Source organism: Pseudomonas sp. JDS28PS106 (assembly GCF_036706555.1).
Taxonomy (GTDB): domain Bacteria; phylum Pseudomonadota; class Gammaproteobacteria; order Pseudomonadales; family Pseudomonadaceae; genus Aquipseudomonas.
In genome coordinates, this window is the sequence record NZ_JBAJGT010000006.1 from 1 (window position 1) to 113,769 (window position 113,769).

Here is a 113,769-nt window from a genome sequence, read left to right on the forward strand (position 1 = left end):
GGATTACATCCACTACTACAACCATGAACGTATCAGCCTCAAGCTCAACGGCCTGAGTCCGGTACAATTTCGAACACAGGCGATGAATTTTTAACGTTTCTCGTCCAACTTTTGGGGGTCAGTCCAGACTGGGAATCTTATGATCGTAGGTTTTAGCGTTAACGGCTTCAAATCACTAGCCAACTTTAGTCTTGACGAAAAGACGGGACTGGGTAACTTTACTTGCCTCGTAGGATTAAACGGGGCTGGCAAAAGCAGCGTACTTCAACTTTTAGACTTCGCCTCCCATCTAATGCGCGGCGACGTTACCAATTGGCTATCAAAACGCGGCTGGAGCGTTTCGGACTTGCATTCAAAACTGTCCAATAGTTCCAACATTATCATCGGAATAACGGTAAGGGTCAAAAGCGGAAAGCTTTTTTCGTGGATCGGAAGTTTCAACAGGAGCAGCCTCTCCTGCACACTAGAGAGAATATTTGAAGCCGAAGGCGAATATATATTTAATCTTACGAGAGGCCGATACTCCATACTTAATACACAACCATCTAAGATCGAGTTTAATTATTTCGGCTCCATCCTTTCTGCGCTAAAGGATGACGTATTAAATCCGGAAATAATTGAAGTAAGAAATGCAATATCAAACATTAGATCGTTAGAACTCCTATCCCCTCACCTAATGAGAAACTCGTCGCGAGAAGCCGCGACAGACATCGGCACCGGTGGAGAAAAGCTTTCTCCTTATCTCTACAATATAAAAGGCAAAGAACGAGAAAGACTCACAGAGCTATTGCGAGAGTTCTACCCTGCCGTAGTAGACTTTAAAGTTAAGCAGGAAAGAGCCGGCTGGAAAAAACTATCAATCATTGAAGAATTCAATGGGGAGATTGTTGAAACTGAAGCCAAGCACGTTAACGATGGGCTGCTCAGGATATTGGCGATTCTTGCTCAAGCGGGATCGGGCAATGCAACACTTCTGTTTGATGAAGTTGAAAATGGAGTTAACCCTGAAATCGTAGAGCGCCTTGTTCATTTACTACAGAATACAGGTCAGCAAGTTATCGTCACCACACACAGCCCAATGATCTTAAATTACTTATCCGATGAAGTAGCTGAGAAATCTGTACATTTTGTGTATCGTACATTTGATGGTGGCACCAGGAGTCGGCCGCTGTTCAGCATTCCGAGAATGCAAAAAAAACTAGCAATAATGGGCCCTGGCGAGGCATTTGTAGATACAAGCCTAACTAATCTCACTAGTGAGTGTGCAAAGCTCGATGCGGATGAAAGTTCTAATTTGGAAAAGGGTGCTAAGTGATCGTAGTGTGTAGTGGTGAAGGGGTAAGCGATCTCGGGGCATGCATTAATCACGCAGGGTTCTGCCAGGATGAGATGTATAAACTAGGCCCCTTGACATATGTCATTGACTGCATTATCGAAGAGGTGATGCAGTATAGCCCATTACAGACGCATCTCGGTACCTACAGGTATTACAGTGAAGCATACTTAACACAGCGCCTTGCAGCAAAGAAAAATGAGCGGCGCGGCTTCGTCTTTGCAGGGCGTAAACACGGAGTGGAGACTGGGCTCTTCTTTTTCAACGCCTTAATGCTTGGCGAGATATCGAAAGAGTTAGAAGCGGCAGAAGGCGACGTCGCAGTAGCAATACTATTCAGAGATTCCGATGGTACTAACAGCGATCCGAGCGATATCTGGGAGCAAAAAAAAACCTCAATTGAAGAGGGCTTTAGGCGTGCCGAATTCACAAGAGGAGTTCCGATGGTACCGAGGCCAAAATCTGAATCATGGTTCATATGCGCCGCGAAGGAGAATCCATATCAGCATTGCGCTGACTTAGAGGAGCTTTCCGGTAATGATAAATCCCCAAATTCTGCCAAGAAGATGCTTAGCACCATACTTGAAGGGGAAGCTACTAACGAGCGTCTGTTAACTTGGTTAGAAGCCAATGGAATGGACTGCAGAAAACTTGCAGAGGAAATGCCAAGTTTTGCGAAATTTTATGAACGACTAATCAGCGTTTTACACGCAATATAACAAGGATTGGCGGATGCTTGTTTATTTGGCCGACGGTCTTCCCGATCGTCCAATGTCATCCGCGGCCGCTCTTACCGCCTCCTAACTGACCTTGCTTTTCAACCTGAAACGTCAGCTCTATAGCTGCAGTCTCCAACTCACCCTGATGTTGGTAGATTCTCTCCAGCGCTTCCGATCATACCGCTCTGATATCACGTCGCCTCCGCTCCATGTATGACAAGAACAGCGCTGCACTGAGCAAGCGAATGGCACGTCAAGGTTTCATCGAAATGGTGGTAAGACTAATTCTGAGGAAGCAAAGGATTTCGCGGCTATGGCCTTCCTGACCTATTTGGCACCTACAGCAGGTGTCACAGGCTCGGCGCCTCTCCCAGGCCAGAAACGTCTCCAATCCCATGTCAGTCCCATACGGTCATTTCTTGGATGCTAAAAACCACAAACCACCGATTTTATCTAGGAAAATCAGGGGGTTGTGTTTTATGAATGTGGCGGTGAAGGAGAGATTCGAACCCTTATTACTTAAGACACCCACCGCATCCCATTCAGTATCCACGCAATGACTGCTTTTGGCCGAGAGCTGCCGGTCTGTCATTGTTGGGCGTAGGATATCCCCAGTGCCCTTAGGGTCGAGATTGGAGCTTGCGCAGAATGAACGATTCATTGCATACAACCGTGATATGCCAGGACCCAGGCGACGGTAGCGGGGACCTCGTTATCGAACTCACTTCGGATGTCCTAGCAGCACTGGGCGTCCGTCTGGGTGATTCGCTGAGCATCGTTCTGGCCGACGAATCCATTGTTCTGAAACCGGTCCATAACGTAGACACGCAAACCTGAAACAGCTTCAACCATAGCAGACCTACCGGTTGCTCGAGGTTGCAGGCACTCTTGACAACCTGACTTCGAACAGCGTCGTATACAAGCGTCATTGGCGCATGGGACTTGGGCGATAAGGGCGATCGCGTCCGCGCAAAATATGCGGACACCATCGGCCTCAGTGCTGGAGTTCGGAAAGCGAGTTCGGTGGACGCTTACCTAGACGTCGTGGTCCACTCATTCACATTGTAGAGGTGACGGCGGCAACGTCTTGCCTAGCGCTCCATCTCTTCCCAACCGTGACGCTTATCACCAAACCACCCGCAGCCGCACGCCCTTATTAATCACTGTCTGAATACCTCAACGTTTATCGGAAGCGAGCAAAATCCCTCGTCTCCTAGCTTGAAAAAGCTCTATGACCAGACTTGACTCGGTTTACTGACTCATCAAGCAGGGCCGCCACGGGGAAGGCAGCTCAGCGTCAAAACAGGGAAGCGGAGATGAACACGCTGATCGAAGGTATCTACAGCAACAGTCTAGTGGCAGTTTTCGAAGCGGCCTTCAGGCTTGGTTACGACCCATACGCGCTTGCGGCCCAGGCGAAAATAGACGTTGCGAAGCTCCTCAAATTGTCACCACTCATATCGAGTGACGGCCCGAGACGAGTCATCGACGAGTCGCTCCTGGTTGCGAGAATTGTCAATGAGCGGTGGCAGCTTCATGACTCTGATCTCCCAAGTCATCAGGATGACGAACCGAAATGTCGCCCGTGACCAACAGGTATATGCCGTCTGACATCGGATCCGGCGAAGACCTATCAGATCCCGGCTGATGTCTCGACAGACCGGAGGTGCAATTCATGGCAGATAAGGAGCGCCGGTTTTCAATCCACGATCTTTTGGTCGCGTTGCTTCGTGATCAAAACATCCACGAAGGTCATTGGGGCCTCACAGTTCAATTTGAAGCCAAAGGAGCAGTGGTTCCCGTACTTGGCAGGCCTGGAGAAAATCTGCCAGGCCTAGCCGTTGCAGTATCCGGAGTGACGCTCATACCTGCTCCTGAGAACGAGAGCAGTGCCGTGGATGCTTCCGTGGTAAACCCGCTGAGACCAGCTCAGATTAGAACACGCGCAAAAGCAAAGACAATTCAATAACCTGTTCGAAACTGCAGCCCCCAGGTGCGGGAAAAATTTGGCTACTTGTGCACCGGCCACAGCTTTTTGCCACGGGCAGTGATTACCAACACCCCTTCACCGCTTCTTCGGCTTTTTGGGTTCTCCAGAATTGTCTATGTAATCGAAGAACGCTTTGGCCTGCTCGACATCGCTGAGCTTTTCGGTAACAGCTCGAGGCGGACGTTTTTTTGATTCCACTGTACCAGGAACCTCGGTCTGTTTTTGCGCGAGGCGCTCTTTCTCATTCAATGCAGAATCAAATACCTTCGATATTACTCGCTTATCACGCTCAGTCGTGACAAATTTGACAACATTGCTCAGATGAGCGGCTGGAAGCTTGAATGGGCAGTACAAGTCCAGCCGCTCCTTTTGGCGCTGACCATTTAACGAATGCCTATGCAGCTCCTCAACCTCGCTGGCATTACTGGTATAAGCAGCAGAGCAGTAAGCCCGTGTCAGATCCGAAAATTCAATCCAATGTCGGCCGATTTTCCGGGCTTCAATGTAGGCCTGCTTCAACAAATGTATCACAAATCTCTTGATACCAAACGTGCAACGGTATACTTCGCCAGCAAAGTCGACAGTCCCCGGCCGAATAGCCCCTTTACTTACTCTAACACATTCTTGAATATAGTCGTGCCAGTCTTTGCTGTGAGGGTCATCAGGTAACATTATGCGCGGATCAGAAAGCAGACGCTGTTTATCCTCACTGTTGCGTCGCAGCAGCTTATGCAACAAGCTATAGTTACCAACAAAGACGGCAGGGGGGCCAATGGAGGACAGATTCAAGATTATTTCGGTAATCTTAGCTGATCCCAGGCCGGTGTTGATGTGTTGAGTTTCATCGAGCATCACCAGCGAGACCGCAAGCGCGTACGCGCGCCTTCGAGCCTCCAGCAAAAACTTCGATAAGTCACCTACTGGGCGATCCGCATCCGCAAACATAAACTCAGCGAGGAGACTTTTTCCGCTCACTTTTCCCCTGCCGCTTGCATACCAGTGCGAGGTCAAGGTCACCTCACCCACATGATGAGACGTATGGAACGCAACCGGCGGTGGCATAACTTTCCGCAAGGCTGCCAATGTTCGGCTTTTACCGATTCCGGCCAACCCCGTCAGACAGACCGGTGAAACTTCGATCTCCGGTGGAGTATAGATTCTAGAGATGTAGTCAAGCTCACTACTAAAGATATGGCAATGGTGCAAGTAGGCCCGATGAACCATTTCATTAATGAAATTTAGAGTAAACTGATTGGGGATAAATATTTCTTTTAATGTGGATGAAAATACTTCTGCCGCTATGAGTGGATGCAGGTTTTCCAGCGAAGGCACAGGCTCGGGTCTGACAGTGATAATTCGGCATACGTTTTCCAAATTCAGGCACGTATCGAAACGATGGCTAATAATGTCCATTACTTAGCCTTCCCAAGAAATCGCCAGTAATCAGCCATGTCACGTTGTGACCCACCGGCCTTGGGGACAGCGCCAGATTTTCTTTCGCCGGCATCCCATTCCTGTCCCGTCTCTCTTTTATACTTATCCCTGAAATACTGTTGTCCGGCCAGGCGCTCTTCACGAAATGAGGCTGAGCTCTCGCGTCTGATCCGATCGATGTCCTGCAAATCCCTTAGCGAGATGTCAACTTCATCGTCTAGGGTACGCTGGGAGCGAACCATGTCGAGCGTATATAACACTCCTGCAACCTCTATCCAAATGTGACGGACACACATAGTTAGCGAGTAAACGCAGGTTTGAATCACTCCTGCTTTAGCCACCCGATCAAAAATCCCAGTCTCGACCAACTCTGGAGACCTGTACTTTCTTCCATAAAAATATACGGCGTCCTGACGAATCACAGCGGGGTGCGGGGGAACCAGGAATTTCTTAACGGCCTCCTCAAAATGCATACCTATAGACGAGTTGCGACCACGGCTATTCCAATAGTTCCACACTCCTAGTGGAGAAGGTTTTACCCCTGCCAGATACATAGTTTCCTCCATCCGCCCGCTAGCATCAGACGTCCAGTTGTTGTCTAAAACTTGGAAAATCTCACGCTTAGCCATTTCGACAAAATTAAGCCGGCTGTGGAAATAGGTAGGCTGGTCCAGAGTTTTTTTATCCCTCGGATGAGAAGACTCAACCGAGGCCTTGGATTGCCCTGAGTAAACCGGGGTATGCTCAAATGTTCCTAACCAGTTTATCTGCTCTTCAACTTCCAAGGCTGATCCCGGCCCACGATCAAATATTATGCTAGCTGATAGCCCCTCGCATGGCCATTGGTCCGGGGTTATTGTACAACCAAAAAATTCGCAGAACTTCACCTTGTTGACGGCCATCGAAAACAGACACATTAGGTAGGCTTGCAGATTCTCTTTTCCTTCTGCGAAACCAATACCCACTATCATCCCGGAAAGAGCACATACGGCGCGAACCACACAAAAACTATCTACAACGCTGCCCTCCGTCAGGCCTGATAGCTTCTCCGAAATATAATAACCATCGAACTCTATCGTTTGATTCACATTTGTTAGACGCTCAGCAAAGCTCCCCGAATCGCCGGACTGAGCGCGAGTCTTATGTGTGCCTCTTACCGCGATGGAACGAGTCTTGGAATCGAACTGCTGTTTAATCCAATACTTAATCTGATGACCTGAGGGAAATGGCAAACCATCTGGATGTCGAAACGTGAAATTTCCATCTATCTCAGTAGCTACACATCCAAACTCTTTGGTCAAGATCTCGCGGTAGATAGTAGTCCACGTTTTATAGGGCGATTTATACCTTACGAATCCAGCGCCAATCTTTTCCTTCATCCGCTCATCGCAGCGATATCCCGCATGCTTTCCTCTGGGAGAAGGCCTGCCAAGCTTTCTCAGCCGGTTCGGCCCCTCGCGACTCCATGCGCCAATGCGATGGAGTGGGGGCATCAATGCCCATTTGTTATGCCCGAAAGTCACGTATGTATAAAACCAGAGGCGTAAACGTGCTGCGTTTTGTTGAGGGGTCTGTGATTTCGCATGAGCATTAATGACGGCATCAGGGTTTTCGCTAGTCAGCACTTCGCGAACACGTTGGACCAGATCAGCAATTGCGACGAAGCGGCGGTTGACCTTCTGGTCGTAAGATTCCTTGGCCGATACACGGCACTGTTCAAGGTGTGATACAGCAATGCCTTGGATAGGAGCTAGCCAAGGTGGCAATTTAGGTGCCGATGGTTGTTCCTGGATAAGCCCTAATTCTAGGCCCTCTTCGAAATCAATGGTCGTAAGAGTCATCAGAAACGTCTTTATCTCTTTTCCATCATCCCTGAATTCGAGCAGCCGAACTCGATTATGCAGAGGGTCATTCATAAGGAAGTAATAAGTAATTCCAGCCGAGAGAGCGCCGTAACCCTCGGGCACGACTAGCTGCGCGCCCACGATCACAGGCTGTGCTCCTCAAAAAACGAGCTGAAAACGTCAAGCAAGTCGCCATCTTCTGTGTCTAGGGGATGGTCAATGAGAATTGGCTTGTGGAAGTTAACTACTAGTCGTCTTTCCCAAATATCCTGATAAATACGGGCGATGAACTGGTCCGGAGCCCCCCAGCATCTTCCGTACCGTAAAGCCACGTAAGCCACAGGGTCACCACACCGAACAGCATGTGCCACATCGGCACTAAAATCCATAAGCAATCGGTCGGAGTGGGTGAGCGGCAAACCATGCATCCCGAAGACCAGGTCAAGGTTCGCGTGCACCGTACTGGAAACCTGATCCAGTGACAGTTGCTGCGTCCGAATCCCGGCGCTGGCGTAATAGGCTCTTTCCAGCTCAGCACGCTGCTCTGCATGGTCCCGATCCTTCCTTTGCTGAGATGGCGTTTTTGCACTGGATAGCCGGCGCTCCGCGAATGCAGCACTGCGGTCTTTGATGCTCCAGTTCACTGCGAAAGGTTTGCCATCGCAGTTCTGCAGATAGAGTAAGAGGTCACCTTGATAGGGAAACGGCATCCTTCGCCGTACTCCGTCAGCCATGCTTACCGTTATCTCGTGATGCTTGAATCCGATTTCTTTGGCAATTTCGGTGGTGCCACGAACCGGCGGGGGAAAAGTGCCATACGTCAGTGGGTGCCCCCTAAGCGGATGACTCGCCGAGTAAGGCCACAGCATTTTTTGCTCATGCAGATCAAAGAGCAGGGGGCAGTGAAGGGCAAGCTGGGTAAACACTCGCTCGGGCGTGGAAAGTGCATGAAGGGCGCGGCCCAACTTTCGGCTGTTAAGCCGTGTGATACGAGATCCCTTAGGCGCTTCCCGAGGGACCGCTAAGGTAGAGGGGATATATACGTCCCCCCATTGGAACCGTCCCTGACGATTCATGATCAGGTCAAATCTTTGTTGCAGATTCATCCAAGTATTCCAGTTGTCTAGGAAACGTGCTGTCGCGCTGCTGGGGATAAACAGCACAACGTTCCGCAAAATCCCTTGCCTGACGGGCAGGCGTCTCCAGCCGGCGCTGTGGATAACGCTCGGCTTCTTGTGGATGAGCGAAACCGTGCAGGACTTGACGTCCTACATCCAAGAGATAGACAATGGAATGGTCAGCCGCTTAATCTGACTTATCCACAGGGGCCCAAGGTCGCACTTGGGCTTTTGTCTATCCGGTCTCAATGGCTCTATGCTTACTAGGCTGCCGTCACGGGTGTCTCCTCAGGCTGTGGGACCAATTCTTTCAGCTGCTCTGACCAAAACGGCTCGCTGCCGTCCAGAGCAAGTCGTTCATGTTACAGCCGTTAGTTGTGCACTGACAACGAAAAAAGTTTGCCGTGCGGTCCTGGCAAGCGAAACGTACGAGCGTTAACGAAGCAGGCCCTCCACAACTTTCTAAATAATATGCTTCTAGAAGCATATTTAAGTTACCAATTCATATTTAGCGTTCTATACAGTTTATCGTATATAGCCTGTAAATAATTGCCGGCCACCTTAATCTGTTATAATTTAGCAAAATAAATTCGCGTTTTATTATTCCCTTTAGTACCTACATTTTGCTTTTTAAACGCTCTATGATTTAAAAATCCTTAGAGGGGGTTTACGGATGATAGCCGGCTCTCAGTCCACCCAAAAACCAGGGTGTCCCGTCCTGCGCTGGCTGAGGGATGAGACCTTTTACAGCGTTTGTAGCCGTCAGCATTGCTACCTTGGCAGTTTTGATACGGGCTCTACTTCCGCTTGGCTATTTGAATCGTCTAATGCGAATACCACTCATGATTTTCCTTTCAACCTCAATGCCTTGAACAGTCGCGCCGCTACTGCATGGGGTAGCCCTCTGACGATAATCCTTGAGCACACGATTCTTCCGTTCTTCTTCCCTTTTCAGTCGTCAGCAAGAATTCGAGATTCATTGGACGTTCTCGGAGGATCCAAGCTCGGCTCTCTGAAATATCGGCTTGGCTTGCTAACCAGCCGTTTTGGTGCCGACCATCCCTTGAAGGCTTGTACCGCATGCATGGCTTCCGACCGCATCACTTACGGGACCGCATATTGGCACCTGTCTCACCAATACCCTGGGGTTCTGCTTTGCCCGGTCCACCACATCCCTTTAAGAGAAAGCAAAAAAAACCGGCAATGGTCTGGCCGCTTCCAGTGGTCTCTGCCAGCTGAAGCGGTCCTGGCACGAGCCCCTTGCACCAATCTGCCCGCTGGTGTGCAAGATGAACTCGAACGCTTGGCTCAAGCAGTGTTAGAGCTTGCAGCCATCGGTGTCACAAACAATTTCAAGCCGAACCTAGTCCGGGAGGTTTACCGGGAGGCTTTAAGCAGATGTGGGCTGCCCCGTTCAGGACCCGTTAGCGCTGCTGCATCCCTCTCTCACCATACGTCGCAGATGCAGCCCTATCCTCCGCTAACCGCGCTGCCGGTTTCCACATCAGGTGCAGCCACATGGTTAGATCAAATCAGCCGCATGCCTACTGGACACATACACCCCCTGAAGCACTTAGTAATCATCACTTGGCTTTTCGGGGGGCTGGGACCATTCATCAAGGCCTACGGTCAGTTAGAGGAGGCGCGTCAAGAGAACTCTGAAGACACCATGTCAACCATAGTTGAAAAGCCTCGTAGCGCGGATCAGACCTCGACAGCTATCCCTTTTCCCAGCGCAAAGCTTCGACCTAAAGTCCTAAAAGGGGACACGCGATCATTGATTTTGGCCAGGCTCGCGACGGGTGAAAGCAAGAGTTCCATATGTGCTGATTTCAGAATTACTATTTCGACGGTTAATAAGCTGCTTCGGTCTGAACCCATTACCCAGGAATCATGGATGACTCACCACGAAGTTTCCCTCCGGGCTCAGAGAAGGTTTCTTTGGGCGGCGGCTGTTAAAGCTAATCCTAATGCAGGAATTAGTAGTATCCGGTCAACCATACCCAACGTGTATGCTTGGCTCTACCGTAATGACAGGGATTGGTTGAAAGGGCAATCCAGAGTACTACCTGTTCAAAGACAGGGAAACAATGCTGGTGTTGACTGGCAAGCACGAGATACTAATCTGGTTGAAGCCATAACCTTGGCAATAAACTCTCAACTTGGAATCGGAATGAACAGGGAGTTCAGCAGAGAGAGTTTGAATCTGCTTGTTCCATATTTGTCAAAAGCTCTCCAAAACGCCGAACGTTACCCGCGTACTAGAAAACTCCTCCGACAGCTAAAGGACAAACCGTCCTCACCCAGCTACCAGCATGGCGATAACTGAGCGTGATTCATCGACGCCCATGTCTGCCGCATTAAAGCATGGTCCTTTTGACCCCGTCCGGCGTAGCCCTTTACGTATCACCGAGGTATCTCAGGTGATCAATGCGTTTGAAGGTCTCGTAAAGAGAAAGCATGTCCCCCTGGGACATCACCTCCAAGGGCGAACGACCATCGAAAAACGTATTGTCATTCTTAAGGCTCGGGAAGCCGGTGACATTGGCCGGATTGGTGAACGCTGTCCGGAGCGACGCATGTATGCCCAGTACCATTGCAATGCGTTGCTGCTGATCGAGATCAAGTCTCCCTGCTACGCCGTTTCTCGAGGCACGGCGAAAGGTCGACTGGGAGATCCTGAGGATCTTGCAGGCCTGAGCAGGTGAGGCATCCCAAGCATCAATGATCCGAAGCGCTACTCGCAGCCCTACTGATACCTGCTCCTTAGCCAGACGCTGGTCAATCATTGTGCTCTCCTACGTTGACACTGCGTCGAGTCTACACCTGGTTTCGCTGACGCTCGAACCGTTATCGTTGTAAGCGTCTGCTGAACACACCGTCAGAATCCCCGGATTAAGGGCGATGGTGTCCACCCAAAGATAAGTGGACACCATCGTCCTTTATCCGTGCCACGCCCGGAGATGCCATCCGGCTGATTGCAGTGCATGACCTGGAACCGCTGCATACATGGAGTCGGGCCAATGTGCTGCTCGTCGGGGACGCCGCGCACGCGCCGTTGCCGACGTCGGGGCAAGGAGCCTGTCAGGCGCTGGAAGACGCGTGGCACCTGGCCCAGTGCCTGGACAGTGCAAGTGGAGGTCTGGAAGAGATCTTTCAGGCATTTGCGAGGATTCGTGCTCCTAAAACCGCCAGGCTGGCAGAACAAGGTCGGGTTTTTGCACGCGGGTTGTTCGCTACAGACCCTGAAACCTGTCGCCTCCGCAACGATAGGGCCAAGGCGTCCGACTCTATGCATGACGTGCGGGCCCTGGCAGCCGGATGGGGACAGGATTTACCGATGCCTGGTAACACTGGCAGCACGTCGGTGCCGGAGGGCGGCTCCGGCAGCCTATACCGCATTGAGTGATACGGCCTGGATGCCGCACCGATAGAATTAATGTTCTCAGCGACGAGAGCCAAGCGGCTAGCTGAGCTAAACAGGCGTTGGACGCGGTTGTCTGTTTTTTAGCAAACGCCGCTTACACGTCCGGTCGGCTTGCCGTTGAGGTTCCGTCCCGATTCCGGCTAAAGGAACCTCCTGCCTCGTCGAAATGGATAAAGCAGGATTTGACCTGTCTGTACCGCCGCCTTCCCGTCTAGATACCCGACTTCCATGCGCCCCTTAGGGGCGGCCTATATTATGACTGTCGGGGAATTTCGGGCAAAGCGTTGAAATTGGGATGCGACTGCTTCTTTTCCTTTCCCTTGATAAGAGAAAAATTGCAACATGAGTAGATATTGACGCGGAATCTGTGAAAATCATCATGCCTTTTCTCCATTGATGAGAGTGGACTAGGAAGCGGAGAGGACCATTTTCCTGTTCCGAGAGCATAATCTTCTTCTACAAAATGAGCAGACTCCACTCCCCCTGCCTGATAAGTATTCCAAAGCGCATTGGTCGGACGACCTTCCCCAACCAGCGATTTCAGATCCTGCGCGAAGTCATCATAACTCTCATATAATGTTGTAATGGCATCGATAATTACCGTGGCAGCTGTTCTTACGATCCTCGCCTGGCGGATCAGTCGTTCACTCTCAAGGATCTGAGCTAAAGTGCTCAACGACTCAGCCTGGGACTCGATCAGTGACTTTGCATCCCCTTCGTAGAGAAGAGCGGCGGATGAGGCCTTACGCCGCAACACACTGACAGCCTGTTCATCAGGGATGTGATGCGGTGATGTGCAGAGCCTTTGATAAACTTTAGCTCGTCTGAGCGCCAGCAGATCTTCGTTAGGGACGGAACACGCCTCGGCAAGATGCCGTCCACGGCACTTGCGCCACATCACCTCAGGTCCATGACCTAGGACGGTAAAAGGCCGGTCGCAAAATGGGCATCGACTTAAGAGCTCGACGTTGTGTTTGTAGCATACCGTCACGTGTGGGCTCGTGAATCGGCTCCAATAAGCAAACCCTAGCCTCTGGAAATTCTCCCTGATGCAATCAGGACAATAGGAAACGGCTCGCGAACTAAAACTTTCATTGAGAGACACGTACTGCTTCCCGGAGTACGAAATGTCCCAGTCGCTTTTTATGACGTAGGTTGCGGCCATCAGGGTGTGGCTATGAATAAGCCTGTTGAAGCCATAGCAGCCTGCCCAGCCAAGCGCTTTCGCAAGACGCCTTACGTTTTCAGTCCTTATGGCGTAGTAGGTCGCTAGGTCCTCAAGAATTTCAGCTTGGTTCATTGACCAATTGACAAAAAAGCTTCTCCGGACATAGGAGGTGAGCGACTCATCAGGCTGAATTTTCAAGAGCATCACAACCGCCAATGCAGGGCTTTCAGATCGAATCTGAAAAGGGGGTAAGGCTGATAGAGGGCTGCGGATAGCCCCCCTTAACCAGCGACAGTTTTTATTCTTTAGCGACAGTTTTTATTCTCTAAGATCAAGCTCCAAGCCGCCTGTGGATAATTACTCCACCGTCACCGACTTCGCCAAGTTCCGCGGCTGGTCCACGTCAGTACCCTTGAGCACGGCCACGTAGTACGACAGCAGTTGCAGCGGGATGGTGTACAGAATCGGCGCCAGCGCATCGATGATGTGCGGCATCGCGATAACGTGGGTGCCTTCGCCGTTCTTCATTTGCGCCTGTTCATCCGCGAATACAACCAGTTCGCCGCCGCGCGCGCGCACTTCCTGCAGATTGGATTTGAGCTTTTCCAGCAGTTCATTGTTCGGCGCTACGGTGACGACCGGCATGTCGGCATCGACCAGCGCCAGCGGGCCGTGCTTCAGTTCGCCGGCGGGATAGGCTTCGGCGTGGATGTAGGAAATCTCCTTGAGCTTGAGGGCTCCTTCCATCGCTACCGGGAATTGTGCGCCACGGCCCAGAAACAGGGTGTGGTGTTTCTCGGCGAACAGCTCGGCCACCTTTTCAACGGTGCCATCCATTGCCAAGGCTTCTCCCAGACGAGTCGGAAGACGGCGCAGTTCCTCGACCAGTTCCGCTTCGACACCTTCGTCGAGCGAGCCTTTGACCTGGCCCAGCGACAGCGTTAGCAGCAGCAGGGCAACAAGTTGGGTGGTGAATGCCTTGGTCGACGCAACGCCGATCTCTGGGCCAGCCTGGGTCAGCAGGGTCAGGTCGGATTCGCGTACCAGTGAGCTGATGCCGACGTTGCAGATGGCCAGGCTGCCAAGGAAACCGAGTTCCTTGGCATTGCGCAGGGCCGCGAGGGTGTCGGCCGTCTCGCCGGATTGCGAGATGGAGACGAACAGGGTGTCAGGCTGGACCACCACTTTGCGGTAGCGGAACTCGCTGGCAACTTCGACCTGGCAAGGAATGCCGGCCAGACCTTCGAGCCAGTAACGGGCGACCATGCCGGCGTGGTAGCTGGTACCGCATGCGACGATCTGCACGTTGCGCACCTTGGCGAACAGCTCTTCCGCTTGCGGGCCGAACGCGTGTACCAGCACCTGCTGTTGTCCCAGACGACCTTCCAGTGTGCGCTGCACGACTTTGGGCTGTTCGTGGATTTCCTTGAGCATGAAGTGGCGGTATGCGCCTTTGTCGGCCGCTTCAGCGCCTTCATGGTATTGCACGGTCTCGCGCTCGACCGGCGAGCCGTCGGCGGACCAGATCTTCACGCTGTCACGGCGGATTTCGGCGATATCGCCCTCTTCCAGATACATGAAGCGGTCGGTGACCTGACGCAGCGCAAGCTGATCGGAGGCCAGAAAATTCTCACCCAGACCCAGGCCAATTACCAGCGGACTGCCGCTGCGAGCCGCTACCAGACGATCTGGCTGGCTGGCGCTGATGACCGCCAGGCCATACGCGCCATGGAGCTCCTTGACCGTCGCTTTGAGCGCCTCGGCCAGATCCGGATCGGTCTTGAGCTTATGGTGCAGCAGGTGGACGATCACCTCGGTATCGGTTTCGGATACGAAGACGTAACCCAGTGATTTGAGTTGCTCGCGCAGCGCTTCGTGGTTTTCGATGATGCCGTTGTGGACAACTGCCAGTTCATTCGCGGAAAAATGCGGATGCGCGTTCCGCTCGCAGGGCGCGCCATGCGTGGCCCAACGTGTGTGAGCAATCCCCAGACGACCGACCAGAGGCTCGGCTGCGAGCGCCTGTTCCAGTTCACTGACCTTGCCCGAGCGGCGACGGCGTTCCAGTACCCCGTCATTGCTGAAAACGGCTACACCCGCGCTGTCATAGCCGCGATATTCGAGACGCTTGAGGCCTTCAAGCAAGATGGCTGTGATATTACGTTCTGCAACGGCACCGACGATTCCACACATGATGTTCTCCTAGCTGACAGCGGCACAAATCAGATTGATACCGCGGGCTTGTATCTGGTCGCGTGCTTCGAGTGGCAGGCGCTCATCTGTAATAAGGGTATGGATGCCGCTCCAGGGCAGCTCCAGATTGGGGATTTTGCGGCCGACTTTGTCGGCTTCGACCATGACGATCACTTCACGGGCCACTTCAGCCATCACCCGGCTGAGTCCGAGCAATTCGTTGAACGTCGTGGTGCCGCGCTCCAGATCGATGCCGTCCGCACCAATGAACAGCTGATCGAAGTCGTAGGAACGCAGCACCTGCTCGGCAACCTGCCCTTGAAAGGACTCGGAATGCGGATCCCAGGTGCCGCCTGTCATCAACAGCACCGGTTCATGCTCCAGGTCCGTCAGGGCCCTAGCGACATGCATCGAATTGGTCATGACCACCAGCCCGGGTCGTGAGCCCAGTTGGGGTATCAATGCCGCCGTGGTGCTGCCGCTGTCGACAATGATGCGGGCATGTTCGCGAATACGTTCGGCGGCCGCTTGGGCAATCGCTTTCTTATAGCGCGAGATCGGCTGCACGGTTTCGTGGATAAGCTCTTGCGGAAGCGTCACGGCTCCACCGTATCGCCGCAGCAGAAGCCCGTTGGTTTCCAGGGCAGCCAGATCCTTGCGGATCGTGACTTCCGACGTTTCAAAACGCTTGGCCAGATCATCCACGCTCACCTCGCCGCACTCATTCAGGAGAGCGAGGATGTTGTGGCGACGTTGTGGCGTATTACGTTTCGACATTGGCAACCTAAGTTTCGATACGAAAGATAACGAAGCCAATCAAAACCTATTCTCCTGAATCCGTCAACAGCGTTCTTACAGATTCAGTTCCAAGCGGTCCTGTGCATAAGCAAAATGAGGTGGATAAAAAAATCCCGTGTGCCTGTGGATAGCGCTCACGGGATCTTTTGCAGCTGTAGGTAACTTATGGCTTTTTGATCTTGACCGGGCGCTTCCAGCCTTCGATGTTGCGCTGGCGCGCTCTGGCTACGCCCAACTGCTCGGCAGGAACGTTCTGAGTGATGGTCGATCCAGCGGCGGTGGTCGCGCCGGACGAGATATCCACAGGCGCAACCAGCGAGTTGTTTGAGCCAATGAAGACGTCTTCACCCAATACTGTCTGGTGTTTGTTTGCGCCGTCATAGTTGCAGGTGATGGTGCCAGCGCCAATGTTGGTACGAGCGCCGATTCGGGCGTCGCCCAGGTAGGTCAGGTGACCCGCTTTGGCGCCTTCGCCCAGATGAGCATTCTTGAGCTCGACGAAGTTACCCACATGCGCCTTCGGTCCCAGCTCGCTGCCAGGGCGCAGACGGGCAAAAGGACCTGCGTCACTGCCCTCGCCCATCACGGCGCCTTCGAGATGACTGTTGGCTTTCACAACAGCGCCCTTGCGCAGGACGCTGTCCTTAATCACGCAGTTGGCGCCGATAATCACGTCATCTTCGATGATCACTTTGCCTTCCAGCACTACGTTGATGTCGATCATCACGTCGCGACCGACAGTCACCTCGCCTCGTACGTCGAAACGCGCCGGATCACGCAAGGTCACGCCTTGGGTCATCAAGCGTCGAGCTTCCCTGAACTGGTAGTGGCGCTCAAGCTCTGCAAGCTGACGCCGGTCGTTGGCGCCCTGAACCTCCATCGGATCCTGTGGCTGAACGGTCGCGACCACGAGGCCATCGGCCACCGCCATTGCGATGACATCGGTCAGGTAATACTCGCCCTGGGCGTTGTCATTGGACAGACGACCCATCCAGTCGGCGAGGTGCTTGCCTGGAACGGCAAGAATCCCGGTATTGCCCTCGGTAATCGCTCTCTGGGCGTCGGTCGCATCCTTGTGCTCGACAATCGCTTGCACGCGGTTCTGCTCGTCCCGAACGATACGGCCATAGCCGGTCGGGTCCGCCAGCTCTACCGTCAGCAGACCGATCTGCTCGGCAGAAACCAGTTCGAGCAGACGCTTCAAGGTGTCGACCTCGATCAGCGGAACATCTCCGTAAAGGATCAGCACCGTGTCGGCTTTCAGATCAGGAAGTGTCTGAGCGACTGCGTGGCCCGTGCCGAGTTGCTGGGCCTGCATGACGAAATTCAGGTCAGGCGCGTCGAGGCGATCACGCACCGCTTCCGCACCGTGACCAATGACGACGTGAATTCCATTTGGGGATAACTGACGCGCGCTGTGGATAACATGACCGAGCATGGAATTGCCGGCGACCGGGTGCAGCACTTTCGGTAGCGCCGAGCGCATCCGGGTACCTTGGCCAGCGGCGAGAATGACGATATCGAGGGACATGACTGGACTACCAACTGAGCGGCCGGGAAAGCCGTGGGCGGGGTAAGACTGAAAAAAGAAAAAGGGTAGCCGAGGCTACCCTTTTTCTCAATCGCATCCGAAGTGACGGGATTAACCGCCAAACTTCTTGCGAATCTGCTGGACGGTGCGCAGCTGAGCTGCAGCCTCGGCCAGACGAGCAGTTGCGGAGCCGTAGTCGAAATCCGCGCCTTTCTCGTTCAGGGCCTTCTCCGCAGCCAGTACGGCTGCCTGAGCAGAGGCTTCGTCCAGGTCGGCAGCGCGTTGCACAGTATCGGCAAGCACCTTGACCATGTTCGGCTGAACCTCAAGGAAACCACCGGAGATGTAGAACACCTCGGTGTCTCCGCCCTGCTTGGTCAAACGGATCGGGCCCGGCTTCAGATCAGTGATCAGCGGCGCGTGGCCTGGGGCGATACCAATATCACCCAGGTTGCCGTGCGCAATCACCATCTCGACCAGACCGGAGAAGATTTCCCCTTCCGCGCTGACGATGTCGCAATGGACTGTCATAGCCATTTGCTTGCCTCAACCTGATTAGCGCCCGTTGCCGGGCGCCAGGATTACAGTTTCTTGGCTTTCTCGATCGCTTCTTCGATGCCGCCAACCATGTAGAACGCCTGCTCTGGCAGGTGGTCGTAGTCACCGTTGAGGATGCCTTTGAAGCCAGCAATGGTGTCTTTCAGGGAAACGTATTTACCCGAAGCACCGGTGAAGACTTCAGCCACGAAGAATGGCTGGGACAGGAAGCGCTGGATCTTACGAGCACGGTTAACCAGCTGCTTGTCGGTTTCCGACAGCTCGTCCATACCCAGGATCGCGATGATGTCCTTCAGCTCTTTGTAGCGCTGCAGAACATACTGAACGCCACGAGCGGTGTCGTAGTGTTCCTGGCCGATAATGTTCGGGTCCAGCTGGCGCGAAGTCGAGTCCAGTGGGTCGACCGCAGGGTAGATACCCAGCGAGGCGATGTCACGGGACAGAACGACGGTGGCGTCCAGGTGAGCGAACGTGGTCGCTGGCGACGGGTCGGTCAGGTCGTCCGCAGGTACGTATACGGCCTGGATCGAGGTAATCGAACCGTTCTTGGTCGAAGTGATACGCTCCTGCAGGGCGCCCATCTCTTCGGCCAGGGTAGGCTGGTAACCTACTGCGGAAGGCATACGGCCCAGCAGTGCGGATACTTCGGTACCGGCCAGGGTGTAACGATAGATGTTGTCGACGAACAGCAGAACGTCGTTACCTTCGTCACGGAACTTCTCGGCCATGGTCAGGCCGGTCAGCGCTACGCGCAGACGGTTTCCTGGTGGCTCGTTCATCTGGCCGTAGACCAGAGCAACCTTGTCCAGAACGTTGGAATCCTTCATCTCGTGGTAGAAGTCGTTACCCTCACGAGTACGCTCACCCACACCGGCGAACACGGAATAACCGCTGTGCTCGATGGCGATGTTACGGATCAGTTCCATCATGTTTACGGTCTTGCCGACACCGGCGCCACCGAACAGACCAACTTTACCACCCTTGGCGAACGGGCAGACCAGGTCGATAACCTTGATGCCGGTTTCCAGCAGGTCGTTGCCGCCTGCCTGCTCAGCGAAGGACGGTGCTGGACGGTGAATACCCCAGCGCTCTTCTTCACCGATCGGGCCCGCTTCGTCGATCGGGTTGCCCAGTACGTCCATGATCCGGCCCAGAGTCGCTTTACCAACCGGCACGGAAATGGATTTACCGCTGTCGTTGACGTTCAGACCGCGCTTCAAGCCTTCGGTCGAACCCATCGCAATGGTACGAACCACGCCGTCGCCCAGCTGCTGCTGAACTTCCAGGGTGGTTTCTGCGCCTTGTACACTCAGCGCGTTGAAGATGCTCGGTACGCTATCGCGTGGAAATTCCACGTCGATCACGGCGCCGATGATTTGAACGATACGTCCGCTACTCATTAGCTGGTTCCTCTGAATATTTGAACCGTTAAACCGCGGCAGCGCCGCCGACGATTTCCGAGATCTCTTGGGTGATCGCTGCCTGACGCGCCTTGTTGTAGATCAGCTGCAAATCGCTGATCAGATCACCGGCGTTGTCGGTGGCGTTTTTCATTGCGATCATCCGCGCTGCTTGTTCAGCTGCGTTGTTCTCGACCACCGCCTGGTAGACCTGCGATTCCACGTAGCGAACCATCAGGCCGTCTAGCAGCTCTTTGGCGTCGGGTTCGTAGAGGTAGTCCCAGTGGTGCTTGAGTTCCTGATCCGGGGTTGCCACCAGCGGAATCAGTTGCTCCACCGTTGGCTGCTGGGTCATGGTGTTGATGAACTTGTTGGACACCACGGACAGGCGGTCAATCCGGCCATCCAGGTAGGCATCCAGCATCACCTTGACGCTGCCGATCAGGTCATTGATCGACGGCTCTTCGCCCAGGTGGCTGATCGCAGCGACGACGTTACCGCCGAAGTTGCGGAAAAAGGCCGCACCTTTGCTGCCGACCACGCACAGATCGATCTCTACGCCGTTTTCACGGTTTACGGCCATGTCCTTGACCAACGCCTTGAACAGGTTGGTGTTCAGACCACCGCACAAACCACGGTCACTGCTCACTACGACATAACCGACGCGCTTTACTTCGCGATCGATCATGAACGGGTGACGGTATTCCGGGTTGGCGTTGGCGAGATGACCAATCACCTGGCGGATGCGCTCCGCGTAAGGACGGCTAGCAGCCATGCGGGACTGAGCCTTGCGCATTTTGCTGACCGCCACTTTTTCCATGGCGCTGGTGATCTTTTGCGTGCTTTTGATGCTCGCAATCTTGCTGCGAATCTCTTTTGCGCCTGCCATGTAACACCTATCAGGTTAGCAAGCGGGAACCTCGCGGTTCCCGCTGCGGCTTACCAGGTTTGGGTGGCCTTGAACTTCTCGATACCAGCCTTCAGGCCAGAGTCGATTTCGTCATTGAAGTCACCCTTCACGTTGATCTTCGCCATCAGGTCGGCGTGATCGCGGTTGAAGTAAGCAATCAGAGCCTGCTCGAAGCTGCCGATTTTCGGAATCTCGACGTCAGCCAGGAAGCCACGTTCAGCGGCGTACAGGGACAGCGACATATCCGCGATAGACATCGGCGCGTATTGCTTCTGCTTCATCAGCTCGGTAACGCGCTGACCATGCTCAAGCTGCTTGCGGGTAGCCTCGTCCAGGTCAGATGCGAACTGGGCGAATGCCGCCAGTTCACGGTACTGAGCCAGTGCGGTACGGATACCACCGGACAGCTTCTTGATGATCTTGGTCTGAGCGGCGCCACCTACACGGGATACCGAAACACCGGCGTTCACTGCCGGACGGATGCCGGAGTTGAACATGGCCGATTCCAGGAAGATCTGACCGTCGGTGATGGAAATCACGTTGGTCGGAACGAACGCGGAAACGTCGCCAGCCTGGGTTTCGATGATCGGCAGTGCAGTCAGGGAACCGGTCTTGCCAGTCACTGCGCCATTGGTGAACTTCTCTACGTACTCCTCGGAAACACGCGATGCGCGCTCCAGCAGACGGGAGTGGAGGTAGAAAACGTCACCTGGGTAAGCTTCACGGCCTGGTGGACGGCGCAGCAGCAGGGAGATCTGGCGATAAGCCACAGCCTGCTTGGACAGATCGTCATAAACGATCAGCGCGTCTTCACCGCGGTCGCGGAAGTATTCGCCCATGGTGCAGCCCGAGTACGGCGCGAGGAATTGCAGCGCGGCGGATTCGGAAGCACTTGCGGCAACGATGATGGTGTTGGCCAGTGCACCGTTTTCTTCGAGCTTGCGCACGACGTTGGCGATGGTCGACTGTTTCTGACCAACAGCCACGTAGACGCAGAAGATACCGCTGTCTTTCTGGTTGATGATCGCGTCGATGGCCATCGCGGTTTTACCGATCTGGCGGTCACCGATGATCAGCTCACGCTGGCCACGGCCGACTGGGATCATGGCGTCGACCGCCTTGTAGCCGGTCTGCACAGGCTGGTCGACCGACTTACGCCAGATCACGCCCGGTGCGACTTTCTCGACAGCGTCGGTGATGACGTTGTTCAGAGGGCCTTTGCCGTCAACTGGGTTACCCAGGGCATCGACTACGCGACCCAGCAGTTCCGGACCGACCGGAACTTCGAGGATGCGACCGGTGCACTTGGCACTCATGCCTTCAGCCAGAGTGGTGTAGGAGCCCAGTACAACGGCACCGACGGAGTCTTGCTCAAGGTTCAGCGCCATACCATAGACGCCGTCCGGGAACTCGATCATTTCGCCGTACATGACGTCGGCGAGACCGTGAATCCGCACGATACCGTCAGACACGCTGACGACAGTGCCTTCGTTACGGGCTTGAGAGGTTACATCGAGCTTCTCGATGCGACCCTTGATGATTTCACTTATTTCGGAAGGATTGAGTTGCTGCATTGCTCTGCTGCCCCTTCAAACTCAAGATTTCAATGCTTCGGCTAGTTGCGAGATCTTCCCGCGAACTGAGCCATCGATAACCAGGTCGCCGGCGCGGATCACGACACCACCGATCAGGGTGGGGTCCTCCGCAGCGTGCAGGCGCACTTCCCGGCCGAGCCGTGCACTGAGAACCTTGGCGAGTTTGTCTTGCTGTTCTTGGTTCAATGCGAAAGCACTGGTGACATCCACGTCGACCGATTTTTCCTGCTCGGCCTTGTACAGGTCGAACAGTTCGGCGATCTCCGGCAAGAGCGGGAGACGATCGTTTTCAGCAACGACCTGGATGAAATTCTGTGCCTTGGCATCGAACTTGTCGCCACACACTTCAATGAAAGCGGTGGCCTTTTGTGCGCTCGTCAGTCGCGGGGCCTTGAGCATGCGCTGCATGGTGTCGTCTTGCGACACCGCAGCAGCCAGGCCGAGCATGGCTGACCAATTGGCCAGTTGCTGGTGGGCCTGCGCGTGCTCGAAGGCCGCCTTAGCGTAAGGTCGGGCCAACGTGGTCAGTTCTGCCATGATCGCCCTCGCTTAAATTTCAGCTGCCAGTTTATTAACCAGCTCCGCGTGCGCGTTTTGATCGATTGTGGCACCCAGGATCTTCTCGGCACCGTTGACCGCCAGGCTGCCCAGCTGGGCGCGCAGCGCGTCTTTGACGCCGTTCAGTTCCTGCTCGATCTCGGCCTGAGCCTGAGCTTTCACACGGTCAGCTTCGACGCGAGCCTGTTCACGGGCTTCGTCGACGATCTGCGCACCGCGCTTCTTCGCCTGCTCAATGATTTCGGCTGCCTGAGCTTTAGCTTCGCGCAGTTGCTGACCCACTTTGTCTTGGGCCAGCTCCAGGTCGCGAGCTGCTCGGCTGGCAGCGTCCAGTCCATCCGCGATCTTCTTCTGACGTTCGTGCAAAGCCGCGATGACCGGAGGCCACACGAACTTCATGCAGAACAGCACAAAAATGAAGAACGCAACGGACTGGCCAATCAGGGTTGCATTAATGTTCACGCCAACACCTCGCTCGTTCGTTGTCCATCACACCAATCAACTCGAATACTCGAGAGATTAGCCAGCGAGTTGACCAACGAAGGGGTTCGCAAAGGTGAAGAACAGAGCGATACCAACACCGATCATGGTTACGGCGTCGAGCAGGCCCGCAACGATGAACATCTTGACTTGCAGCATTGGAACCATCTCTGGCTGGCGAGCAGCGCCTTCCAGGAACTTGCCGCCCAACAGGCCGAAACCGATTGCGGTACCCAGTGCGCCCAGGCCGATCAACAGTGCAACAGCGATAGCGGTTAGACCAACTACAGTTTCCATCTTTCCTCCCGACTTTTACGTCGTATTGGTTAGGTTTTTTAATTGAAACGGTGAAACAGAATCGTTTGTAGCTAAGCCCTTGCGGTCTCCCGCTTGCGGCTCCCTCTCACCGGAGCGAGAGGGTCATCAGATAAGCCCGCGGGCTGATCTCAATGGTTATCTTCGTGAGCCATCGACAGGTAGACGATGGTCAGCATCATGAAGATGAACGCTTGCAGGGTGATGATCAGGATGTGGAATACCGCCCACGCCCACTGAAGAACCACACCCAGGCCGCTCAGCCAGAGCAGACCGCTGCCGAACATCACGGCAATCAGGATGAATACGAGTTCGCCGGCGTACATGTTGCCGAACAGTCGCAGCGCCAGGGAGATAGGCTTGGCGACCAGGGTCACGAACTCGAGCAGGAAGTTCACAGGGATCAGCAGCACCTGAACCAGCATGTTCTTGCTGCTGAAAGGATGCAGGGTCAGTTCGCCGATGAAGCCGCCGATGCCCTTGACCTTGATGCTGTAGAAAATGATCAGCGCGAATACCGAAAGCGCCATGCCCAGCGTGGCGTTAGGGTCGGTGGTCGACACTGCGCGGAACGGAATGTGCTCGTCGCCCGAGAACAGGATGGCCAGCTGCGGAATCCAGTCGACCGGTACCAGGTCGATGGCGTTCATCAGGAATACCCAGACGAAGATGGTCAGTGCCAGCGGCGCGATCACGGCGCTGCGGCCATGGAAGCTGTCCTTGACGCTGCCGTCGACGAACTCGACCAGAACCTCGACGAAGTTCTGCAGTGCTCCCGGCTGGCCGGAAGTGGCTTTTTTCGCCGCCATGCGGAAAAGCAGGACGAAGATCAGGCCCAGGGCCACGGACCAGCCGAGCGTATCGACGTGGAAAGCCCAGAAGCCCATTTCCTTCGCTTCCGCCGCGGTGTGGGCGAAGCCCCAATCACCGTTCGGCATCTGACCGAATGTGAGGTTCTGCAAGTGGTGCTGGATATAGCCCGAAGCTGTCTGCTCTGCCATGGTTGCCTCAAACGCCCTAAGGTCTCGAAAGTCTTGTTCTCGTAAGCAGGGGGGCGAACCAGTTGACCACCTGGATCAACATGAACACACCGAAAACCGCCAGTGGTGCCAGCGGCTTGACGCCTGCAAACGTCAGTGCGAACAGCACTGCCGTAAAAATAAGTTTGCCTGCCTCGCCGGCATAAAAAGACCGGACGATGGCTTGTGCCGCCCTGGCCCCGGAATACCGGAATGCCTTATGAGCGAAATACAGATTGGGCAGCCACGCTATCAGGCCTCCGCAGAGCCCCGAATACCCCTCAACGCCGCCCCGCCACTGCCATAGCGCCAGAGAAGCCAGTACCAGAACGATCAATTGAGCCAGCAGTACCGGAAAGACCGCGAGTCGATGGAACGGCAAGCGGTCTGGCATGCGTGATTCCATTACGACTGCTCCTTTCCTGTCGGTCGCCATAATCTTTAACTTGGCATAATTTGTGCCGACAAAATGCGCGCAGAGTATAGGGGCGGTTAACTCCCTATTCAACTGTAAGGAAGTGTTTTCCGACTACACGCTACGCGCCAATTGTTTCAGCGGATGTGGGCAAGCACTCCCTGCAACTCGTCCAGCGAGTTGTAACGAATGACTAACTGGCCTTTCCCTTTCTGACCATGCCTGATCTGGACCGCTGAGCCCAGACGCTCCGCCAGCCGCTGTTCGAGGCGGCTGATGTCGGGATCAGCCTTGACGGGCTCGGCAGCCGCGGGCTTGCCGCTCAACCACTGCCTGACCAGTGCCTCGGTCTGGCGCACGGTCAGTCCGCGTGCGACAACATGACGCGCCCCTTCGACCTGCTGATCTTCGGCAAGACCGAGCAGGGCACGGGCATGACCCATTTCCAGATCGCCGTGGGACAGCATCGTCTTGATGACTTCCGGCAAGGCGATCAGGCGCAACAGGTTCGCCACGCTGACCCGGGACTTGCCGACGGCATCGGCCACTTGCTGCTGAGTCAGCTGGAACTCATGCTGCAGGCGCTGCAGTGCCAGTGCTTCCTCGATCGGATTGAGGTCTTCGCGCTGGATGTTTTCGATCAGCGCCATGGCGATGGCCGCTTCGTCCGGAACATCCCGGACCATCGCCGGAATGGTTTCGACGCCCGCCTGCTGACTCGCGCGCCAGCGCCGCTCGCCGGCGATGATTTCAAAGCGGTTGTCGCCGATCGGACGGATCACGATCGGCTGCATGACGCCCTGGGTCTTGATCGACTGCGCCAGCTCTTCCAGCGCCTGAGGATCCATGTCCCGGCGCGGCTGATACTTGCCTCGCTGAATCACGTCCAGCGGCACGTGCTGCAATTCGCGCTTGTCGGCCTTGACGGCCTGCTCTTCCAGCGAACTGACGGTTGGACTGCTCAGAAGCGCGTCCAACCCACGTCCGAGACCTCGTTTCTTGACGGCCATGGGATTTCCTTAGGTGGGCTGAGCGGCTTTGGAGCTGCGACGTTGACGGCGGACCAGTTCACTGGCCAGGGCCAGGTAAGCCTGTGCGCCTCGGGAAGACTTGTCATACGCGAGCACCGGCATGCCAAAGCTAGGCGCTTCCGCCAGACGGATGTTGCGTGGAATCACGGTGTCGTACAGCTGGTCGCCGAAATGTTCCTTGAGCTGCGCGGATACATCGTTGATCAGGCTCAGACGCGGATCGTACATCGTGCGCAGCAGCCCTTCGATCTTCAGCTGTGGATTGAGCAGCTCACCGATACGCTTGATGTTATCCACAAGGTCGCTGAGTCCTTCGAGCGCGAAGTACTCGCACTGCATGGGGATGATGACCCCATCGGACGCAACCAGGGCATTGAGCGTCAGCATCGACAGCGACGGCGGGCAGTCGATGAGAATGAAATCGTAGTTTTCCCGGATCGGCGCCAGCGCGTTGCGCAGACGGCTCTCCTTCATCTGCATTTCCAGCAGCACCACTTCGCCCGCCGTCAGATCACGGTTGGCCGGCAGCAGTTGATAACCGCCGTGTTCGGAAAACTGCATCGCCTGAGCCAGGTCGCACTCGCCGATCAGCAGGTCGTAGACGGAGTTTTCCAGGTTGTGTTTATCCACACCACTGCCCATCGTCGCATTCCCCTGAGGGTCGAGATCGATCAGCAGTACACGTCGCTTGGTCGCCACGAGGGACGCTGCGAGGTTGATGCATGTGGTGGTCTTGCCTACACCACCTTTCTGGTTCGCTATCGCGAATACCTTAGCCATTCTTGCTTGTGTTCCCAATCATGCCGTGCGGCGCAGTATCAGCAGATGACGTTGGCCTTGGCAACCTGGAACGGCCAAGGCTTGTGCGCTATCGAGACGAAAATCCGCCGGCAATGCTACCAGTTCATCGGCAGGATGCAGCCCCTTCATTGCAAGCCAGCGCGTTTCAGTGTTGCCCATGTGCCGGGTCCAGTTGCTGAAATCTTCCAGACTGCTGAAAGCACGCGAAATGATTCCGGTGAACGGCTGAGCAGGCTGGTACGCCTCTGCACGACTGTGGATAACTTCCAGGTTATCCAGCTTCAGCTCCAGTTTGACCTGTGTCTGGAAGCGGGTTTTCTTGCCATTGCTGTCCAGCAGGGAGATTTTCATCTCTGGAAACATGATAGCCAGAGGAATACCGGGCATTCCGCCTCCGCTGCCTACATCCAGCCAGCGCTCGCCATCGATGAATGGCACTACGCTCAGACTGTCGAGCAGATGGCGGGAAACCATTTCATCAGGGTTTCGCACCGCGGTCAGGTTGTACGCCTTGTTCCACTTTATCAACAAGGCCAGATAATCGAGCAGCTGCGCGTGCTGCCGCTCGCTCAAATCCACGCCCAGCGCCTGGGCACCAGTGGATAACTCGGCTGCATGTTGCGGGGTGACCATAGAACTCAAGCGCTTTGCTCCAACTGACGGCCCGCGCCGCGTTTTTTCAGGTGAATCATCAACAGGGAAATGGCTGCTGGCGTCACGCCAGGAATACGAGATGCCTGACCGAGCGTCTCCGGCCGAGTTATCCCCAGCTTGCCTTGAATTTCCTTGGACAGCCCGGAAATGGCGGCGTAGTCGATATCCGTCGGCAGACGAGTGTCTTCGCTTGCGCGCAAGCGGGCGATTTCGTCCTGTTGCCGCTCGATGTACCCGGCGTACTTGGCCTTGATCTCCACCTGTTCGGCGACCTGAGGGTCATCGCAGCCCTGACCGGTGATCGACACCAGATTCGCATAGTCGATTTCCGGCCGGGTCAACAGATTCAGCAGGTTGTACTCGTGAGTCAGCGGCGTGCCGAAATGCTCTGCAATCGCGTCGCCTTGTTGAGTGCCTGGACGTATCCAGGTGCTTTTCATGCGTTGCTCTTCACGCTCGATGTTTTCCCGCTTGGCGCAGAAGGCAGCCCAGCGAACATCATCAACCAGGCCCAGTTCGCGACCTTTTTCGGTCAGGCGCAGATCGGCATTGTCTTCGCGCAGGATCAGGCGGTACTCAGCGCGTGACGTGAACATACGGTACGGCTCTTGAGTACCCAGGGTAATCAGATCGTCCACCAGCACCCCGATGTAGGCCTCATCACGACGCGGGCACCAGCTTTCCTTGCCCTGCGCGCGCAGTGCCGCATTGGTCCCTGCGAGGAGCCCCTGGGCACCGGCCTCTTCGTAGCCGGTCGTTCCATTGATCTGCCCGGCGAAAAACAGGCCGCCGATGACTTTGGTCTCCAGGCTGTACTTGAGATCGCGCGGGTCGAAGTAATCGTATTCGATGGCATAGCCGGGACGAACGATATGTGCGTTTTCCATGCCGCGAATCGAGCGAACGATCTGCAACTGCACATCGAACGGCAAGGACGTCGAGATTCCGTTGGGATACAGCTCGTGCGTGGTCAGGCCTTCGGGTTCGATGAACACTTGGTGGCTGGCCTTGTCCGCGAAGCGGTGAATCTTGTCCTCGATGGAAGGACAGTAACGCGGCCCGATGCCCTCGATCACGCCGGAATACATGGGTGAGCGATCAAGATTGGACGCGATGATCTCGTGGGTGCGTTCGTTGGTGTGGGTAATCCAGCAACTCACCTGCTTGGGATGCTGTTCTTTCGAGCCCAGGAACGACATGACCGGAATCGGGGTGTCGCCTGGCTGCTCGGTCATTACCGAGAAATCCACGGAACGGCCATCGATGCGCGGCGGCGTACCGGTTTTCAGGCGCCCTACCCGAAGCGGCAGTTCACGCAGGCGATGAGCCAGCGAAACCGAAGGCGGGTCACCTGCGCGACCACCCGAATAATTCTGCATGCCAATGTGGATAAGACCGCCCAGGAAGGTACCGGTGGTCAGAACCACGGAGTCGGCCATGAAACGCAGGCCCATCTGAGTGACCACACCGCGGACCTGATCCTGCTCGACAATCACGTCATCGCAGGATTGCTGGAATATCCACAGGTTCGGCTGGTTTTCCAGGGCCTCTCTGATTGCTGCCTTGTAGAGACTACGGTCAGCCTGTGCCCGGGTCGCTCGTACCGCCGGACCTTTGCGGCTGTTCAATACGCGGAATTGAATTCCGCCCTTATCGGTGGCCATCGCCATCGCTCCACCGAGCGCGTCGATTTCCTTTACCAGATGGCTCTTACCGATACCGCCAATGGCGGGGTTGCAACTCATGTGGCCGAGGGTGTCCACGTTATGCGTCAGCAGCAGGGTTTTCACACCCATGCGCGCGGACGCCAGTGCAGCCTCGGTACCGGCATGACCGCCACCGATGACGATCACTTCAAAACGGGAAGGGAAATCCACCACGCACCTCGTGCCTGTTGTCGATGGGAAATTGGGATAGCTGACAAGTATAGGGACTTCCCCTACCTGAATGAAACCCGTTGCACAAAATTTAACCAGCTGTGGAAAAGCGGTCGGACAAAGAAAATAAAAAAGAAAGAAATTTTATAAAACCTTGTTTTTATGTTTATTCTTACAGGACAGCCTATCTGTGGATAGATCTCTGAAAGCCTTTGTTTTCAATATGTACAGAGATTTTGAACCCTGTGGTCATGTGGCACGGAGCGCTCTGGATAACGGATTTTAGCCTGTGGATTAAGTGACGACTTATTCACAGGGCGGTTTGTATTCAGGTTTCAAGGTGGGTTATCAACCGAGCAGATTCGAGGTTATGCACAGGGCACAGGCGCGGAGAAGAAAGGAAGGCTTTGGGCTTTTCACGAAATCGAAATGACGAGAAATGGCGATCGGAGAAGCCGCTTATGAACAGCGCTTCGGGAAGTGGTACGTATGGAGGTGTGGATAACAGCTGGGGCGGGAAGAGCGGGCGGTTAGCTTCAACCGCCCGTCGGGAGGGGTGTCAGTTACTTGCCAATACAGAAGCTCGAGAAGATGCGACCCAGCAGGTCGTCCGAACTGAATGCGCCGGTAATTTCTCCCAGCGAGTGCTGGGCCAGGCGCAGGTCTTCGGCGAGCAGCTCTCCGGCGCCCGCCAGAGTCAGCTGTTCACGACCATGCTCCAGAGCGCGGCTAGCCTGACGTAACGCTTCAAGGTGCCGGCGACGGGCGCTGAAGCTACTCTCGGCCGTTTGCTCATAACCCATGCACGCCTTCAAATGGTCGCGCAGAAGGTCCAGTCCCTGACCAGCATCCTTGGCGCTGAGACTGATTGTGACATGACCATCGGCACTGCTTTCCAGCGCGACGGGATCTCCGCTCAGATCTGCCTTGTTGCGTATCAAGGTCACTCTGGCCGGATCCGGGCGCTGCTCGAGAAATTCCGGCCACAGGGCAAAAGGATCCACAGCTTCGGGAGCGGTCGCATCGACGACGAGCAGAATGCGATCCGCTTCTCCGATGGCCTTGAGCGCGCGCTGGACGCCGATCATCTCGACCTGATCGTCCGTGTCCCGGAGCCCTGCGGTATCAACGACGTGCAGCGGCATACCGTCGATGTGGATATGTTCGCGCAACACGTCGCGAGTAGTGCCCGCGATTTCGGTCACGATGGCCGCTTCGCGCCCCGCCAGCGCATTGAGCAGGCTGGACTTGCCGGCATTTGGCCGCCCGGCAATCACTACAGTCATCCCGTCGCGCAAAAGCGCGCCCTGCCCGGCTTCGCGCAGTACTGTGGATAAATCGTCTCGTACGGCATCCAGCATGCGCAGCACATGGCCGTCCGCCAGAAAGTCGATCTCTTCCTCCGGGAAATCGATGGCGGCTTCCACATAGATGCGCAGACTGATCAGCGCTTCCGTGAGGTTATCCACACGTCTGGAAAATGCGCCTTGCAGCGAACGCAAGGCATTGCGCGCTGCCTGGGCCGAACTGGCTTCGATCAGATCGGCGATCGCCTCGGCTTGCGCAAGGTCCAGCTTGTCATTGAGAAACGCGCGCTCGCTGAACTCTCCAGGACGCGCCGGGCGGCTCCCCAGCTCGACGCATCGTTGCAGCAGCATATCCAGCACGACCGGCCCGCCGTGTCCCTGCAGTTCCAGCACATCCTCACCGGTAAAGGAGTTCGGTCCGGGGAAATACAGGGCGATCCCCTCGTCGATCACAGCATCGGTTTCATCCTTGAACGGACCGTAGTGAGCGAAGCGAGGCCTGGGCTGATGACCCAGAACCGCTTGGGCGATTTCGCCGGCCATAGGGCCGGATACCCGGACGATACCGACACCGCCCCGGCCTTGGGCAGTGGCAACCGCGACGATGGTTTCACGAGGGACGTTCATGGTTCGACTCCTGGAAAACTGACAGATAGCAAAACGCCCCACGAGGGGGCGCTTTGTCGAACGTGTTCACAGCGTAGATCAGGCTGCGGCTTTCTTGGCCGCCGACTCGATTCTGCGAGTGATGTAGGCCTGCTGCGCAATGGACAGGGTGTTGTTCACAACCCAGTACAGAACCAGACCTGCAGGGAACCACAGGAAGAAGAAGGTGAAGATGATTGGCATCATTTTCATGACCTTCGCCTGCATCGGATCCGGAGGAGCCGGGTTCAGACGCTGCTGGATGAACATGGTCGCGCCCATGATGATCGGCAGGATGAAGAAAGGGTCCTTGATCGACAGGTCAGTGATCCACAGGATCCACGGCGCCTGACGCATTTCGACGCTTTCCAGCAGTACCCAGTACAGGGACAGGAAGACCGGCATTTGCACGAGGATCGGCAGACAGCCGCCCAGCGGGTTGATCTTCTCTTTCTTGTACAGCTCCATCATCGCCTGGGACATCTTCTGACGATCATCGCCATGCTGCTCTTTCAGGGCTGCAAGCTTTGGAGCCACCGCACGCATCCGGGCCATCGACTTGTAGCTGGCCGCGGAAAGCGGGAAAAACAGACCTTTGATCAACATGGTCAGGATGATGATCGACCAGCCCCAGTTACCCAGGATGGCGTGGATATGCTGCAGCAACCAGAAGATAGGCTGGGCGATGAACCACAGGATGCCGTAGTCGACTGTCAGCTCCAGACCTGGGGATAACTCCTTGAGCACCGCCTGGCTTTTCGGGCCTGCATACAGAGTTGCGGTAGTCTGGCCGGTAGTGCCAGGCGCCACGGCCAGGGTCGGGCTGGTGAAGCCGATGATGTAGTTGCCCTGGCTGTCCTTGCGAGTCTGGACCGCGTTACTGGCGTTGTGATCCGGAATCCACGCGGTCACGAAGTAGTGCTGCAGCCAGGCAACCCAGCCGCCCTGTACGGTTTCGCGAATCTGACCCTTGTCGATGTCTTTCATCGACACTTTCTTGTACGGCTCGGCCGCTGTCCACATGGCCGCGCCAAGATAAGTGGCGGTCCCTGTAGCGGTAGTCGACGAAGGATCGGAGCTGGCATCGCGCTTCAGCTGAGCGAACAGGTTGCCTGCCCAGGGCTGGCCGCTCTGGTTATCCACAAGATAGGTCACTACCAGGTCGTACAGACCGCGCTTGAACGTGAAGCGCTTGGTGTAGTTGACACCGTTCTCGGAGAACTTGAGGTCGATGACCAGCTCATTCTGGCCGTCAGCCAGTTGATAAGTTTTCTGCTCGGTCGAATAAAGCGGACGACCCGCGGGACGTGCATCAGGCCCGTTGGTGCCGGTCAGGCCGCTTTGGGCCAGAAAAGTCCGCTCGCCGCCATTGTCGAACAGCTGAAACGGAACGTCCGGGCGATCCTGACGACGTGGATAAAGCGGAAGACGCAGTTGCACTACGTCGCCACCTACCGGATCGATCGCGAGATCGAGCACGTCGGTCTTGACCTTGATCAGATCCTTGCTTGCCACGACTGGAGTTTCCAGCGGCGCTGCATTGTTGGCGGTAGCGCTGGGAACATCGGCGCTCGGAGCAGCGGCGGCTGTGTCCGGAATTGCCGGTGCGGCTGGCGTCGCTGCAACATTCTGGGTCGGCATGGCAGCCTGGCCGTAGTCTTGGTTCCATTTCAGAACCCCGACGTAGGTCACGATTGCAAGGGCGACGATCAGGATCGTGCGTTTAATATCCATGATTACTCGGCCATCGAAGAAGAACGGGAGGTGGAAACAGGTGGAACAGGGTCGTAACCGCCGGAATTCCACGGATGACAGCGACCTAGGCGACGAAGTGTCAGCCAGCCGCCGCGCAAAAGGCCATGACTATCGATGGCTTCATACGCATAGCAGGAGCAGGAGGGATAAAAACGACAGTGACTGGCCATCAGCGGGCTAATGGCATAGCGATAAAACTGGATCGGAACGAGTGCCAGTTTACGCATCTGGACTGTCTACTCCCGCAGTTTCGGACGGTGCTTGCGAAGTGGGTCGGCTGCGCGCCAGACGTTTCCAGAGCTTGCCGAAATGCTGAATCAGTTCAGGGTTTTCTACGTCACCCAAGCCTTTACGCGCGACGATCACGATATCCCAGCCCACCAGATTGTCCTGGTGCAGACGAAAGGATTCGCGCATGAGGCGCTTCAGGCGGTTGCGCTCAACGGAAAGCTTCACGCTCTTTTTACCTATCACCAGCCCAAGGCGGGGGTGAGGCAGGTCGTTGTTGCGCGCAAGGAGCAGGAGATTCTTCCCCGGAACCTTGCCGGTTGGGGAGTCAAAGACCGCCTTGAAATGCCGGGGAGTCAGCAAACGCTTTTCCCGACTGAAGTCTCGACTCACCACCAGTGCCGATTAATCAAACTGCCAGACGCTTACGGCCTTTGGCGCGACGACGCGAAAGGACTGCACGGCCGTTCTTGGTGGCCATGCGAGCACGGAAACCGTGAGTGCGGGCGCGCTTGATAGTGCTGGGTTGGAAAGTACGTTTCATGGCGTGTTACCTGGTTCGTCCACTACGGGCCGGAATGGCCCCCGTTTTAAGAGACCGGGGATTCTAGAGAAAGCAAGCGAGCAGGTCAATTTCCAACCAGCTTTTCCTTCATCTCCTTTCTATAAGGACCTGGACAGCCTCGGGCCGAGGACCACACCGGTTCCTGTCAGCTACAGAAATAAAAAGAAGGGAATATTTAAAGCTTTTTTGTAAAGCTTATTAAGATTAGGGTTCGGCTTGTCTGTGGATAACACAACCAAACCATTGTTTTACAAAGCTTTAATGAATTTTTAACTCTGTCGAGAAGCGGTGCTGCGGCTGTGCGGCAGCATCGGAAAACCTGTGGAAGCCTTGAGGATTTATCCACAGGGAGGTTATCCACAGATTTCGGGTCCGGGTTATTCAGTGGGCTGAAGCCAACTTATCCACATAGCTCAAGTTGTCCTCGTTTTCCTTTGCAGGTGATGCCATATCCGGCACTCGCGATAGACAGACGCAAAGCTTCATGTGGATAAGTCGGCATCGGATCGTTACAATGGCGGTTGTTTTGGCCTATCCGGCTTTCAACTCAGGGGATATCCGTGTCAGTGGAACTTTGGCAGCAGTGCGTGGAGCTTTTGCGCGAGGAGCTGCCTGCCCAGCAATTCAACACTTGGATCCGACCATTGCAGGTAGAAGCCGAAGGCGATGAGCTGCGTGTCTACGCGCCAAATCGGTTCGTGCTTGACTGGGTCAATGAAAAGTATCTAGGGCGTCTGCTCGAGCTGTTGGGCGAGCATGGTCAGGGGATGGCGCCCGCCCTTTCCTTATTAATAGGAAGCAAGCGCAGCTCAGCGCCCCGCGCTGCTCCCAACGCTCCGCTTGCCGCAGCCGCGTCGCAGGCACTGGCTGCCAGCGCGGCGCACACCGCCGCCCCGGCTCCGGCCCAGGTTGCAGCGCCCGCCCCTGCGCCTGCCGCCCCGACGTCAGCCGTTCGTCTTTCCGACACAGAGGCCGAACCATCGCGCGACAGTTTCGATCCGATGGCTGGTGCCAGCGCTCAACAGGCGCCCGTTCGCGCCGAGCAGCGTACTGTGCAGGTAGAAGGTGCGCTCAAGCACACCAGCTATCTGAACCGCACGTTCACCTTCGAGAATTTCGTGGAAGGTAAGTCCAACCAGCTGGCCCGGGCTGCGGCCTGGCAGGTGGCGGACAACCCCAAGCATGGTTACAACCCGCTTTTTCTATACGGCGGCGTGGGTCTGGGTAAAACCCACTTGATGCATGCTGTGGGTAACCATCTGCTAAAGAAGAATCCGAACGCCAAAGTGGTCTACCTGCATTCCGAGCGTTTTGTGGCCGACATGGTCAAGGCATTGCAGTTGAACGCAATCAATGAGTTCAAACGCTTCTACCGGTCGGTCGACGCCCTGCTCATCGACGACATTCAGTTCTTCGCTCGCAAGGAACGTTCCCAAGAAGAGTTTTTCCACACCTTCAACGCATTGCTCGAAGGTGGCCAGCAGGTGATTCTCACCAGCGACCGCTATCCGAAAGAGATCGAAGGGCTGGAAGAGCGTCTCAAGTCTCGATTCGGTTGGGGACTCACCGTCGCGGTGGAGCCTCCGGAGCTTGAAACCCGGGTGGCAATCCTCATGAAGAAGGCGGATCAGGCCAAGGTCGATCTGCCGCATGACGCCGCTTTTTTCATCGCCCAGCGTATCCGCTCCAATGTCCGAGAACTCGAAGGTGCGCTCAAGCGTGTCATTGCTCACTCTCACTTCATGGGCCGCGACATCACGATCGAACTCATTCGTGAGTCGCTGAAAGATTTGCTCGCGTTGCAGGACAAGCTGGTGAGCGTGGATAACATTCAGCGGACCGTGGCCGAGTATTACAAGATCAAGATCTCCGATCTGCTGTCCAAGCGTCGTTCCCGTTCAGTCGCGCGGCCGCGCCAGGTTGCGATGGCTCTGTCAAAGGAGCTGACCAATCACAGTCTGCCGGAGATTGGCGATGTGTTCGGTGGCCGTGATCACACGACCGTTCTGCACGCCTGCCGCAAGATCAACGAACTCAAGGAATCCGACGCGGACATCCGTGAGGATTACAAGAACCTGCTGCGAACTCTGACTACGTGATGAAGCCAGTACAGCTTATTAAGGCAAGGGACTAGACCATGCATTTCACCATTCAACGCGAAGCCCTGTTGAAACCCCTGCAATTGGTCGCCGGCGTAGTCGAACGCCGTCAGACCTTGCCGGTACTTTCCAACGTGCTGCTGGTTGTCGAAGGGCAACAATTGTCACTCACCGGCACGGACCTGGAAGTCGAACTGGTTGGCCGCGTGCAACTGGAAGAGACCGCCGAGCCCGGCGAGATCACAGTGCCCGCGCGCAAGCTGATGGATATCTGCAAGAGCCTGCCCAGCGATGCGCTGATCGACGTCAAGGTCGATGACGCCAAGCTGGTAGTCAAGGCTGGTCGCAGCCGCTTTACGCTGTCCACACTGCCGGCCAATGATTTCCCGACTGTGGAAGAAGGTCCAGGATCGCTGACCTTCGATCTGGTTCAGAGCAAACTGCGTCGTCTGATCGAGCGCACCAGCTTTGCCATGGCTCAGCAGGACGTGCGTTACTACCTCAACGGTATGCTGCTGGAAGTCAGCGCCGGCGTATTGCGCGCCGTGGCGACTGATGGTCACCGGCTGGCGATGTGTTCGATGGCTGCGGAAATCGGTCAGGCTGATCGTCATCAGGTCATCGTTCCTCGTAAAGGCATCCTTGAGATGGCCCGCCTGCTCACCGAGCAGGACGGCATTGTGAGCATCGTGCTCGGCCAGCATCACATTCGGGCAACGACGGGCGAGTTCACCTTTACCTCCAAACTGGTGGACGGCAAGTTCCCGGACTACGAGCGCGTTCTGCCCAAAGGTGGCGACAAGCTGGTCCTGGGCGATCGTCAGGCGCTACGCGAGGCGTTCAGCCGGACCGCGATTCTTTCCAATGAGAAGTACCGGGGCATTCGTCTTCAACTGGCGAATGGTCAGCTGAAGATTCAGGCCAACAACCCGGAGCAGGAAGAAGCGGAAGAAGAGATCGGCGTGGAGTACAACGGGGGCTCTCTGGAAATCGGTTTCAACGTCAGCTATCTGCTCGACGTGCTGGGCGTGATGACGACCGACCAGGTTCGTCTGATCCTGTCCGATTCCAACAGCAGTGCGCTTCTGCAAGAGTCGGACAACGACGACTCTGCATATGTCGTCATGCCGATGCGCCTGTAATCTTGCGCTGCGGAATCTAGATGTCTCTTAGCCGCATCTCGGTCACCGGGGTGCGCAATCTGCACCCGGTGACCTTTTCCCCCTCCCCGCGTATCAACATCCTTTACGGCGCCAACGGCAGCGGCAAGACCAGCGTGCTCGAAGCAATTCACCTGCTCGGATTGGCGCGCTCTTTTCGTAGCACTCGCCTGCTTCCGGTTATCCAGCACGAACAACCGGCCTGTACGGTTTTTGGCCAGGTGGAACTGGTGGACAGTGGCCACAGCGCGCTGGGTATTTCCCGCGATCGCCACGGCGAATTCCAGATTCGAATCGATGGGCAGAATGCGCGTAGCGCAGCACAGCTTGCTGAAATCCTGCCCCTGCAACTGATCAACCCCGATAGTTTTCGACTACTCGAAGGTGCTCCGAAAATCAGACGTCAGTTTCTGGACTGGGGTGTGTTCCACGTGGAACCTCGTTTCATGGCGACTTGGCAGCGGCTTCAGAAGGCTTTGCGGCAGCGGAACTCATGGCTGCGGCATGGTACACTTGACGCCGCTTCCCAAGCGGCCTGGGACCGAGAGCTGTGTCTGGCCAGCGATGAAATCGATCAGTTTCGCCGTGCTTACATCACGGCCCTGAAGCCGATTTTTGAACAGACCTTGAGCGAGCTGGTTGAACTGAAAGGTTTGTCGCTCAGTTATTACCGAGGCTGGGATAAAGAGAAAGAGCTGAGCACGGTGCTCGCCAATTCCCTGCATCGCGACCAGCAAATGGGACATACCCAAGCCGGTCCGCAACGTGCGGACCTGCGTCTGAGGTTAGGCGCGCACAATGCAGCAGACATACTGTCCCGCGGCCAGCAAAAGCTAGTGGTGTGCGCCTTACGGATCGCACAAGGACATCTCGTAAGTCAGGCGCGTCGCAGCCAGTGTGTTTACCTGGTGGACGACCTGCCCTCCGAACTGGACGAACAACATCGTCAGGCGTTATGCCGCTTGTTGGAAGAATTACGCTGCCAGGTGTTCATCACCTGTGTAGATCAAGAATTTTTGAGGGAAGGCTGGCAGACGGAAACGCCAGTCGCCTTGTTTCACGTGGAACAGGGCCGTATCACCCAGACCCACGACCATCGGGAGTGATTGCATGAGCGAAAATCAAACGTACGACTCGTCCAGCATCAAGGTGCTGAAAGGGCTCGATGCCGTACGCAAGCGTCCCGGGATGTACATCGGTGATACCGACGATGGCAGCGGTCTGCACCACATGGTGTTCGAGGTGGTCGATAACTCCATCGACGAAGCACTGGCGGGCCACTGCGACGACATCAGCATCATCATCCATCCTGATGAATCCATTACCGTGCGCGACAATGGCCGCGGTATTCCGGTAGATGTGCATAAAGAAGAAGGCGTCTCTGCAGCAGAAGTCATCATGACCGTGCTGCACGCCGGCGGTAAGTTCGACGATAACTCCTACAAAGTTTCCGGCGGTCTGCACGGTGTAGGTGTGTCGGTCGTGAACGCGCTGTCCGAAGTCCTGCAACTGACGGTTCGCCGCAGTGGCAAGATCTGGGAACAGACCTATGTCCACGGCGTTCCTCAAGAGCCCATGAAAGTCGTGGGCGACAGCGACACGACCGGCACACAGATTCACTTCAAGCCGTCCGCCGAAACCTTCAAGAATATCCACTTCAGCTGGGACATCCTTGCTAAGCGGATTCGTGAACTGTCGTTTCTCAACTCCGGCGTCGGTATCTTTCTGAAAGACGAGCGCAGCGGCAAGGAAGAGCTGTTCAAGTATGAAGGCGGCCTGCGTGCGTTCGTTGAATACCTGAACACCAACAAGACGGCGGTCAACCAGGTTTTTCACTTCAACGTCCAGCGCGACGACGGTGTAGGCGTCGAAGTCGCTCTGCAGTGGAATGACAGTTTCAACGAAAACATTCTCTGCTTCACCAACAACATTCCACAGCGCGACGGCGGTACTCACCTGGTGGGCTTCCGGTCGGCGCTGACCCGCAACCTGAACAACTACATCGAGCAGGAAGGCCTGGCCAAGAAGCACAAAGTCGCGACCACCGGCGACGATGCGCGTGAGGGTCTGACCGCGATCATCTCGGTAAAGGTTCCTGATCCGAAGTTCAGCTCGCAGACCAAGGACAAGCTCGTATCGTCCGAAGTCAAAACCGCGGTCGAGCAGGAAATGGGCAAGTATTTCTCGGACTTCCTGCTGGAGAATCCGAACGAAGCCAAGGCTGTGGTCGGCAAGATGATCGACGCCGCGCGTGCTCGTGAAGCAGCGCGTAAAGCCCGTGAGATGACTCGCCGCAAAGGTGCGTTGGATATCGCTGGGCTGCCGGGTAAGCTGGCGGACTGCCAGGAGAAGGACCCTGCCCTCTCCGAACTGTACCTGGTCGAGGGTGACTCCGCTGGCGGCTCCGCCAAGCAAGGACGTAACCGCAAGACTCAAGCGATCCTGCCACTCAAGGGCAAGATTCTGAACGTCGAGAAAGCTCGCTTCGACAAGATGATCTCTTCCCAGGAAGTAGGCACCCTGATCACTGCATTGGGCTGCGGCATCGGGCGTGAAGAGTACAACATCGACAAGCTGCGTTATCACAACATCATCATCATGACCGATGCTGACGTCGACGGTTCGCACATTCGTACCCTGCTGCTGACGTTCTTCTTCCGCCAGCTGCCGGAGCTGATCGAGCGCGGCTACATCTACATCGCCCAGCCGCCGCTCTACAAGGTCAAGAAAGGCAAGCAGGAACAGTACATCAAAGACGACGACGCCATGGAAGAGTACATGACGCAGTCGGCTCTGGAAGACGCCAGCCTGCACCTCAGCGATTCCGCGCCGGGTATTTCCGGTGAGGCATTGGAGAGCTTGGTAAACGATTTCCGCATGGTCATGAAGACACTCAAGCGCCTGTCCCGCCTGTACCCACAGGAGCTGACCGAGCACTTCGTCTATCTGCCACCTGTCACGCTCGAACAACTGTCCGACCACGCTGCCATGCAAGAATGGCTGGGTAAGTTCGACGCGCGCCTGCGCAACGGCGAGAAATCGGGTCTGGTCTACAAAGCCAGTCTGCGTGAAGACCGTGAGCGTAATGTCTGGTTGCCTGAGGTCGAGTTGATTTCTCACGGCTTGTCAAACTATGTCACGTTCAACCGCGACTTCTTCGGCAGCAATGACTACAAGACCGTCACGGCCCTGGGCGCGAAGATCGGTTCGCTGCTGGATGAAGGCGCCTATGTACAACGTGGCGAGCGCAAAAAGCCCGTCGCCGAGTTCAAGGATGCCCTCGCCTGGCTGATGACAGAGAGCACCAAGCGTCACACCATCCAGCGCTATAAAGGGCTGGGCGAGATGAACCCGGATCAGCTGTGGGAAACCACGATGGACCCTGGCGTGCGTCGTATGCTCAAAGTGACCATCGAAGACGCCATCGCGGCCGACCAGATCTTCAACACCCTCATGGGTGACGCGGTCGAACCTCGTCGCGATTTCATTGAGAGCAACGCTCTGGCGGTGTCGAACCTGGACTTCTGATCAGAGGCGCTGAAACGTCTGCCGCAGCACCAAAGGCCAACCGCACAGGTTGGCCTTTTTTATGCCTGCCTTTCGGCCAAGATCGGAAGCTGTTGGCAGGTCAGCTCACCCTCCTCGCATCCCTGCGTACTGCCTGCGGCGGAACGCCAAAGCCGCGGATGAACGCCTCGCGCAGATGGCGGCGGTCTCTGAACCCTGTCTCTCGCGCTACCACGTCCAGGCTGTGACGACTCTGTTCAATCATCAAGCGGGCCGCTTCAAGTCTCAGACTCTCTACCGCCTTCGCCGGCGACTGACCCGTTTCGGCAGTGAATACCCGGGTGAACTGCCGGGCGCTCAGGTGCACGACGTCCGCAAGCTCCTCCACACTGAGTGGTCGCGTGAGGTGAGCGCGTGCATAATCCAGAGCGCTCTGAATGCGGTCGGACTTGGGCGCGAGCGACAACAGCTCGGAATGCTGTGACTGACCTCCCGAGCGGCGATGGTGCATCACCAGCCTATGGGCAACCGAACGAGCGAGGTCAGCGCCAAGATCCTTTTCAACCATTCCCAAGGCCATGTCCATGCCGGCAGTCATGCCGGCCGACGTCCATATCGGGCCATCGATAATAAAGATTCGATCTTCCTCGACCTCGACTGCCGGATAGGCAGCCTGCATGGCTTGGGCGTACGCCCAGTGCGTTGTTGCGCGACGACTGTCGAGCACGCCCGCAGCTGCCAGCACGAAAGCCCCGGTACACACGCCCGCAGTACGTCTGGCGCTTTCGGCGAATCCACGAACGCTGTTCAGCACCGCATCCGACGGCGGGGTCAGTGGCGTCAGGGTTCCGGCCACCATCCAGCTGTCGGCCAGACCCGGAGCACCAAGGGGCATGGTTTCGATGCACATCCCGAGCGAGGAACGGACCATGCCACCTGCCTGCGAGAAATTCTGGATGCGGTAGACAGGTTCGCCCGCCACCAAGTTGGCGAACTCGAAGACCGCCTGATTGGCGATAGACATCACCTGGAATCCCTCGGTGACCAGATACCCTACCCGATGCATGACCGCGTCCTGAATTTGATGTCCTGAAACAGTACTATATACGTCGTTTAAGACAGCGTGCGACTTCAGCATCATGAATCCAGTCCCAAACAACAACGGAATCTGGATCATGACTGAAGAATACAAAGGCACAGCTCTTGTCACTGGCGCGTCGACCGGAATCGGGTCGATCTATGCAGAGCGCCTGGCGCAACGCGGTTACGACCTGATTTTGGTAGCCCGTAACCGCGAACGGCTGAACGCGTTGGCAAGCCGGCTGACCACTGAAACCGGCCGCAACATCGAGGTCATTCAAGCTGATCTTGCCAAGACAGAGGATGTGTTCCACGTGGAACGCAAGCTGCGTGAAGACGCGACAATCACCTTGCTGGTGAATAACGCAGGTGTAGGAACCCACACGCCCCTCCTGGAAAGCGACGTCGATCGCATGGTTGAGATGATCAACCTCAACGTGACCGCTGTGACGCGGCTTGCCTACGCCGCAGCGCCAGGTTTCGTCGCTCGTCAGCGAGGCGCGATTATCAATATCTCCTCCATCGTCAGTCTCGCTCCCGAGCTACTCAACGGGGTTTATGGCGGGAGCAAAGCCTACGCCACTGCGTTCAGCCAGTCGCTGCATCGTGAACTCGGCCCGAAAGGCGTCCAGGTTCAAGCAGTGCTTCCGGGAGCTACAGCTACGGACTTCTGGAAAATCGGCGGGCTGCCTGTAGAAAACCTCGATCCCAATATCGTCATGTCGCCCTCTGACCTGGTCGAAGCGGCGCTGCAGGACTTCGATGCGCAGGTTCTGATTTCCATCCCGTCAATGCATGACTTCAAGCGCTATCAGGATTACGAAAGCAGCCGCCAGGCCATGTTCGAGCATCTGTCGAGCAATCAGCTTGCACCACGTTACAACGCCAACTGATCTTCATTCATAAGGACACGAATCATGAAACTGAGCGCGAACACAATCTTCATCACAGGCGGCACTTCTGGAATCGGTCGGGCCTTGGCGGAAGCTTTTCACCAGCGTGGCAATAAAGTCATCATCGCTGGTCGACGTCAGGCACTTCTCGATGAGGTGGCACGGGCCAATCCGGGAATCGACACCGTGCAGCTCGATATCAACGACCCCGCTCAGATCAAGGCCGTCGCGAGGGACGTCATCCAGCGGCACCCTTCCCTGAATGTCGTGATCAACAACGCGGGCATCATGCCGTTCGATAACGCAGGGTCAGGCGATCTGGACGACGATCAGGCGGTCGGGCTTTTGCAGACCAACCTGTTGGGTCCGGTGCGCGTCAGCGCAGCGTTTGTGGAACACCTCAAACGCCAGCCGGAAGCCTATTTGATCAATAACAGTTCGGTGTTGGCCTTCCTGCCGCTTGCTGGCACGGCGCTCTACTCGGCGACGAAAGCAGCAATCCACTCCTACACCTTGTCGCAGCGTTTCCTATTGCGGGATACCAGCGTCAAGGTGCTCGAGATCGCTCCGCCTTGGGTCGACACCGATCTGATTCACAAGAGCGGCGACGAGCGCGCCATGCCCCTGGACGACTTCATCCGTGAAACGCTGATCAAGCTGGAAGACGCTACTACTGAAGTCCTCGTGGATCGGGTCATCCCGCTGCGCGCGAACCAGGGCAAGGACGAGCATGCGCTGATCCACAACTTCAATCTTTCGCTGATCGATAACCCGATTCCAGTCGCCTGAACTGCCCTCTTCGGTCCACTACTACTCAAGGAAGCATCGTCATGACCCGTATTACCGCTCTGACTCTCGAACAAGCCCCCGCGCCTGCGCACAGTACATTGCAAGGAATTGAAAAAGGCCTGGGCTTCCTGCCTAACGCCTTTGCAACATTGGCCCACTCGCCGGCCGCGTTAAGCGGTTATCTTGCGCTCTCCCAAGCGCTTGCGAAGAACAGCCTGACGCCCGCTGAACGTGAGGCGGCAGCTCTGGCAGCGTCAGAGGTCAACGGCTGCGAGTACTGCATAGCAGCACACAGCTTCTTCGGCGGCAAACTCGGTCTCGATGCGGACGCCATCTTGTCCGCACGCGCCGGGAACCTGAACGCGGTCGCGTCTCTGGCCCGATCGGTCACGCTGACCCGAGGACGCTTGAGTGATGAACAGATCGCCGCGGCCCGTGAGGCGGGTCTGGATGACGGCAAAATCGTGGACGTTATCGCACAGGTGTCCCTCCTGACCTTGACCAACTATCTCAATAACGTCGCACAAACCGAGGTGGACTTCCCGCCCCAAGCGAACTGAAGACGGCCGCGGCGTCAGCGCATTCCGTGCGATTGGCGCCGCGTGTCGTTCAGGAGGAAAGGATTATCGCCGGAACCCTGAAACTGTTTTCTGGATTCCCCCGTGTGACAGTTCTTCAATGAGGGATAGCCTTGGGACACTTGTCTGGAGAGTCGATATGAAGTCATTGTTTACGTTCACAGGTCTGGCGCTGGCACTTTCCGTCGGCAGCGCTGCAGCTGGCTCCACTCCTCCCGCTACGGATAGAGCAGCTGTACGCGAGGTCCCCAGGCTGGAGCAGGTGCACGCATTTACCGGGGCCATGCCGACCGGTGTGACAGTGACCGAAACGGGAAGAATATTCGTGAATTTCCCTCGCTGGGGAGACGACGTGCCGTTCACCGTTGCTGAAGTTATTGGTGGAGAACTGGTGCCCTACCCTGACCTCAAAATCAACAGCGCCAATCCCAACGATGCAGCGTCTGGTTTCATCAGTGTTCAGAGCGTTGTGGCCGATGGGCGAGGCCGGGTCTGGGTATTGGATACAGCCGCTCCCGAGTTTTCGCAGCCTGTCCCGGGAGGCGCAAAGCTGGTCGCAATCGATCTGAATTCGAATCAGATCGTCAAAACCTTGGTATTTCCCGCCGACGTGATACTGCCCAGCACATACGTGAACGACATGCGCTTTGACTTCAGGGAAGGAAAGGAAGGCGTGGCTTATGTAACGGACTCATCAGTCAGCGGACCGGGCGGCATCATTGTCATCGATCTTGCCAGCGGGGCCGCTACTCGGCGCCTGAGCGGCGCCAGGGCAACGTCCGTCGACCCGGCCTTCGTCCCTGTAATTGAAGGCCGGCCAGCGTTGGTTACGCGCAATGCCAAGGGCGAAGCCGGATTGTTGAAAGTGGCATCTGACGGAATCGCGTTGTCGAACGACGGCAAAACGTTGTACTTCTGCCCGCTGTCCAGCAGGCATCTCTATTCAGTTCCTACCGCTCTATTGCGTGATCCCAAGGTGACCGAAGCCCAGCTGGAAGAAGCTGTCGTTGATCTGGGAGACAAAGGTGCTTCCGACGGCCTGGAGGCAGATGCCGGCGGTTCCGTATACGCCGGGGACTACGAGCACAATGCAATCAGACAAATGCTCCCTGACGGCACATGGCGCACCGTCGTTCAGGATTCGAAGATTCTGTGGCCCGATACGCTCTCCATCGGACCAGACGGTTATCTGTATTTCATCGCCAACCAGTTGCACCGCTCCCCAGGGTTCAACGAGGGGACGGACAAACGGGAAAAGCCATATAGTCTGATGAGGGTAAAAGTGGATTCGAAGCCAGCCTCGACTCATTGAGTCGGATGGCCTCGATCCGGGGCGGGGTCTCGAAAACGAGATAAGCGTAGAAAACAGTTATGCACGTTTTGGCTGAAAAACAAGTCTGAAAATTTTTCAGTCTAATCAATCAGTTATGCGTGCATTTCTGTAAAGCGTCAAAAACGGTACACAGGTTATCCACAAAATCAGACGGGCACTTTTTCGCCGGTGCTGGCCGGCGTAACGGGGGACCCCATCGCACGCTGCGCGTCTTCGTTCCAGGCCTGAACGCGTTCGTTGAGGGCCGCGATCGCGCGTGGTCCGGTGCCCGCGGCATACATCGGCTCGCCAATCATGACTTCAATGGTACCGGGCGTTTTGCCCCACCCTTCACGGGGCCAGAACTTACCGGCGTTATGCGCAATCGGCAGAACCGGCAAATCGGCGTTGACTGCAAGCGCTGTCCCGCCGCGCGAGAATTTTCCGACCTGGCCGTAGGGTACGCGGGTGCCTTCAGGGAAGATCAGCACCCAGACTCCATCTTTCAACAACTCATCGCCCTTGCGAGCGATTTCCTTGAGCGCGGCTTTCGGGTTTTCCCGGTCGATGGCGATAGGGCGCAACATGGCCATTGCCCAGCCGAAGAAAGGTACATACAAGAGTTCGCGCTTGAGCACCTGGCTCATCGGCTCAAAGTACGCCGACAGGAAGAAGGTTTCCCATGTGCTCTGATGGTTGGAAATGATCACGCAAGGTGTGGCGGGGACGTTTTGCGCGCCGGTTACCTTGACCTTGATATCGAGCAACACACGGGTCAGCCAGATCGCGCAGCGACACCAGTAGACGTTGATGAAACGGTAGCGAGCCTTGAATGACAGAAAAGGCGCGACGAAGAAGCTCAGAATGCACCACAGCAGCGCACTGGTGCCCAGCAACAGGTAGAAAAGAGAAATCCTGGTTGCCCGCATGATCGACATAGTTGCGTTTACCGTACGGGCAAGATGCCCGCTCTGGAGCGTGCTGAACCCTGAAGGCTTGCGGTTCAGCGACCGCCGTTGTGAATAAGTTCTGCGGCGACCGCCGCAAGATCATCGAATACCAGCGTGCCGTCAGGCAACGCCCCTTCCAGCGTTTTCCGACCCTTTCCGGTCAACACCAGAACAGGTCGTGAATCGACGGAAGACGCGGCCTGCAAGTCACCTTTGCTATCGCCTACGAACCATAGCCCGCGCAGGTCCGCTGCGTAGTGACGAGCGATAGTCTGCAGCATCCCGGGTCTGGGTTTGCGGCAATCGCATCCCTCGTCCGGACCATGTGGGCAATAGACGATCAGACCGACCTCGCCCCCCTGCTCTTCCACCAGGCTGCGCAGACGTGTGTGCATGGCATCCAGGGTCGCCAGATCGTAATAACCTCGGGCAATGCCGGACTGGTTGGTGGCGACCGCCACGGCCCAGCCGGCCTTGCTCAATGCCGCGATGGCCTCGATCGAGCCGGGAATGGGAATCCACTCCTGCACCGATTTGATGTAGGCATCGGAATCGTGATTGATCACGCCGTCCCGATCGAGAATCAGCAGCTTCAACGATGACTCCTCAGCCCAGCAACGAGATGTCGGCAACGCCGAGGAACAGATTGCGCAGCCGCGTCAGCAAGGCATAGCGGTTGGCGCGCACGTTGGCATCTTCGGCATTGACCATCACGGCTTCGAAGAACGCATCGACCGGCTCGCGCAAGGTCGCCAGGCGTGCCAGCGACTCGGTGTACTGACGCTCTGCCGCCATCGGTTGAACAGCATGGTCAGCCTGCTGAATCGCCGAGTACAGCGAAAACTCGTTGGCGTTATCGAAGTACTTGGGCTCGACTGTGTGTGCAACATTGCCTTCAGCCTTGCTCAACAGGTTCGACACCCGCTTGTTGACGGCTGCCAGCGCCGCGGCCTGTGGCAATTTGCGGAATGCCTGTACGGCCTGAACACGCTGGTCGAAATCCAGCGCCGAGCCTGGCTGCAACGCACGCACCGACAGGTACACCGCCACTTCGACGCCTTCGTCTTCATAGCGTGCGCGCAGGCGGTCGAAGATGAACTCCAGCACCTGCTCCGGCAGACCCGCAGCCTTGACCTTGGCGCCGAACTGCGCAACCACGAACTTCACGGTTTCGATCAGATCCAGATCCAGCTTCTTCTCGATCAGGATGCGCAGGATGCCCAGCGCGGCACGACGCAGCGCGTACGGGTCCTTGCTGCCGGTTGGCAGCATGCCGATACCGAAAATGCCCACCAGCGTGTCGAGCTTGTCAGCAATCGCGACCGCCGCGCCTGTCAGCGTGGCTGGCAACTCAGCGCCGGCACCACGCGGCATGTACTGCTCGTTCAGCGCGAGCGCCACATCTTCCGGTTCACCGTCGGCCTTGGCGTAGTAGTAACCCGCGACACCCTGCATCTCGGGGAACTCGCCGACCATCTCGGTCGCCAGGTCGCACTTGGACAGAATCCCCGCGCGCGCCGCGCGCTGAGCATCGCCGCCAATGCGAGGCGCGATGAAGGCAGCCAGCTTCGAAACCCGCTCGGCTTTGTCGAACACGCTGCCCAGTTGAGCCTGGAAGACCACGTTTTTCAGACGATCGTTGAAGGTTTCCAGCTTTTGCTTCTTGTCCTGCTTGAAGAAGAACTCGGCGTCGGTCAGGCGCGGACGTACCACCTTCTCGTTGCCGGCGATGATCTGCGCGGGATCGCGGCTCTCGATGTTCGCAACGGTAATGAAGCGCGGTAGCAGCTTGCCGTCGGCATCCAGCAGACAGAAATACTTCTGGTTGTCCTGCATGGTGGTGATCAGCGCTTCCTGAGGAACGTCCAGGAAGCGCTCTTCGAACGAGCACACCAGCGGCACAGGCCATTCGACCAGACCGGTCACCTCGTCCAGCAGCGCCGGCGGCACGATGGCCTTGCCTTCCTGCTGAGTGGCGAGTTCTTCGACGCGCTTGGCGATGATCTGCCGGCGCTCGTTGAAGTCAGCCAGGACGTGGGCGGCACGCATGTCGCTCAAATAGCCGGCGGGCGAGGAAATTCGCACGTCTTCCGGATGATGGAAGCGATGACCGCGAGACACGCGGCCGGAGCGCTGGGCCAGGATGGTGCAATCCACGACCTGATCACCGAACAGCATGACCAGCCACTGGGTTGGGCGCACGAACTCTTCCTTGCGAGCGCCCCAGCGCATGCGCTTGGCAATCGGCAGGTCGTTCAGCGAGTCTTCGACGATCGTCGGCAGCAGTGTGGTGGTAGGCTTGCCCGCGATGTTTTGGCTGTAGCGCAGCTTCGGACCGCTCTGATCGATCTCGCTGAGATCGACGCCGCACTTCTTGGCAAAGCCAAGGGCCGCTTGGGTCGGGTTGCCGTCGGTATCGAACGCAGCCTGGCGAGGCGGACCATCAAGGTTGACGCTGCGATCGGGTTGCTGGGTGGCCAGTTGGGTGATCAGCACTGCCAGACGACGCGGCGCGGCGTACACCTGCTTGGCGCTGTAGGTCAGCCCTGCGCTTTGCAGGCCCTTCTCGATGCCGGCCAGGAACGCGTCGGCGAGAGAAACCAGGGTCTTGGGTGGCAGTTCTTCGGTGCCCAGTTCGACCAGAAAATCTTGAGCACTCATTGTGCAGCCTCCAGCTTAGCCAACACTTCGTCGCGTATATCGGGCGGCGCCATCGGGAAGCCGAGCTTGGCCCGGGCTTGCAGGTAACTCTGGGCTACCGAACGGGCCAGCGTGCGCACGCGCAGGATGTATTGCTGGCGCGCGGTCACGGAGATCGCCCGGCGCGCATCCAGTAGGTTGAAGGTATGCGATGCCTTGAGCACCATTTCATAGCTCGGCAACGGCAGCTCGGCCTCGATCAGGCGCGCCGCTTCGCTTTCGTAGAAATCGAACAGTTCGAACAGCTTGTCGACGTTGGCGTGTTCGAAGTTGTAGGTCGACTGTTCCACTTCGTTCTGGTGGAACACATCGCCATAGGTGACTTTGCCGAACGGGCCATCGGCCCAGACCAGGTCGTACACAGAATCGACGCCCTGCTGGTACATCGCCAGACGTTCCAGGCCGTAGGTGATTTCGCCGGTGACGGGGTAGCACTCGATGCCGCCGACCTGCTGGAAGTAGGTGAACTGGGAAACTTCCATGCCGTTGAGCCAGATTTCCCAACCCAGACCCCAGGCGCCCAGGGTCGGCGATTCCCAGTTGTCCTCAACGAAGCGTACGTCGTGCACCAGCGGATCGAGACCGATGTGCTTGAGCGAGCCCAGGTACAGCTCCTGGAAGTTGTCCGGGTTGGGCTTGAGGACCACCTGGAACTGGTAGTAATGCTGCAGGCGATTGGGGTTCTCACCGTAGCGGCCATCGGTAGGACGGCGGCTTGGCTGGACGTAAGCGGCGTTCCAGGTTTCCGGGCCTACGGCGCGCAGAAACGTGGCGGTGTGGAAAGTACCGGCGCCCACTTCCATATCGTAGGGCTGGAGTACCACGCAACCTTGTTCCGCCCAGTACTGTTGGAGGGCGAGGATCAAGTCTTGGAAGGTACGCACGGCTGGCGTAGGCTGGCTCACAAAATTCACCTGTGCTGGGCTGCGATTCAAAGAGCGGGAGTATACCCGATTCGGCCGCGCATCCACCCTTGGAGCCTTATGACACGCTGCTATTGGTGCAACGAAGACCCGCTTTACATCGCTTATCACGATCATGAGTGGGGTGTGCCGCTGCGCGATGCGCGGAAGCTGTTCGAGTTGCTGTTGCTCGAAGGGTTCCAGGCCGGCCTGTCATGGATCACCATTCTCAAGCGGCGCGCCCGGTATCGAGAGGTGCTGTTCGGATTCGACGCCGAACGTCTGGCTCGACTGACCGATGCCGAAATCGACGAAATGATGCAGGACCCCACCATCATCCGCAACCGCCTCAAGCTCAACGCCGTGCGCACCAACGCCCGCGCATGGCTGGCGCTGGAAGACCCGGTCGGCCTGCTCTGGTCGTTCACGGGCGGGCAGCCCAAGGTCAATCATTTCAAAGACCGTAGCGAAGTGCCGGCGATCACGCCCGAAGCCCAGGCCATGAGCAAGGCGCTCAAAAAAGCCGGCTTCACGTTCGTCGGCCCGACCATCTGCTACGCGTACATGCAAGCGACCGGAATGGTGATGGATCACACGATGGATTGTGACCGATATCCGATACTGGCCCGCTGACGGTTACAATGCCTGCCTCGAGAATGTGGGAGTGATCTGTGGATAAGTTCAAAGGCGCCATGATTGTCGGGGCGTTGCGGTTGTTTGCCCTTCTGCCCTGGCGCGCGGTTCAGTGGGTCGGCACCTCGATTGGCTGGCTGATGTGGAAGTTGCCCAACCGCTCCCGTGAAGTGGTGCGTATCAACCTGGCGAAATGCTTCCCGGAACTGAATGCCGAGGAGCATGAGAAACTGGTCGGCCGCAGCCTGATGGACATCGGCAAGACCCTGACCGAAAGCGCCTGCGCGTGGATCTGGCCGGCACAGAAATCCATCGACCTAGTGCGTGAAGTCGAAGGCCTGGAAGTGCTCCAGCAAGCTTTGGCATCAGGCAAGGGCGTGGTCGGCATCACCAGCCACCTGGGCAACTGGGAAGTCCTCAATCATTTCTATTGCAGCCAGTGCAAACCGATCATCTTCTACCGCCCGCCAAAGCTGAAGGCGGTAGACGATCTGCTGCGCAAACAACGGGTGCAACTGGGTAACCGGGTCGCCGCGTCCACCAAGGAAGGCATCCTGAGCGTCATCAAGGAAGTGCGCAAAGGCGGTTCGGTCGGGATTCCCGCCGACCCAGAGCCCGCGGAATCGGCAGGCATCTTCGTGCCCTTCTGCGGCACCATGGCGCTGACCAGCAAATTTGTGCCGAACATGCTGGCGGGCGGCAAGGCCGTCGGCGTATTCCTGCACGCCATGCGCCTGCCGGATGGTTCAGGCTACAAAGTCGTACTCGAAGCCGCGCCCGAAGCCATGTACAGCACCGATACCGAAACCTCGGCGGCCGCCATGAGCCAGGTGGTCGAGAAATACGTCCGCGCCTATCCAAGCCAGTACATGTGGACGATGAAACGCTTCAAAAAGCGCCCGGCGGGGGAAGCGCGCTGGTATTGACCGGCGCCCAACCCTCCCGCGGCTCATCTGATTCACCGCGTCGATTGGCATTGCTGCCGCCTTGCGGCAGATCGCGGATGAATCCGCTCCTACGGACTGCAACGCCGTAGGAGCCACCGGGGCGGCGTTCCGCCTTGCTGGCGATGAACGATGACGCGTTGCGCCTGCCTGGCGAACTTTTGCGGCAAGATCTGGTGAATGTCCGGGCCTGTCGCCGTGGCGGTGCCTTCAAGCCACAACAGTGATAAAAAAATCCAGGCCGGAAGGCAAATTCGCGTTGAGTATGAACGCAATCTGTTGCGCTTGATCTTTGGAGATAGGCCAGTCGCCGCCTATCAGTTCTTCAAGGTTTGGTTTTTTGATTATCTCTAGGATTTTGCTCTCAAGACCGCGTGGTATATCAATATCGCATTGAATGAATTGATCCTCATTTTCTTCCGGTAGAAAGCCTATTAAGTTCAGGTTCATTATTTCGTTTACCTCGAAGTGGTTCTTGAGTTGTCAGCTATGAGCTGTCAAACAAACAACCTGCTCCCGCCATGTCTTCGATGTTCAAGCGTTCCAATGCTGCCAAAAAAAATTGTTTCAAACCCGAGCGGAAGATCCATGTCGTGCTAGATAAACTGATCTCCGTTTCCGTACGGCAGACAACCCATCAGTTTGAAGTGCATGGTTTATCCTGCCCTCAGAAAATTTCTCTAAGCCACAACCCCTATGAACAAGTCAAGATCAAGCGGTAGCTGCCGTTGGATGATTTTTGATATCTCCCTTACATGCTCTTCAGTTAAAGGAAGTTCCCCATCACATTCTTTCTCCAGACTTTCCCAACCCAATACTGCCATAACGTCGCTTTCTAAATCTGGTGGAATGTCAAACTCATACTTTAAGGAGCTGTCCTCAGAGTCGTCTATTAAAAAACCAGTAATGTATAAGTTCATTATCAATCCTACTTCTCAACTCTTCGCCCTGCATCGGCGGGTTTAGTTTGTTCGCCTGAGACTGGGTCGTACTCGCCTAAGTGCTTACCCTGCTTATCGTACAATTCGATTCGGCCATGCTGACTGTCCCACTCAAGAATTCTGCCTTTACGGTCTTTCCAGCGAGCCCTCTTCTTCCCTCCTCCTTGGACGCTGCTTTTGTGTTTCTGTCTCACAGCGTCAGGGAATGCCTGCAAGAACTTAGGTGGCTGATGATACGAATGCCCCGCCGGCAACGCCTTCGAAAACACCACATACAACGACCGCAATCCCGACTCGGCCGGGAAGGTGATGATACGGTCGCCAAGGGTGATGTCGTCGACCTCAGGATAGACCTCTATCTGCGTGTCGGTGCCTTCTGCGATGGGGTGGACGAGTATCGTGTTCAGGCGCTCGTCGCCTGCTTGTGGATGAACCAGTTCGGGTGCTTTCAGTGGGCCGTTGTTCGGCGTCCAGATGATCGTTATGCCGTCACCCAGGTCGGCTTGCAGGGCTCGATGGTCCGCTGTCCACTGGGCTTTGACCGTCGGGACAGTGTCGTCGCCTGTAACGCCCGTGTGGATGCCGTAGAGTTGTAACTGCCCTTGGGCGTCGCGTCGGAACTGGAAGCGTACGCGCGAAGCCGCGGCATTCATGGCGCGGAGTTCATCGTCGGAATACAGCGTGCCGTCGCCCATCCTGGCGGGGAGCATGCCTGCGACAAAAACGGCTACCGGTGCGCCCGCAGCAGCGGCAGTACGCAACAGCCAGTAATATCCGGATTGGAATATTCCGCCACCCGCAAGGCGGCCCAGTGCCGAAGTCGCTCCAACTGAAGCTGCCAGGGCCGACGCTTCGGCCGGAACCGGTTTGCTTTTGGCAACCATGACATTGCCGAAGTGCCCGGCAGGCTCCGCCTCCGTCCCTGCTTCCGTCTTTCCCCAACTACCCGGTGCGCAGGATTTGGCGAAGATGACGCCTTGAGGCGCATCCCGGCGCGGCCAAGGCTCTTTGCTCGGTGTATAAGCTAGTGGTGGAGGCTCGGGCGGGGGTGTTTGAGGTGATGTGCCCAGGAACGGGGTGGGCGGTTTTATCAGCAGCCATTCACCGCGTCTGAGCGCTGCGCGAATGTCCTCGTCGTTGCAGGCGGGAAACTGTTGCCGCATTTGCTCCAGGCCATCGATATGCCTTGAGCGGAGTTCGAAACCCAGTTCGAAAACTGCTTTTTCCGGGGCGACAACGTGTCGTTTATCTATATTTCGCAGTTCAAGTGATGACCTGTGGAGCAGACGCATGACGGTCCTTCATGCCGATGACAAGAACGCAGCAAACGAGGCGCGCGGGCGCCCCGCTGTGCGGGATGTCGACGATACGAAGATTGTTTGGGATCAGGCTGTCGGCCGCGTCTGGGCGACACGTATGAAAAGGCGAAAGCGCCTGAGGGATAGGGTTACGGACATGGGGCCGGTAGAAGCCAGCTTGCTGCGGTCAGTCAGATAAACAGCGTCTGGTGCATCGCCAGCAAGCTGGCTCCTACGCGGAGCAACATCAGGGTCAGAAAAAACTCAACCCCACCTGGAATAGCCGCTCCACGTCGCGGATATATTTCTTGTCCACAAGGAACATGATCACGTGGTCGCCCGACTCGATCATGGTGCTGTCGTGGGCGACGAGGACTTCGTCCTTGCGAATCACGGCGCCGATGGTGGTGCCTTGCGGCAGGGCGATGTCGCGGATGGCGCGGCCGATCACCTTGCTGGACCGGGCATCGCCGTGGGCGACGACTTCGATGGCTTCCGCCGCGCCGCGCCGCAGGGAATGGACGCTGACGATATCGCCTCGACGCACGTGCGCCAGCAAGGTGCCGATGGTCGCCAGCTGCGGGCTGACGGCGATATCGATTTCGCCGCCCTGGACCAGATCCACATAGGCTGGGTTGTTGATGAGGGTCATCACCTTGCCCGCGCCCAGCCGTTTGGCGAGCAGCGACGACATGATGTTGGCTTCGTCGTCGTTGGTCAGTGCCAGGAACAGGTCGGTATCGCCGATGTTCTCCTCCAGCAGCAGGTCACGGTCCGAGGAACTGCCCTGGAGTACCACTGTGCTGTCGAGGTTGTCGGACAGATAACGGCAACGCGCGGGATTCATCTCGATGATCTTGACCTGATAGCGGCTTTCGATGGCCTCTGCCAAACGTTCGCCGATATTGCCTCCGCCGGCGATGACGATGCGTTTGTAGCTTTCATCGAGTTGTCGCAACTCGCCCATGACGGCACGAATGTGCGCCTTGGCCGCGATGAAAAAAACCTCGTCGTCGGCCTCGATGACGGTATCGCCCTGGGGCAGGATCGGGCGGTCGCGGCGGAAGATCGCGGCCACGCGAGTATCCACGGTAGGCATATGCGTGCGCAGTTGCCGCAACTGTTGGCCCACCAGGGGACCGCCGTAATACGCCTTGACCCCGACCAGTTGCGCCTTGCCATTACCGAAGTCGATGACCTGGAGCGCGCCGGGATATTCGATCAGGCGCTTGATGTAATGGGTGACCACCTGCTCGGGGCTGATCAGCACGTCTACCGGGATCGCATCGTTGTGAAACAGTCCGGCGCGGGTCAGATAGGCGCTTTCGCGCACCCGGGCGATCTTGGTCGGCGTGCTGAACAGGGTGTAAGCGACCTGACAGGCAACCATGTTGGTTTCGTCGCTGTTGGTAACGGCCACCAGCATGTCGGCGTCGTCCGCCCCGGCCTGACGCAGGACCGTGGGAAACGAGCCCCGGCCCTGTACGGTGCGGATATCCAGGCGGTCGCCCAGATCCCGCAGCCGGTCGCCGTCGGTGTCCACCACGGTGATGTCGTTGGCTTCGCTGGCAAGGTGCTCGGCGAGCGTACCGCCGACCTGACCCGCACCCAGAATGATGATTTTCAAGGGCAAACTCCTGTCAGCGCTTGGTCGAGGCGGAGATTTTCATCAGTTTGGCGTAGTAGAAGCCATCGTGGCCGCCTTCCTGGGCCAGCAACTGGCGACCATGCGGCTGTTTGATGCCCGCGGGCGGCTGGCCGGACTGGCCGGCGATATCCAGTTCGCGAGCTCCCGGCGTGCGGGTGAGGAAGGCTTCGATGACTTCCGTATTTTCGGTCGGCAGCGTCGAGCAGGTCGCGTACAACACAATCCCGCCAACCTCCAGCGTAGGCCAGAGCGCGTCGAGCAGCTCGCCCTGCAAAGCGGCGAGCGCCGCAATGTCGTCAGGCTGGCGCGTCAGTTTGATATCCGGGTGGCGACGGATGACGCCGGTCGCCGAACAAGGCGCGTCGAGCAGGATGCGCTGGAATGGCTTGCCATCCCACCATGTGGCGGTATCGCGCGCATCGGTGGCGATCAGCTGCGCATCCAGCCCCAGACGGTCCAGGTTTTCCCGGACCCGCGTCAGGCGTTTGGCTTCCAGGTCGACCGCGACCACCTGAGCAAGCTGCGGCTGGACCTCCAGTACATGGCAAGTCTTGCCGCCCGGCGCGCAACAGGCATCGAGCACGCGATGTCCGGGCGCCAGTTCCAACAGTTCGGCGGCCAGTTGTGCTGCCTCGTCCTGAACGCTGATCCAGCCTTCGGCAAAGCCCGGCAACGAGCGCACGTCGCAAGGCTCGGCAAGCACAATGCCGTCCTGGCTGAATGTGCATGGCGTGGCCTCGACACCGGCGGCCCGCAACAGCTCAAGGTAACGGTCACGCGGATGATGGCGGCGATTGACCCGCAGGATCATGGGCGGATGCGCATTGTTGGCGGCGCAGATCGCTTCCCACTGCTGCGGCCATGCGGCCTTCAATGCTTTTTGCAGCCAGCGGGGATGGGCGGTACGCACCACCGGGTCGTGTTCGAGTTCGAGCAGCAGTGCTTCGCCCTCACGCTGGGCCTTGCGCAGCACTGCATTAAGCAGGCCTTTGGCCCAGGGTTTCTTGAGCTTGTCGGCGCAACCGACGGTCTCGCCGATGGCGGCATGGGCAGGAATGCGGCTGTAGAACAGCTGATACAAGCCCACCAGCAGCAACGCTTCGACATCGGCGTCAGCGGCTTTCATGGGTTTTTGCAGGAATTTTCCTGCGAGCGCGGAAAGGCGAGGCTGCCAGCGCGCGGTGCCGAACGCCAGATCCTGAACCAGCCCGCGATCGCGCAGCTCGACCTTGTCCAGCTGCAACGGCAGGGCACTGTTCAGCGACGCTTTGCCGTTGAGGACGGCCGCCAGGGCTCTGGCGGCGGCGAGGCGCGGATTCATTGGCCCAATACCGCGCCGACCGCGAATTTCTCGCGACGGCTGTTGAACAGATCGGTGAAGTTCAGCGGTTTGCCGCCTGGCAGTTGCAGACGGGTCAGACGCAGCGCGCCTTGACCGCAAGCGACAAGCAGACCGTCCTTGCTGGCGTCGAGAACGGTCCCCGGCGCGCCCGAGCCCTCAGCCAGCACAGCGGCATGAATCTTCAATGCTTCGCCGTTCAGCGTGCTGTGGCAGATCGGCCACGGATTGAACGCCCGAACCAGACGCTCCAGCTCCTCGGCCGGAAGGGTCCAGTCGATTCGCGCTTCGTCCTTGTTCAGCTTGTGGGCGTAATTCGCAAGACTGTCGTCCTGGACTTCGCCGGAAAGGGTTCCGTCCGCCAGCCCGGCGATCGCCTGCAGAACGGCGGGCGGGCCCAGCTCGGCCAGACGGTCATGGAGCGAGCCGCCCGTCTCTTGCGGACTGATTGGGGTCACGGTCTTGAGCAGCATCGGGCCGGTGTCCAGACCCGCCTCCATGCGCATTACGGTCACGCCGCTTTCAGCGTCGCCGGCCTGAACGGCGCGCTGGATCGGCGCCGCGCCACGCCAGCGCGGCAGCAGTGAAGCATGGCTGTTGATGCAGCCCAGGCGGGGAATATCCAGTACCGCCTGAGGCAGAATCAGCCCGTAAGCGACCACCACCATAAGATCGGGCTTGAGCGCGGCAAGCTCCGCCTGAGCTTCAGCATTGCGCAACGACGCCGGCTGCAAGACCTGAATGTCGTGTTGCAAGGCCAGTTGCTTGACCGGGCTTGGCATCAGTTTCTGACCCCGACCCGCCGGACGGTCCGGCTGCGTGTAGACCGCAACGATCTGGTAAGGGCTGTCGAGCAAGGCCTTGAGGTGCTCGGCGGCAAACTCAGGCGTCCCGGCGAAAACGATGCGCAGTGGCTCAGTCATGGGTTTCTCGTTGTGGAAAATAAAAAGGCCTGAATCAGGCCTTTTTAAGGGTGGCGGATCAGGCGTTCAATTTGTGCTGTTTTTCCAGCTTCTTCTTGATCCGGTCACGCTTGAGATTGGAGAGGTAGTCGACGAACAGCTTGCCGTTGAGGTGATCGCACTCGTGCTGGATGCACACCGCGAGCAGACCTTCGGCGATCAGCTCATAAGGCTGGCCGTCACGATCCAGCGCCTTGACGCGGACCTTGAGCGGGCGATCGACGTTTTCATAGAAGCCGGGAACCGACAGGCAGCCTTCCTGGTATTCACCCATGTCATCGGTCAGCGTTTCGATCTCGGGGTTGATGAACACCCGAGGCTCGCTGCGATCTTCGCTCAGGTCCATGACGACCACGCGCTTGTGCACGTTGATCTGTGTTGCGGCCAGTCCGATACCAGGTGCCTCGTACATGGTTTCAAACATGTCGTCGACCAACTGGCGGATGCCGTCGTCTACTATCGAAACGGGCTTGGCGATGGTGCGCAGGCGCGAATCGGGAAATTCGAGAATGTTCAGGATAGCCATATACGTAAGAGCTGCACTGTAAGGTAAAGTCAAAATCGGCCGCCGGCTCAGGACATCGAAGCGGGACAGGCCTGGTACGAGCCCGTTGGACTCTGTGTTCACGCGAAGCAATATGATAAAGGGATTCACCGCATGAGGAAATCACTACTCGCCCTGCTGCTGTTGACCGTCAGTGGTCTTGTCCAGGCGCAAGTGCAGCTCAGGGAAGGCCATCCGCAGCGCTACACGGTCATCGCCGGCGACACACTCTGGGACATTTCCGCGAAGTTTCTCAGCGAGCCCTGGAAGTGGCGCGAAATCTGGCGGGCCAACCCGCAGGTGAACGATCCGAACCTGATCTACCCCGGCGACACCCTGACCCTCAGCTATGTGGATGGCCAGCCCAGAGTCACGTTGAGCCGTGGCGAATCCCGGGGCACCATCAAATTGTCGCCGCGTGTACGCAGTACGCCGACGGTCGAGGCGATACCCAGCATTCCACTCGGCGCGATCAACGCGTTTCTGATCAGCAACCGGATCGTCGACGACGCCGAACAGTTCCAGAATGCGCCCTACATCGTGGCGGGCAACGCGGAGCGGGTGCTGAGCGGCCGCGGCGACCGGATCTACGTGCGCGGCACGCTCGACCCGCAAGATTCGGTCTATGGCATCTTCCGCCAGGGCAAAACCTATACCGATCCACAGACCGAGGAAGTGCTTGGCATCAACGCCGACGATATCGGCGGCGGCGAGATCGTCGCGACCGACGGGGATATCTCTACGCTGATCCTGCAGCGCTCCACCCAGGAGGTACGCCTTGGCGACCGCCTGTTCAGCGGCGAAGAACGAGCGATCAATTCGACCTTCATGCCCACTGCCCCGCAAACGGCCATCGACGGCTTGATCATCGATGTGCCACGTGGTGTGACACAGATCGGTGAATACGACGTGGTCACACTCAACAAGGGCAGACGTGACGGCCTGGCTGAGGGCAACGTGCTAGCCATCTACAAGACCGGTGAGACGGTCCGGGATCGCATCAACGGCGAATCGGTGAAGATCCCCGACGAACGCGCAGGCCTGCTCATGGTTTTCCGAACCTACGAAAAGCTCAGTTACGGTCTGGTGCTGCAAGCGAACCGCTCAATGTCCATTCAGGACAAGGTCCGTAACCCTTGACGCTATGTTTCAGTTTCAAGACGAGTTTTCCCACTGACGCACAACTTTTCAAATTGTTGTCAACAGAGTTATCCACAGGTTGACACCCGTTTGAAGAGTGCATTCGGATCAAGGACGATCTTATGCCACTGTTCGAGACGACCACTGTTTCGCCTTCTGAACTCGAGGCGCGATTGCGCCTTCAACGCTTGCCGGAAATCGGGCCAAAACGTTTTTCGCGCTTGATAGAAGCATTCGATAGCGCGTCGGCGGCGCTGTCCGCACCGGCGACGGCATGGCGGGCGCTGGGTCTGCCGGGGGCCTGCGCTGACGCACGACGCGAGCCCTCCGTACGCGACGGAGCAAGCGCCGCATTGGCCTGGATAGAGCGTCCGGGCCAGCATTTGCTGATGTGGGACGACCCTGGCTACCCTGCTCTGCTCGCCCAGATCCCCGACCCGCCGCCGCTGATTTTCATTGCCGGCAACCCCGCCATTCTCGAACGCCCGCAGCTCGCGATAGTGGGCAGTCGACGTGCGTCCAAGCCCGGAATGGATACGGCCGCCGCATTCGCCCGAAGTCTGGCGGCGGCCGGTTTTGTCATCACCAGCGGCCTCGCGCTGGGCATTGACGCCGCCGCGCACCACGGCGCTCTGGCGGTCGGCGGAACGACAATCGGCGTATTGGGCACCGGGCTCGAAAAACTTTATCCACAGCGCAATCGCAGTCTTGCGGCGCAGATGGCAGCACAAGGCAGCGCGGTGATTTCCGAGTTCCCGCTCGACGCGCCTCCGCAGGCCAGCAACTTTCCCCGGCGCAACCGGATTATCAGCGGTCTGTCGCTCGGCGTGCTGGTGGTCGAGGCCAGTGTCGCCAGTGGCTCGTTGATCACTGCCAGACTGGCGGCCGAACATGGACGCGAGGTCTACGCGATTCCGGGATCGATTCATCACCCCGGCGCCAAGGGCTGCCATCAGCTGATCCGTGACGGCGCGATTCTGGTGGAGACGGTGGATCACATCCTCGAAGCCTTGCAACACTGGCAACGCGTTACTCCCGCGGCTGCCGAACCCGAGGGATCGAGCCACCCGCTACTGGCAATCCTGCACGCCGCGCCGCTGACCAGCGAGGCGCTGGCGGCCTCCGCAGGCTGGCCGCTGTCGAAGGTTCTGGCTGCGCTGACCGAGCTTGAGTTGGACGGGTTGATCAGCAATGAAGCGGGACGATGGTTCGCACGGGCCCGCTGAGGTTAAACTTCCCGGCACGATTTTGCGGAGAATAGCGATGGTCAGCAGTTGGCGTGTGCAACAAGCCGCTCGAGAAGTCAGAGCCGGAGCGGTGATTGCCTACCCAACCGAAGCGGTGTGGGGGCTGGGATGTGATCCCTGGGACGAGGAAGCGGTCTACCGCCTGCTCGCCATCAAATCGCGGCCTGTGGATAAAGGGCTGATTCTGATCGCCGACAACATCCGTCAGTTCGACTTCCTGTTCGAGGATTTTCCCGAGCTGTGGCTGGATCGCATGGCCAGCACCTGGCCGGGCCCCAATACCTGGCTGGTGCCGCATCAGAACCTGTTGCCGGAGTGGATCACAGGCGTGCACGAAACCGTTGCCCTGCGCGTCACCGATCACCCGACCGTTCGCGAACTCTGCGCACTGACCGGGCCGCTGATCTCCACATCCGCCAACCCTGCCGGTCGGCCTTCGGCGCGTAGCCGTTTGCGAGTGGAGCAGTATTTCCGCGGGCAGATCGACCTGGTGCTCGGCGGCAGCCTGGGCGGCCGCCGAAACCCCAGCGTGATTCGCGATATCGCCACCGGTCAGGTGGTTCGGGCCGGTTGACCGGGCGGGGCGATCAGGGAATCAGGATGGTCGATCCGGTGGTACGTCGCGCCGACAACTCGATCTGAGCCTGCGCGGCGTCCTTCAGGGCGTGCTGCTGGATGTCATTGACCTTGAGCTTGCCGCTGGCAAGCATGTCGAACAGCTCATCGGCCATCGATTGCAGGTTCTGTGCATTGTTGGCATAGCTGCCCAGGGTCGGGCGAGTCACGTACAGCGAACCTTTCTGCGCGAGAATACCCAGGTTGACGCCGGAAACCGGGCCGGAAGCATTGCCGAAGCTCACCAGCAGTCCGCGCGGCGCGACGCAGTCCAGCGATGTCTGCCAGGTATCCTGACCCACGCCGTCATAGACCACCGGACATTTCTGTCCACCGGTCAGCTCCAGCACCCGTGCTGCCACGTCTTCATGGCTGTAATCGATGGTTTCCCAGGCGCCGAGCGCCTTGGCATGGGCGGCTTTATCCGGGGTACTCACGGTACCGATGAGTTTGGCCCCCAGCGCTTTGGCCCACTGGCAGGCCAGCGAGCCCACGCCGCCGGCCGCCGCATGAAACAGAAAGGTTTCGCCTGGCTTGACCTGGTAGGTCTGGCGCAGCAGATACTGCACGGTCAGGCCCTTGAGCATCACGGCTGCCGCCTGTTCGAAGCTGATCGAATCGGCCAGCTTGACCAGATGCGCTTCAGGCAGGGCGTGCAGCTCCGCGTAGCTGCCCAAAGGTCCGGTGGCATACGCAACCCGGTCGCCAACCTTGAAGCGGCTGACCTCGTTGCCCACCGCCTCCACCACGCCCGCCCCCTCGGTGCCCAGGCCCGAGGGCAGCGCCGGAGCCGGATACAGCCCGCTGCGGTAATAGGTGTCGATGAAGTTCAGACCCACCGCCTTGTTGCGCACAAGCACTTCTTGCGGACCGGGCGCGGCAGGTTCGAAATCGACATATTCAAGGACTTCCGGGCCCCCGACTGCGCCAAACTGGATACGCTTTGCCATTTGCTCTCTCCATGCTGGTTGATGCGGATCGGTCTATCGGACGCTTTCGTCCGGGCTTCGTCAACTGCGAAGCGCCGTCGCCCGGTGGTATGCTACGCGCCAATCTGCCCGCGCCCTTTGAATTCGGGCGTCCGGACGTTCGAAGCCAGCTTCTGGGGATCACCATGAACACCCGTACCGAGGCCGTGAAGGCCTACCTGCTCGACCTGCAAGACCGGATCTGCGCTGCCCTCGAACGGGAAGACGGCAAAGCCCGTTTCGTCGAAGACGCCTGGACCCGCCCGGCGGGTGGCGGGGGTCGTACGCGCGTCATCGAGAATGGCGCGGTGATCGAAAAAGGCGGGGTGAATTTTTCCCACGTATTCGGCAGCAACCTGCCGCCTTCGGCCAGCGCTCATCGGCCGGAACTGGCCGGGCGCGGCTTCGAGGCGTTGGGCGTGTCGCTGGTCATTCACCCGCACAACCCCCATGTGCCGACCTCGCACGCCAACGTGCGGTTCTTCATCGCCGAAAAGGAAGGTGAAGAGCCGGTCTGGTGGTTCGGTGGCGGCTTCGATCTGACGCCCTACTACGGCGTCGAGGAAGACTGCGTACATTGGCACCGGATCGCCGAGCAGGCGTGCGCGCCTTTCGGCGCGGACGTGTACCCGCGCTACAAGGCCTGGTGCGACAGCTACTTCCATATCAAGCATCGCAACGAACCGCGCGGCATCGGCGGGCTGTTCTTCGACGACGTGAACCAGTGGGACTTCGAGACCAGCTTTGCCTTCCTGCGTGCCATCGGCGACGCGTACATCAATGCCTACCTGCCGATCGTGCAGCGCCGCAAGGCCGCCGCCTACACCGTGCAGCAACGTGAATTCCAGGAGTTCCGACGCGGTCGTTACGTCGAATTCAACCTGGTCTACGACCGCGGCACTCTGTTCGGTCTGCAATCGGGCGGGCGTACCGAATCGATCCTCATGTCGCTACCGCCGCAAGTACGCTGGGGCTATGACTGGAAAGCCGCGCCGGGCACCGAAGAGGCGCGCCTGACCGACTACTTCCTCACCGACCGCGACTGGCTGGCGCAAGCCTGAGCACCATCAACAGGAACACTCATGGATCACTACGTCGTCTTCGGTAACCCCATCGGCCACAGCAAATCGCCTCTGATTCATACCTTGTTTGCCGAGCAGACGGGTCAGTCAATGGATTACCGGACCGCCCTGGCGCCGCTGGACGGTTTCGCCGACTTCGCTCGCGCTTTCTTTGAAACCGGACGCGGCGCCAACGTGACCGTGCCTTTCAAGGAGCAGGCATTCCGGCTGGCCGACCGGCTGACCGAGCGTGCGCGCCGTGCCGGGGCGGTCAACACATTGAGCAAGCAAGCCGACGGCACTTTGTTGGGCGACAACACCGACGGCGCTGGACTGGTACGTGACCTGAAGGTCAACTGCGGATTCGACCTGCGCGGCCAGCGGATTCTGCTGCTCGGCGCGGGCGGTGCGGTTCGTGGCGCGCTGGAACCCCTGCTGGCGGAAAAGCCCGCGGTGCTGGTTATCGCCAACCGCACGGTGGAAAAAGCCGAACAGCTAGCCAGCGAATTCGCCGATCTCGGTCCGGTATTCGCCAGTGGTTTTGACTGGCTCGAAGAGTCGGTCGACCTGATCATCAACGCCACCTCGGCGAGTCTGGCCGGCGAGTTGCCGCCCATCGCGCCGAGTCTGATCCAGCCGGGCGCAACCTTCTGCTACGACATGATGTACGGCAAGGAGCCCACGGCGTTCTGTCGCTGGGCCACCGAGCATGGCGCGGCGCAATCGGTGGATGGTCTGGGAATGCTGGTCGAACAGGCCGCCGAAGCCTTCCTGCTGTGGCGCGGGGTACGCCCCGATTCAGCGCCGGTGCTGGCGGAGCTGCGGCGCCAGCTGGCGGATAACCGATAGGTTCACTCCTCGAACACCACCGGGCACCGCTCCGCCCCTTCGAGCTTGTGCAGTTCCTCGATTACCTGAGGGCGGGCGTGACGCAGCACCAGCACCCGCTCCTGCTTGAGCAGGCGGCGGGCTTCCTGGTGCAGCATCTCGACACCTGAGTAATCAATGAAGTTGATCTGCTGCGCTTCCACGACCACCCGTTTGCCCTGAGTGCGTTGCAGCCGAGTCTGCAAATAGTGGCTGGCGCCGAAAAAGATCGAGCCACCGACCCGTAGAATCTCGTCATCGCCTTCGCGCCACTGCTGGACACGCGGCTGCGAGGTACGTTTGAGGTAGAAAAACAGCGATGCCAGCACGCCGGCATAGATCGCGGTTTGCAATTCCAGCAGCAGTGTCGCCAGACACGTCAGCGCCATGACGAAAAACTCGGAGCGGCTTACGCGGTACAAGGCCCGAATCCCGCGTCGATCGACAAGGCCCCAGCAAATCAGCAAGATCGAAGCGGCCATGCTGGGGATCGGGATGTGAGCTATCAGCGATGCCCCGGCGACCGCGAATAGCGCAACCCACAAGGCCGAGAAAACCCCGGCCAGCGGCGAACGGGCGCCCGCTTCATAACTGAGCGCGGCGCGCGTGAATGAGCCCGCCGAGAGATAACCCGAGAAGAACGAACCGACGATGTTCGAAAGTCCTTGAGCGCGCACTTCCTGATTGGCGTTGATCAGCTGTTGAGAACGGGCCGACAACGAGCGGGCAATCGACAGGCTGTTCACCAGGCCGAGCATGCCGACCGCAACGGCTGTCGGCAGCAGACGCAGAATCAGATCCAGGTCCAGCGGCACCAGGCTGAAGGGCGGCAACTGGCCTTCGAAGCGCGTGACCGTTTTTACATGCCCGAATAACGCCGGCCACAGCCACACCGCCAGGCTGCTGACCACCAGCGTAATGAGCAGGGTCGGCCAGCGAGGCAGCCAGTATTTCAAAGCAATGCCCAGCACCAGAGTCGCCGCGCCAAGCGCCAGGGACGGCAGATCGATATCGCCTCGATGGCTGAGAATCGTAGTCAGGGTTCCCAAGGCCGTCGATTGGCTCGGCAGCTCCATACCCAGCAGACTGGGCATCTGTCCCAGCGCAATGACAACGGCCGCCCCCAGCGTGAAACCCAGTACGACCGAGTGCGACACGAAATTCACCAGCGCGCCGAATCGCATCAGGCCCAACAACAGCTGGAAAACCCCGGCAATGAGTGTCAGCAGCAGCACGAGCGTGATGTAGTCCTGGCTGCCTGGAACGGCCAGCGGGCTGACACTGGCGTACAAAACCACCGAAATCGCCGCGGTAGGGCCACAGATCAAATGCCAGGACGAGCCCCAGAGGCAGGCGATCATGACCGGTACGATGGCGGCGTAGAGCCCGTACTCGGGCGGCAGACCGGCGATCAGTGCGTAAGCGATGGACTGCGGAAGAGCGAGAATCGCGCCACTGAGCCCTACCAGGGCATCACGCCCCGCGCTGCCACGGTTCTGATGTGGCAGCCAGGCGAGAAATGGCAGGAATTTATGGCGATTGAGCCAGCGCATCGGTCCCTCATGCTGGGTGGAGTGAAATCAAGGGTACATCGAATCCTCACCTAATCGCAGTTCCTGTAGGAGCCAGCTTGCTGGCGATGCAAGCGGCGCGCGGTGTGTCTGACGCATCGCATCGCCAGCAAGCTGGCTCCTACGGAATGTATTAGAGCTTCGCCTTTACAGCCGCCAGCGCATCCTTGCCGTCCAGCGTCTTCACGCCATCGAGCCATTTTTCCAGCACGGCGGGGTTGGCCTTGATCCAGGCTTTGGCGGCTTCGGTGTTGCTGGTTTTCTTGCTCACCACCTCGGCCATGATGCTGTTTTCCATGTCCAGCGTGAAGCTCAGGTTGGTCAGCAGCTTGCCCACGTTCGGGCACGCCTGGGCGTAGCCCTTGCGGGTCAGGGTATGTACCGAGCCGGTTTCGCCGAAATACTTTTCGCCGCCCTTCAGATAGCGCATGCCCTTGACCTGCACGTTCATGGGATGCGGCGTCCAGCCCAGAAACACCACAAAGGATTTACGCTTCGCGTTGCGACTGACCTCGGCCAGCATGGCCTGCTCGCTGGACTCCACCAGCTTCCAGTCGCCCAGGCCAAATTCGTCATTCTTGATGATTTCCTGCAAGGACAGGTTGGCCGGCGCGCCGGAGCCGATGCCGTAGATTTTCTTGCCGAACTTGTCGGCGAATTTATCCAGATCGGCGAAATCATGCACACCCGCCTCCCACACATAGTCCGGCACGGCCAGCGTGAACTCGGTGCCTTGCAGATTTTTCGCCAGCTGGGTCACGTCGCCGGTGGCCACGAACTTGTCGTAGAAACCCTGTTGCGCGGGCATCCAGTTGCCCAGGAACACATCGAGCTGACCATCTTTCAGGCCACCGAAGGCAATCGGCACCGCCAGGGTGTCGATTCGTGCCTTGTAGCCCAGGCCGTCGAGCAGCACGCCGGCGATGGCGTTGGTCGCGGCGATGTCGCTCCAGCCCGGATCGGCCATTTTGACCGTCGCGCAGCTGCTGTCGTCTGCGTGAGCCGCGAAACTGCAGGCTGTCATGACGCTTACCGCAAGCACTGTGGATAACTTGATCATCGATGTACCCCTTTTTGATTTTCTTGGTGTGGGCAGGGTTTCAAAGCTGCGGATAACGTGCCTTGCGCTCCAGATCGTCCAGATCGATATGGTTGCGCATGTACTGCTGACTGGCGTCTACCAGTGGCTGGTGATCCCAACTCTTCAGCTTGCCGGTTGCCAGCGCACGAGCGACGAAGCGTCGCCGACGCTGGCTGGCGAGCACCTGATGGTGTATCGCCGGGATGTCCCATTTGCTCCTCGCTTCCTCAAGGAACTCGTTGAAAACCTGTCGGTAGGCTGGCGAGTTGCTCAAGTCTTCCCGCTCTTGCGGGTCACGGGTCACATCGAACAGCAGGCACGGGTCCTGCTCCGAATAGATGAATTTGTAATGCCCGCGACGGATCATCATCAGCGGGCTGGTGGTGCCTTCCGCCATGTATTCGCCGAACACCTCGTCGTGCCCGCCTTGTGCAGTCAGATGCGGCACCAGCGAGCGACCGTCCAGGGGCAGCCCGTCGTCCAGTTCTCCACCGGCCAGCTCGACGAACGTTGGCAGCAGATCCGCCGTCGACACCGATGCGCCGACGCGGCCCGCCTTGAACTGACCGGGCGCGTAGACCAACAAAGGCACGCGCGCGGCCATTTCGAACCAGTGCATTTTGTACCAGAGCCCCTTCTCGCCCAGCATGTCTCCGTGGTCGCCGGAAAACACGATGACGGTGTCCTCTGCCAGACCCGTCTCCTCAAGGGTCTGCAACAGCTTGCCGACGTTGTCATCGATGTAACTGCACGCGCCGAAGTAGGCCCGTCGCGCGTCGCGGATCTTCTCCGCGGGCAGCGGCTTGTCCCATAGATCGTAGACCTTGAGCAGGCGCTGCGAATGCGCATCCAGTGCCTTCTGGGCCTGATGATCCAGCGGCATCGGGATCTGATCGTCGCTGTACAGGTCCCAGAACGGCTTGGGAATGGTGTACGGATCATGAGGATGGGTCATCGATACCGTCAGGCAAAACGGTGCGTCGCCGTCCTGGCGGACATGGTCGTAGAGATACTGGCGGGCCTTGAAGACCACTTCCTCATCGAAGTCGAGCTGGTTAGTACGCACGCAGGGGCCGGCCTGCAATACCGATGACATGTTGTGATACCAGCTTGGTCGCACGTCCGGCTTGTCCCAGTTCACTGCCCAGCCGTAGTCGGCGGGATAGATATCGCTGGTCAGGCGTTCTTCATAGCCGTGCAATTGGTCGGGGCCGCAGAAATGCATCTTGCCCGACAGCGCCGTCTTGTAGCCCAGACTGCGCAGGTAGTGAGCATAGGTAGGAATGTCAGCGGGAAAATCGGCTGCATTGTCATAAGCGCCGATCCGGCTCGGCAACTGGCCGCTCACCAGCGTAAAGCGCGACGGCGCGCAGAGCGGGCTGTTGCAGTAAGCCGATTCGAACACCACGCCTTGCGTCGCAAGCCGGCTCAGGTTCGGCATCTTGATGGGAGAATCAGCGTAGAAGGGCAAAAGTGGCGCGGCCATTTGATCGGCCATGATGAAAAGAATATTTTTGCGCTTCATGTGATCGCTGCATCCCATAGTCGATAGTTATGCGAAAGTGCTGGCGACCAGAATGAATATCTTGAGCCAGAGGGTAAAGCCCCCGGCAGACAATACCTAGGATAAGCACAGCTTATGTTTGAAGCGCTGGGTGACATGTCGCTTGACCTGCTACGGGCTTTCGAAGCCGCGGCCCGCTTGCGCAGTTTTACGGCTGCGGCTATCGAGCTGGGCACGACCCAGCCGGCGATCAGTCAGCAGATCAAACGCCTGGAAGAACAGCTGGCGACGCGCTTGTTCGATCGTATTTACCGCGGTATCGAGCTGACTGACGCCGGTGAGGTGCTCTTCAATCATGTCCAGACCGGGCTTCAGTCCATGGATGCTGGATTGGTCGCGATCACCAATCGCCGCCAGCATGAGGTGCTGCAGGTCGCGACCGACTTTGCCTTCGCGGCCTACTGGCTGATGCCACGGCTGCACAGGTTCCATAAGCTGAATCCGGACGTCGACGTCAGTCTTGTGACCAGCGAACGCTCCCCCGGCATGTTGCGAGCCGAAGTCGATGTAGCGATCCTGTTCGGCGACGGCCGTTTCAGGCAAGGCGAGAGCCATTGGCTGTTCAGCGAAGAGGTGTTCCCGGTGTGCAGCCCGCAGCTTGTCAGCGGGTATGCGACGCCGTTGCCCAATGAAGCCCTCAGGGCCTTTCCGCTGCTGCATTTGCGCAGCGAAGCCAGCCACAACTGGTTCGACTGGGCAGGCGTCTTCAAGGCCCTGGACATTCAGCAAGCGCCCGCGCCCGGCCAGTTGCGGTTCGACAATTACACATTGCTGATCCAGGCGGCCATCGGAGGTCAGGGCGTGGCCATTGGCTGGCGGCATCTGATCGACGACTTGCTCGATCAGGGTCTGCTGTGTCGCCCGGTAGCCGGCAGCGCTATATCCGCTTACGGGTATTACGTCGTGCTGCCGCAGCGCAAACGCCGGGTACAGATCGTCCAGCAGTTCGTCGACTGGCTGGCCAGCGAACAGGCTGCGAGTGGCGAGACGCTGGCGGGCAAGTCGTTGCCGTCGATTGCCGTCTGACAGGTGAATCGCCAGCAAGCTGGCTCCTACGGTCATACGCCCTGTAGGAGCCAGCTTGCTGGCGATTCAATTCCCTGAAGATGACTGGAAACCGTGCACTCGCTCACATACCGTTCGTAAGATCCTTCCGATAAGATTGAACGAAAGCAAAAAGCCATTGTCATGCCGCGCCCGCGGCTTATAATCCGGCACCCTTTGTGCTGGATTGCATCCAGTGCGCAGGACTGACCGGCGGCCTTGCTGCCTCAAACAGACGGACCTGTATAGCGCGCCCTGCGCTATCGATCTCAGGGAATGATCGCATGTCATCTCGTGCCTTGACCGCGCTTGCGCTGGTCGCCGCCGTGCAACTGGCGGGCTGCGCCGCTTTCCGTAGCTACGACTCCGAACTCAAGGAGACCAGTCAGCAGCTGGTGTCCGGCAATGTCGACGCCGCGCTCGGCACGCTGGAAAAGAACAACACCGGCGAAGACAAAGACCTGCTCTATTACTTCGAGAAAGGCGAACTGCTGCGTGCCAAGGGCGATTTCGCCGGTAGCCAGACGGCCTGGCGGGCAGCCGACCAAGTGGTGTTCAAGTGGGAAGAATCGGTCAAGTTCGACACCGAGAAGTACCTGGCCCAGTTCGGCAGCTTTCTGGTCAACGACAAGGTCCGCCGTTACGAAGGCTACGACTACGAGAAGGTCATGCTGACCACGCAGATGGCGCTCAATCTGCTGGCTTCCAACGATTTCGATGGCGCACGCACGGAAATCAAGAAGACTCACGAACGTGAGGCCGTGATCGCCGAACTGCGCGACAAGGAATACCTCAAGAGCGAGCAGGAAGCCGAGAATCGCGGCGTCAGGACTCAGTACAAAGATCTGCAAGGCTACCCGGTCGCCTCGCTGGACGCCCCTGAAGTCGTGGGCCTCAAGAACAGCTACCAGAGTGCGTTCAGCCACTATCTCTCAGGCTTCGTCTACGAAGCGCTGGGCGAGAAAGGCCTTGCGGCGCCCGGTTATCGCAAGGCCGCCGAGCTGCGCCCAAACACCCCGCTGCTGGAACAGGCGCTCAAGAACCTGGATGCCGCCGGCGGCAAGAGCGTCAAAAATGGCAAGGACGACAGCGAAGTGCTGATCATTGTCCAGTCCGGCTTCGCTCCGGCCCGCGACTCGGTACGCATCCCGCTGCCATTGCCCATCAGCGGCAATCTGGTCATCACGCCGCTGTCGTTCCCGGTCATCAAGCCGGACACCACGACGCCTTCGTTCAGCCAGATCACGCTGGACGGCAAACCGCTCGATCTGACACTGCTCAACAGCACCACCGACATGTCTCGCCGCGCGCTGCGTGACGACATGCCGGGGATCATCCTGCGCACGACCGTGCGCGCCATCACGCGCGGCGTGGCGCAAAAGCAGATCAACGACGTCAACCCTCTCGCCGGGCTGGCAGTCGGTATCGCATCGGCCGTAACCGAAGGCGCCGACACCCGTACCTGGCGCACCCTGCCGGACAATACGCTGGTCGCACGCCTGCGGCTGCCCAAGGGCGACCACCAGATCGTGCTGCCCAACTCGATCGGTGGCTCGCGTGTGCAGGTCACGGTCGACCAGGCCTATCAGGTGATCCCGCTGCGCGCTCTGGGCAATCAGGTGTATGCGGGCAGTCTGGCCGCTCAGGTCATGCCATCCGCGGTGCCTCAGGCCATCGCCACCGCCAAATAATCAACAGGAGATTTTCATGCGTATGAAGGTTTTCGGCGCGCTGGCCATCGCCATGCTCGCCGGTTGCGCGACCCCGCCCCCGCCGGCGCCGGGCAGTGCCGCCAGCAAAGTCGTGCCGATGGGCGAAGCCAAAAACATCGATGTCGGCGCCATGCGCGTTGCGCGCGAGAACGGCTTCCTCACCGTCAAGGCGCAGCTGACCAACACCAGCAGCCGCAACAAGATGATGTATTACCGCTTCGCATGGCTGGGCAACGACGGTTTCCCGGTGGCCGATGAAGAGAGCTGGAAAAGCGTGACCCTTTACGGTTCGCAAAGCACCGTGCTGTCCGCTATTGCGCCGGTCCCGCGTGCGACCGACTTCCGTCTTGAAATCAACACGCCTTGATCCCCATTCGTTCAGTTCGAGAGAATTCCCACATGCTGTCCATTCGTCTCTGCTCCATTGCCGCCATCGCTCTGCTGGCGACCGGCTGCGCCAATAATTCCCCGATGCTGGGAAGCAAGAACATCAGCTACGGCGACACCAAGGCCGTGGAAACCGTCACCAACGAGTTCGGTTCCACCGACCTGCAGATGATCGCCGAAAGCATGACCCGCTCGCTGGCTCAGTCCGGCATCCTGCAAGGTCGCCCGGTGGTGCAGGTCTACGATGTGAAGAACAAGACCAGCGAGTACATCGATACTCGTGAAATCACCACATCCATCAAGACCCAGCTGATGAAATCCGGCACCGCCCGGTTCGCCAGCGACAACACCGAGATGCAGAGCCAGGTCGACCAGCTCAAGCTGCAGAACCAGAGCGGCCTGTACAAGAAGAGCAGCGTCGCCAAGACCGGCAATATGGTTGCCGCCAAATACCGTCTGGAAGGCTCGATCAGCTCGATCGTCAAGCGCAGCAGCGATTACAAGGACGTCTTCTACAAATTCAGCCTGCAACTGATCGACGTTGAAAGCGGTCTGGCCGAGTGGATGGACGAGAAAGAAATCCGCAAGACCACGGAGCGCTGATCAATGCGTGCATGGATGGGTATTCTCGGCATGGTGTGCGCCTTTGGCGTCCAGGCCGCCCCGAAGATCGCAGTCACCGACATGGCTTTCCAAGAGCGTGTGGAACAGTACATCCACACCGTTTCGGCCAGCAGCGACGTGCGGGTCAACCGCTACAGCGCCAGCGGCTCGGCCAGCTACGAGGAATACGAGTCGCGTACCAGCTACATCGAGCAAGGCGAGCTGCGCAAGTTCAGCGGTGACATCAAGGGTGAGATTCTCAAGTCCGGCATGTTTCAGCTGGTGCAAGGCACGCCCTACACCGCCAGCTCCAAGGAAGATGTCTACGATGTGATCAAGCGCATCAAGAACGGCAACTTCAAAGGCGCGGACTACGTGCTGTTCGGCACCGTGTCCGATATCGATTTCCGCCAGGATGTGAATGAAATCGCCAACACCGATGCCCATTCAGCCATTCTGGGTCTGACGCTGGTGGCCGATTTCAGCCTCATCAACACACGCACATTCGAGGTGACTTCGGCATTCACCGCGATGGGCGAAGGGCAGGACACCAAGCTGGTCAACGGTCGGGATATCAAGGTTTCCCTGAACCGCGGTCGCGTGGTGCGTGACGTGTCCAGGTCGATTGGTGAAGACGTCGCCCGCCAGATGCGCGAGCAGTTGCGTGGTGAAGTCGAATTCGTCGGCCAGCCTGCCCCGCAGAACAACCTGCCCCGCGACGAAGCCCCGCGCATTCTGCGCTGAGTGCAACGTTGCTGAAAACGGCTCTCGGCGTTCGAGAGCCGTTTTACATTCCCCTCAAGCCGTCCCGCGATGCAAGGTCGCCAGGAAGCCGGCAGCCCCCACGAACAGACTGGCAAAAGTGCGATTGAGCCGGCGCTGCTGCGTGGGTGTCCTCAACGCGCGAAGCACCTTGGCGGCAAGCCCGGTGTAGCCGGCCATTACGATCAGATCCACCGATACCATGGTTGCCGCGATGATCACGTACTGGATCAGCAAAGGCGCGGCGGGGTCGATGAATTGCGGCAGGATCGCGAGCATGAACACCAGCGCCTTCGGGTTGCTGATGTTGACCAGAAACCCTCTGAACATCAGGCTCAAGGGCTTGCCGATCGGACGGATCGTCGATTCGTCGGCAAGGTCAGCGGGCTGGGCACGCCATTGCTTGATGCCCAGATAGACCAGATAGCCGACGCCGAACCACTTGATGAGGGTGAAGGCCACTTCGGAAGCAGCCAGCACCGCGCCAAGCCCGGCTGCCACCACGGCGATCTGCGCCACCAGTGCGATTTGCAGACCCAGCGCGTTCCAGTACCCGCGCCAGAAGCCATATTGCAGGCCGCACGACATGGAGGCGATGGCCCCCGCGCCGGGGGACAGGCTGATGATCCAGCTCGCGGCAAGGAATCCCAGCCAGGTTTCAAGTTCCATCATGCGCTCCAGGCAAAATCAGATGCCCGATAACTTAATGGGTGGCCTTCGGGAATGCTACTCGCCCAGCGACTTTTCGACCGATACCTGAGGCAGCACGTCGCTGCCGCGCCAGCGCCGCACCGATTTCTGGAAGAACTGACTGTTAGGTACCTGCACCAGCGTGCCGCCGGCCTCCGGCACTTCGATCAGGGTCGTGAACATCAGGTTGATCGCGACCACCCTGCCCTTCACGCCCGGCTTGTCCAGAGTGTCAACCAGCTCCACGACGTCGCCGATGCGGAACGGGCCGATGGTGTAGATCATGATCGCGCACAGCAGGTTGGAGAGCACGCTCCACATGGCGAAGAAGGCAACCGCCGCCACTGCCACAAAGCCTGACAGCGCGGTCCACAGTACCGTTGCCGATACGCCAAGGCGCCCCAGCACGAATACGCACGCGCTGCCCATGATCAGCCAGCGGAGCGTTCCGCGCACCGGAACCAGCAGCTCCGGAGGCAGCGGGTAACGTTCGCCCAGCCCGGTCAGGAAACGTCCGACGACCCGTTGCAGGAGGTAGCCAGCCAGCAGGATCAACAGTATTTGCACGCCCAGCAGGATCGGTTCGATCCAGTGCGGGGCGACCGGGAGACCAAAGACTTCCATCACCTTCCAACCTTCATCACGACAGCGCTTCGAGCTCGGCCTGCATCGATTCCAGCAGCTCCAGGGCTTCCATCCACGCTTCCTCCAGTTCGGATTCGCGGGTTTTCAGTCTGGCCTGTTCGGCCAGCAGCTCACGCAATTTGTCCTTGTTCGCCGCTTCGTAGTTCGCGCTGTCGGCCAAGGCTGCTTCGATTGCAGCCAGTTTTTCGTGAAGGGTGCCAAGCTCCTTCTCAAGCTTCTCGGCCTCACGCTTGTGCGGCGCCAACTGTTGCCGCAATGCCGCGGCTTGCTGGCGCTGGGCTTTCTTGTCGGTCTTGTCGGCGTTGACCGGCGCTGTGCTGACCGGCGCGTTGCGCACGCGGTAATCGGCGAGCCAGCGGGTGTAGTCGTCCAGATCGCCGTCGAATTCCTGCACGCGACCGTCGGCCACCAGCAGAAAATCGTCGGTGGTGCTCTTGAGCAGATGACGATCGTGAGAGACCACCAATACCGCGCCACTGAATTCCTGGAGCGCCATGGTCAACGCCAGGCGCATTTCCAGATCCAGGTGGTTGGTAGGTTCGTCGAGCAGCAGCAGGTTGGGTTTTTCCCAGGCGATCAGTGCCAGTGCCAGGCGGGCCTTTTCGCCGCCGGAAAAATTCACCACGGGCTCGTCGAGGCGAGCGCCCCGGAAGTCGAAACCACCCAGGAAATCCCGGAGTGTCTGCTCACGCTCGGTCGGCGCCAGACGTTGCAGATGCAGCAAGGGATTGGCCTTGGCGTCCAGCGAGTCGAGCTGGTGCTGGGCGAAATAACCGACGCTGAGGTTCTCGCCGCGCACCAGCCGGCCGCTTTGCGGAGACAGCTCGCCGGCCAGGTTCTTGATCAGAGTGGACTTGCCGGCACCGTTCGGGCCCAGCAGACCGATCCGGGCGCCCGGTGCCAGTTGCAGCTTGACCTTCTCCAGAATGGTTTTGTCGCCATAACCCAGACGTGCATCGGAAAGGTCCAGCAGCGGCCGCGACAGCTTGTCGGACTCGCGGAATACGAAGTTGAACGGTGAGTCGACGTGGGCCGCCGACAGCTCTTCCATGCGTTCCAGTGCCTTGATACGGCTTTGGGCCTGGCGCGCCTTGGTCGCCTGAGCCTTGAAGCGGGCGATGTACTTTTCCATGTGCGCGCGCTGCGCCTGCTGCTTTTCGTACGCCTGCTGCTGTTGCGCCAGGCGTTCGGCGCGGGCGCGCTCGAACGCGCTGTAGCCGCCGCGATAAAGCGTGATCTTGCGTTGCTCGACGTGGGCGATATGGTCCACGACAGCATCGAGGAAATCCCGGTCGTGGGAGATCAGCAGCAGCGTGCCGGGATAGCTCTTGAGCCATTCCTCAAGCCACAGGATCGCATCGAGGTCCAGGTGGTTGGTCGGTTCGTCGAGCAGCAGCAGATCCGAAGGACACATCAAGGCCTGAGCCAGGTTCAGGCGCATCCGCCAGCCGCCGGAAAAGCTGCCGACCTGACGCTCCATCTGCTCGTTGGTGAAACCCAGCCCGGCCAGCAGCTTGCGGGCGCGCGCATCGGCGGTATATCCGTCGGCACTGTCGAGTTCAGCGTGCAGGCGCGCCTGCGCAGAGCCATCCTGTGCCGCCTCGGCTTCGGCCAACTGACGCTGGATCTCGCGCAAGCGCACGTCGCCATCGAGCACGTAATCCACGCCCAGGCGTTCGAGGGTGTCGACCTCCTGACGCATGTGCGCGATGCGCCAGTCGGCCGGGAGCAGACAGTCTCCGGAGTCGGGCGCCAGTTCGCCGCGCAGCAGCGCGAACAGGCTGGATTTACCGGCGCCGTTGGCACCGATCAGGCCGGCTTTCTGGCCGGCGTGCAAAGTCAGCTCGGCGTCTTCTAGCAGACGTTGCGGACCACGCTGTAAGGTAAGGCTTTGAAGTCGAATCATAATGGCGGCGGAGTCTACCAGCTTCGTCCCGGACAGGTTGCTCACTATGCCTTCTGACCTCTGGAGTTTCACCCTCGATTTTTACGCGCGGCCGGGTGTCGAGCAGGCCTGTCTCACATTGCAGGCCGATGGCGCCAACGTCTGCATGCTGCTGTGTGGGGTCTGGCTTGATCTGCGCGGCGTCGCCTGCTCGCCAGAGCGCCTGCGGGAAGTGATCGGGCTGGCTGAGCCCTGGCACGATGACGTAGTGCGTCCGCTGCGCGAGGTGCGTACCGGCTGGAAACAGGCGGCGCAACACAACATTGCTCTGGCGCGGCTGCGCGAGCGCGTCAAGGCGCTGGAGCTGGATGCCGAGCGGCAGTTGCTGATCGATCTGGAGACGCTGGCCCTGAAGTGGGCCGTGACGGACGGAAATGGCGACAGAGAATGGCTCAGCGCACTGGCGGGCAGTGCCGGAAGTGCCAACAGCGGCGCGCTGCAGGTTCTGCGCGCCGCTGCCGGGCAGGCCGAGCCTGGCGCTTAGGAGGCGCTGGGTGGCGTCGCGCCGTTGCTGGTCGCCGAATTCGGAGTCTCTGGGGCTGTGGCGGATGGCTGGATCGCGGACGCATCCGTGGCAGGCTTGCTCACGCGTCTGGCAACGGGCTTCGCGGCAGCCTTTGTCGCTGTCGGCTTGGGGATGGCGCGGGTTCTCGGCTTGGCGGGCGCCTTGGTCACAGGTTGCGGTGCGGTACTCGCAGTGGGCTGCGGAGCCGATTTGGCGGCAGGGCGAGCGGCTTTGGTCGCAGCCGGTTTGGCGGGCGCTTTGACTGCGGGTTTGCTCGCGGTCGGCTTGGCCGGCACAGGCGCTGCCTTGGCAACAGGCTTGGCGACGGTCGCTTTGGCGGGCGCCTTGGACGCGGCAATCTTCGCCGCGCTCGGTTTGGCGGCAGGCTTGGAGGCGGCGGGTTTGGTTGCGACTTTTACTGGCGTGGCAGGCTTGGCTTCACGAGCGGCCAGCACTTTGCCGACAGCCTCTTTGACGCGACCGACGCCTTGGGCGAGTTTCAGGCTTTCCTGGGCGTCGCGCTTGAGTTGCAGAATGTAGGCGCGGGTTTCGGTCTGGCGATTCTTGAGTTCGTCCAGCAGCTCTTCCAGCTCGGTGGTCAGGCCCTTGGCTTTCTTCTGCGCCTTGGCCTTGCCGACAGCTGCGGCGTCCTGCACTTTGCTGCGTGACTTGTGCAGTTTGTCCTGTGCTTTCACACGTTGTTTTTCCAGCTTGGCGAGCAACTTCTCGGCATCGGCCAGGGCTTTCGAACAGGCGTCTTCCAGATGTTCAAGCAAGCTGCCCGACAGTTGCTCGAGCAGGTGTAGCGGAGTGTTTACTGGCTTCTTTTTTGCCGACATGACTTACCTCCTGGCTGACGAATTTGCGGCTCATACTAGACCTCTGCCCGAACCGCGGCTAGGGCATCTTGACAGCATCGCAGGCACCCTGTTGCATACCCCGGAAAATGTTTGACTCGGCGCTTGCGAACGGGCGGTGAAACATTATCCATAATCACGAAAGTACGAACTGGCGCTGGCATAATCCCTGCCTTCCCAGGCTGGAGAGCATTCATGTCGCGCTACTGGTTAACGTCATTGTTCCTGCTGCTGCCCTTGGCCCAGGCGGCCGAAACTGCCGCTCCGGCCGACGCCCACGACCTGGCCTACAGCCTTGGTGCCAGTCTGGGCGAGCGTCTGCAACAGGAGGTGCCTGATCTGGACCTCAAGGCACTGGTCGACGGCCTTCAGCAGGCCTACCAGAACAAGCCGCTGGCCTTGAAGCAGGAGCGCATCGACCAGATCCTGCGTGAACACGACGCGGCCATGGCGCAAGCCGAAGCATCCGGATTGCCGGATCCCCAGAGCGAAGCTGCCCTGAGCGCGGAGCATCGTTTCATGGATGCCGAAAAAGCCAAGCCGGGCGTGAAGGTGCTGGGGGACGGCATCCTGATGACAGAACTGGCGCCGGGTAACGGCCCCAAGCCGGATCCGAGCGGTCGTGTCGAAGTGCAATATGTCGGACGGTTACCGGATGGGACCGTGTTCGATCAGAGCAAGCGTCCGCAATGGTTCCGCCTCGACAGTGTCATCAGCGGCTGGACGACGGCGTTGCAGGAGATGCCGGTGGGCGCCAAATGGCGACTGGTGATCCCGTCCGACCAGGCTTACGGCGCGGAAGGCGCGGGCGATCTTATCGACCCGTTCACGCCTCTGGTTTTCGAGATCGAGCTGATCGCCGTCTCGGACTGATCGGGCCGGACGCGTCAGCATGCCAAGGGCGCGAACGCACCTTTGGCCATGACGGGTTCCAAGCAGGATTCTGTCAGGCCTGAGCCGCGACTTCCTCCTTGTGGGAGTTGTGCAGGACTTCGATCAGGCAGTCTTCCAGTTCGAAGCGCTCGTGCAACAGGCCGCCCAGCTTGTTGAATTCGCTGGCGACAACGGAGCAATCGGAGCAGTCGCCCTTGTCGCAGCGATCGTTGAAGGCCAGGGCGAATTTGGTGATGGCATCCAGGCGAGGATAAATCGTGTCAGCGAGTTCCAGGCCACGTTCATCGTTGAACGCCTTGGCCTCGTTGCTCAGTTGTTCGTAGACCTCGAAATGCCCCGCCGACACGTAATCGACAAGGATTTCGCAGAATCTCTGAAGTGCATCAAGATCGGCCGCCAATGCTTCAGGCGTGTCGCCCAGCGCATCGTACGCTTTGATCAGTTCGTGGCGATCCTGCAACCAGCGGTCAATCAGCAGATTGACTCCGCCCCATCGTTCCTGAGCGTTCTGACAGCTTTCCAACATGATGATTTCTCTTCCCTTCAGGGGCATGCGGTCCTGTTCCGGCCCTAGTGTTTGCATAGGAACCTGTTTGACAAGCGCCAGGACTGCATACTTCCAATGACGCGTGCGGCCAGATTATGCCCGCACGACAAGGCCATCAAGTTACGCAGGAGATAAAGTTCATACAAGCGTTTAATCCCCGACCCGACCTTCGGTAACCGGATGATGTTTGCGACTGGCAAAAACCGGGTAGCAAGCCAGCAGCATGAGTGCCACGAATGCGAGCAGGCTCCATTCGGGCAGGCTGAAGCCGAACAGGGTCCAGTTTATTTCAGCGCAGAACCTGAACTCGCTGCCCATGCGATCAATCCACCTGTCCACCGATAGAGCGCTGAGCGCGGTTTCGATACGGGCAATGATCGGCACGACCTGATCGTCCGTCGCGGTCTGTAGCCAGACCTGGCCGCCCGCTACGCACGCGCCGCATAGCGCAACCAGAAACATGACGACACCGTAGCGCCTGCAGCCTTTCACGGTGGGCGCATGGCATGCCGCCGCCAGGCACAGCACGGCAGTGGCGGCCAGCATTGCCCGCTGAGTGATGCACAACAGGCAGGGGTCGAGACCGACCCCCAGTTGCAGATAGAAAGTGGCGCCGAGAATCAGTGCACATGCGATGAAAGCAGACAGAAACAGGGAACGTGCGCAAGCCAGGCACATGGCAAATCCGTAACCAAAGACATAGACGATTACGGTAGAGGAAAGCGGCAGACGCTATCAAGGCAAGGAAGTACGGACTCTTCGCTGTTTTAGCGAGAAACGGTGCATACGGTGGAACGGCTTTTTCATAACAAAATGTAGGAAAAATCGTTAGTCGAAGTTCACAGGCGGCGTGACGCGTCACGCTCCGGGAAGCAGGGCCCGACGGACCCTGCTGAATCGTCAGGCGTTGGTCAGTGCTGGAACCGGACGGGCGAGGAAGCGCTCGTCGAGCATGCCCAGACCTTCCTGGAACAGCTGATTGCTGCGCTCCGTCTCGCCCAGTTGACCGAGCAAGCGGGCTAGCTCGGCACAGGTCTCCGGGTTGCGCTGCATGCGCAGGCTGCTTTCCAGATAGTCGCGAGCCTTGCCCCATAGACGACTTTGCAGACAGATCCGTCCCAGGCTGAGCAGCAGGCTCGGATCATCGGGATGCTGCTTGAGCCAGCTTTCGGCAGCCTGCAATTGCTTCGAAGGGTCGCTACCGCGCACCAGCCCGTACAAACGCGCCAGATGGCTGTGGTAGTCGCGCTTGAGCGCGGCGCGCAGCACTTCCTCGGCCTGCGCATCGGCGCCCAGCCGGCGTAACTGCTCGGCATAAGCCAGTACCAGCTGCGGCTCCTGACGTTGGGCGGAGGTCAGACCTTTCCAGGCATTGTCCAGCGACGCAAGGCCAGTCACCTCGCCCCCGTCAGTGGGTTGCCAGGCCGCGAGCGTCAGATTCTCGCCCCAGGCGCGACGCTCCAGTTCGGCCAGCTCCTTGGGGGGCAGCACCTTGTCCTTGCGCAGCTCCGGGAGCATGCGGATCACTTCCGGCCACTCGCCTCGCTGCTGATGAAGCCGCTGCAACTGACGCAGGACCTGCGGGTTGTGCGGATGGCGCGCATACATGGCTTGCAGGGTCACCAGCGCGTTATCCGTATCGCCCCGGTCCTGTTGCAGTTGCGCGTGGCTCAGGGCAATCGCCAGTTCGGCCTGCGGCTGACGTTCCAGCGCGCGCTCCAGAAGGGTGTCGCATTCTTCGTAGCGGCCCTGTTCGTTCGCCGCGCGCGCGGCACCGAGGTAATAGAGCAGCGGCTGCGGGTCGGCTTCGGCGGCGCGGTGCAAATGGCGTTGCGCGCTGGCCCAGCGACCTTCGGCCAGATCCATCTGTCCTTGTTCGATCGCGACCTGCACGCGACGACTCCGATTGCGCCTCGACCAGGGGTTGACCACGCCTCCAGAGGTTGTCAGCAAGGTGATCAGGCCGCGAATCAGGTACACGATCAGCAGAATGATCACCAGTAACGCCAGAGTCGCCCACAGGCTCGATTCGTAACGGAAGTTCTGGTACGCGATCAGCACGTAGCCGGAATGCTGAGCGACGGCGATACCGATCAGAGCCGCGGCCGCGATTGCGATGAACAGCAGGACATAGAGACGTCTCATGGGCTGATACCCCGCTGCTCCGCCGCGGACTCAGGCGAGGCATGACGGCGCTCGAGGTAGGCCTGCACTGCACTCAGACTCTGCGCCAGATCAGGCGTGACCACAGCGACAGGCTGGTTCGCCAGTTCATCCAGACGCTCGCCGATGACCTTGCTCTGCGGATCGTCCTGGCTGAAATTGGCCTGGAGCACGCTTTTCGCTTCGGTGATCGCCTTAGCATAAACCTGTGGCTCGCCGTTGAGCGCGGCCCACTGGGCCTGCTCCAGTGCCAGACTCAGCGCCAGACGAACATGTGCCAGCCCTTGTCCGGCCAGTACAGGGCGAATGTCCTTGTCGGCGTTGAAGTCGATGCGGAAGTAGTGGGAGATCTGGTTCCACCAGCGGGTCCAGTAGCTGTCTTCGGAGCTTTCGGACGTCAGGCCCAGCAACGAGCCGCCCTTGTCTTCGTACTCAGGCGCCAGTTTGTTGAGCTGGACAGCCTGATCGCGCAGGGCGGCCAGTTGCAGGAACAGGCCGGTGCGATCAGGTTGCTCGATGCCACGCAACGCCGCGAGGCTGCGCGCCAGCTGTTCGCGGGCGGCGAAGGAGCCAGGATCGTCCTGTTCGCGCAGAATCTCGTCCGCGCCTTGCACCAGCGCCAGGGCGCTGTTGATGTCCTGCAACGCCGACAGGCGCAGGATCGCCAGACGCAGCAGGTGCTCGGCCTCGGCCAGTCGCCAGTCCTTGCGGCTGGCGCCCAGCACGGTTTCCAGACGCTGGCTGAGGCGCTGCTGATCGCCCTGCAACTGAGCGACGAGCCGGCGGCTGTCTTCCAGCTGATCCGCCGGCGGGAACTGTGCCAGGCGTGCGGTCAGTTGCTGGTCGCTCTGGGCGAGCGCAAGGGTCTGCTCGGCGATGTTCTGGACTTGTCCGCGCTGCTGCTGATGGCCGGCCTGCAGCATGCGCAGCTGCCAGACGCCCCAGCCGGCGACGGCAATGCCCGCCAGACCCAGCAGCAATGCCAGAATGACCAGGCCACTGTTGCGGTTGGCGGGGCGCTCGGGGCGTATCGGATCAGGACTGGATGTCGGTGTCTTGATGACCGATTCTTCGTCTTTGGGCAAGGCTGTTTCGCTCACGTATCCATCCTTTGCATGTTGGCGTATTACGTTACGACGCAATGTCGGTCAGTACGCCTTGACGGCGGGTTGCGGTTGATCGCGCAACGCCGCCAGCAATGCCACGGCGCTTGCGCCATGGCAGTCAATAACAGTCGAGGCGCCAGCTGCGCGGGCCATTTCGGCGACCCGCACACTTGGCACGAACAGAGGCAATTGAGCCAGTCGCGGCCAGGAGTCCCCCGCAAGTTCGAGCAGATGCTCGAATCCCTGCCCACTGCTGACCACCAGCCCGTTCAAGCGTTCCACATCCACGAGGGCGGGCAGCGCCGAGGGCGGGTACGCCGGCAGGAAGCGGCGGTACAACGGCAGGTGATCGACTTCCACTCCCAACTCGGCCAGACGCTCGGCCAGCCATTCCCTTCCGCCTTCGCCGCGCATGATCAGCACCCGGCTGTCAGGCTGGGCAGCCACCGCTTTCAAGGCCGCGAGTTCGAGCAAGGCTTCGCTGTCATCGCCTTCGGCGGGCCAGGTCACATCCAGACCATAGTCCGCCAGGATGCGGCCGGTCGCTTCGCCGACACTGAACCACGGCTGCATGGGCGGCTGCGGCCACACTTCGTCGATCAGCTCGACTGCCAGCCGGGCAGCCGGCTTGCTGACAACAATGACCGCAGAATAGTCGAGCAGCGTGTAAATGGCCGAGCGCTGCGCCGGGGTCAGTTCCAGAGGTTCGGTTTCGAGCAAGGGCAGGCTGCTGGTGAAAATACCTTCGGCGCCCAGAGTTTCCGCAAGTGCGGCCGACTCCTGGGCCGGTCTGGTCAGCAGCAGGCGCCAGCCACTCATTCTTCGTCGGCCGCGCCGTAGATGGCTTTGAGAATCTTGTCCGCGCCCTGGGCCAGCAAGGCTTCGGCGACTTCCACACCCAGCGCCTGCGCCGCGGTCTGTGGCGCACGGGCCTCGGCCCGCAGCAGCACTTCGCCCGACGGCGCGCCAACCAGCCCGCGCAACCAGACCTGATCGCCCTCAAGCACTGCGTAACAGGCAATCGGCACTTGGCAACCGCCGTTCAGATGCTTGTTCAGCGAGCGCTCGGCGATCACCCGCACAGCGGTGTCGGCGTGATGCAGCGGGGCCAGTAGCGCGTGGATTTCCGCGTCGACGCTACGACATTCGATACCGACAGCGCCCTGCCCCCCCGCTGGCAGGCTGTCCTCGACGCTGATCGGAGCCGTGATCCGGTCTTCGAAGCCCAGGCGGATAAGCCCTGCGGCGGCCAGGATGATCGCGTCGTATTCGCCCGAGTCCAGCTTCGCCAGGCGTGTGTTGACGTTGCCGCGCAGGAAATGGATGGTCAGGTCCGGACGCCGCGCCAGCAGCTGTGCCTGGCGACGCAGGCTGGAGGTACCGACGATGCTGCCGGCGGGCAATTGCTCGAAGCTCGAATAGGTATTGGACACAAAGGCATCGCGGGCATCTTCGCGCTCGCAGATGCAGAACAGCCCCAGGCCCTGGGGGAAGTCCATCGGGACGTCCTTCATCGAGTGCACGGCGATGTCGGCTTCGTTTTCGAGCAGAGCAGTTTCCAGCTCTTTGACGAACAGGCCCTTGCCGCCGATTTTCGACAGCGGAGAGTCCAGCAGCTTGTCGCCGCGACTGACCATGGGTACCAGCGTGACGACCAGGCCCGGATGAGCCTGTTCGAGCCTGGCTTTGACGTACTCGGCTTGCCAGAGAGCGAGCGCACTCTTGCGAGTGGCAATGCGGATTTCGCGAGAAGACATTGAACAATCCGTACTTGATAGATGCGACGGATAATAACAGCTACGCCCGCGCGACTTCAGTGTTCGCCGAACAGCGGCATCATCCGGCTGATCCGGATCAATCCATTGCGGGTCAGGTAACAGGCAGTGGGGCTGGTCGGCGAGCTGGCTCCCGCGCCCCGTGGCATGGGCATCGCGAGCGATGAAAGCCCGCGAGTCCGACTGTCTTCAGAGCTGTTGCATCATCTTGCGAACACCGGCCACATGACGCCGGCTGACGATGAGCGCATCGCCATTGAGCCCCCTGAGGAACAGCTGGAAATGCCCCAGTGGCGTGCGTTGCAGCCGCTCGATGCGCTCGCGGGCCACCAGTGCGTTGCGGTGGATACGCACGAAGCGGTCGCCGAATTCGTCTTCCAGCGCCTTGAGCGGCTCGTCCAGTAGAACCTCGCCGCCGTCATGCCGCAGCGTGACGTACTTGTGATCGGCGATGAAGAAAATGACCTGGTCCAGCGGAATCAGCTCGATGCCCTTGCGCGTCCTGGCGCTGATATGACTACGCGGGCCGCTGCCACTTTCTGCCGCGGGACGCGTCATGGCCGCGAGCTGCACCCGGTTGGGCCGCTCGGCCTTCTTCAACGCCTCGACGAGGTTTTCGGGCCGCACAGGCTTGACCAGGTAGCCGACAGCGCTGACTTGAAAGGCATCGAGCGCGAATTCGTCATGGGCCGTGCAGAACACCACCGCGGGAGGCGCCTCGCGCTCGCACAATTTGGCGGCCACTTGCAGGCCATCAATACCTGGCATGCGAATGTCGAGCAGAACGACATCCGGCTTCAGGTTTTCAATCAGCGCCAAGGCCTCTTCACCATTGGCGGCGCTGGGTTCAAGTACCCTGTAACCCTCGATTTCGCCGACCAATCGGCTCAGTCGCTCGCGGGCCAGGGGTTCGTCATCAACGATCAGGACATTCATATAGCTCTGGCTTCCTGCGTGAGTCTCGCACAAGGATAGCGTAGACAGGTGTAGTGACGACCGTCACGGCGCTCCACGCTCAGACTGGCGTGCGGCCCAAAAAGTGCCGTAAGACGGGCACCTATATTTATCAGGGCCTGCTGCGTACCGTGGGAAGTCTGCCGTGTGGCAACTTCTTCAAAGGGATTGCTGACGCACAACATGAGCTCTCCCCCTCTGTAGTCTGCTTCGACCCGGACCACGCCCCCTTCCACTCGCGGGGCAATACCATAGATCAACGCGTTTTCCAGCAATGGCTGCAAGGTTAGCTGGGGAATCGGCAAGTCATCGGGAATTGTGTTCACCCTCCAGTCCAACTGTAGACGCTCGCCGAGACGATATTGCTCAATCGATAAATATCGTTTCGCCAAAGCCAGTTCCTCACCCCAGGTCACCAGGCTGCCGGGACTTGCCAGGCTTGCTCGGAACAGGTCCGAAAGATCCAGCACAGCCTGCTCCGCTCTGGCCGGATGGGTTGCTACCAGGCTTGCGATGCTGTTGAGCGTGTTGAACAGAAAGTGCGGCCGGATGCGCGCTTGCAGCGACTCGATCCGGGCCTGCAACTCACCTTGCTGTTGCTTGCGCCACTGGCTCTGCAGATAGAAATAGCGCAGCACCAGCGCCGACATGATCAGCGCGATCAGCGCATAGCGGATGTAGCGCTCGACCATCCCGTTCACGGAAATCCGCCCGGTTAGCTGGCAGATATCCGTGACTGCCGTGCACAGCACTGTCACGGCCACTACCAGAACACAGCCGATCAGCCCCGCCAGCCCGGCGGGAAGACGCGCCAGCCAAGGTCGCAATCCGCACAGCAGGCCGGCCGACAACAGCACGATCCATTGCACGAAGAGAGACATCAGCGCCAGCCGCACCCAGTCGAAGCCTGAATACATGGGCTCGACCAGTACCAATACCAGCACCAGTAGCTCGGCCAGCACGACAAGCACCAGCAACGCCTGCGGCAGGCACAATTCAGGGAGGAAAAACTCTTTGCCGGTTGCTGGCCCGGCGGCCGGGTCGGGGCGGTCTGTTCGCATGACTCCAGTCTCGTCCCGGACCTCGCCAGCGGCAAGCCGTCCGGGGATAAAAAAGCGACAACCCTGTTATCATCGCCTCCGTTCTTGTGCCGCGTTTCCGGGCACGCCACTTTCCAGCAGAGCAACGAGCGAAACCATGAGCACCGACAAGACCAACCAGTCCTGGGGCGGCCGCTTCAGTGAACCCGTCGACGCCTTCGTCGCGCGCTTCACCGCCTCCGTCACTTTCGACCAACGCCTGTACCGTCACGACATCATGGGTTCGATTGCCCACGCCACCATGCTGGCGCACGTCGGTGTGCTGACCGATGCCGAGCGCGACACCATCATCGATGGCCTCAAGACCATCCAGGGCGAAATCGAGGCCGGCCAGTTCGAATGGCGCGTCGACCTGGAAGACGTGCACATGAACATCGAAGCACGTCTTACCGATCGCATCGGCATTACCGGCAAGAAACTGCACACCGGTCGCAGCCGCAACGATCAGGTCGCGACCGATATCCGCTTGTGGTTACGTGACGAAATCGACCTGATCCTGAGCGAGATCACTCGCCTGCAGCAGGGTCTGCTGGGACTGGCCGAGCGTGAGGCCGACACCATCATGCCGGGCTTCACTCACTTGCAGACGGCTCAGCCGGTGACGTTCGGCCACCACATGCTGGCCTGGTTCGAAATGCTCAGCCGCGACCACGAACGTCTGGTCGATTGCCGCAAGCGCCTCAACCGCATGCCGCTCGGCAGCGCGGCGCTGGCCGGCACCACCTACCCGATCGATCGCGAGCTGACCTGCAAGCTGCTGGGCTTCGACGTCGTGGGGGGCAACTCGCTGGATGGCGTTTCGGATCGCGATTTCGCCATCGAATTCTGCTCCGCTGCCTCGCTGGCGATGATGCACCTGTCGCGTTTCTCCGAAGAGCTGGTGCTGTGGACCAGCGCTCAGTTCCAGTTCATCGATTTGCCGGACCGCTTCTGCACCGGCAGTTCGATCATGCCGCAGAAGAAGAATCCGGACGTTCCTGAGCTGGTCCGCGGCAAGAGCGGCCGTGTGTTCGGCGCCCTGATGGGCCTGCTGACCCTGATGAAGGGCCAGCCGCTGGCGTACAACAAGGACAACCAGGAAGACAAGGAACCGCTGTTCGACGCCGCGGATACGTTGCGCGACTCGCTGCGTGCGTTCGCCGACATGGTGCCGGCCATCAAGCCCAAGCACGCAATCATGCGCGAAGCGGCGCTGCGGGGCTTCTCCACCGCGACCGATCTGGCCGACTACCTGGTGCGCCGTGGCCTGCCATTCCGCGACTGCCACGAGATCGTTGGCCACGCGGTGAAATACGGTGTGGAAACCGGTAAGGATCTGGCTGAAATGAGCCTGGACGAATTGCGCCAGTTCAGCGACCAGATCGAGCAGGACGTGTTCGCCGTGCTGACGCTCGAAGGTTCGGTCAACGCCCGCAACCACATCGGCGGCACTGCTCCGGAGCAGGTACGTGCGGCGGTCGCTCGCGGTCAGGCGCTGCTGGCGGGGCGTTGATCCACAGCGCTCTGCGGCCTTCGTCGCCAGCAAGCTCCGTCCCACAGATCACTGAGATTTTGTGGGAGGGAGCTTGCTCGCGACATCTTCGGCTGCCATGCAGCCGATCGCGGATGAATCCGCTCCTACGGGGCGTTGCTATCCTGCTGCTCGCGCCACGGCCTGGACGGCAGCCAGGAATCGAGGCCAGTCGGCCTGCCGGGCTTCGGCGACTCGCTGCACGTTTTCATTGAAGGCCAGGCGATCCAGCAACGCCTGTGCCTTGGGCATGTCTGCCAGAAAGTCCAGTCCGAACAGCTCCTGGCCTACGCGCTGCGCCAGATCCACGGTGTACAGGAAGTAGATGTCCGCCACGGAGAAGCGCTCGCCCGCGACATAAGGGGTGAACCGGGCGCGCTGGGCCAACGCGGCAAAACCCTTGATCAGATCCCTGCGTGCCTTGAGCCTGAGGTCATGCGGGGTCGGGCGTCCACCAAAGATCACCTCGGCGTAGCACATCCGCGCGGGCAGTTCGATGTACAGCTCGATCTCCTTCACGACAGTCCACATCTGCGCCCGGGAAAAAGCGTCCGAAGGCACCAGCGGCCGCTCGGGAAATGTTTCCTCGAGATAGCGCAGAATCACGTCGGTCTCACTGATAAAGCCCTCCGGTGTGCCCAGTACTGGGACTTTGCCTCGGGCGCTGATTTCCAGCACTTCCGGACTCTGGCACCCATGCAGATGCACAGTCTCGAACGGCAGCTGCTTTTCCAGCAGCGCCAGTTGCACCATGTTGAAGTAATTGCTTGCCGCGTATCCGTACAGCTTGAACATCAGGCCTCCTAGACCTCCAGTAGTGTTTCTGGCGCAGCAATGTACTTATATTTCCGGCCTTGTCAGTACGTTAACGTTATCGAAGCGATTTATAGACATGTCCTACCGTTCCATCCGAAATCAGTGACAGGTTTGAAGTAAAATGCGTGTCCAACGCGAGGAATTATCATGACCGATCTGCTAGACAACGAACCCGACCAAGACGAAGAGGCGTTCGCGGCTTCAACCCTGATTCAGGCCATCGAGAATCAGATCGAAGCGGATAACCCTCCGGCCGCCAAGGCAACGCTCAACAAGCTGACGCTGGTGGGCTACGAGCGTGACGACATCCTCGAGTTGATGGCGCATGTACTGGCGTACGAAATCAACGCAATGCTCAAGGCAGATCGGCCATTCGATACGCAATGGTACGAAACCGCGCTTCGCGCGCTGCCGGAACTGCCCCCGGAAAAATAACCCTCGCCCGGTTGCGCAAGACGTCCAGAGCCTGACTACACTGCTAGAGCCCGCGGCCCGTACCGGTCCGGGGCTTTCGCGCCGGAGTGCGATGGCGTCTATCCACAGACAAGTCGGGAGCACCTATGTCGTATACCCCTGAACTGGTTGCCGAACTGGAAATTCTTGCGCTGTACAACCTTGCCAATACCCAGGAAGGCCTGAAGGTCCACCATCATGTGGCGGCGCCCTCGGCGATTGCGGCTGCACAAAGACTGTTCGAGAAAGGCCTTACCGATCAGGTCGATGGCGGCTACCTGACGAGCCTTGGGCACGAGGCCGCCGAGCATGCTCAGGCACTGCTGACGATTCTCAACGTCTCTTCGAAAGCTGCGTAAACACGTCGGGGCTGCATAAAAATTTGTGACGGCCCCTACATTTCCAGGATGATCGGTCGATAAAGAAAATTGGCGCCAGAATCCCGACATCCCTCGGCTGTACTTCTTCGCCATCTTGCTCACAACTTCGCCGCCTGTCGGCCAGATGCTTTGAGTCGCGATGACGCATAACCTTGAAATTCGCCCTGACCTGGATGAGGGCATCGACCGCAAGGTACTCAGCCAGCTGCGAGACCGTTTCCTGAACCTTAATGACGGGCGATATGCCCGCGCCATGGAAGGTTTATCGACACGTCAGCAGACCGTTCTGACCCTGCTGCCATTGTTCTTCCACGTCAACCACCCGCTCCTGCCCGGTTATGTTTCGAGCAGCACCCCGGCCGGAGTCTCCCATTACGAGCCCGATGCCCAGGCATTGGCCGAAGCCCAGCGTCTGACGCGCTCGTTTTCCTACAAGGCGCGCCGTGGCAACCCACCCCAGCCGATTCACGGCCTGTTTCTGATGGGCAGTCTGGGTACGCTCGCTCAGGCAGATCAGAGCGATATGGATGTGTGGGTCTGCCACGATTCCGACCTGCCGGCCGAGGCGCTGGATGAGCTGCGTCGCAAATGCCAAGCCCTGGAAGCCTGGGCCGCCACGATGGGAGCCGAAGCGCATTTTTTTCTGATCGATCCGCAGCGTTTCAAGGCCGGCGATCGTGACACCCGGCTCAGCTCCGATGACTGCGGGACGACCCAGCATTTTCTGTTGCTGGACGAGTTTTACCGCACAGCCATCTGGCTGGCCGGGCGCACGCCGATGTGGTGGCGGGTTCCGGCCTATCAGGAAGACAACTACGAGGACTACACGCACACCCTGCTGTCCAAGCGTTTCATCCGCGCCGACGAGGTGCTCGATCTGGGGCCAATGGCACAGATTCCGGCCGGCGAATTTCTCGGCGCCGGTCTATGGCAGTTGTTCAAGGGACTCGACTCGCCCTACAAATCGGTCCTCAAGCTGCTGCTGATCGAAGTGTATTCCAGCGAATACCCCAGCGTGCAGTGTCTGAGTATGCGATTCAAACAGGCTGTGTTCGCCAACCGCCTCGACCTGGACGAGCTCGACCCCTATATGGTCGTGTACCGCAGGATCGAAGAGCATCTGCAGGCCCGCAGCGAGACCGAGCGGCTGGAACTGGTGCGGCGCAGCCTGTACCTCAAGGTCAATCGCAAGCTGACCGGCCCTGCCCGGCAGCGCAACAACAGCTGGCAACGGCAATTGCTGGAACGTCTGACCCATGAATGGGGCTGGGATACACGTCAACTGGCGCTGCTCGACAGCCGCAGCCAGTGGAAAGTCCGTCAGGTCGCGCATGAGCGTCGTTCGCTGGTCAATGAACTGAATTACAGCTACCGCTTCCTGACCCTGTTCGCCCGGTTGCACAACATCGCAAACGTCATCGACACGCGGGATATGAAAGTGCTCGGCCGGCGTCTGTATGCGGCCTTCGAACGCAAGGCGGGCAAGATCGAGTTCATCAACCCCGGCATCGCTCCCGACCTGGCCGAGGACACGCTGACCCTGGTGCAGTCGCCCAACAAGCGCGAGCCCGGCAAGACCCAGTGGGCGTTGTACAACGGCAATCTGGGTGTGTACGAATGGGAGAATTTCTCACCTATCAAGCGCAGCCGCGAACTGCTGGAGCTGCTGACCTGGTGCCATCGCAACGGCGTGATCGATGCGACCACGCGACTGGCGTTGCACCCCGGCACCAGCGATCTGACCGAATTCGAGCTTTTCAATCTGCTGGGCGCCTTGCAGCAGTCGATCAGGCTGCCGCTGGCCGACGTCGGCGATAACATGCTGCTCAGGGCCAGCGGACCGAAAGAAATCCTGCTGCTGGTCAACGTCGGAGTCGATCCGCTGCGTCATCACCGCGACCTCAACATCCTGATGACCACCGAGCGTACCGACTCGCTCAGCTATGCCGGGGTACGGGAAAACCTGGTGCTGACGCTGGATCAGATCACGCTCAACAGCTGGAACGAGACGCTGGTCAGTCGCTTCGATGGCCCGCATGCACTGCTCGACTGCATCAGCGAGCTGCTTGGCATGCTGAGCGCCAGCCCGGTCGAGCCGCATATCCGCGTCCGCTGCTTCTGCCATAACCGTGCCTCGGCGATAGCCCAACGCGTGGAAGAGCTGGTCAGCACGGCTCGCCTGCTGCATGCCCGGCGCTTGAACCACCGCTACCTGATTCAGGTCCAGCAGCAATACCACATATTGGAAATGCGCCCCGAGCAGGTGACTCACGTGGTGGTCAACAGCCTGGGCGGGCTGTTCAACTATCTCGGCGAGGAGCTGCCGCGTTACAGCCCGCTGCATCTGGACCCACAAGCGCTTGACGACCACGACCTGGCGCTAATCCTGCCGTTCGGGCAGCCGGAGTGCATTCAGGTGTTCTACCGGGTGAACGAAACGGAAGCCGATCTTTATGTGCTCGATGAGCACAACTCGCTCTGGCATCAGCGCTTGCCCTATCACGATGAGCAGAGCCTGCTGCTGCCGCTGCAACGTTTCCTGCATGCGCTGGTGTACCGGCGCGGCGCGTCCATCGCGCTGGATGACCCGGCCGAGCCGGCATCGCTGGACATTCTTTATTACGAGCTATTGCCATCGGGAGCCGGTCGGGCGCGGCGAATCGAATCACGTCCATTGCCGACCGTGGGGCACAGAGCGTTTTACGACGTGCAGGCAATCATCGAAGAAACCTCGCCCGGCCAGCGCAGCGTGACGCTCTATTGCGACAACAGCGAGTACTCCGAACTGGAATTCGGCGAGCGCCTCTATGCCGAAGTGGCCCGGCAAATCCTCGCCAGACGCCGCGAACCCGTGCGCTACCGCTGCTACATCACCGACCTGGACCTGTCCGGCTTGTTCGACGACGGCCACGGCCAGAGCATTCTGTATCTGCAGCACAAGGCGGAGCTGGAAAAGCTGCTGAATGAGGCGATGGATAATTGTTTTTAAAACGTCGCGAAGCTGTAGGAGCGGCCGGGCGGCGTTCCGCTTTAGCCGCGAGACAATTGATCAGGCGATGAACATGCTGCGCCTGTGCGGCTAATCGCGGCTAAAGCCGCTCCTACAAACCGCGCGCTATTGCGTGCACATTGCAACATGGGTTCCAGCGATAACGTACTATTGCATAATTCTTTGATTAAAGGATGACTGCCATGCATACCTCCCGCGGTGAGCACAATTCAGATCTGGACCAGTTGCGCGCTGAGATATCGGCGTTCCAAGAGGAAATGCGTCAGGCGGCTCTGACTCCCGCGCGACAGGGTCGGGTTTCCTTTATCTTGGGGGCTAGTACTGCGCTGACAGTTTATGTGGTCGTCACTCTGCTCCAGCGTTTCGCCTGACCGACTTGCGCCTCTACTGATACTCCCCCGCCGCTTCCGGCTGGTATTCCACCGCGAGCAGCGTGAGCTTGAGCGTCTTGCCGCCCGGCGCGGGCCAGTCGATGTGCTGGCCGACCTGCAAACCCAGGAGCGCGGAACCTATCGGGGCCAGGACCGAAACCGTGCCTTCGACACCCGCGTCCTGCGGATAGACGAGTTTGAGGTGGTAATCCTTGCCGCTGCTTTCCTCGCGGCAGTGCACACGCGAATTCATGGTCACCAGACCCGCGGGCACTTCGTCGAGACCGACCACTTGATCGGCGCGGTCCAGTTCGGCCTGCAGCGCTTTGACGCCGGGGCTGGATTCGTCCTGGCTGTCGATCAGCCGCTCAAGACGTTGCACATCGAGCCGGGTAAGGATGATGGAAGGGGTAGTGTTCATGCCGGGCTCACTCCTGTTCTGCACGTTATGAAAGCAAAACCCCGCCAGCGTGGGCGGGGTTCTGATAGGCCTCTATTCAAGAGAAGCAGGTTCTCACGCTACCAACAGAGTGGAGACGGCACAACCCGACGGGACGTTATCCGGTCTGCCCGGTGTGCAGGCGGCGCTGGTCCGCTTCGCGGCGAATCTGACGCCGGCGCTCGTCGTCCGCCGAGCGCCATTCGCGAATATCCTCCACATGGCGGAAGCACCCGAGGCAAACCTTCTGTTCATCCAGACGGCACAGGCTGACACAGGGCGACGGCACGGCGGGGCTGACATTGCTGAACAGCGGCTTGGGTGGCCGTGGGGGCGTGGTAGAAGGCTGGGACACGATCAGATCTCGTCGAAGTCCAGCTCGACGCCGGCCTGCTCGCGAGTAAAACGGGTCAGCATTTCGCTCAACAGCTCATCGGTCGAATCGCAGGCCCAGCGGCCGTGTTCTTCGTCGTAGTCGAAATGGAAGCCGCCCGAACGCGCCGCCAGCCAGAGCTGGCGCAGTGGCTCCTGCCGGCTGAAGATCAATTGCGTGCCGTTTTCGAATTTCACGGTCAGCACGCCGGCGGAGTTTTCAAGGTCCAGGTCCAGGTCGCTTTCATCGAAAATATCTTCCAGCGCCTGTTGGGTCGCATCGACCAGGTCGTGAAAGCGGGCTTCGGTCAAACTCATGTCGGGAACCTCGAAAAAATGTCGGCAGATGACGCAGTCACGCAAGATACGGAGGCCGCAAGGCAAATGCAAAGGCTGGCCGACCGCTGCTTCGAAAAGCTCGCCGGCGAACCGCGCTGGTGCCGTGGATTCGCCGCGCAGGCCCGCCGGACGGGCGGGAGACTACATAGGCAATCCGGCGGGTGGCCGGTATACTCGGGCGCAATTAACGCTTTTACAAAGGATTTCGCCATGAAGCGCCTGATCTCTTCGCTTGCTGCGCTCGTCGCGGTGGCTTGTCTGGTTACTGCCTGCGGTCAGAAAGGCCCGTTGTACCTGCCTGACGACGCCAAGGCCTCCGAAAAACACGACAAATCGCAGTCGCACAAGCATCTTTAAGGGATTTTCATGGACGCCTTCAACTACCGCGACGGCGAGCTGTTCGCGGAAGGAGTGGCATTGTCTGCCATTGCCGAACGCTTCGGCACGCCGACTTATGTTTACTCGCGCGCTCACATCGAAGCGCAATACCGTGCCTACGCCGACGCCCTGAGCGGCATGCCGCATCTGGTCTGCTTCGCGGTCAAGGCCAACTCGAACCTGGGTGTGCTCAACGTGCTGGCACGTCTGGGCGCCGGTTTCGACATCGTTTCGCGAGGCGAGCTGGAGCGCGTTCTGGCGGCCGGCGGTCAGGCGGACAAGATCGTGTTTTCCGGTGTCGGCAAGACCCGTGACGACATGCGCCGCGCGCTGGAAGTCGGCGTGCATTGCTTCAATGTCGAGTCCACCGACGAGCTCGAACGTCTGCAGGTGGTGGCTGCCGAACTCAACGTGCGCGCCCCGATTTCGTTGCGGGTCAACCCCGACGTCGACGCCGGCACCCACCCGTATATCTCCACGGGCCTCAAGGAAAACAAATTCGGTATCGCCATCGCCGATGCCGAAGACGTGTATGTGCGCGCCTCCCAGCTTCCCAACCTGGAAGTGATCGGCGTGGACTGCCACATCGGTTCGCAGCTGACGACGCTTGAACCTTTCATCGATGCGCTGGACCGCCTGCTGGACCTGGTCGACCGTCTCGGCGACTGCGGCATCCACCTGCGCCATATCGATCTGGGCGGCGGACTGGGCGTGCGCTATCGCGACGAAGAGCCGCCACTGGCTGCCAACTACATCAAGGCCGTGCGCGAGCGTCTCGAAGGTCGTGACCTGGGTCTGGTCTTCGAGCCGGGCCGTTTCATCGTCGCCAACGCTGGCGTGCTGGTGACTCAGGTCGAGTACCTCAAGCACACCGAGCACAAGGATTTCGCCATCGTCGATGCGGCGATGAACGACCTCATTCGTCCGGCGCTGTATCAGGCCTGGATGGACGTGACGGCCGTGCGCCCGCGCGATGAGCAGCCGCGTACTTACGACATCGTCGGACCGATCTGCGAAACCGGCGATTTCCTGGCAAAAGGCCGGAATCTGGCGCTGGCCGAAGGCGATCTGCTGGCCGTGCATTCGGCGGGAGCCTACGGGTTCGTCATGAGTTCGAACTACAACACTCGCGGCCGCGCCGCTGAAGTGCTGGTCGACGGTAACGAAGTCTTCGAAGTGCGTCGTCGCGAAACCATTGCCGAGCTGTACGCCGGCGAAAGCCTGCTGCCGGAGTAAACCCATGCTGCTGCGTTTTACCAAAATGCATGGCCTGGGCAACGACTTCATGGTCCTGGACCTGGTGAGCCAGCACGCGCACATCCAGCCCAAGCATGCCAAACAGTGGGGCGACAGGCACACCGGGATCGGCTTCGACCAGTTGCTGCTGGTCGAGGCGCCGAGCAATCCGGATGTGGACTTTCGCTACCGGATCTTCAACTCGGACGGTTCGGAAGTCGAGCAGTGCGGCAATGGCGCTCGCTGCTTTGCCCGTTTCGTGCTCGACAAGCGCCTGACCGCCAAGCGTCGCATCCGGGTCGAAACCAAGGCCGGCATCATCGAGCTGGATATTCGAAATGACGGGCAGATCTGTGTCGATATGGGGCCGCCTCGCTTCGTACCGTCCGAAATCCCGTTCGAAGCCGCTGAACAGGCGATGACCTATAACCTCGACGTCGACCAGCAGACCATCGAGTTGTCGGCCGTATCGATGGGCAATCCGCATGCCGTGCTGCGCGTGGATGACATCAATGCCGCGCCGGTCCACGAGTTGGGTCCGAAAATCGAACACCACCCGCGCTTTCCGGCACGGGTCAACGTGGGATTCCTTCACGTCGTGGACCGACAGCGCGCCCAGCTGCGCGTCTGGGAGCGCGGCGCGGGAGAAACCCAGGCCTGTGGCACCGGGGCATGCGCCGCGGCCGTCACTGCCATCAGCCAGGGCTGGATGGACTCGCCACTGCTGATCGACCTGCCGGGCGGGCGACTGTCCATCGAATGGGCCGGCCCCGGTCATTCGGTCATGATGACCGGTCCGGCCGTGCGGGTTTACGAAGGCCAAGTGCGTTTATGAGTGAGCAGACGAGATGACCGATCAGCCTCCGGCTTCAACCGGCAACACCAGCGAATCGCCTGCCGATAGCGCAGCGCCCCAACTTGAAGCGGAGGCCGTCATCGCCTTCCTGCTCCAGCATCCCGAATTCTTCGCCGAACACGATGAGCTGCTGGTTTCGATGCGCATCCCGCATCAGCGCGGCGACACCGTGTCGCTGGTCGAACGTCAGCTCAAGCTCCTGCGCGAGCGCAACATCGAAATGCGGCATCGTCTGTCCCAGCTGATGGACGTGGCGCGGGACAACGATCGGCTGTTCGAAAAGACCCGTCGCCTCAATCTTGCGTTGATGGATGCCACCAGCCTCGACGAGCTGATCATTGCCGTTGAAGACAGCCTGCGTCAGGACTTCAAGGTCCCCTTCGTCAGCCTGATTCTGTTCAGTGACAACCCTGCCGCCGTCGGGCGCTGGACCAGCAGCGCCGAGGCTCAGAAGGCCATCGGCGGACTGATCGGCGAGAAGACGGTCTGCGGAGCGCTGCGCGAGCACGAGCTGGCGTTCCTGTTCGGCGCGGAGCAGAGCCAGGAAGTCGGATCGGCCGCCCTCGTGACCCTCAGCCACTTGGGTCTGCACGGCGTGCTGGCGGTCGGAAGTCGCGACCCTCAGCACTACAAAAGCTCGGTCGGTACGCTGTTCCTGGGTTATATCGCCGATGTGCTGAGCCGGCTGGTACCGCGTTTCACTCACTCCTTGCGCTCGGTCCGCTGAGGCATGGAGCGCCACCTGGATGCCTACTGCGTGCACCTGCGCAGTGAGCGTCAGGTTTCGCCGCATACGCTGGATGCCTATCGGCGTGACCTGAACAAGGTCGTTGCCTGGTGCGAGCAGGCCGGCGTCGCCAGTTGGGCGGACCTGGATATCCAGCATCTGCGCAGTTTCGTCGCCCGCCAGCATCATCAGGGACAGTCGTCCCGAAGCCTGGCTCGCCTGCTTTCGGCGGTACGCGGTCTGTACCAGTACCTGAACCGTGAAGGTATCTGCGAGCATGATCCGGCTAACGGGCTGTCTCCGCCCAAGGGCGAGCGCCGGCTGCCCAAGACGCTGGACACTGATCGCACCGCGCAGTTGCTCGATGGCGGCGTTGAAGATGATTTTCTGGGCCGTCGCGATCACGCCATTCTCGAACTGCTGTATTCCTCCGGGCTGCGGTTGTCTGAACTGGCCGGACTGAACCTTGATCAACTCGATCTGGGTGCCGGGCTGATACAGGTGCTTGGCAAGGGCAGCAAGACACGCGTCCTGCCTGTGGGCAGCAAGGCTCGCCGGGCGCTGGAGGCCTGGTTACCGTTGCGCGCATTGACCAACCCCAGAGACGACGCAGTATTCGTCAGCCAGAAAGGTACTCGTCTGGGGCCGCGGGCTATTCAAGTGCGGCTTCGGACCGCCGGAGAGCGCGAACTGGGGCAAAACCTGCATCCGCACATGTTGCGTCACTCGTTCGCCAGCCATCTGCTGGAGTCGTCGCAGGATCTGCGCGCCGTCCAGGAGTTGCTCGGCCATGCCGATATCAAGACCACGCAGATCTATACCCATCTAGACTTCCAGCATCTGGCGTCGGTATACGATGGCGCCCATCCCCGCGCCAAACGCAAAGGATCTGCCCATGATTAAGCTCATCACGTTCGATCTGGACGACACGCTCTGGGACACCGCCCCGGCGCTGGTCGGCGCCGAGGCCGCATTGCGCGACTGGCTCACCGAGCATGCACCGCTGCTGGGGCCGGTGCCGGTCGAGCATCTGTGGGAAATCCGCACGCGGCTGATCGAGGCCGAGCCCTCGTACAAACATCGCATCAGCGCCCTGCGCCGTCAGGTGCTCTATCACGCGCTGGAAGACGCGGGCTATGACGCTGAGCAAGCACAAGACCTGGCCGAGCAGAGTTTCGAAGTGTTCCTTCACGGGCGGCATCAGGTGCAGATATTTCCGGACGTGCAACCGACCCTGGAAATCCTCGCCAAGACCTTCATGCTGGGTGTCATCACCAACGGCAACGCAGACGTGCGCCGGCTGGGTCTGGCCGATTACTTTTCGTTCGCCCTGTGCGCCGAGGATCTTGGAATCGGCAAACCCGATCCCGCGCCCTTCCTCGAAGCGCTACGTCGAGCCAACGTCGACGCCAGCGTGGCGGTGCATATCGGCGACCACCCCAGCGACGACATCGCCGGCGCCCAGCAAGCGGGCATGCGCGCCATCTGGTACAACCCGCAAGGCAAGGTGTGGGACGCTGACAGACTGCCGGATGCGGAGATCCACAACCTGTCGCAGTTGCCGGAGGTTCTGGGTCGCTGGGCGTGAATCCGTAAGACTTACCCGCTGCGCTTCCCTTTGTAGGAGCCACCGGGGCGGCGTTCCGCCTTGCTGGCGATAAACAATGACGCGTACTGCCTGAAAAAACGTGCACGGTTAATCGCCAGCAAGCTGGCTCCTACGACGGGCAATGCGCAAAAAAAAGCCCGCAGCGACAGCGGGCTTTTTTCATACGACCTTACTGCCCTCAGATAGGGCGGCTGCCGTATTTGTTGTCAGGCTTCTTGGGCGGATCGGCGACCACGTTGGGTTCCACTTCCTGCACCTTGCCACCCCGAGCCAGGAATTCTTCCATGGCGCGGGCAAGAGCATCACGCTCCTTGTTCTTTGCTTCTACGCTGGGCAGCTCATCGACCGATATTGCAGCCTTGGCCTTGCCCTTGGCGGGTGTGGCCGCAACTTCAGCACCGTCATCAGCGTCGGAGGCGTCGTCTTCGGGAGCAGCAGCAAGCTCCTCGCCGTCGTCCTCGCCTTCCAGGTCATCTACCAGATCATCGTTGTCGTCGTCGCTCATGTTCTACCTCATGACTTGCGAAAGCAGATTAGTTATAGCCCAGCAGCCTCAAAATCCAAGGCTGTCGGAAAAAATTCAAAATCGCCTTGTCTGGCGATCATGTCCAGTCACCCTGAAGGGTGGCCAGGACGTTGCGGGCGCCGCCTGAATCACGGTGCTCGCCCAGATAGATACCTTGCCAGGTACCCAGCGCCAGTCGTCCTGCCGTTACCGGCAAAACCAACTGGCAACCCAGCAGACTGGCCTTGAAGTGCGCCGGCAAGTCATCAGGACCTTCGTCGTTGTGTTCGTAACCGCTGGCGCCCTGCGGTACCAGACGGCTGAAAAAACGCTCGAAATCACGACGTACCGCCGGATCGGCGTTCTCGTTGACGGTTAACGAGGCCGAGGTATGTTGCAGCCACAAGTGCAGCAGGCCGACACGGCAACCGCGCAACTCGGGCAAGCCGGCGAGCAGCTCGTCAGTGACCAGATGAAACCCGCGAGGTCGAGCCTTGAGGGTAATTCTGGATTGATGCCACATACCGTTCTCCGTACGTTCGGCGCGCATTCTAACTCGCCTGCAAAAAAAGCAAAGCTCACAATACTGCGGCTTTCGGACGAGTTGACAGCAACCTCTGGGGTTCCTCTGGATGGACCTTGTCGAACCGCTGGAATCCGTTACGGCGGCAACATCAATGACAGCGCGAACCGGCAGTTGATTCACATGAGGCAGACAAAAAAAATGCCCGGAGACCGGGCATTTTCGTTTTCGCAACAGTAGCCGCTTACAAGTTGTAGCCACGCTCGTTGTGTTGCGCAAGGTCCAGTCCGACAGACTCTTCCTCGTCGGTGACACGCAGCCCCATCACCACGTCCAGCACCTTGAGGATGATGAAGGTCACGACAGCGGTGTAGACCACTGTGAAGGCGACGCCTTTGAATTGAATCCAGACCTGTGCGCCGATGTCGGTCACGGCACCGAAGCCGCCCAGTGCCGGGGCCGCGAATACGCCGGTGAGGATCGCGCCAACGATGCCGCCGACGCCGTGCACGCCGAAAGCGTCCAGCGAGTCGTCATAGCCCAGCTTGCGCTTGAGGGTCGTGGCGCAGAAGAAGCAGATCACGCCGGAAGCCAGGCCGATCACCAGAGCACCCATCGGGCCAGCGGTACCGGCGGCCGGAGTGATCGCGACCAGACCGGCAACCACGCCGGAGGCGATGCCCAATGCGCTTGGCTTACCGTGGGTTACCCATTCAGCGAACATCCAGCCCAGTGCCGCCGCGGCGGTTGCGATCTGGGTAACCAGCATCGCCATGCCCGCAGTGCCATTGGCTGCCGCGGCGGAGCCGGCGTTGAAGCCGAACCAGCCGATCCACAGCATGGCCGCGCCGACCAGGGTGTAACCCAGGTTGTGCGGAGCCATCGGGGTGGTCGGGAAACCTTTACGCTTGCCCAGTACCAGGCACGCGACCAGACCGGCGATACCGGCGTTGATGTGAACCACGGTACCGCCCGCGAAATCCAGGACACCCCAGTCCCACATCAGGCCGCCCACGCCGCCCCAGACCATGTGGGCGATCGGTGCGTAGACCAGCGTGAACCAGATGCCCATGAACACCAGCATCGCGGAGAACTTCATGCGCTCGGCAAAGGCACCGACGATCAGCGCCGGGGTGATGATGGCGAACGTCATCTGGAAGGTGACGAATACCGCTTCCGGAAACAGGGCGGCGGAGCCAGTGATGCTCGATGGCGTGATGCCCGCCAGGAACGCCTTGCCCAGACCTCCGAAGAAGGAATTGAAGTTGACGACGCCCTCTTCCATGCCGGTCGTGTCGAATGCCAGGCTATAGCCGTATACGACCCAGAGAATGCTGATCAGGCCGGTGATGGCAAAACATTGCATCATCACGGAAAGAACGTTTTTCGAACGAACCATGCCGCTGTAGAACAGCGCCAGGCCCGGAATGGTCATGAACAGGACCAGTGCGGTCGCGGTCAGCATCCAGGCGGTATCGCCGGAATTGAGCACAGGTTCGGCAACCGGGTCAGCCGCCAGGGCCATACCAGGTAATGCGAGGGACAACAGGGCTCCTAGCCCTGCGAATTGACGCAGAGTCATATTTTTTCTCCTGGGGCTTTGGAGGGTGCTTACAAAATGGCTGCGCTTGCTCGCCTATTTGTAAACACCCTCTTGGGGGTGGCGGCTTAAATCGCGTCGGTATCGGTTTCGCCGGTACGGATGCGAATGGCCTGCTCGAGATTCACCACGAAAATCTTGCCGTCGCCGATCTTGCCGGTGTTGGCCGCTTTGGTGATGGCCTCGATCACGCGATCCAGATCCTTGTCGTCGATGGCGACATCGATCTTCACCTTGGGAAGGAAGTCGACTACGTACTCAGCACCGCGGTACAGCTCAGTGTGACCCTTCTGGCGACCGAAGCCTTTGACCTCGGTGACGGTGATGCCCTGCACGCCGATTTCCGACAACGACTCGCGAACGTCGTCCAGCTTGAACGGCTTGATGATTGCAGTGACTAGCTTCATGAAACTTTCTCCCGAATTGATGGACTTGCCCCAGGAAAACAAACCCGACTCAAGTCTAAGCGCAGTGCCTGGCTTTGTAACGCGTCGGTCGCCGGATGAGCCGGACCAACTCCAGAAAACCGCTTCTGACGAAACATTCCCCGCTCCGCCTGCCGCACTGCCTTAGTCACAGCGACTGCATCAGTGCATGGGTCACTTGCCTCTAAGCAGAAAGCTTGCCAGTTCATGCGCAGCCATGAAAACCGGGCCACCCGACCGATTTACATAGGCTGGAAGGTCGCTTGTAGCGACTGTGCGCACAACAATAGTGCGCGCGTGCACGCCTGACTGCCCGATAGTTGTGCATGGGGATGGCTGAAAAATGGCCTGGGCAGGGCGTGCTACACTGCCGCCCAATCTGAATCGGGAGAATGCACATGCTTGCGCCAAAAGCTTTTCTGGACGCCTTGAGCGGCCACGCCTCTCGCCTGTTCAATGGCGAGAACCCTCTGCCTCGTAACGAATTCGAAACCCAGTTCAAGGCGCTGCTGCACAGTGCTTTCAGCAAGCTGGATATGGTCAGCCGCGAAGAATTCGACAGCCAGATGGCCGTCCTGGCCCGGACTCGCGCGCGCCTGGAGGCGCTGGAAGCCAAGGTGGCAGAAATGGAAGAAAGAACCGCCGCATCGACCGAGGCGGATCGCCTGTCCGACCCTCGCTGATTCGCACGTCTCGTTTTGGAACGCCATCTGCCCCTCATGATGGCGTTTACACTCTGTAGCCATTCCCTCGCTCGCCCTGCCCTTGAATGTCGCACGATGGCCTGTGTCGCACTTTCAAGGAACGAATCATGTCTCTGGCCATTGTTCACAGCCGAGCCCAGGTGGGCGTGGAAGCCCCTGCCGTAACCGTCGAAGCTCACCTTGCCAACGGTCTCCCGGCGCTGACGCTGGTGGGCTTGCCCGAAGGCGCGGTCAAGGAAAGCAAGGACCGGGTGCGCAGCGCCATTCTCAATTCCGGACTGGATTTCCCGGCCCGTCGCATCACGCTCAACCTGGCGCCGGCGGACCTGCCCAAGGATGGCGGGCGCTTCGATCTGGCAATCGCCCTGGGCTTGCTGGGCGCCAGCGGGCAAGTGCCACTGACGGCGCTGCAGGATATCGAGTGCCTTGGCGAGCTGGCGTTGTCGGGCGCGATTCGTGCTGTGCAGGGCGTGTTGCCGGCGGCGCTGGCGGCTCGTAATGCGGAGCGCACGCTTATAGTGCCGGCGGCGAATGCCGAGGAGGCCTGTCTGGCCTCTGGATTGCGCGTCATTGCCGTCAACCACCTGCTGGAGCTGGTCGCGCATTTCAACGGCAGAACACCGATTGCGCCGTATCAGGCGCACGGCCTCATTGCTCGAGCACGGCCTTACCCCGATCTCAACGAAGTGCAGGGCCAGATCGCTGCCAAGCGAGCACTGGTGGTCGCTGCGGCAGGCGCCCATAACCTGCTGTTCAGTGGACCGCCAGGAACCGGCAAGACTCTGCTTGCCAGCCGCTTGCCCGGTCTGTTGCCTCCGCTGGACGAGTGCGAAGCACTGGAAGTCGCGGCCATTCAGTCGGTTGCCAGCCAGACGCCCCTGGATTGCTGGCCGCAGCGCCCGTTTCGCCAACCGCACCATTCCGCATCGGGACCGGCGCTGGTGGGAGGCGGCAGCCGCCCGCAACCTGGCGAGATAACCCTCGCTCACCACGGCGTCCTGTTTCTGGATGAGCTGCCTGAGTTCGATCGGCGCGTGCTGGAGGTTTTGCGCGAGCCGCTGGAGTCGGGGCATATCGTGATTGCGAGAGCGCGCGACCGGGTGCGCTTCCCGGCCCGCTTCCAGCTCGTGGCGGCCATGAATCCCTGCCCGTGCGGCTATCTGGGCGAGCCCACCGGGCGCTGCCGTTGCTCGACCGAGCAGGTCGAACGCTACCGCAACAAACTGTCCGGTCCGCTGCTGGACCGCATCGACCTGCATCTGACTGTCGCCCGCGAGACCACTGCCCTTCACCACATCCCGCAGACCGGAGATGACACCGCCAGCGCCGCCGCGCGTGTCGCCCAGGCGCGTGAACGGCAGCAACGTCGGCAGGGATGTCCCAATGCTTTTCTCGACCTTACAGGCCTGCGCCAACACTGCGCGTTGTCCAGCACCGACGAAAGCTGGCTGGAAACCGCGTGCGAGCGTTTGACGCTGTCATTGCGGGCCGCGCACCGACTGTTGAAAGTCGCGCGAACGCTGGCGGATCTGGAGCAGGTCGAAGCCATCAAGCGTGAGCATCTGGCGGAGGCGCTGCAGTATCGGCCGTCGAGCCAGTGAAGCGGTCATGGGCTATGGGAAAAGACCTGTGAAACGTCCCACTCAACGCGTCGGAGAAGGCTGTCTCGACGAGCGGCTCGTGCCGACAGTAGCGGCACCCTCAGACCTCTATGCTCTCTCTTCGCTCACCGCTCCCCGAAAAAGCGTCGTTGCATGTATCTCATTTGAGATACATGCTGGGTCAGTCATTTTCAGGAGACCCACCATGATGGCCAAGACATCCATGTTGCATGTACGCATAGACGATGAACTGAAAGTGCTAGCGACTGAAAATCTCGCGAGATTCGGACTTACGATTTCCGATGCTGTTCGCATCCTCCTGACCCGTGTCGCCCGTGAAGGTGCGCTGCCGCCAGGCTTTACCAGTGACGAAGCCACCTATGATCAGTGGTTCCGAGCGAAGGTCAGGGAGGCGCTCGATGATCCTCGGCCCCCAACCTCTCACGATCAGGTCATGCAGAAAGCCCAGGTGCTGATTGACAGGAAACGTCGTGGCGGAAGTTGAGTGGAGCGCCCTGGCCGAGCAGGATTTGTTAGAAATTCTCAGCTACATTGCCGACGAAAATCCCGACGCGGCGAAGCGCTTCAACGACAGGATTCAAATCAGAGTAACGGCTCTGGCTGCGCAGCCAAGGCAATACCGGACAGGTCGTGTAGCAGGAACTCGCGAGATGGTCGTTCATCCCTGCTATGTGGTGGTTTACACCGAAATGGACGCGAAGGTTTTGATACTCCGCGTTTTGCATACAGCCCTGCAGTGGCCCGTCGGCTCATGACGGGCCTGCTGGATGTGGATTACCGAAACCGATCAACCTCATTACGCAGCTGCCCCGCCAGCGAGTTCAGCTCCTCGGCCGTGATCGCCAGGTTGGAAACGACTTCGCGTTGTTCGCTGTTGGCCATGGCAATGCTTTGCAGGTTGCTGCTGAGCATGGTCGCGGTGCTGCTCTGTTCCTGGGTGGCCGTGGTGATGGCGGCGAACTGCAAGCCTGCAGAGCGGCTTTGTTCGTCGATCTGGGCCAGGGCGGCGGCGACTTTCGCGTTGCGCGACAAGCCTTCCTGCATCAGGACGTTGCCCTGCTGCATGGTGCTGATCGCATTGCCGGTTTCCTGCTGGATGCTGGCGATCATGCCCGAAATTTCGTCGGTGGCCTGACGGGTACGCGATGCCAGGCTGCGAACCTCGTCGGCGACTACCGCGAATCCGCGACCCTGTTCACCGGCCCGTGCCGCTTCGATAGCCGCGTTGAGTGCCAGCAGGTTGGTCTGTTCGGCAATCGAGGTGATCACGCCGACGATGCTGCCGATTTCCTGGGAACGCTGGCCCAGGGTGTCGATGACGGTCGCAGTGCTGTTGAGCGACGAGGCGATCTGTTGCAGCGACGAGGACGCTTCTTCCATCGAGGTCCGGCCGATGCGGGTCTGCTGGGCGTTCTCCTGCGCCAGGCGCTCGGTATTGCTCATGTTGTCGGCGATGTTCATGGACGTGGAGCTGAACTCCTCGACCGCGCCGGCCATGCTGGTGATTTCACCGGACTGCTGTTCCATGCCTTCATAGGCGCCGCCGGACATGCCGGACAGCGCGTGGGCACGGGTGCTGACTTCCTGAGCTGCCGTGCGGATGTGCGACACCATCGAAGACAAGGCCTCGCCCATCTTGTTGAAACTGCCTGCGAGCTGGCCGATTTCGTCCTGACTGGTGACGTTGGAGCGCACGCTGAGGTTGCCTGCACCCAGCGCGTCAGCCTGACGAACCAGCTCGGACAGTGGACGCAATTTGCTGCGCAGCAGCCAGATGGCGCTGCCTACCGCGATCAGCATGGCCAACAGGCTGCCGATGGCCAACTGAGTGCCCACGTTCCAGGTGACTGCGCTGATTTCGTCATGCGGCATGCTCGACAACACGGTCCAGGGGCCGCCGCTGAATGTGTGGCCGACGCTGTAGAACTCCTGACCGCCTTCCTGCCAGAACTGACCCTTGCCGGGCTGTTTGACGACATCGGCCACTGCCTTGGCAGCCTCGGCAGGCGACTTGATACCCGCTGGCGCTACCAGCCAGTTGCCTTTGTCGTCCAGCAGAGCCAGCGAGCCGGTCTTGCCGATACGGAATTTACGCAGGTTTTCGAACTGGGTGTTCTGCGCATCGGTGTAGTCGAAGCCCACATAGAGCGCCGCGATGATCCCGCCGCTTGTGTCACGCACAGGCGAATACTGGGTCATGACGTTGCGTTCGAACAACACAGTCTTGCCGACGTATTCCTGGCCGGCCATGAGTCGGCTGTAAGCCGGGCTCTGGTGATCGAGGGTCGTGCCGATGGCGCGGGAGCCGTCCTGCTTGGTCACCGAGGTGCTGATGCGCACGAAGTCATCGCCGCGACGCACGAAAATCGTCGCGGTGCCTGCTGTCAGGCGGCGGAATTCGTCGACTTCGGTGAAGTCATTGTTCAGCGCATGATCGCCAAGAAACAGGCCGGGCGTCTGGCTGCCGGCAACCGAAAAGCTCTGGTCGGGACGCAGGGTCAATCCCGCCGCGAAACGCTTTTCGAACAAGCCGCTCAGACGCTGCGTACTGTCGCGCAAGGTGCTGTGAAAAGTCGCCAGCTGGTCGGCGAGCAGGCGCGCTTCGCTGCCCATGTGTTCTTCGCGAATGACAAGGTTCGATGAATCCAGGGATCTAAGGGCAAACAACGTGCTGCCACTGATGACCACTGCCAAAATCACAGCCAAAGCAATACCGAGTTGCGTCGCAATTCGGGCACGGGGCTTGGACATAACGACTCCGAGCCGGGTGGTTGGGCTCGCCTGCTCCGCGGCGACCATCCGGCAAATTTATTTTAGTTAGGATACTTACCGTTACAGGATGAACGGCGTCTCGTCTCATAGTTCGGCACGCAAGGCCGATACTTGAGTTCAGCGCGCGGACATTAGCAGAAGATCCCCACTAAGCGCAGTCAAAAGGCCACTATTTACTGTAACAATTCGACATCAGGCAGCGCTGTTGCTTGAACTTCACTTTGCAGGAAGTCGCTCAGGCGGCGCATTTGTTCGGCTCCCGGCCGTGTCCGGGGCCAGACAAGGTAATAATTTTCGCCGCTGAATACTGCCGTGCGCCAAGGCAGACTCAGGCGGCGCTGAGCCACGTCTTCGGCCACCATCAGCAGGTCGCCGATGGAGACGCCATAGCCACGGGCGGCAGCGATCATGCCCAGTTCCAGCGTGTCGAAAATCTGACCGCCCTTGAGCGATACCTGGCCGGCGAGCCCGGTCCGCTCCAGCCATCTGCGCCAGTCTCGTCTGTCGGGGGTCGGATGCAACAGTTCCGCCGCCGCGAGACGTTGCACCGTCCAAGGGGATTCATCGAGCAACGCGGGCGCGCCAACCGGGATCAACCATTCGGGGAACAACAAGGTCGCCTCCCATTCCGGCGGGAAATGTCCACGGCTCAGCAGAATGGCGCAGTCGAAAGGTTCATGAGCGAAGTCCACCGAGTCGACATCCATCCAGGCGCTGGTGAGCTGCACTTCATTGCCGGGCTGAAGATGGCGGAACCGGCTGAGGCGTGCCAGTAACCAGCGCATGGTCAGGGTCGAGGGTGCTTTCATGCGCACGATGCCTTCTTCTGCGCGAACCATGCTGCACGCCCGCTCCAAGGCTTGAAAACCGTCCCGTACACCGGGAAGCAGAGCCCGCGCCGTTTCGGTCAGTTGCAGATGGCGACCGTGACGCTGGAACAGCCGACAGGCGAAGTGATCTTCCAGCGTGCGAATGTGACGGCTGACCGCGCTTTGGGTAATCGACAGCTCCTGGGCGGCGCGGGTGAACGATGCATGGCGGGCCGCCGCTTCGAAGGCACGAAGTGCATATAAAGGAGGGAGACTGCGGGACATTCCGGACTTCCTGTCGGCGAAAAACGAACTGTACGCCAAAGCGCCTTGCATGAGTATTAGTCATGCGAGCAATCGGATTTATCGCTTTGCGCCGCAGCGGAGGAATGCCCAGAATAGCAGGCTCTTCAGTCCGCCATGCATCAGAGCGTTTCGTCATGCAGCAGCCCGCCTTCAAAGAACTCTGGATCATCCTGCGTCTCGCCGGGCCGCTCATCGCGTCACAGTTGGCGCATATGCTCATGGTGTTCACCGACACCGTGATGATGGGCAAGATCGGACCGCAAGCCCTGGCCGGCGGCGGGCTGGGCGCAGCGACCTATAGCTTCGTTTCGTTTTTCTGCGTCGGGGTCATGGCGGCGGTCGGTACGCTGGTCTCGATCCGCCATGGCGCGGGCGACGATCAAGGGGCAACGCGCCTGACTCAGGCCGGCTTGTGGCTGGCCTGGGGCATGGCGCTGGTCGCAGCCTTGCTGCTGTGGAATCTGGAGCCAGTGCTTCTCAGATTCGGGCAAGACGAAGCCAACGTCCATATGGCTGCTCAATTCTTGACCACTCTGCCCTTGGCGCTACCGGGGCTGCTGAGTTTCATGGCGTTGCGCGGCTTTACCAGCGCCCTGGGACGTGCGACCCCGGTGATGGTGATCAGTCTGGTCGGCGCGGCCGCCAACTATGTCCTCAACTATGCGCTTATCCACAACTGGATGGGGCTGCCGAACCTGGGCCTGATGGGCATCGGCCTGGTCACGGCCATCGTGACCAACTGCATGGCGCTGGCGCTGGCACTCCATATTCGCTGGAGCGCCGCGTATGCGGCATGGCCGATCCACAAGGGGTTGCGCCGTCTTTCGCGCAGTCATCTGGCTGAGCTGTGGCGCCTGGGACTCCCTATCGGCGGCACCTATGCGGTGGAGGTCGGGTTGTTCACGTTCGCGGCGTTCTGCATGGGGGCGATGGGCAGCACGCAGATGGCGGCGCATCAGATCGCCATGCAGTCGGTATCAATGGCGTTCATGATTCCGGTCGGTATCTCCTACGCCGTGACCATGCGCATCGGCCATCACTACGGGGCCGGAAACGCCGCGCTGGTCCGGACGGCCGGGCGCGTCGGCATTGGCTTCGGAGGCGCGGTGATGCTCAGTTTCGGGCTGCTGTTCTGGCTGGCGCCGCACTGGATTATCGGGCTGTTTCTCGACATCAACGATCCTCAGTTCGCCGACATCGTGGTGCTGGCGGGCAAATTGCTGGCGATCGCCGCCTGGTTCGAACTGTTCGACGGGGTGCAAAGCATCGCCATGGGTGCGATTCGCGGCCTGAAAGATGCCAAGACGACGTTCTTCATCGGATTGGGCTGCTACTGGCTGATCTCGGCACCTGCCGCCTGGTTGCTGGGTTTTCCGGCAGAGATGGGAGCACCCGGAGTCTGGTGGGGCCTGGCGCTGGGCCTGCTGTGCGCCGCGGCAGCACTGACCTACGCATTCGAATACAAGGCCGCGCGGCTGATCAAGCGCGCTTCGTTGAAAGAGGCGTTGCCGGACTGAGCGGCATGCCGCTCTCTCAGTTGACCATGGCCTGGGGCGCGTTGGTGCCCAGATAGTCGATCAGTTCGGCCAGCGGCAGCGGCCTGCGAATCAGATAGCCCTGCACCTGATCACAGCCGAAACCGCGCAACAGCTCCAGCTGCCCGGGGGTTTCCACACCTTCCGCGACGGCTTCGAGCTTGAGGTTGTGGGCCAGATTGATCATGGCATGTACCAGCTTGCGGTTTTCGGCGCGTTGTTCCATTTCGCCGACGAAGCTTTTGTCGATTTTGAGCAGCGTGATGGGCAGGCTGTTCAGGTGCATGAAGGACGAGAATCCGGTGCCGAAATCGTCCAGCGAAAAACGCACGCCCAGCCGTCGCAAGGCCTCCATGGTCTGCCGGACCTGCTCGCTGCGGCGCATGACAGCGGTTTCGGTCAGCTCGAACTCCAGCCAGCGTGCATCCACCGCGTGTTCGACGATCAGCCGGTTCAGGGTCGCCAGCAACTGGCTGTCCTGGAACTGGCGAAACGACAGATTGATCGCCATGTGCAAGGGCGCGAAGCCCTGTTCGCGCAGCGCCTGCATGTCCCTGAGCGCGCGATAGATGACCCAGTAACCCAACGGCACGATCAGCCCGCTCTGCTCGGCCAGCGGTATGAACTCACCGGGCGGCAGCAGGCCGCGCTCATGGTGACGCCAGCGCACTAGCGCTTCCAGGCCTACGATTACTCCGCTTTTCATGCACAGGCGTGGCTGATAGTGCAATTCCAGCTCATCGTTGCGCAGGGCGCGACGCAATTCGCCTTCGAGGTCGGCGAGGCTGCGGGCGTTGCGGTTGATGCGTTCGTCGAACGTTTTGAACGTGCAGCCCTGGATGCTCTTGGCTTGACGCATCGCGATATGGGCATGCCACATCAGAGGATCGGCGGCACTGTTTTCGAACGCGTGGGCCAGTCCCAGGCTGCAACCGATCAACAGGCTTTCGCCATCGATCCAGTAAGGCTCGGACAATGTATCGGTGATGCGCTCGGCCAGTTGCGCGGCTCGCTGCGGCCGCTCATGGGTGTCGATCAACAGGGCGAACTCGTCGCCGCCCAGGCGAGCAATATGATCGCTCGCCGAGAGCTCGTTCTTGAGCCGGGCGACCACTTGCAGAATCAGCCGGTCTCCGGCCTGGTGGCCCAGCGCATCGTTGGTACGGCGAAAATTGTCCAGATCCAGATGCCCGAGGGTGAAACGAGAACCTTCGGCCAGGCGTGCCGCCAGCAGCGCATGAAAGCCCTGACGGTTGACGATGCCGGTCAACGGATCCTGTCCAGCCAGACGGCGCAGCGCGTCTTCGAGCATTGCGCGCTCGAGCACATGGCGCAGGCAGCGCCGCAGACTGTCGCCTGTCAGCGCGCCGCGCACCAGCCAGTCGCTGACGGCAAAGGGCCCGACTTGTGGCTCTTCGTCGAGCAAGGCCACGGTTGGCAGGCTGCACGTGCCTTTGGCGGGTAGTAGCTCCGGCGTCGCCAGCACTACGGCATTGCGATGCTCTACGAAGCGAGGGCGCAGGGCCTCCCAGTCGGTCGCCTGAAATAACGTGATCTCGTCACCCGGGGAACCCAGGCAATCGCGCAGCAGCGTTGACCATGCTGGTTCTTTTGCCAGCAGTAGCAGCTGCAAGGATTCGACAGGCCTGGGCAATGTAACTCCCTAAATGCAAAGGAAAAAACCAATGGCCACACCCGCAGTGGGTGCACGGAGATTCGCGTCGCCGGCAAATGTAACAAAATTAGCGGAATTAGATAGCAGTTCTCACCGACTATCGGCGACGATGGCGCCGCACAGATGGTGCGAGCCTGCTAAAATGCCCGCCCATTTCGTAACACGATCCCTCTTATCGTCATGTCCCGACTCAATCCTCGGCAGCAGGAAGCCGTGAACTACGTCGGCGGCCCTCTTCTGGTGCTCGCCGGCGCCGGCTCCGGCAAAACCAGCGTAATCACCCGCAAGATCGCCCATCTGATCCAGAACTGCGGCATTCGTGCCCAGTACATCGTCGCCATGACCTTTACCAACAAGGCGGCGCGCGAGATGAAGGAGCGCGTCGGCACCTTGCTCAGAAGCGGCGAAGGTCGCGGCCTGACGGTCTCGACCTTCCATAACCTGGGGCTGAACATTATCCGCAAGGAGCATGTGCGGTTGGGCTACAAGCCCGGCTTCTCGATCTTCGACGAAACCGACGTCAAGGCGCTGATGACGGACATCATGCAGAAGGAGTACTCGGGCGACGACGGCATCGACGAAATCAAGAACATGATCGGCGCCTGGAAGAACGACCTGATCCTGCCCGAGGAAGCCCTGGCGAACGCCCGCAATCCCAAGGAACAGACGGCGGCCATCGTCTATACCCACTATCAGCGCACGCTCAAGGCGTACAACGCGGTGGATTTCGACGACCTGATCCTGCTGCCGGTGAAGCTCTTCCAGGAGCACGCCGACATTCTGGAAAAGTGGCAGAACAAGGTTCGCTACCTGTTGGTGGACGAGTATCAGGACACCAACGCCAGCCAGTATCTGCTGGTGAAGCTGCTGATCGGCACGCGCTGCCAGTTCACCGTGGTAGGCGACGACGACCAGTCGATTTATGCCTGGCGCGGCGCGCGACCGGAAAACCTCATGCTGCTCAAGGAAGACTACCCCTCGCTCAAGGTGGTCATGCTGGAGCAGAACTATCGCTCTACCAGCCGTATTCTGCGCTGCGCCAACGTGCTGATTGCCAATAACCCGCATGCCTTCGAAAAGCAGTTGTGGTCGGAAATGGGCCATGGCGACGAGATTCGCGTGATCCGCTGCCGCAACGAGGACGCCGAAGCCGAGCGGGTGGCGATGGAAATCCTCACGCTGCACTTGCGCACCGACCGGCCTTACAGCGATTTCGCCATTCTTTATCGCGGTAACTACCAGGCCAAACTGATCGAGCTGAAGTTGCAGCATCACCAGATCCCGTATCGGTTGTCCGGCGGCAACAGCTTTTTCGGACGTCAGGAAGTCAAGGACCTGATGGCCTACTTCCGCTTGCTGGTGAACCCGGACGACGACAACGCTTTCCTGCGGGTCATCAACGTGCCGCGCCGGGAAATCGGCTCGACGACTCTGGAGAAGCTCGGCAACTACGCGACCCAGCGCAAGGTGTCGATGTATGCCGCGACCGAAGAGCTGGGCCTCGGCGAGCATCTGGACAGCCGGTTCACCGAGCGCCTGCAACGGTTCAAGCACTGGATGGACGGCGTGCGCCAGCAATGCGCGCAGAATGACCCCATCGCGGCGTTGCGCAGCATGGTCATGGACATCGACTACGAGAACTGGCTGCGCCAGAACAGCTCCAGCGACAAGGCTGCCGATTACCGCATGAGCAACGTCTGGTTCCTGATCGAAGCGCTCAAGAACACGCTCGAAAAGGACGAAGACGGTGGCATGACCATCGAAGAAGCCATCGGCAAGCTGGTGCTGCGCGACATGCTCGAACGCCAGCAGGAAGAGGAAGAGGGTGCCGAAGGCGTGCAGATGATGACCCTGCATGCCTCCAAGGGGCTGGAGTTTCCCTACGTATTCATCATGGGTATGGAAGAGGAAATCCTGCCGCATCGCTCCAGTATCGAAGCCGATACCATCGAGGAAGAACGACGTCTCGCGTACGTGGGGATCACCCGGGCGCGCCAGACTCTGGCGTTCACCTTTGCCGCCAAACGCAAGCAATACGGCGAGATCATCGACTGCGCGCCCAGCCGCTTTCTCGATGAACTGCCCCCTGACGATCTGGCCTGGGAAGGCAACGACGACACACCTCCCGAGGTAAAGGCCGTGCGTGGCAACACCGCGCTGGCGGACATCCGCGCCATGTTGAAACGCTAGGCGCTTCAGAATATTGATCATTGACCGCGCGACAGCGCACCGAGGAAACCAAGTGGAAGCACTGCACACCAAGATCCGTGAAGAAGGCATCGTACTGTCCGACCAGGTACTGAAGGTCGACGCGTTCCTGAATCACCAGATCGACCCGGCCTTGATGAAGGACATCGGAGATGAATTCGCCCGGTTGTTCGCCGATTCGGGCGTTACCAAGATCGTCACCATCGAAGCCTCGGGCATTGCGCCGGCTATCATGGCCGGCCTCAAGCTGGGCGTGCCGGTGATCTTCGCCCGCAAGCATCAGTCGCTGACGCTGACCGAAAACCTGTTGTCGGCCACGGTCTACTCGTTCACCAAGCAGACCGAAAGCACTGTCGCCATTTCGCCGCGCCACCTGAACAGCAGCGACAAGGTGCTGATCATCGATGACTTCCTGGCCAATGGCCGGGCATCCCAGGCGCTGATCTCGATCATCAAGCAGGCGGGCGCGACGGTCGTCGGTCTGGGCATCGTGATCGAGAAATCCTTCCAGACCGGCCGTGCCGAACTGGACGCCCAGGGTTATCGCGTCGAGTCCCTGGCGCGGGTCGAATCCCTCGCCGGTGGCGTTGTCACGTTCAAATAAGCTTCACAGCTTGTACGAGCGCCGTCACTCCCCCAGTGGCGCGCTCGTTCAAGACGGCCCCGTACGCGAGATCTTCGTATCGGGCTGTAATCGCCGGCGGATCGTGGCACAGTGGAAAACAGTGCTTCGAACTGACCATCGCCAGTCGCCTTGCTGCGGTTGCGGATACGCCGGCTCATTTCAGGGGGATGCCAATGAACATCAACGACAGGCTTCAGGTAGAAGCATTCTTCGA

Annotated in this window: 113 protein-coding genes and 1 pseudogene (1 of these 114 only partly in view); 47 read left to right on the forward strand and 67 right to left on the reverse strand. The window is 59.1% G+C overall.

The window, feature by feature from the left end:
• The 3 genes from TRP66_RS11340 to TRP66_RS11350 form a co-directional block, all read left to right on the forward strand.
• A partial coding sequence (locus TRP66_RS11340) for an IS3 family transposase (RefSeq protein ID WP_333399869.1) occupies positions 1-94 on the forward strand: 94 nt, incomplete at its 5' end.
• Positions 95-139: 45 nt separating this feature from the next.
• Positions 140-1,315: an AAA family ATPase gene (locus TRP66_RS11345; RefSeq protein ID WP_333401767.1), complete on the forward strand. Its 1,176-nt coding sequence runs from the start codon at positions 140-142 to the stop codon at positions 1,313-1,315.
• Complete coding sequence (locus TRP66_RS11350) at positions 1,312-2,052, forward strand: hypothetical protein (RefSeq protein WP_333401768.1); 741 nt, start codon at positions 1,312-1,314, stop codon at positions 2,050-2,052. Before TRP66_RS11345 ends, TRP66_RS11350 begins: the two co-directional genes overlap by 4 nt.
• A gap of 412 nt (positions 2,053-2,464) precedes the next feature.
• Here TRP66_RS11350 and TRP66_RS11355 read toward each other — a convergent pair whose 3' ends face one another.
• The gene (locus TRP66_RS11355) at positions 2,465-2,713 is read right to left on the reverse strand and encodes a hypothetical protein (protein ID WP_333401769.1); all 249 of its coding nucleotides are present in this window, start codon (positions 2,711-2,713) and stop codon (positions 2,465-2,467) included.
• Positions 2,714-3,368: 655 nt separating this feature from the next.
• Between TRP66_RS11355 and TRP66_RS11360 the strand changes: the two genes are divergently transcribed.
• Together TRP66_RS11360 and TRP66_RS11365 are read left to right on the forward strand one after the other, a co-directional pair.
• A complete protein-coding gene (locus tag TRP66_RS11360; RefSeq protein WP_333401770.1) occupies positions 3,369-3,641 on the forward strand; it encodes a hypothetical protein in 273 nt (90 codons plus the stop codon).
• 86 nt (positions 3,642-3,727) lie between these two features.
• Positions 3,728-4,021 carry a hypothetical protein gene (locus TRP66_RS11365; RefSeq protein WP_333401771.1) on the forward strand — a complete coding sequence of 98 codons (294 nt, stop codon included), beginning with the start codon at positions 3,728-3,730 and terminating at the stop codon, positions 4,019-4,021.
• A gap of 96 nt (positions 4,022-4,117) precedes the next feature.
• Here the strand turns inward: TRP66_RS11365 and TRP66_RS11370 are convergent, their stop codons facing one another.
• Genes TRP66_RS11370 through TRP66_RS11380 form a run of 3 tightly spaced genes read right to left on the reverse strand, consistent with a single transcriptional unit; the run spans position 4,118 to position 8,426 of the window.
• Positions 4,118-5,455 carry a transposase gene (locus TRP66_RS11370; protein WP_333401772.1) on the reverse strand — a complete coding sequence of 446 codons (1,338 nt, stop codon included), beginning with the start codon at positions 5,453-5,455 and terminating at the stop codon, positions 4,118-4,120.
• A complete protein-coding gene (locus TRP66_RS11375; RefSeq protein ID WP_333401773.1) occupies positions 5,455-7,467 on the reverse strand; it encodes a transposase in 2,013 nt (670 codons plus the stop codon). Before TRP66_RS11375 ends, TRP66_RS11370 begins: the two co-directional genes overlap by 1 nt.
• Positions 7,464-8,426, reverse strand: a complete 963-nt coding sequence (locus TRP66_RS11380) for a hypothetical protein (protein WP_333401774.1) — start codon at positions 8,424-8,426, stop codon at positions 7,464-7,466. Before TRP66_RS11380 ends, TRP66_RS11375 begins: the two co-directional genes overlap by 4 nt.
• A 685-nt stretch (positions 8,427-9,111) precedes the next feature.
• Here TRP66_RS11380 and TRP66_RS23580 point away from each other — a divergent pair.
• Complete coding sequence (locus tag TRP66_RS23580) at positions 9,112-10,767, forward strand: TnsD family Tn7-like transposition protein (protein WP_442965192.1); 1,656 nt, start codon at positions 9,112-9,114, stop codon at positions 10,765-10,767.
• Positions 10,768-10,837: 70 nt separating this feature from the next.
• Here TRP66_RS23580 and TRP66_RS11390 read toward each other — a convergent pair whose 3' ends face one another.
• On the reverse strand, positions 10,838-11,227 hold the full coding sequence (locus TRP66_RS11390) for an antitoxin Xre-like helix-turn-helix domain-containing protein (protein ID WP_333401775.1): 390 nt from the start codon (positions 11,225-11,227) through the stop codon (positions 10,838-10,840).
• 194 nt (positions 11,228-11,421) lie between these two features.
• Between TRP66_RS11390 and TRP66_RS11395 the strand changes: the two genes are divergently transcribed.
• A complete protein-coding gene (locus tag TRP66_RS11395; protein ID WP_333401776.1) occupies positions 11,422-11,847 on the forward strand; it encodes an FAD-dependent oxidoreductase in 426 nt (141 codons plus the stop codon).
• 271 nt (positions 11,848-12,118) lie between these two features.
• Here the strand turns inward: TRP66_RS11395 and TRP66_RS11400 are convergent, their stop codons facing one another.
• The 22 genes from TRP66_RS11400 to rpmH form a co-directional block, all read right to left on the reverse strand.
• Entirely contained in the window at positions 12,119-13,237 is a 1,119-nt protein-coding gene (locus TRP66_RS11400; RefSeq protein WP_333401777.1) for a TniQ family protein, read from the reverse strand.
• 153 nt (positions 13,238-13,390) lie between these two features.
• Positions 13,391-15,226, reverse strand: a complete 1,836-nt coding sequence (gene glmS / locus TRP66_RS11405) for a glutamine--fructose-6-phosphate transaminase (isomerizing) (RefSeq protein WP_333401778.1) — start codon at positions 15,224-15,226, stop codon at positions 13,391-13,393.
• Positions 15,227-15,235: 9 nt separating this feature from the next.
• Positions 15,236-16,003, reverse strand: coding sequence for a DeoR/GlpR family DNA-binding transcription regulator (locus TRP66_RS11410; protein ID WP_333401779.1), 768 nt, complete (start codon positions 16,001-16,003; stop codon positions 15,236-15,238).
• 184 nt (positions 16,004-16,187) lie between these two features.
• Entirely contained in the window at positions 16,188-17,555 is a 1,368-nt protein-coding gene (gene glmU, locus TRP66_RS11415) for a bifunctional UDP-N-acetylglucosamine diphosphorylase/glucosamine-1-phosphate N-acetyltransferase GlmU (RefSeq protein WP_333401780.1), read from the reverse strand.
• Between the two features lie 111 nt (positions 17,556-17,666).
• On the reverse strand, positions 17,667-18,092 hold the full coding sequence (locus TRP66_RS11420) for a F0F1 ATP synthase subunit epsilon (RefSeq protein ID WP_333401781.1): 426 nt from the start codon (positions 18,090-18,092) through the stop codon (positions 17,667-17,669).
• Between the two features lie 44 nt (positions 18,093-18,136).
• On the reverse strand, positions 18,137-19,513 hold the full coding sequence (gene atpD / locus TRP66_RS11425; RefSeq protein ID WP_333401782.1) for a F0F1 ATP synthase subunit beta: 1,377 nt from the start codon (positions 19,511-19,513) through the stop codon (positions 18,137-18,139).
• Between the two features lie 28 nt (positions 19,514-19,541).
• Positions 19,542-20,402 carry a F0F1 ATP synthase subunit gamma gene (gene atpG / locus TRP66_RS11430; protein ID WP_333401783.1) on the reverse strand — a complete coding sequence of 287 codons (861 nt, stop codon included), beginning with the start codon at positions 20,400-20,402 and terminating at the stop codon, positions 19,542-19,544.
• 50 nt (positions 20,403-20,452) lie between these two features.
• Complete coding sequence (gene atpA, locus TRP66_RS11435; RefSeq protein ID WP_333401784.1) at positions 20,453-21,997, reverse strand: F0F1 ATP synthase subunit alpha; 1,545 nt, start codon at positions 21,995-21,997, stop codon at positions 20,453-20,455.
• A gap of 21 nt (positions 21,998-22,018) precedes the next feature.
• Positions 22,019-22,555 carry a F0F1 ATP synthase subunit delta gene (locus TRP66_RS11440; protein ID WP_333401785.1) on the reverse strand — a complete coding sequence of 179 codons (537 nt, stop codon included), beginning with the start codon at positions 22,553-22,555 and terminating at the stop codon, positions 22,019-22,021.
• 12 nt (positions 22,556-22,567) lie between these two features.
• Positions 22,568-23,038 (reverse strand): F0F1 ATP synthase subunit B, encoded by a 471-nt coding sequence (locus TRP66_RS11445; RefSeq protein ID WP_333401786.1) that lies wholly within the window; start codon positions 23,036-23,038, stop codon positions 22,568-22,570.
• Positions 23,039-23,095: 57 nt separating this feature from the next.
• Positions 23,096-23,353, reverse strand: coding sequence for a F0F1 ATP synthase subunit C (gene atpE / locus TRP66_RS11450; protein ID WP_002555987.1), 258 nt, complete (start codon positions 23,351-23,353; stop codon positions 23,096-23,098).
• A gap of 149 nt (positions 23,354-23,502) precedes the next feature.
• The gene (atpB, locus tag TRP66_RS11455) at positions 23,503-24,372 is read right to left on the reverse strand and encodes a F0F1 ATP synthase subunit A (protein ID WP_333401787.1); all 870 of its coding nucleotides are present in this window, start codon (positions 24,370-24,372) and stop codon (positions 23,503-23,505) included.
• A 16-nt stretch (positions 24,373-24,388) separates the two neighbouring features.
• A complete protein-coding gene (locus TRP66_RS11460; RefSeq protein ID WP_333401788.1) occupies positions 24,389-24,796 on the reverse strand; it encodes a F0F1 ATP synthase subunit I in 408 nt (135 codons plus the stop codon).
• 146 nt (positions 24,797-24,942) lie between these two features.
• A complete protein-coding gene (locus TRP66_RS11465) occupies positions 24,943-25,815 on the reverse strand; it encodes a ParB/RepB/Spo0J family partition protein (RefSeq protein WP_333401789.1) in 873 nt (290 codons plus the stop codon).
• Positions 25,816-25,824: 9 nt separating this feature from the next.
• Positions 25,825-26,616, reverse strand: coding sequence for a ParA family protein (locus TRP66_RS11470; RefSeq protein ID WP_333401790.1), 792 nt, complete (start codon positions 26,614-26,616; stop codon positions 25,825-25,827).
• 18 nt (positions 26,617-26,634) lie between these two features.
• A complete protein-coding gene (gene rsmG, locus TRP66_RS11475) occupies positions 26,635-27,279 on the reverse strand; it encodes a 16S rRNA (guanine(527)-N(7))-methyltransferase RsmG (RefSeq protein ID WP_333401791.1) in 645 nt (214 codons plus the stop codon).
• Positions 27,276-29,168: a tRNA uridine-5-carboxymethylaminomethyl(34) synthesis enzyme MnmG gene (gene mnmG, locus TRP66_RS11480; protein ID WP_333401792.1), complete on the reverse strand. Its 1,893-nt coding sequence runs from the start codon at positions 29,166-29,168 to the stop codon at positions 27,276-27,278. The genes rsmG and mnmG overlap by 4 nt, the downstream gene beginning before the upstream one ends.
• Positions 29,169-29,731: 563 nt before the next feature.
• Positions 29,732-31,102 (reverse strand): tRNA uridine-5-carboxymethylaminomethyl(34) synthesis GTPase MnmE, encoded by a 1,371-nt coding sequence (gene mnmE, locus TRP66_RS11485; RefSeq protein ID WP_333401793.1) that lies wholly within the window; start codon positions 31,100-31,102, stop codon positions 29,732-29,734.
• Between the two features lie 78 nt (positions 31,103-31,180).
• The gene (yidC, locus tag TRP66_RS11490; protein ID WP_333401794.1) at positions 31,181-32,854 is read right to left on the reverse strand and encodes a membrane protein insertase YidC; all 1,674 of its coding nucleotides are present in this window, start codon (positions 32,852-32,854) and stop codon (positions 31,181-31,183) included.
• 2 nt (positions 32,855-32,856) lie between these two features.
• Entirely contained in the window at positions 32,857-33,102 is a 246-nt protein-coding gene (gene yidD, locus TRP66_RS11495) for a membrane protein insertion efficiency factor YidD (RefSeq protein WP_333401795.1), read from the reverse strand.
• Positions 33,095-33,496: a ribonuclease P protein component gene (rnpA, locus tag TRP66_RS11500; RefSeq protein WP_333401796.1), complete on the reverse strand. Its 402-nt coding sequence runs from the start codon at positions 33,494-33,496 to the stop codon at positions 33,095-33,097. Before rnpA ends, yidD begins: the two co-directional genes overlap by 8 nt.
• A gap of 16 nt (positions 33,497-33,512) precedes the next feature.
• A complete protein-coding gene (gene rpmH, locus TRP66_RS11505) occupies positions 33,513-33,647 on the reverse strand; it encodes a 50S ribosomal protein L34 (RefSeq protein ID WP_002551315.1) in 135 nt (44 codons plus the stop codon).
• 581 nt (positions 33,648-34,228) lie between these two features.
• Here rpmH and dnaA point away from each other — a divergent pair.
• Genes dnaA through gyrB form a run of 4 tightly spaced genes read left to right on the forward strand, consistent with a single transcriptional unit; the run spans position 34,229 to position 40,455 of the window.
• Positions 34,229-35,767 carry a chromosomal replication initiator protein DnaA gene (dnaA, locus tag TRP66_RS11510; protein WP_333401797.1) on the forward strand — a complete coding sequence of 513 codons (1,539 nt, stop codon included), beginning with the start codon at positions 34,229-34,231 and terminating at the stop codon, positions 35,765-35,767.
• Positions 35,768-35,805: 38 nt separating this feature from the next.
• Positions 35,806-36,909, forward strand: a complete 1,104-nt coding sequence (gene dnaN / locus TRP66_RS11515; protein ID WP_333401798.1) for a DNA polymerase III subunit beta — start codon at positions 35,806-35,808, stop codon at positions 36,907-36,909.
• 20 nt (positions 36,910-36,929) lie between these two features.
• Positions 36,930-38,033 carry a DNA replication/repair protein RecF gene (recF, locus tag TRP66_RS11520; protein WP_333401799.1) on the forward strand — a complete coding sequence of 368 codons (1,104 nt, stop codon included), beginning with the start codon at positions 36,930-36,932 and terminating at the stop codon, positions 38,031-38,033.
• Positions 38,034-38,037: 4 nt separating this feature from the next.
• Positions 38,038-40,455, forward strand: a complete 2,418-nt coding sequence (gene gyrB, locus TRP66_RS11525; RefSeq protein ID WP_333401800.1) for a DNA topoisomerase (ATP-hydrolyzing) subunit B — start codon at positions 38,038-38,040, stop codon at positions 40,453-40,455.
• 100 nt (positions 40,456-40,555) lie between these two features.
• On the opposite strand, the gene TRP66_RS11530 is transcribed toward gyrB, so the two are convergent.
• Positions 40,556-41,500 (reverse strand): GlxA family transcriptional regulator, encoded by a 945-nt coding sequence (locus tag TRP66_RS11530; RefSeq protein ID WP_333402954.1) that lies wholly within the window; start codon positions 41,498-41,500, stop codon positions 40,556-40,558.
• 109 nt (positions 41,501-41,609) lie between these two features.
• Between TRP66_RS11530 and TRP66_RS11535 the strand changes: the two genes are divergently transcribed.
• The 4 genes from TRP66_RS11535 (at position 41,610) to TRP66_RS11550 (ending at position 45,086) form a co-directional block, all read left to right on the forward strand.
• Positions 41,610-42,407 carry an SDR family NAD(P)-dependent oxidoreductase gene (locus TRP66_RS11535; protein WP_333401801.1) on the forward strand — a complete coding sequence of 266 codons (798 nt, stop codon included), beginning with the start codon at positions 41,610-41,612 and terminating at the stop codon, positions 42,405-42,407.
• A 24-nt stretch (positions 42,408-42,431) separates the two neighbouring features.
• Complete coding sequence (locus tag TRP66_RS11540) at positions 42,432-43,196, forward strand: SDR family oxidoreductase (protein ID WP_333401802.1); 765 nt, start codon at positions 42,432-42,434, stop codon at positions 43,194-43,196.
• Positions 43,197-43,237: 41 nt separating this feature from the next.
• Positions 43,238-43,756, forward strand: coding sequence for a carboxymuconolactone decarboxylase family protein (locus TRP66_RS11545; RefSeq protein ID WP_333401803.1), 519 nt, complete (start codon positions 43,238-43,240; stop codon positions 43,754-43,756).
• 157 nt (positions 43,757-43,913) lie between these two features.
• A complete protein-coding gene (locus TRP66_RS11550) occupies positions 43,914-45,086 on the forward strand; it encodes an L-dopachrome tautomerase-related protein (RefSeq protein ID WP_333401804.1) in 1,173 nt (390 codons plus the stop codon).
• 167 nt (positions 45,087-45,253) lie between these two features.
• Here the strand turns inward: TRP66_RS11550 and TRP66_RS11555 are convergent, their stop codons facing one another.
• The 4 genes from TRP66_RS11555 to glyQ all read right to left on the reverse strand — a co-directional run bounded on the left by TRP66_RS11555 (position 45,254) and on the right by glyQ (position 49,641).
• Positions 45,254-46,024 carry a lysophospholipid acyltransferase family protein gene (locus TRP66_RS11555; protein ID WP_333401805.1) on the reverse strand — a complete coding sequence of 257 codons (771 nt, stop codon included), beginning with the start codon at positions 46,022-46,024 and terminating at the stop codon, positions 45,254-45,256.
• A gap of 65 nt (positions 46,025-46,089) precedes the next feature.
• On the reverse strand, positions 46,090-46,632 hold the full coding sequence (gene gmhB, locus TRP66_RS11560; protein ID WP_333401806.1) for a D-glycero-beta-D-manno-heptose 1,7-bisphosphate 7-phosphatase: 543 nt from the start codon (positions 46,630-46,632) through the stop codon (positions 46,090-46,092).
• Between the two features lie 10 nt (positions 46,633-46,642).
• Positions 46,643-48,697, reverse strand: a complete 2,055-nt coding sequence (gene glyS / locus TRP66_RS11565) for a glycine--tRNA ligase subunit beta (protein WP_333401807.1) — start codon at positions 48,695-48,697, stop codon at positions 46,643-46,645.
• Complete coding sequence (glyQ, locus tag TRP66_RS11570) at positions 48,694-49,641, reverse strand: glycine--tRNA ligase subunit alpha (protein ID WP_333401808.1); 948 nt, start codon at positions 49,639-49,641, stop codon at positions 48,694-48,696. The genes glyS and glyQ overlap by 4 nt, the downstream gene beginning before the upstream one ends.
• Positions 49,642-49,719: 78 nt before the next feature.
• On the opposite strand from glyQ, the gene TRP66_RS11575 reads away from it, so the two are divergent.
• Together TRP66_RS11575 and TRP66_RS11580 are read left to right on the forward strand one after the other, a co-directional pair.
• Entirely contained in the window at positions 49,720-50,271 is a 552-nt protein-coding gene (locus TRP66_RS11575) for a DNA-3-methyladenine glycosylase I (protein WP_333401809.1), read from the forward strand.
• Positions 50,272-50,309: 38 nt separating this feature from the next.
• A complete protein-coding gene (locus tag TRP66_RS11580; protein ID WP_333401810.1) occupies positions 50,310-51,197 on the forward strand; it encodes a lysophospholipid acyltransferase in 888 nt (295 codons plus the stop codon).
• 228 nt (positions 51,198-51,425) lie between these two features.
• On the opposite strand, the gene TRP66_RS11585 is transcribed toward TRP66_RS11580, so the two are convergent.
• From TRP66_RS11585 to def, 7 genes are all read right to left on the reverse strand, one after another.
• Positions 51,426-51,665 carry a pyocin S6 family toxin immunity protein gene (locus TRP66_RS11585; RefSeq protein ID WP_333401811.1) on the reverse strand — a complete coding sequence of 80 codons (240 nt, stop codon included), beginning with the start codon at positions 51,663-51,665 and terminating at the stop codon, positions 51,426-51,428.
• A gap of 230 nt (positions 51,666-51,895) precedes the next feature.
• Positions 51,896-52,135: a pyocin S6 family toxin immunity protein gene (locus TRP66_RS11590; RefSeq protein WP_333401812.1), complete on the reverse strand. Its 240-nt coding sequence runs from the start codon at positions 52,133-52,135 to the stop codon at positions 51,896-51,898.
• A gap of 8 nt (positions 52,136-52,143) precedes the next feature.
• On the reverse strand, positions 52,144-53,448 hold the full coding sequence (locus TRP66_RS11595) for an S-type pyocin domain-containing protein (protein WP_333401813.1): 1,305 nt from the start codon (positions 53,446-53,448) through the stop codon (positions 52,144-52,146).
• A 259-nt stretch (positions 53,449-53,707) separates the two neighbouring features.
• The gene (trkA, locus tag TRP66_RS11600) at positions 53,708-55,081 is read right to left on the reverse strand and encodes a Trk system potassium transporter TrkA (protein ID WP_333401814.1); all 1,374 of its coding nucleotides are present in this window, start codon (positions 55,079-55,081) and stop codon (positions 53,708-53,710) included.
• A 13-nt stretch (positions 55,082-55,094) separates the two neighbouring features.
• A complete protein-coding gene (gene rsmB / locus TRP66_RS11605; RefSeq protein ID WP_333401815.1) occupies positions 55,095-56,423 on the reverse strand; it encodes a 16S rRNA (cytosine(967)-C(5))-methyltransferase RsmB in 1,329 nt (442 codons plus the stop codon).
• The gene (fmt, locus tag TRP66_RS11610; protein ID WP_333401816.1) at positions 56,420-57,364 is read right to left on the reverse strand and encodes a methionyl-tRNA formyltransferase; all 945 of its coding nucleotides are present in this window, start codon (positions 57,362-57,364) and stop codon (positions 56,420-56,422) included. The genes rsmB and fmt overlap by 4 nt, the downstream gene beginning before the upstream one ends.
• Before the next feature lie 58 nt (positions 57,365-57,422).
• Positions 57,423-57,929, reverse strand: coding sequence for a peptide deformylase (def, locus tag TRP66_RS11615; RefSeq protein ID WP_333401817.1), 507 nt, complete (start codon positions 57,927-57,929; stop codon positions 57,423-57,425).
• 132 nt (positions 57,930-58,061) lie between these two features.
• Between def and TRP66_RS11620 the strand changes: the two genes are divergently transcribed.
• The 3 genes from TRP66_RS11620 to TRP66_RS11630 all read left to right on the forward strand — a co-directional run bounded on the left by TRP66_RS11620 (position 58,062) and on the right by TRP66_RS11630 (position 60,908).
• The gene (locus TRP66_RS11620; RefSeq protein WP_333401818.1) at positions 58,062-59,087 is read left to right on the forward strand and encodes a LysM peptidoglycan-binding domain-containing protein; all 1,026 of its coding nucleotides are present in this window, start codon (positions 58,062-58,064) and stop codon (positions 59,085-59,087) included.
• Positions 59,088-59,209: 122 nt separating this feature from the next.
• The gene (dprA, locus tag TRP66_RS11625; RefSeq protein ID WP_333401819.1) at positions 59,210-60,313 is read left to right on the forward strand and encodes a DNA-processing protein DprA; all 1,104 of its coding nucleotides are present in this window, start codon (positions 59,210-59,212) and stop codon (positions 60,311-60,313) included.
• Between the two features lie 37 nt (positions 60,314-60,350).
• Positions 60,351-60,908, forward strand: a complete 558-nt coding sequence (locus tag TRP66_RS11630; RefSeq protein ID WP_333401820.1) for an L-threonylcarbamoyladenylate synthase — start codon at positions 60,351-60,353, stop codon at positions 60,906-60,908.
• A 13-nt stretch (positions 60,909-60,921) separates the two neighbouring features.
• Here TRP66_RS11630 and TRP66_RS11635 read toward each other — a convergent pair whose 3' ends face one another.
• Positions 60,922-61,899 carry an NADPH:quinone reductase gene (locus TRP66_RS11635; RefSeq protein WP_333401821.1) on the reverse strand — a complete coding sequence of 326 codons (978 nt, stop codon included), beginning with the start codon at positions 61,897-61,899 and terminating at the stop codon, positions 60,922-60,924.
• 164 nt (positions 61,900-62,063) lie between these two features.
• Here TRP66_RS11635 and hemF point away from each other — a divergent pair, with 164 nt between their 5' ends.
• Entirely contained in the window at positions 62,064-62,978 is a 915-nt protein-coding gene (hemF, locus tag TRP66_RS11640; protein WP_333401822.1) for an oxygen-dependent coproporphyrinogen oxidase, read from the forward strand.
• 21 nt (positions 62,979-62,999) lie between these two features.
• Positions 63,000-63,827, forward strand: coding sequence for a shikimate dehydrogenase (gene aroE / locus TRP66_RS11645; protein WP_333401823.1), 828 nt, complete (start codon positions 63,000-63,002; stop codon positions 63,825-63,827).
• A gap of 2 nt (positions 63,828-63,829) precedes the next feature.
• Here aroE and TRP66_RS11650 read toward each other — a convergent pair whose 3' ends face one another.
• The 3 genes from TRP66_RS11650 to betC form a co-directional block, all read right to left on the reverse strand.
• Positions 63,830-65,398: a SulP family inorganic anion transporter gene (locus TRP66_RS11650; protein ID WP_333401824.1), complete on the reverse strand. Its 1,569-nt coding sequence runs from the start codon at positions 65,396-65,398 to the stop codon at positions 63,830-63,832.
• Positions 65,399-65,549: 151 nt separating this feature from the next.
• Positions 65,550-66,476 (reverse strand): choline ABC transporter substrate-binding protein, encoded by a 927-nt coding sequence (choX, locus tag TRP66_RS11655; protein ID WP_333401825.1) that lies wholly within the window; start codon positions 66,474-66,476, stop codon positions 65,550-65,552.
• A gap of 40 nt (positions 66,477-66,516) precedes the next feature.
• Positions 66,517-68,022 (reverse strand): choline-sulfatase, encoded by a 1,506-nt coding sequence (gene betC, locus TRP66_RS11660; RefSeq protein WP_333401826.1) that lies wholly within the window; start codon positions 68,020-68,022, stop codon positions 66,517-66,519.
• Positions 68,023-68,136: 114 nt separating this feature from the next.
• On the opposite strand from betC, the gene TRP66_RS11665 reads away from it, so the two are divergent.
• The 5 genes from TRP66_RS11665 to TRP66_RS11685 all read left to right on the forward strand — a co-directional run bounded on the left by TRP66_RS11665 (position 68,137) and on the right by TRP66_RS11685 (position 72,551).
• Positions 68,137-69,087 carry a choline sulfate utilization transcriptional regulator gene (locus TRP66_RS11665; RefSeq protein ID WP_333401827.1) on the forward strand — a complete coding sequence of 317 codons (951 nt, stop codon included), beginning with the start codon at positions 68,137-68,139 and terminating at the stop codon, positions 69,085-69,087.
• 302 nt (positions 69,088-69,389) lie between these two features.
• The gene (locus tag TRP66_RS11670) at positions 69,390-70,796 is read left to right on the forward strand and encodes a COG3014 family protein (protein WP_333401828.1); all 1,407 of its coding nucleotides are present in this window, start codon (positions 69,390-69,392) and stop codon (positions 70,794-70,796) included.
• Positions 70,797-70,812: 16 nt separating this feature from the next.
• Positions 70,813-71,184: a YcfL family protein gene (locus tag TRP66_RS11675; protein ID WP_333401829.1), complete on the forward strand. Its 372-nt coding sequence runs from the start codon at positions 70,813-70,815 to the stop codon at positions 71,182-71,184.
• Positions 71,185-71,216: 32 nt separating this feature from the next.
• Positions 71,217-71,807: a penicillin-binding protein activator LpoB gene (gene lpoB, locus TRP66_RS11680; RefSeq protein WP_442965193.1), complete on the forward strand. Its 591-nt coding sequence runs from the start codon at positions 71,217-71,219 to the stop codon at positions 71,805-71,807.
• Between the two features lie 3 nt (positions 71,808-71,810).
• Entirely contained in the window at positions 71,811-72,551 is a 741-nt protein-coding gene (locus TRP66_RS11685; RefSeq protein ID WP_333401830.1) for a penicillin-binding protein activator LpoB, read from the forward strand.
• A gap of 54 nt (positions 72,552-72,605) precedes the next feature.
• Here the strand turns inward: TRP66_RS11685 and TRP66_RS11690 are convergent, their stop codons facing one another.
• The 3 genes from TRP66_RS11690 to TRP66_RS11700 are packed head-to-tail and all read right to left on the reverse strand — an operon-like array spanning position 72,606 to position 75,810.
• Entirely contained in the window at positions 72,606-73,238 is a 633-nt protein-coding gene (locus TRP66_RS11690; RefSeq protein WP_333401831.1) for a LysE family transporter, read from the reverse strand.
• 57 nt (positions 73,239-73,295) lie between these two features.
• Entirely contained in the window at positions 73,296-73,883 is a 588-nt protein-coding gene (locus TRP66_RS11695; protein ID WP_333401832.1) for a mechanosensitive ion channel family protein, read from the reverse strand.
• Positions 73,884-73,899: 16 nt separating this feature from the next.
• Entirely contained in the window at positions 73,900-75,810 is a 1,911-nt protein-coding gene (locus TRP66_RS11700; protein WP_333401833.1) for an ATP-binding cassette domain-containing protein, read from the reverse strand.
• 46 nt (positions 75,811-75,856) lie between these two features.
• Here TRP66_RS11700 and TRP66_RS11705 point away from each other — a divergent pair, with 46 nt between their 5' ends.
• On the forward strand, positions 75,857-76,333 hold the full coding sequence (locus TRP66_RS11705; RefSeq protein WP_333401834.1) for a TIGR02444 family protein: 477 nt from the start codon (positions 75,857-75,859) through the stop codon (positions 76,331-76,333).
• On the opposite strand, the gene TRP66_RS11710 is transcribed toward TRP66_RS11705, so the two are convergent.
• Entirely contained in the window at positions 76,330-77,193 is an 864-nt protein-coding gene (locus TRP66_RS11710) for an AlgP family protein (protein WP_333401835.1), read from the reverse strand. The two genes, TRP66_RS11705 and TRP66_RS11710, sit on opposite strands and share 4 nt — an antisense overlap.
• Positions 77,194-77,406: 213 nt before the next feature.
• On the opposite strand from TRP66_RS11710, the gene TRP66_RS11715 reads away from it, so the two are divergent.
• A complete protein-coding gene (locus TRP66_RS11715) occupies positions 77,407-78,084 on the forward strand; it encodes an FKBP-type peptidyl-prolyl cis-trans isomerase (RefSeq protein WP_333401836.1) in 678 nt (225 codons plus the stop codon).
• A gap of 73 nt (positions 78,085-78,157) precedes the next feature.
• On the opposite strand, the gene rsd is transcribed toward TRP66_RS11715, so the two are convergent.
• The 8 genes from rsd to TRP66_RS11755 all read right to left on the reverse strand — a co-directional run bounded on the left by rsd (position 78,158) and on the right by TRP66_RS11755 (position 85,711).
• Positions 78,158-78,631: a sigma D regulator gene (gene rsd / locus TRP66_RS11720; protein ID WP_333401837.1), complete on the reverse strand. Its 474-nt coding sequence runs from the start codon at positions 78,629-78,631 to the stop codon at positions 78,158-78,160.
• 171 nt (positions 78,632-78,802) lie between these two features.
• On the reverse strand, positions 78,803-79,330 hold the full coding sequence (locus TRP66_RS11725; RefSeq protein ID WP_333401838.1) for a disulfide bond formation protein B: 528 nt from the start codon (positions 79,328-79,330) through the stop codon (positions 78,803-78,805).
• A gap of 222 nt (positions 79,331-79,552) precedes the next feature.
• On the reverse strand, positions 79,553-80,797 hold the full coding sequence (locus TRP66_RS11730) for a heme biosynthesis protein HemY (RefSeq protein ID WP_333401839.1): 1,245 nt from the start codon (positions 80,795-80,797) through the stop codon (positions 79,553-79,555).
• Complete coding sequence (locus tag TRP66_RS11735; protein ID WP_333401840.1) at positions 80,794-81,915, reverse strand: uroporphyrinogen-III C-methyltransferase; 1,122 nt, start codon at positions 81,913-81,915, stop codon at positions 80,794-80,796. The genes TRP66_RS11730 and TRP66_RS11735 overlap by 4 nt, the downstream gene beginning before the upstream one ends.
• 48 nt (positions 81,916-81,963) lie before the next feature.
• A complete protein-coding gene (locus TRP66_RS11740; protein WP_333401841.1) occupies positions 81,964-82,740 on the reverse strand; it encodes a uroporphyrinogen-III synthase in 777 nt (258 codons plus the stop codon).
• Entirely contained in the window at positions 82,737-83,678 is a 942-nt protein-coding gene (hemC, locus tag TRP66_RS11745; protein ID WP_333401842.1) for a hydroxymethylbilane synthase, read from the reverse strand. Before hemC ends, TRP66_RS11740 begins: the two co-directional genes overlap by 4 nt.
• Before the next feature lie 207 nt (positions 83,679-83,885).
• Positions 83,886-84,632 carry a LytR/AlgR family response regulator transcription factor gene (locus TRP66_RS11750; protein WP_333401843.1) on the reverse strand — a complete coding sequence of 249 codons (747 nt, stop codon included), beginning with the start codon at positions 84,630-84,632 and terminating at the stop codon, positions 83,886-83,888.
• Positions 84,629-85,711, reverse strand: a complete 1,083-nt coding sequence (locus tag TRP66_RS11755; RefSeq protein WP_333401844.1) for a sensor histidine kinase — start codon at positions 85,709-85,711, stop codon at positions 84,629-84,631. Before TRP66_RS11755 ends, TRP66_RS11750 begins: the two co-directional genes overlap by 4 nt.
• A 136-nt stretch (positions 85,712-85,847) precedes the next feature.
• On the opposite strand from TRP66_RS11755, the gene argH reads away from it, so the two are divergent.
• On the forward strand, positions 85,848-87,242 hold the full coding sequence (gene argH, locus TRP66_RS11760; protein ID WP_333401845.1) for an argininosuccinate lyase: 1,395 nt from the start codon (positions 85,848-85,850) through the stop codon (positions 87,240-87,242).
• Positions 87,243-87,380: 138 nt separating this feature from the next.
• On the opposite strand, the gene TRP66_RS11765 is transcribed toward argH, so the two are convergent.
• The gene (locus TRP66_RS11765) at positions 87,381-88,055 is read right to left on the reverse strand and encodes a glutathione S-transferase family protein (protein WP_333401846.1); all 675 of its coding nucleotides are present in this window, start codon (positions 88,053-88,055) and stop codon (positions 87,381-87,383) included.
• Positions 88,056-88,223: 168 nt separating this feature from the next.
• Between TRP66_RS11765 and TRP66_RS11770 the strand changes: the two genes are divergently transcribed.
• The 3 genes from TRP66_RS11770 (at position 88,224) to TRP66_RS11780 (ending at position 91,898) form a co-directional block, all read left to right on the forward strand.
• Positions 88,224-88,511, forward strand: coding sequence for a hypothetical protein (locus TRP66_RS11770; protein ID WP_333401848.1), 288 nt, complete (start codon positions 88,224-88,226; stop codon positions 88,509-88,511).
• Positions 88,512-88,636: 125 nt separating this feature from the next.
• Entirely contained in the window at positions 88,637-88,888 is a 252-nt protein-coding gene (locus tag TRP66_RS11775) for a TIGR02647 family protein (protein WP_333401850.1), read from the forward strand.
• Between the two features lie 160 nt (positions 88,889-89,048).
• Positions 89,049-91,898 (forward strand): class I adenylate cyclase, encoded by a 2,850-nt coding sequence (locus TRP66_RS11780; protein WP_333401852.1) that lies wholly within the window; start codon positions 89,049-89,051, stop codon positions 91,896-91,898.
• Positions 91,899-92,303: 405 nt separating this feature from the next.
• On the opposite strand, the gene rnk is transcribed toward TRP66_RS11780, so the two are convergent.
• The 3 genes from rnk to cyaY form a co-directional block, all read right to left on the reverse strand.
• A complete protein-coding gene (gene rnk, locus TRP66_RS11785) occupies positions 92,304-92,711 on the reverse strand; it encodes a nucleoside diphosphate kinase regulator (RefSeq protein WP_333401854.1) in 408 nt (135 codons plus the stop codon).
• Between the two features lie 136 nt (positions 92,712-92,847).
• Complete coding sequence (locus tag TRP66_RS11790) at positions 92,848-93,084, reverse strand: DUF1289 domain-containing protein (protein ID WP_333401856.1); 237 nt, start codon at positions 93,082-93,084, stop codon at positions 92,848-92,850.
• A gap of 2 nt (positions 93,085-93,086) precedes the next feature.
• Entirely contained in the window at positions 93,087-93,419 is a 333-nt protein-coding gene (gene cyaY, locus TRP66_RS11795) for an iron donor protein CyaY (protein WP_333401858.1), read from the reverse strand.
• A gap of 231 nt (positions 93,420-93,650) precedes the next feature.
• On the opposite strand from cyaY, the gene lptM reads away from it, so the two are divergent.
• From lptM to TRP66_RS11825, 6 genes are read left to right on the forward strand one after another with little or no spacing between them, the layout of a single operon-like run.
• Positions 93,651-93,797 carry an LPS translocon maturation chaperone LptM gene (gene lptM / locus TRP66_RS11800; RefSeq protein WP_333401860.1) on the forward strand — a complete coding sequence of 49 codons (147 nt, stop codon included), beginning with the start codon at positions 93,651-93,653 and terminating at the stop codon, positions 93,795-93,797.
• A 9-nt stretch (positions 93,798-93,806) separates the two neighbouring features.
• Complete coding sequence (gene lysA / locus TRP66_RS11805; RefSeq protein ID WP_333401862.1) at positions 93,807-95,054, forward strand: diaminopimelate decarboxylase; 1,248 nt, start codon at positions 93,807-93,809, stop codon at positions 95,052-95,054.
• A gap of 4 nt (positions 95,055-95,058) precedes the next feature.
• Complete coding sequence (dapF, locus tag TRP66_RS11810) at positions 95,059-95,889, forward strand: diaminopimelate epimerase (RefSeq protein ID WP_333401864.1); 831 nt, start codon at positions 95,059-95,061, stop codon at positions 95,887-95,889.
• 13 nt (positions 95,890-95,902) lie between these two features.
• Positions 95,903-96,637, forward strand: a complete 735-nt coding sequence (locus TRP66_RS11815; protein ID WP_333401866.1) for a DUF484 family protein — start codon at positions 95,903-95,905, stop codon at positions 96,635-96,637.
• A gap of 3 nt (positions 96,638-96,640) precedes the next feature.
• Positions 96,641-97,540, forward strand: coding sequence for a tyrosine recombinase XerC (gene xerC, locus TRP66_RS11820; RefSeq protein WP_333401868.1), 900 nt, complete (start codon positions 96,641-96,643; stop codon positions 97,538-97,540).
• Entirely contained in the window at positions 97,533-98,225 is a 693-nt protein-coding gene (locus TRP66_RS11825) for an HAD family hydrolase (protein WP_333401870.1), read from the forward strand. Before xerC ends, TRP66_RS11825 begins: the two co-directional genes overlap by 8 nt.
• Before the next feature lie 199 nt (positions 98,226-98,424).
• Here TRP66_RS11825 and sutA read toward each other — a convergent pair whose 3' ends face one another.
• The 4 genes from sutA to glnK form a co-directional block, all read right to left on the reverse strand.
• Positions 98,425-98,751: a transcriptional regulator SutA gene (sutA, locus tag TRP66_RS11830; protein ID WP_333401872.1), complete on the reverse strand. Its 327-nt coding sequence runs from the start codon at positions 98,749-98,751 to the stop codon at positions 98,425-98,427.
• A 97-nt stretch (positions 98,752-98,848) separates the two neighbouring features.
• The gene (locus tag TRP66_RS11835; RefSeq protein WP_333401875.1) at positions 98,849-99,274 is read right to left on the reverse strand and encodes a secondary thiamine-phosphate synthase enzyme YjbQ; all 426 of its coding nucleotides are present in this window, start codon (positions 99,272-99,274) and stop codon (positions 98,849-98,851) included.
• Between the two features lie 244 nt (positions 99,275-99,518).
• Positions 99,519-100,856: an ammonium transporter gene (locus tag TRP66_RS11840; RefSeq protein WP_333401877.1), complete on the reverse strand. Its 1,338-nt coding sequence runs from the start codon at positions 100,854-100,856 to the stop codon at positions 99,519-99,521.
• Positions 100,857-100,942: 86 nt separating this feature from the next.
• Positions 100,943-101,281, reverse strand: a complete 339-nt coding sequence (glnK, locus tag TRP66_RS11845) for a P-II family nitrogen regulator (RefSeq protein WP_002555808.1) — start codon at positions 101,279-101,281, stop codon at positions 100,943-100,945.
• A 416-nt stretch (positions 101,282-101,697) separates the two neighbouring features.
• On the opposite strand from glnK, the gene TRP66_RS11850 reads away from it, so the two are divergent.
• The 4 genes from TRP66_RS11850 to TRP66_RS11865 all read left to right on the forward strand — a co-directional run bounded on the left by TRP66_RS11850 (position 101,698) and on the right by TRP66_RS11865 (position 104,380).
• Positions 101,698-101,982, forward strand: a complete 285-nt coding sequence (locus TRP66_RS11850) for an accessory factor UbiK family protein (protein ID WP_333402355.1) — start codon at positions 101,698-101,700, stop codon at positions 101,980-101,982.
• A 128-nt stretch (positions 101,983-102,110) separates the two neighbouring features.
• The gene (locus tag TRP66_RS11855) at positions 102,111-103,604 is read left to right on the forward strand and encodes a YifB family Mg chelatase-like AAA ATPase (protein WP_333402357.1); all 1,494 of its coding nucleotides are present in this window, start codon (positions 102,111-102,113) and stop codon (positions 103,602-103,604) included.
• 205 nt (positions 103,605-103,809) lie between these two features.
• A complete protein-coding gene (gene relB, locus TRP66_RS11860) occupies positions 103,810-104,109 on the forward strand; it encodes a type II toxin-antitoxin system RelB family antitoxin (RefSeq protein ID WP_333402359.1) in 300 nt (99 codons plus the stop codon).
• Positions 104,096-104,380: a type II toxin-antitoxin system RelE/ParE family toxin gene (locus tag TRP66_RS11865; RefSeq protein ID WP_333402361.1), complete on the forward strand. Its 285-nt coding sequence runs from the start codon at positions 104,096-104,098 to the stop codon at positions 104,378-104,380. The genes relB and TRP66_RS11865 overlap by 14 nt, the downstream gene beginning before the upstream one ends.
• Before the next feature lie 19 nt (positions 104,381-104,399).
• On the opposite strand, the gene TRP66_RS23585 is transcribed toward TRP66_RS11865, so the two are convergent.
• The 3 genes and pseudogenes from TRP66_RS23585 to TRP66_RS11875 all read right to left on the reverse strand — a co-directional run bounded on the left by TRP66_RS23585 (position 104,400) and on the right by TRP66_RS11875 (position 107,491).
• Complete coding sequence (locus TRP66_RS23585) at positions 104,400-105,260, reverse strand: methyl-accepting chemotaxis protein (protein WP_442965199.1); 861 nt, start codon at positions 105,258-105,260, stop codon at positions 104,400-104,402.
• Positions 105,255-106,424, reverse strand: a pseudogene (locus TRP66_RS23590) (Cache 3/Cache 2 fusion domain-containing protein); the annotation flags it as partial. The gene TRP66_RS23585 and the pseudogene TRP66_RS23590, both read right to left, overlap by 6 nt.
• Positions 106,425-106,570: 146 nt before the next feature.
• Positions 106,571-107,491, reverse strand: a complete 921-nt coding sequence (locus TRP66_RS11875) for a LysR substrate-binding domain-containing protein (RefSeq protein WP_333402365.1) — start codon at positions 107,489-107,491, stop codon at positions 106,571-106,573.
• A 155-nt stretch (positions 107,492-107,646) separates the two neighbouring features.
• Between TRP66_RS11875 and TRP66_RS11880 the strand changes: the two genes are divergently transcribed.
• Positions 107,647-109,029, forward strand: a complete 1,383-nt coding sequence (locus TRP66_RS11880) for a NorM family multidrug efflux MATE transporter (protein WP_333402367.1) — start codon at positions 107,647-107,649, stop codon at positions 109,027-109,029.
• Between the two features lie 16 nt (positions 109,030-109,045).
• Here the strand turns inward: TRP66_RS11880 and TRP66_RS11885 are convergent, their stop codons facing one another.
• A complete protein-coding gene (locus TRP66_RS11885) occupies positions 109,046-110,701 on the reverse strand; it encodes a putative bifunctional diguanylate cyclase/phosphodiesterase (RefSeq protein WP_333402369.1) in 1,656 nt (551 codons plus the stop codon).
• A gap of 201 nt (positions 110,702-110,902) precedes the next feature.
• On the opposite strand from TRP66_RS11885, the gene rep reads away from it, so the two are divergent.
• From rep to TRP66_RS11900, 3 genes are all read left to right on the forward strand, one after another.
• The gene (gene rep, locus TRP66_RS11890; RefSeq protein ID WP_333402371.1) at positions 110,903-112,912 is read left to right on the forward strand and encodes a DNA helicase Rep; all 2,010 of its coding nucleotides are present in this window, start codon (positions 110,903-110,905) and stop codon (positions 112,910-112,912) included.
• Positions 112,913-112,964: 52 nt separating this feature from the next.
• The gene (locus TRP66_RS11895) at positions 112,965-113,534 is read left to right on the forward strand and encodes a xanthine phosphoribosyltransferase (RefSeq protein WP_333402373.1); all 570 of its coding nucleotides are present in this window, start codon (positions 112,965-112,967) and stop codon (positions 113,532-113,534) included.
• Between the two features lie 194 nt (positions 113,535-113,728).
• Positions 113,729-113,769, forward strand: partial view of an MBL fold metallo-hydrolase gene (locus TRP66_RS11900; RefSeq protein WP_333402375.1) — the beginning only. Its footprint extends 841 nt past the window's final position; 41 of the gene's 882 nt are visible here — the first part of the coding sequence; the start codon lies at positions 113,729-113,731; its stop codon lies off the right edge, out of view.

Coding starts and splice junctions, on each gene's coding strand:
- TRP66_RS11345 (WP_333401767.1), top strand. CDS start 140: ATGATCGTAGGTTTTAGCGTTAACGGCTTCAAATCACTAGCCAACTTT.
- TRP66_RS11355 (WP_333401769.1), bottom strand. CDS start 2,713: ATGAATCGTTCATTCTGCGCAAGCTCCAATCTCGACCCTAAGGGCACT.
- TRP66_RS11360 (WP_333401770.1), top strand. CDS start 3,369: ATGAACACGCTGATCGAAGGTATCTACAGCAACAGTCTAGTGGCAGTT.
- TRP66_RS11365 (WP_333401771.1), top strand. CDS start 3,728: ATGGCAGATAAGGAGCGCCGGTTTTCAATCCACGATCTTTTGGTCGCG.
- TRP66_RS11370 (WP_333401772.1), bottom strand. CDS start 5,455: ATGGACATTATTAGCCATCGTTTCGATACGTGCCTGAATTTGGAAAAC.
- TRP66_RS11380 (WP_333401774.1), bottom strand. CDS start 8,426: ATGAATCTGCAACAAAGATTTGACCTGATCATGAATCGTCAGGGACGG.
- TRP66_RS23580 (WP_442965192.1), top strand. CDS start 9,112: ATGATAGCCGGCTCTCAGTCCACCCAAAAACCAGGGTGTCCCGTCCTG.
- TRP66_RS11390 (WP_333401775.1), bottom strand. CDS start 11,227: ATGATTGACCAGCGTCTGGCTAAGGAGCAGGTATCAGTAGGGCTGCGA.
- TRP66_RS11400 (WP_333401777.1), bottom strand. CDS start 13,237: ATGCTCTTGAAAATTCAGCCTGATGAGTCGCTCACCTCCTATGTCCGG.
- glmS (WP_333401778.1), bottom strand. CDS start 15,226: ATGTGTGGAATCGTCGGTGCCGTTGCAGAACGTAATATCACAGCCATC.
- TRP66_RS11410 (WP_333401779.1), bottom strand. CDS start 16,003: ATGTCGAAACGTAATACGCCACAACGTCGCCACAACATCCTCGCTCTC.
- glmU (WP_333401780.1), bottom strand. CDS start 17,555: ATGTCCCTCGATATCGTCATTCTCGCCGCTGGCCAAGGTACCCGGATG.
- TRP66_RS11420 (WP_333401781.1), bottom strand. CDS start 18,092: ATGGCTATGACAGTCCATTGCGACATCGTCAGCGCGGAAGGGGAAATC.
- atpD (WP_333401782.1), bottom strand. CDS start 19,513: ATGAGTAGCGGACGTATCGTTCAAATCATCGGCGCCGTGATCGACGTG.
- atpG (WP_333401783.1), bottom strand. CDS start 20,402: ATGGCAGGCGCAAAAGAGATTCGCAGCAAGATTGCGAGCATCAAAAGC.
- atpA (WP_333401784.1), bottom strand. CDS start 21,997: ATGCAGCAACTCAATCCTTCCGAAATAAGTGAAATCATCAAGGGTCGC.
- TRP66_RS11440 (WP_333401785.1), bottom strand. CDS start 22,555: ATGGCAGAACTGACCACGTTGGCCCGACCTTACGCTAAGGCGGCCTTC.
- atpE (WP_002555987.1), bottom strand. CDS start 23,353: ATGGAAACTGTAGTTGGTCTAACCGCTATCGCTGTTGCACTGTTGATC.
- atpB (WP_333401787.1), bottom strand. CDS start 24,372: ATGGCAGAGCAGACAGCTTCGGGCTATATCCAGCACCACTTGCAGAAC.
- TRP66_RS11460 (WP_333401788.1), bottom strand. CDS start 24,796: ATGGAATCACGCATGCCAGACCGCTTGCCGTTCCATCGACTCGCGGTC.
- TRP66_RS11465 (WP_333401789.1), bottom strand. CDS start 25,815: ATGGCCGTCAAGAAACGAGGTCTCGGACGTGGGTTGGACGCGCTTCTG.
- TRP66_RS11470 (WP_333401790.1), bottom strand. CDS start 26,616: ATGGCTAAGGTATTCGCGATAGCGAACCAGAAAGGTGGTGTAGGCAAG.
- mnmE (WP_333401793.1), bottom strand. CDS start 31,102: ATGAACGTCCCTCGTGAAACCATCGTCGCGGTTGCCACTGCCCAAGGC.
- yidC (WP_333401794.1), bottom strand. CDS start 32,854: ATGGATATTAAACGCACGATCCTGATCGTCGCCCTTGCAATCGTGACC.
- yidD (WP_333401795.1), bottom strand. CDS start 33,102: ATGCGTAAACTGGCACTCGTTCCGATCCAGTTTTATCGCTATGCCATT.
- rpmH (WP_002551315.1), bottom strand. CDS start 33,647: ATGAAACGTACTTTCCAACCCAGCACTATCAAGCGCGCCCGCACTCAC.
- dnaN (WP_333401798.1), top strand. CDS start 35,806: ATGCATTTCACCATTCAACGCGAAGCCCTGTTGAAACCCCTGCAATTG.
- recF (WP_333401799.1), top strand. CDS start 36,930: ATGTCTCTTAGCCGCATCTCGGTCACCGGGGTGCGCAATCTGCACCCG.
- gyrB (WP_333401800.1), top strand. CDS start 38,038: ATGAGCGAAAATCAAACGTACGACTCGTCCAGCATCAAGGTGCTGAAA.
- TRP66_RS11530 (WP_333402954.1), bottom strand. CDS start 41,500: ATGCATCGGGTAGGGTATCTGGTCACCGAGGGATTCCAGGTGATGTCT.
- TRP66_RS11535 (WP_333401801.1), top strand. CDS start 41,610: ATGACTGAAGAATACAAAGGCACAGCTCTTGTCACTGGCGCGTCGACC.
- TRP66_RS11540 (WP_333401802.1), top strand. CDS start 42,432: ATGAAACTGAGCGCGAACACAATCTTCATCACAGGCGGCACTTCTGGA.
- TRP66_RS11545 (WP_333401803.1), top strand. CDS start 43,238: ATGACCCGTATTACCGCTCTGACTCTCGAACAAGCCCCCGCGCCTGCG.
- TRP66_RS11550 (WP_333401804.1), top strand. CDS start 43,914: ATGAAGTCATTGTTTACGTTCACAGGTCTGGCGCTGGCACTTTCCGTC.
- TRP66_RS11555 (WP_333401805.1), bottom strand. CDS start 46,024: ATGTCGATCATGCGGGCAACCAGGATTTCTCTTTTCTACCTGTTGCTG.
- glyS (WP_333401807.1), bottom strand. CDS start 48,697: ATGAGTGCTCAAGATTTTCTGGTCGAACTGGGCACCGAAGAACTGCCA.
- TRP66_RS11575 (WP_333401809.1), top strand. CDS start 49,720: ATGACACGCTGCTATTGGTGCAACGAAGACCCGCTTTACATCGCTTAT.
- TRP66_RS11585 (WP_333401811.1), bottom strand. CDS start 51,665: ATGAACCTGAACTTAATAGGCTTTCTACCGGAAGAAAATGAGGATCAA.
- TRP66_RS11590 (WP_333401812.1), bottom strand. CDS start 52,135: ATGAACTTATACATTACTGGTTTTTTAATAGACGACTCTGAGGACAGC.
- TRP66_RS11595 (WP_333401813.1), bottom strand. CDS start 53,448: ATGCGTCTGCTCCACAGGTCATCACTTGAACTGCGAAATATAGATAAA.
- rsmB (WP_333401815.1), bottom strand. CDS start 56,423: ATGAATCCGCGCCTCGCCGCCGCCAGAGCCCTGGCGGCCGTCCTCAAC.
- fmt (WP_333401816.1), bottom strand. CDS start 57,364: ATGACTGAGCCACTGCGCATCGTTTTCGCCGGGACGCCTGAGTTTGCC.
- def (WP_333401817.1), bottom strand. CDS start 57,929: ATGGCTATCCTGAACATTCTCGAATTTCCCGATTCGCGCCTGCGCACC.
- TRP66_RS11620 (WP_333401818.1), top strand. CDS start 58,062: ATGAGGAAATCACTACTCGCCCTGCTGCTGTTGACCGTCAGTGGTCTT.
- dprA (WP_333401819.1), top strand. CDS start 59,210: ATGCCACTGTTCGAGACGACCACTGTTTCGCCTTCTGAACTCGAGGCG.
- TRP66_RS11630 (WP_333401820.1), top strand. CDS start 60,351: ATGGTCAGCAGTTGGCGTGTGCAACAAGCCGCTCGAGAAGTCAGAGCC.
- TRP66_RS11635 (WP_333401821.1), bottom strand. CDS start 61,899: ATGGCAAAGCGTATCCAGTTTGGCGCAGTCGGGGGCCCGGAAGTCCTT.
- hemF (WP_333401822.1), top strand. CDS start 62,064: ATGAACACCCGTACCGAGGCCGTGAAGGCCTACCTGCTCGACCTGCAA.
- aroE (WP_333401823.1), top strand. CDS start 63,000: ATGGATCACTACGTCGTCTTCGGTAACCCCATCGGCCACAGCAAATCG.
- TRP66_RS11650 (WP_333401824.1), bottom strand. CDS start 65,398: ATGCGCTGGCTCAATCGCCATAAATTCCTGCCATTTCTCGCCTGGCTG.
- choX (WP_333401825.1), bottom strand. CDS start 66,476: ATGATCAAGTTATCCACAGTGCTTGCGGTAAGCGTCATGACAGCCTGC.
- betC (WP_333401826.1), bottom strand. CDS start 68,022: ATGAAGCGCAAAAATATTCTTTTCATCATGGCCGATCAAATGGCCGCG.
- TRP66_RS11665 (WP_333401827.1), top strand. CDS start 68,137: ATGTTTGAAGCGCTGGGTGACATGTCGCTTGACCTGCTACGGGCTTTC.
- TRP66_RS11670 (WP_333401828.1), top strand. CDS start 69,390: ATGTCATCTCGTGCCTTGACCGCGCTTGCGCTGGTCGCCGCCGTGCAA.
- TRP66_RS11675 (WP_333401829.1), top strand. CDS start 70,813: ATGCGTATGAAGGTTTTCGGCGCGCTGGCCATCGCCATGCTCGCCGGT.
- lpoB (WP_442965193.1), top strand. CDS start 71,217: ATGCTGTCCATTCGTCTCTGCTCCATTGCCGCCATCGCTCTGCTGGCG.
- TRP66_RS11685 (WP_333401830.1), top strand. CDS start 71,811: ATGCGTGCATGGATGGGTATTCTCGGCATGGTGTGCGCCTTTGGCGTC.
- TRP66_RS11690 (WP_333401831.1), bottom strand. CDS start 73,238: ATGGAACTTGAAACCTGGCTGGGATTCCTTGCCGCGAGCTGGATCATC.
- TRP66_RS11695 (WP_333401832.1), bottom strand. CDS start 73,883: ATGGAAGTCTTTGGTCTCCCGGTCGCCCCGCACTGGATCGAACCGATC.
- TRP66_RS11700 (WP_333401833.1), bottom strand. CDS start 75,810: ATGATTCGACTTCAAAGCCTTACCTTACAGCGTGGTCCGCAACGTCTG.
- TRP66_RS11705 (WP_333401834.1), top strand. CDS start 75,857: ATGCCTTCTGACCTCTGGAGTTTCACCCTCGATTTTTACGCGCGGCCG.
- TRP66_RS11710 (WP_333401835.1), bottom strand. CDS start 77,193: ATGTCGGCAAAAAAGAAGCCAGTAAACACTCCGCTACACCTGCTCGAG.
- TRP66_RS11715 (WP_333401836.1), top strand. CDS start 77,407: ATGTCGCGCTACTGGTTAACGTCATTGTTCCTGCTGCTGCCCTTGGCC.
- rsd (WP_333401837.1), bottom strand. CDS start 78,631: ATGTTGGAAAGCTGTCAGAACGCTCAGGAACGATGGGGCGGAGTCAAT.
- TRP66_RS11725 (WP_333401838.1), bottom strand. CDS start 79,330: ATGTGCCTGGCTTGCGCACGTTCCCTGTTTCTGTCTGCTTTCATCGCA.
- TRP66_RS11730 (WP_333401839.1), bottom strand. CDS start 80,797: ATGAGACGTCTCTATGTCCTGCTGTTCATCGCAATCGCGGCCGCGGCT.
- TRP66_RS11740 (WP_333401841.1), bottom strand. CDS start 82,740: ATGAGTGGCTGGCGCCTGCTGCTGACCAGACCGGCCCAGGAGTCGGCC.
- hemC (WP_333401842.1), bottom strand. CDS start 83,678: ATGTCTTCTCGCGAAATCCGCATTGCCACTCGCAAGAGTGCGCTCGCT.
- TRP66_RS11750 (WP_333401843.1), bottom strand. CDS start 84,632: ATGAATGTCCTGATCGTTGATGACGAACCCCTGGCCCGCGAGCGACTG.
- TRP66_RS11755 (WP_333401844.1), bottom strand. CDS start 85,711: ATGCGAACAGACCGCCCCGACCCGGCCGCCGGGCCAGCAACCGGCAAA.
- argH (WP_333401845.1), top strand. CDS start 85,848: ATGAGCACCGACAAGACCAACCAGTCCTGGGGCGGCCGCTTCAGTGAA.
- TRP66_RS11765 (WP_333401846.1), bottom strand. CDS start 88,055: ATGTTCAAGCTGTACGGATACGCGGCAAGCAATTACTTCAACATGGTG.
- TRP66_RS11770 (WP_333401848.1), top strand. CDS start 88,224: ATGACCGATCTGCTAGACAACGAACCCGACCAAGACGAAGAGGCGTTC.
- TRP66_RS11775 (WP_333401850.1), top strand. CDS start 88,637: ATGTCGTATACCCCTGAACTGGTTGCCGAACTGGAAATTCTTGCGCTG.
- TRP66_RS11780 (WP_333401852.1), top strand. CDS start 89,049: ATGACGCATAACCTTGAAATTCGCCCTGACCTGGATGAGGGCATCGAC.
- rnk (WP_333401854.1), bottom strand. CDS start 92,711: ATGAACACTACCCCTTCCATCATCCTTACCCGGCTCGATGTGCAACGT.
- cyaY (WP_333401858.1), bottom strand. CDS start 93,419: ATGAGTTTGACCGAAGCCCGCTTTCACGACCTGGTCGATGCGACCCAA.
- lptM (WP_333401860.1), top strand. CDS start 93,651: ATGAAGCGCCTGATCTCTTCGCTTGCTGCGCTCGTCGCGGTGGCTTGT.
- lysA (WP_333401862.1), top strand. CDS start 93,807: ATGGACGCCTTCAACTACCGCGACGGCGAGCTGTTCGCGGAAGGAGTG.
- dapF (WP_333401864.1), top strand. CDS start 95,059: ATGCTGCTGCGTTTTACCAAAATGCATGGCCTGGGCAACGACTTCATG.
- TRP66_RS11815 (WP_333401866.1), top strand. CDS start 95,903: ATGACCGATCAGCCTCCGGCTTCAACCGGCAACACCAGCGAATCGCCT.
- xerC (WP_333401868.1), top strand. CDS start 96,641: ATGGAGCGCCACCTGGATGCCTACTGCGTGCACCTGCGCAGTGAGCGT.
- TRP66_RS11825 (WP_333401870.1), top strand. CDS start 97,533: ATGATTAAGCTCATCACGTTCGATCTGGACGACACGCTCTGGGACACC.
- sutA (WP_333401872.1), bottom strand. CDS start 98,751: ATGAGCGACGACGACAACGATGATCTGGTAGATGACCTGGAAGGCGAG.
- TRP66_RS11835 (WP_333401875.1), bottom strand. CDS start 99,274: ATGTGGCATCAATCCAGAATTACCCTCAAGGCTCGACCTCGCGGGTTT.
- TRP66_RS11840 (WP_333401877.1), bottom strand. CDS start 100,856: ATGACTCTGCGTCAATTCGCAGGGCTAGGAGCCCTGTTGTCCCTCGCA.
- glnK (WP_002555808.1), bottom strand. CDS start 101,281: ATGAAGCTAGTCACTGCAATCATCAAGCCGTTCAAGCTGGACGACGTT.
- TRP66_RS11850 (WP_333402355.1), top strand. CDS start 101,698: ATGCTTGCGCCAAAAGCTTTTCTGGACGCCTTGAGCGGCCACGCCTCT.
- TRP66_RS11855 (WP_333402357.1), top strand. CDS start 102,111: ATGTCTCTGGCCATTGTTCACAGCCGAGCCCAGGTGGGCGTGGAAGCC.
- relB (WP_333402359.1), top strand. CDS start 103,810: ATGATGGCCAAGACATCCATGTTGCATGTACGCATAGACGATGAACTG.
- TRP66_RS23585 (WP_442965199.1), bottom strand. CDS start 105,260: ATGGGCGAGGCCTTGTCTTCGATGGTGTCGCACATCCGCACGGCAGCT.
- TRP66_RS11875 (WP_333402365.1), bottom strand. CDS start 107,491: ATGTCCCGCAGTCTCCCTCCTTTATATGCACTTCGTGCCTTCGAAGCG.
- TRP66_RS11880 (WP_333402367.1), top strand. CDS start 107,647: ATGCAGCAGCCCGCCTTCAAAGAACTCTGGATCATCCTGCGTCTCGCC.
- rep (WP_333402371.1), top strand. CDS start 110,903: ATGTCCCGACTCAATCCTCGGCAGCAGGAAGCCGTGAACTACGTCGGC.